At 37.3% G+C, this 115,343-nt stretch carries 103 protein-coding genes, 1 tRNA gene, 2 pseudogenes, 1 riboswitch and 2 other annotated features (2 of these 109 only partly in view); of the genes and pseudogenes, 16 read left to right on the plus strand and 90 right to left on the minus strand.

The annotated features are described in order from the left end of the window. The 3 genes from murQ to IGJ37_RS09260 form a co-directional block, all read right to left on the minus strand. Nucleotides 1-888, minus strand: the 5' portion of a protein-coding gene (gene murQ / locus IGJ37_RS09250) for an N-acetylmuramic acid 6-phosphate etherase (RefSeq protein ID WP_002362196.1). Its footprint begins 3 nt before the window's first position; only the first 888 of its 891 coding nucleotides appear in the window; it begins with the start codon at nucleotides 886-888; its stop codon lies off the left edge, out of view. Beyond that, a complete protein-coding gene (locus IGJ37_RS09255) occupies nucleotides 863-1,972 on the minus strand; it encodes a DUF871 domain-containing protein (protein ID WP_002385761.1) in 1,110 nt (369 codons plus the stop codon). The genes murQ and IGJ37_RS09255 overlap by 26 nt, the downstream gene beginning before the upstream one ends. Nucleotides 1,973-2,123: 151 nt before the next feature. After that, entirely contained in the window at nucleotides 2,124-2,684 is a 561-nt protein-coding gene (locus IGJ37_RS09260; RefSeq protein WP_002402929.1) for a PTS sugar transporter subunit IIA, read from the minus strand. Between the two features lie 115 nt (nucleotides 2,685-2,799). Between IGJ37_RS09260 and IGJ37_RS09265 the strand changes: the two genes are divergently transcribed. Then, nucleotides 2,800-3,630 carry an undecaprenyl-diphosphate phosphatase gene (locus IGJ37_RS09265; protein ID WP_002356708.1) on the plus strand — a complete coding sequence of 277 codons (831 nt, stop codon included), beginning with the start codon at nucleotides 2,800-2,802 and terminating at the stop codon, nucleotides 3,628-3,630. A gap of 38 nt (nucleotides 3,631-3,668) precedes the next feature. On the opposite strand, the gene IGJ37_RS09270 is transcribed toward IGJ37_RS09265, so the two are convergent. The 3 genes from IGJ37_RS09270 to IGJ37_RS09280 are packed head-to-tail and all read right to left on the minus strand — an operon-like array spanning nucleotide 3,669 to nucleotide 6,143. Further along, nucleotides 3,669-4,454: a ChbG/HpnK family deacetylase gene (locus IGJ37_RS09270; RefSeq protein WP_252671405.1), complete on the minus strand. Its 786-nt coding sequence runs from the start codon at nucleotides 4,452-4,454 to the stop codon at nucleotides 3,669-3,671. 18 nt (nucleotides 4,455-4,472) lie between these two features. Then, nucleotides 4,473-5,096 carry a DUF47 domain-containing protein gene (locus tag IGJ37_RS09275; RefSeq protein WP_002356705.1) on the minus strand — a complete coding sequence of 208 codons (624 nt, stop codon included), beginning with the start codon at nucleotides 5,094-5,096 and terminating at the stop codon, nucleotides 4,473-4,475. 12 nt (nucleotides 5,097-5,108) lie between these two features. Next, nucleotides 5,109-6,143 carry an inorganic phosphate transporter gene (locus IGJ37_RS09280; RefSeq protein WP_002356704.1) on the minus strand — a complete coding sequence of 345 codons (1,035 nt, stop codon included), beginning with the start codon at nucleotides 6,141-6,143 and terminating at the stop codon, nucleotides 5,109-5,111. Between the two features lie 210 nt (nucleotides 6,144-6,353). Here IGJ37_RS09280 and rpsT point away from each other — a divergent pair, with 210 nt between their 5' ends. Continuing rightward, nucleotides 6,354-6,605 (plus strand): 30S ribosomal protein S20, encoded by a 252-nt coding sequence (gene rpsT / locus IGJ37_RS09285; protein ID WP_002356703.1) that lies wholly within the window; start codon nucleotides 6,354-6,356, stop codon nucleotides 6,603-6,605. A gap of 86 nt (nucleotides 6,606-6,691) precedes the next feature. Here the strand turns inward: rpsT and IGJ37_RS09290 are convergent, their stop codons facing one another. Beyond that, nucleotides 6,692-7,249, minus strand: a complete 558-nt coding sequence (locus IGJ37_RS09290; protein ID WP_172759869.1) for an acyl-CoA thioesterase — start codon at nucleotides 7,247-7,249, stop codon at nucleotides 6,692-6,694. Nucleotides 7,250-7,417: 168 nt separating this feature from the next. Here IGJ37_RS09290 and IGJ37_RS09295 point away from each other — a divergent pair, with 168 nt between their 5' ends. Then, nucleotides 7,418-8,359: a 2-dehydropantoate 2-reductase gene (locus IGJ37_RS09295; protein WP_002415712.1), complete on the plus strand. Its 942-nt coding sequence runs from the start codon at nucleotides 7,418-7,420 to the stop codon at nucleotides 8,357-8,359. Nucleotides 8,360-8,410: 51 nt separating this feature from the next. Here the strand turns inward: IGJ37_RS09295 and holA are convergent, their stop codons facing one another. From holA to IGJ37_RS09390, 19 genes are all read right to left on the minus strand, one after another. Continuing rightward, entirely contained in the window at nucleotides 8,411-9,439 is a 1,029-nt protein-coding gene (gene holA / locus IGJ37_RS09300) for a DNA polymerase III subunit delta (protein WP_002362655.1), read from the minus strand. Nucleotides 9,440-9,496: 57 nt separating this feature from the next. Then, on the minus strand, nucleotides 9,497-11,761 hold the full coding sequence (locus tag IGJ37_RS09305) for a DNA internalization-related competence protein ComEC/Rec2 (RefSeq protein ID WP_325814904.1): 2,265 nt from the start codon (nucleotides 11,759-11,761) through the stop codon (nucleotides 9,497-9,499). Nucleotides 11,762-11,795: 34 nt separating this feature from the next. After that, a complete protein-coding gene (locus IGJ37_RS09310; RefSeq protein WP_002356697.1) occupies nucleotides 11,796-12,299 on the minus strand; it encodes a ComE operon protein 2 in 504 nt (167 codons plus the stop codon). A 122-nt stretch (nucleotides 12,300-12,421) separates the two neighbouring features. After that, nucleotides 12,422-13,099, minus strand: coding sequence for a helix-hairpin-helix domain-containing protein (locus tag IGJ37_RS09315; protein ID WP_002392987.1), 678 nt, complete (start codon nucleotides 13,097-13,099; stop codon nucleotides 12,422-12,424). Nucleotides 13,100-13,161: 62 nt separating this feature from the next. Continuing rightward, nucleotides 13,162-14,232 carry a SepM family pheromone-processing serine protease gene (locus IGJ37_RS09320; protein ID WP_002382735.1) on the minus strand — a complete coding sequence of 357 codons (1,071 nt, stop codon included), beginning with the start codon at nucleotides 14,230-14,232 and terminating at the stop codon, nucleotides 13,162-13,164. Further along, nucleotides 14,219-14,710, minus strand: coding sequence for a pantetheine-phosphate adenylyltransferase (coaD, locus tag IGJ37_RS09325; RefSeq protein WP_142428957.1), 492 nt, complete (start codon nucleotides 14,708-14,710; stop codon nucleotides 14,219-14,221). The genes IGJ37_RS09320 and coaD overlap by 14 nt, the downstream gene beginning before the upstream one ends. A 1-nt stretch (nucleotide 14,711) precedes the next feature. Continuing rightward, a complete protein-coding gene (gene rsmD / locus IGJ37_RS09330) occupies nucleotides 14,712-15,305 on the minus strand; it encodes a 16S rRNA (guanine(966)-N(2))-methyltransferase RsmD (protein ID WP_002414371.1) in 594 nt (197 codons plus the stop codon). Between the two features lie 59 nt (nucleotides 15,306-15,364). Continuing rightward, nucleotides 15,365-15,715: a YlbG family protein gene (locus tag IGJ37_RS09335; protein ID WP_002359714.1), complete on the minus strand. Its 351-nt coding sequence runs from the start codon at nucleotides 15,713-15,715 to the stop codon at nucleotides 15,365-15,367. Then, nucleotides 15,705-16,139: a YlbF family regulator gene (locus IGJ37_RS09340; RefSeq protein ID WP_002356689.1), complete on the minus strand. Its 435-nt coding sequence runs from the start codon at nucleotides 16,137-16,139 to the stop codon at nucleotides 15,705-15,707. The genes IGJ37_RS09335 and IGJ37_RS09340 overlap by 11 nt, the downstream gene beginning before the upstream one ends. Further along, a complete protein-coding gene (locus tag IGJ37_RS09345) occupies nucleotides 16,136-17,260 on the minus strand; it encodes a CAP-associated domain-containing protein (protein ID WP_010706552.1) in 1,125 nt (374 codons plus the stop codon). Before IGJ37_RS09345 ends, IGJ37_RS09340 begins: the two co-directional genes overlap by 4 nt. A gap of 16 nt (nucleotides 17,261-17,276) precedes the next feature. Beyond that, nucleotides 17,277-20,705, minus strand: a complete 3,429-nt coding sequence (locus tag IGJ37_RS09350) for a pyruvate carboxylase (protein WP_325814891.1) — start codon at nucleotides 20,703-20,705, stop codon at nucleotides 17,277-17,279. 32 nt (nucleotides 20,706-20,737) lie between these two features. Beyond that, a complete protein-coding gene (locus IGJ37_RS09355) occupies nucleotides 20,738-21,946 on the minus strand; it encodes an FtsW/RodA/SpoVE family cell cycle protein (RefSeq protein WP_002356686.1) in 1,209 nt (402 codons plus the stop codon). Nucleotides 21,947-21,949: 3 nt separating this feature from the next. After that, entirely contained in the window at nucleotides 21,950-22,255 is a 306-nt protein-coding gene (locus tag IGJ37_RS09360) for a YlaN family protein (protein WP_002356684.1), read from the minus strand. 226 nt (nucleotides 22,256-22,481) lie between these two features. Continuing rightward, a complete protein-coding gene (gene recQ / locus IGJ37_RS09365) occupies nucleotides 22,482-24,251 on the minus strand; it encodes a DNA helicase RecQ (RefSeq protein WP_002381558.1) in 1,770 nt (589 codons plus the stop codon). A gap of 317 nt (nucleotides 24,252-24,568) precedes the next feature. Next, the gene (gene typA / locus IGJ37_RS09370; protein WP_002356682.1) at nucleotides 24,569-26,404 is read right to left on the minus strand and encodes a translational GTPase TypA; all 1,836 of its coding nucleotides are present in this window, start codon (nucleotides 26,402-26,404) and stop codon (nucleotides 24,569-24,571) included. A gap of 220 nt (nucleotides 26,405-26,624) precedes the next feature. Next, nucleotides 26,625-27,407, minus strand: coding sequence for an inositol monophosphatase family protein (locus tag IGJ37_RS09375; RefSeq protein ID WP_325814892.1), 783 nt, complete (start codon nucleotides 27,405-27,407; stop codon nucleotides 26,625-26,627). After that, nucleotides 27,408-27,686, minus strand: a complete 279-nt coding sequence (locus IGJ37_RS09380; protein WP_002356679.1) for a UPF0223 family protein — start codon at nucleotides 27,684-27,686, stop codon at nucleotides 27,408-27,410. A 49-nt stretch (nucleotides 27,687-27,735) separates the two neighbouring features. Next, nucleotides 27,736-29,001: a voltage-gated chloride channel family protein gene (locus IGJ37_RS09385; protein WP_325814893.1), complete on the minus strand. Its 1,266-nt coding sequence runs from the start codon at nucleotides 28,999-29,001 to the stop codon at nucleotides 27,736-27,738. 76 nt (nucleotides 29,002-29,077) lie between these two features. Next, a riboswitch (Fluoride riboswitch) is annotated at nucleotides 29,078-29,147 on the minus strand. Between the two features lie 58 nt (nucleotides 29,148-29,205). Further along, the gene (locus tag IGJ37_RS09390; RefSeq protein ID WP_325814894.1) at nucleotides 29,206-29,535 is read right to left on the minus strand and encodes a hypothetical protein; all 330 of its coding nucleotides are present in this window, start codon (nucleotides 29,533-29,535) and stop codon (nucleotides 29,206-29,208) included. Between the two features lie 93 nt (nucleotides 29,536-29,628). Here IGJ37_RS09390 and IGJ37_RS09395 point away from each other — a divergent pair, with 93 nt between their 5' ends. Beyond that, complete coding sequence (locus IGJ37_RS09395; RefSeq protein ID WP_002362215.1) at nucleotides 29,629-29,961, plus strand: helix-turn-helix domain-containing protein; 333 nt, start codon at nucleotides 29,629-29,631, stop codon at nucleotides 29,959-29,961. Between the two features lie 80 nt (nucleotides 29,962-30,041). Here IGJ37_RS09395 and IGJ37_RS09400 read toward each other — a convergent pair whose 3' ends face one another. The 7 genes from IGJ37_RS09400 to IGJ37_RS09430 form a co-directional block, all read right to left on the minus strand. Then, the gene (locus tag IGJ37_RS09400) at nucleotides 30,042-30,542 is read right to left on the minus strand and encodes an HD domain-containing protein (protein ID WP_002356666.1); all 501 of its coding nucleotides are present in this window, start codon (nucleotides 30,540-30,542) and stop codon (nucleotides 30,042-30,044) included. Nucleotides 30,543-30,697: 155 nt separating this feature from the next. Next, the gene (argS, locus tag IGJ37_RS09405; protein WP_002372206.1) at nucleotides 30,698-32,389 is read right to left on the minus strand and encodes an arginine--tRNA ligase; all 1,692 of its coding nucleotides are present in this window, start codon (nucleotides 32,387-32,389) and stop codon (nucleotides 30,698-30,700) included. Between the two features lie 71 nt (nucleotides 32,390-32,460). Further along, nucleotides 32,461-32,664, minus strand: a binding site (T-box leader). 42 nt (nucleotides 32,665-32,706) lie between these two features. Further along, nucleotides 32,707-33,753, minus strand: coding sequence for a tRNA (adenosine(37)-N6)-threonylcarbamoyltransferase complex transferase subunit TsaD (gene tsaD, locus IGJ37_RS09410; RefSeq protein ID WP_033597280.1), 1,047 nt, complete (start codon nucleotides 33,751-33,753; stop codon nucleotides 32,707-32,709). Next, nucleotides 33,750-34,214, minus strand: coding sequence for a ribosomal protein S18-alanine N-acetyltransferase (gene rimI, locus IGJ37_RS09415; protein WP_128705469.1), 465 nt, complete (start codon nucleotides 34,212-34,214; stop codon nucleotides 33,750-33,752). Before rimI (IGJ37_RS09415) ends, tsaD begins: the two co-directional genes overlap by 4 nt. A gap of 7 nt (nucleotides 34,215-34,221) precedes the next feature. Then, nucleotides 34,222-34,776 carry a ribosomal protein S18-alanine N-acetyltransferase gene (gene rimI, locus IGJ37_RS09420; protein ID WP_002387121.1) on the minus strand — a complete coding sequence of 185 codons (555 nt, stop codon included), beginning with the start codon at nucleotides 34,774-34,776 and terminating at the stop codon, nucleotides 34,222-34,224. Next, a complete protein-coding gene (tsaB, locus tag IGJ37_RS09425; protein ID WP_002362637.1) occupies nucleotides 34,748-35,467 on the minus strand; it encodes a tRNA (adenosine(37)-N6)-threonylcarbamoyltransferase complex dimerization subunit type 1 TsaB in 720 nt (239 codons plus the stop codon). Before tsaB ends, rimI (IGJ37_RS09420) begins: the two co-directional genes overlap by 29 nt. Nucleotides 35,468-35,582: 115 nt before the next feature. Further along, the gene (locus IGJ37_RS09430; RefSeq protein WP_083578546.1) at nucleotides 35,583-37,625 is read right to left on the minus strand and encodes a penicillin-binding transpeptidase domain-containing protein; all 2,043 of its coding nucleotides are present in this window, start codon (nucleotides 37,623-37,625) and stop codon (nucleotides 35,583-35,585) included. Nucleotides 37,626-37,832: 207 nt separating this feature from the next. Here IGJ37_RS09430 and IGJ37_RS09435 point away from each other — a divergent pair, with 207 nt between their 5' ends. The 4 genes from IGJ37_RS09435 (at nucleotide 37,833) to IGJ37_RS09450 (ending at nucleotide 41,325) form a co-directional block, all read left to right on the plus strand. After that, nucleotides 37,833-39,065 (plus strand): SPFH domain-containing protein, encoded by a 1,233-nt coding sequence (locus IGJ37_RS09435; protein WP_002356656.1) that lies wholly within the window; start codon nucleotides 37,833-37,835, stop codon nucleotides 39,063-39,065. A 103-nt stretch (nucleotides 39,066-39,168) separates the two neighbouring features. Further along, nucleotides 39,169-40,314: a hypothetical protein gene (locus IGJ37_RS09440; protein WP_002380612.1), complete on the plus strand. Its 1,146-nt coding sequence runs from the start codon at nucleotides 39,169-39,171 to the stop codon at nucleotides 40,312-40,314. Next, nucleotides 40,311-41,120: a TPM domain-containing protein gene (locus tag IGJ37_RS09445; protein WP_325814895.1), complete on the plus strand. Its 810-nt coding sequence runs from the start codon at nucleotides 40,311-40,313 to the stop codon at nucleotides 41,118-41,120. The genes IGJ37_RS09440 and IGJ37_RS09445 overlap by 4 nt, the downstream gene beginning before the upstream one ends. Further along, a complete protein-coding gene (locus IGJ37_RS09450) occupies nucleotides 41,098-41,325 on the plus strand; it encodes an SHOCT domain-containing protein (RefSeq protein ID WP_202565010.1) in 228 nt (75 codons plus the stop codon). The genes IGJ37_RS09445 and IGJ37_RS09450 overlap by 23 nt, the downstream gene beginning before the upstream one ends. A gap of 23 nt (nucleotides 41,326-41,348) precedes the next feature. Here the strand turns inward: IGJ37_RS09450 and IGJ37_RS09455 are convergent, their stop codons facing one another. The 16 genes from IGJ37_RS09455 to IGJ37_RS09530 all read right to left on the minus strand — a co-directional run bounded on the left by IGJ37_RS09455 (nucleotide 41,349) and on the right by IGJ37_RS09530 (nucleotide 59,609). Continuing rightward, nucleotides 41,349-42,080 carry an HAD family hydrolase gene (locus tag IGJ37_RS09455; protein ID WP_325814896.1) on the minus strand — a complete coding sequence of 244 codons (732 nt, stop codon included), beginning with the start codon at nucleotides 42,078-42,080 and terminating at the stop codon, nucleotides 41,349-41,351. A gap of 148 nt (nucleotides 42,081-42,228) precedes the next feature. Further along, nucleotides 42,229-42,456 carry a hypothetical protein gene (locus IGJ37_RS09460; RefSeq protein ID WP_002362220.1) on the minus strand — a complete coding sequence of 76 codons (228 nt, stop codon included), beginning with the start codon at nucleotides 42,454-42,456 and terminating at the stop codon, nucleotides 42,229-42,231. An 87-nt stretch (nucleotides 42,457-42,543) separates the two neighbouring features. After that, nucleotides 42,544-43,194 carry a diphthine--ammonia ligase gene (locus tag IGJ37_RS09465; RefSeq protein ID WP_002362628.1) on the minus strand — a complete coding sequence of 217 codons (651 nt, stop codon included), beginning with the start codon at nucleotides 43,192-43,194 and terminating at the stop codon, nucleotides 42,544-42,546. 762 nt (nucleotides 43,195-43,956) lie between these two features. Continuing rightward, nucleotides 43,957-44,757: a phosphatidate cytidylyltransferase gene (locus IGJ37_RS09470; RefSeq protein WP_002359680.1), complete on the minus strand. Its 801-nt coding sequence runs from the start codon at nucleotides 44,755-44,757 to the stop codon at nucleotides 43,957-43,959. Further along, a complete protein-coding gene (locus IGJ37_RS09475; protein WP_002362225.1) occupies nucleotides 44,754-45,569 on the minus strand; it encodes an isoprenyl transferase in 816 nt (271 codons plus the stop codon). The genes IGJ37_RS09470 and IGJ37_RS09475 overlap by 4 nt, the downstream gene beginning before the upstream one ends. Nucleotides 45,570-45,916: 347 nt before the next feature. Next, nucleotides 45,917-46,735 (minus strand): MetQ/NlpA family ABC transporter substrate-binding protein, encoded by an 819-nt coding sequence (locus tag IGJ37_RS09480; protein ID WP_002359679.1) that lies wholly within the window; start codon nucleotides 46,733-46,735, stop codon nucleotides 45,917-45,919. A gap of 14 nt (nucleotides 46,736-46,749) precedes the next feature. Continuing rightward, a complete protein-coding gene (locus IGJ37_RS09485) occupies nucleotides 46,750-47,436 on the minus strand; it encodes a methionine ABC transporter permease (RefSeq protein ID WP_002356640.1) in 687 nt (228 codons plus the stop codon). Then, complete coding sequence (locus IGJ37_RS09490; RefSeq protein WP_002356639.1) at nucleotides 47,429-48,466, minus strand: methionine ABC transporter ATP-binding protein; 1,038 nt, start codon at nucleotides 48,464-48,466, stop codon at nucleotides 47,429-47,431. The genes IGJ37_RS09485 and IGJ37_RS09490 overlap by 8 nt, the downstream gene beginning before the upstream one ends. Nucleotides 48,467-48,579: 113 nt before the next feature. Next, nucleotides 48,580-48,827: a binding site (T-box leader), on the minus strand. A 53-nt stretch (nucleotides 48,828-48,880) separates the two neighbouring features. Continuing rightward, complete coding sequence (locus tag IGJ37_RS09495; RefSeq protein WP_011109554.1) at nucleotides 48,881-49,195, minus strand: glycine cleavage system protein H; 315 nt, start codon at nucleotides 49,193-49,195, stop codon at nucleotides 48,881-48,883. A 5-nt stretch (nucleotides 49,196-49,200) separates the two neighbouring features. Further along, nucleotides 49,201-49,560, minus strand: a complete 360-nt coding sequence (locus tag IGJ37_RS09500; protein WP_002359675.1) for an arsenate reductase family protein — start codon at nucleotides 49,558-49,560, stop codon at nucleotides 49,201-49,203. A gap of 24 nt (nucleotides 49,561-49,584) precedes the next feature. Then, nucleotides 49,585-50,772: an FtsW/RodA/SpoVE family cell cycle protein gene (locus IGJ37_RS09505; RefSeq protein ID WP_002367107.1), complete on the minus strand. Its 1,188-nt coding sequence runs from the start codon at nucleotides 50,770-50,772 to the stop codon at nucleotides 49,585-49,587. Between the two features lie 243 nt (nucleotides 50,773-51,015). Then, nucleotides 51,016-52,452, minus strand: a complete 1,437-nt coding sequence (locus tag IGJ37_RS09510) for a helix-turn-helix domain-containing protein (protein WP_252671573.1) — start codon at nucleotides 52,450-52,452, stop codon at nucleotides 51,016-51,018. Beyond that, nucleotides 52,453-53,154, minus strand: a complete 702-nt coding sequence (locus IGJ37_RS09515) for a bacterial Ig-like domain-containing protein (protein WP_002356634.1) — start codon at nucleotides 53,152-53,154, stop codon at nucleotides 52,453-52,455. Between the two features lie 198 nt (nucleotides 53,155-53,352). Beyond that, nucleotides 53,353-57,438 carry a bacterial Ig-like domain-containing protein gene (locus tag IGJ37_RS09520; RefSeq protein WP_325814898.1) on the minus strand — a complete coding sequence of 1,362 codons (4,086 nt, stop codon included), beginning with the start codon at nucleotides 57,436-57,438 and terminating at the stop codon, nucleotides 53,353-53,355. Between the two features lie 175 nt (nucleotides 57,439-57,613). Further along, nucleotides 57,614-58,945 (minus strand): hypothetical protein, encoded by a 1,332-nt coding sequence (locus tag IGJ37_RS09525; RefSeq protein ID WP_252671571.1) that lies wholly within the window; start codon nucleotides 58,943-58,945, stop codon nucleotides 57,614-57,616. Between the two features lie 112 nt (nucleotides 58,946-59,057). Further along, the gene (locus IGJ37_RS09530; protein ID WP_002362234.1) at nucleotides 59,058-59,609 is read right to left on the minus strand and encodes a helix-turn-helix domain-containing protein; all 552 of its coding nucleotides are present in this window, start codon (nucleotides 59,607-59,609) and stop codon (nucleotides 59,058-59,060) included. A gap of 213 nt (nucleotides 59,610-59,822) precedes the next feature. Between IGJ37_RS09530 and IGJ37_RS09535 the strand changes: the two genes are divergently transcribed. Both IGJ37_RS09535 and IGJ37_RS09540 read left to right on the plus strand, forming a co-directional pair. Beyond that, nucleotides 59,823-60,530, plus strand: coding sequence for an AzlC family ABC transporter permease (locus IGJ37_RS09535; RefSeq protein WP_002359671.1), 708 nt, complete (start codon nucleotides 59,823-59,825; stop codon nucleotides 60,528-60,530). After that, on the plus strand, nucleotides 60,517-60,843 hold the full coding sequence (locus IGJ37_RS09540) for an AzlD domain-containing protein (RefSeq protein ID WP_002359670.1): 327 nt from the start codon (nucleotides 60,517-60,519) through the stop codon (nucleotides 60,841-60,843). Before IGJ37_RS09535 ends, IGJ37_RS09540 begins: the two co-directional genes overlap by 14 nt. 437 nt (nucleotides 60,844-61,280) lie before the next feature. On the opposite strand, the gene IGJ37_RS09545 is transcribed toward IGJ37_RS09540, so the two are convergent. Further along, the gene (locus tag IGJ37_RS09545; RefSeq protein ID WP_179141144.1) at nucleotides 61,281-61,433 is read right to left on the minus strand and encodes a hypothetical protein; all 153 of its coding nucleotides are present in this window, start codon (nucleotides 61,431-61,433) and stop codon (nucleotides 61,281-61,283) included. Nucleotides 61,434-61,462: 29 nt separating this feature from the next. Beyond that, nucleotides 61,463-61,867, minus strand: a complete 405-nt coding sequence (locus IGJ37_RS09550) for a hypothetical protein (RefSeq protein WP_085443925.1) — start codon at nucleotides 61,865-61,867, stop codon at nucleotides 61,463-61,465. A gap of 126 nt (nucleotides 61,868-61,993) precedes the next feature. On the opposite strand from IGJ37_RS09550, the pseudogene IGJ37_RS09555 reads away from it, so the two are divergent. Further along, nucleotides 61,994-62,193 (plus strand): annotated as a pseudogene (locus IGJ37_RS09555) (transposase); the annotation flags it as partial. Nucleotides 62,194-63,137: 944 nt separating this feature from the next. Here IGJ37_RS09555 and IGJ37_RS09560 read toward each other — a convergent pair. The 7 genes from IGJ37_RS09560 to IGJ37_RS09590 form a co-directional block, all read right to left on the minus strand. Further along, the gene (locus IGJ37_RS09560) at nucleotides 63,138-63,806 is read right to left on the minus strand and encodes a transposase (RefSeq protein ID WP_325814899.1); all 669 of its coding nucleotides are present in this window, start codon (nucleotides 63,804-63,806) and stop codon (nucleotides 63,138-63,140) included. Between the two features lie 706 nt (nucleotides 63,807-64,512). After that, the gene (locus IGJ37_RS09565; RefSeq protein ID WP_430598909.1) at nucleotides 64,513-68,298 is read right to left on the minus strand and encodes a bacterial Ig-like domain-containing protein; all 3,786 of its coding nucleotides are present in this window, start codon (nucleotides 68,296-68,298) and stop codon (nucleotides 64,513-64,515) included. Nucleotides 68,299-68,604: 306 nt separating this feature from the next. Continuing rightward, a complete protein-coding gene (locus tag IGJ37_RS09570) occupies nucleotides 68,605-69,141 on the minus strand; it encodes an EF0163 family protein (protein WP_252670577.1) in 537 nt (178 codons plus the stop codon). After that, nucleotides 69,141-70,166, minus strand: coding sequence for a phage tail tip lysozyme (locus IGJ37_RS09575; RefSeq protein ID WP_411859935.1), 1,026 nt, complete (start codon nucleotides 70,164-70,166; stop codon nucleotides 69,141-69,143). The genes IGJ37_RS09570 and IGJ37_RS09575 overlap by 1 nt, the downstream gene beginning before the upstream one ends. Nucleotides 70,167-70,277: 111 nt before the next feature. Further along, nucleotides 70,278-70,673: a hypothetical protein gene (locus IGJ37_RS09580; protein ID WP_325815073.1), complete on the minus strand. Its 396-nt coding sequence runs from the start codon at nucleotides 70,671-70,673 to the stop codon at nucleotides 70,278-70,280. A gap of 66 nt (nucleotides 70,674-70,739) precedes the next feature. Then, entirely contained in the window at nucleotides 70,740-72,728 is a 1,989-nt protein-coding gene (locus IGJ37_RS09585) for a CD3337/EF1877 family mobilome membrane protein (protein ID WP_325815074.1), read from the minus strand. Between the two features lie 15 nt (nucleotides 72,729-72,743). After that, nucleotides 72,744-73,880, minus strand: coding sequence for an ATP-binding protein (locus tag IGJ37_RS09590; RefSeq protein WP_325815119.1), 1,137 nt, complete (start codon nucleotides 73,878-73,880; stop codon nucleotides 72,744-72,746). A gap of 18 nt (nucleotides 73,881-73,898) precedes the next feature. Here IGJ37_RS09590 and IGJ37_RS09595 point away from each other — a divergent pair. Further along, nucleotides 73,899-74,126 (plus strand): annotated as a pseudogene (locus tag IGJ37_RS09595) (tyrosine-type recombinase/integrase); the annotation flags it as partial. A gap of 126 nt (nucleotides 74,127-74,252) precedes the next feature. Here IGJ37_RS09595 and IGJ37_RS09600 read toward each other — a convergent pair. Beyond that, nucleotides 74,253-74,325: transfer RNA gene (locus IGJ37_RS09600), tRNA-Thr, on the minus strand. A 158-nt stretch (nucleotides 74,326-74,483) separates the two neighbouring features. On the opposite strand from IGJ37_RS09600, the gene IGJ37_RS09605 reads away from it, so the two are divergent. Then, a complete protein-coding gene (locus tag IGJ37_RS09605) occupies nucleotides 74,484-74,720 on the plus strand; it encodes a hypothetical protein (protein WP_002381528.1) in 237 nt (78 codons plus the stop codon). Nucleotides 74,721-74,793: 73 nt separating this feature from the next. Here IGJ37_RS09605 and IGJ37_RS09610 read toward each other — a convergent pair whose 3' ends face one another. The 8 genes from IGJ37_RS09610 to IGJ37_RS09645 form a co-directional block, all read right to left on the minus strand. Next, a complete protein-coding gene (locus IGJ37_RS09610; protein ID WP_002356625.1) occupies nucleotides 74,794-75,066 on the minus strand; it encodes a membrane protein in 273 nt (90 codons plus the stop codon). A gap of 105 nt (nucleotides 75,067-75,171) precedes the next feature. Next, nucleotides 75,172-75,801, minus strand: a complete 630-nt coding sequence (gene upp / locus IGJ37_RS09615) for a uracil phosphoribosyltransferase (protein ID WP_002356624.1) — start codon at nucleotides 75,799-75,801, stop codon at nucleotides 75,172-75,174. Nucleotides 75,802-75,932: 131 nt separating this feature from the next. Beyond that, nucleotides 75,933-77,171, minus strand: a complete 1,239-nt coding sequence (gene glyA, locus IGJ37_RS09620) for a serine hydroxymethyltransferase (RefSeq protein WP_252671570.1) — start codon at nucleotides 77,169-77,171, stop codon at nucleotides 75,933-75,935. A gap of 75 nt (nucleotides 77,172-77,246) precedes the next feature. After that, nucleotides 77,247-78,269, minus strand: coding sequence for an L-threonylcarbamoyladenylate synthase (locus tag IGJ37_RS09625; protein ID WP_002356622.1), 1,023 nt, complete (start codon nucleotides 78,267-78,269; stop codon nucleotides 77,247-77,249). 43 nt (nucleotides 78,270-78,312) lie between these two features. Then, on the minus strand, nucleotides 78,313-79,146 hold the full coding sequence (gene prmC, locus IGJ37_RS09630) for a peptide chain release factor N(5)-glutamine methyltransferase (protein ID WP_325815075.1): 834 nt from the start codon (nucleotides 79,144-79,146) through the stop codon (nucleotides 78,313-78,315). Further along, the gene (gene prfA / locus IGJ37_RS09635) at nucleotides 79,139-80,212 is read right to left on the minus strand and encodes a peptide chain release factor 1 (protein WP_002356619.1); all 1,074 of its coding nucleotides are present in this window, start codon (nucleotides 80,210-80,212) and stop codon (nucleotides 79,139-79,141) included. The genes prmC and prfA overlap by 8 nt, the downstream gene beginning before the upstream one ends. A gap of 11 nt (nucleotides 80,213-80,223) precedes the next feature. Beyond that, entirely contained in the window at nucleotides 80,224-80,808 is a 585-nt protein-coding gene (locus tag IGJ37_RS09640; RefSeq protein WP_002356618.1) for a thymidine kinase, read from the minus strand. Between the two features lie 226 nt (nucleotides 80,809-81,034). Continuing rightward, nucleotides 81,035-82,552, minus strand: a complete 1,518-nt coding sequence (locus IGJ37_RS09645) for a flavocytochrome c (RefSeq protein WP_002356617.1) — start codon at nucleotides 82,550-82,552, stop codon at nucleotides 81,035-81,037. 369 nt (nucleotides 82,553-82,921) lie between these two features. Here IGJ37_RS09645 and IGJ37_RS09650 point away from each other — a divergent pair, with 369 nt between their 5' ends. Beyond that, nucleotides 82,922-84,337: a Ktr system potassium uptake protein D gene (locus IGJ37_RS09650; protein ID WP_002385738.1), complete on the plus strand. Its 1,416-nt coding sequence runs from the start codon at nucleotides 82,922-82,924 to the stop codon at nucleotides 84,335-84,337. Nucleotides 84,338-84,373: 36 nt separating this feature from the next. Here the strand turns inward: IGJ37_RS09650 and nifJ are convergent, their stop codons facing one another. The 23 genes from nifJ to ssnA form a co-directional block, all read right to left on the minus strand. Next, nucleotides 84,374-87,907: a pyruvate:ferredoxin (flavodoxin) oxidoreductase gene (gene nifJ / locus IGJ37_RS09655; RefSeq protein ID WP_252671569.1), complete on the minus strand. Its 3,534-nt coding sequence runs from the start codon at nucleotides 87,905-87,907 to the stop codon at nucleotides 84,374-84,376. A 20-nt stretch (nucleotides 87,908-87,927) separates the two neighbouring features. After that, nucleotides 87,928-89,346, minus strand: coding sequence for an NADPH-dependent glutamate synthase (gene gltA, locus IGJ37_RS09660; protein ID WP_325815077.1), 1,419 nt, complete (start codon nucleotides 89,344-89,346; stop codon nucleotides 87,928-87,930). Then, complete coding sequence (locus tag IGJ37_RS09665) at nucleotides 89,339-90,196, minus strand: sulfide/dihydroorotate dehydrogenase-like FAD/NAD-binding protein (protein WP_002365019.1); 858 nt, start codon at nucleotides 90,194-90,196, stop codon at nucleotides 89,339-89,341. The genes gltA and IGJ37_RS09665 overlap by 8 nt, the downstream gene beginning before the upstream one ends. A 37-nt stretch (nucleotides 90,197-90,233) precedes the next feature. Continuing rightward, nucleotides 90,234-90,698 carry a flavodoxin gene (locus tag IGJ37_RS09670; RefSeq protein WP_033626685.1) on the minus strand — a complete coding sequence of 155 codons (465 nt, stop codon included), beginning with the start codon at nucleotides 90,696-90,698 and terminating at the stop codon, nucleotides 90,234-90,236. 235 nt (nucleotides 90,699-90,933) lie between these two features. Then, entirely contained in the window at nucleotides 90,934-91,764 is an 831-nt protein-coding gene (gene yqeB, locus IGJ37_RS09675; protein ID WP_252671567.1) for a selenium-dependent molybdenum cofactor biosynthesis protein YqeB, read from the minus strand. Continuing rightward, nucleotides 91,728-92,483, minus strand: coding sequence for a selenium cofactor biosynthesis protein YqeC (gene yqeC, locus IGJ37_RS09680; protein WP_002362599.1), 756 nt, complete (start codon nucleotides 92,481-92,483; stop codon nucleotides 91,728-91,730). Before yqeC ends, yqeB begins: the two co-directional genes overlap by 37 nt. Further along, entirely contained in the window at nucleotides 92,471-92,728 is a 258-nt protein-coding gene (locus IGJ37_RS09685) for a DUF3343 domain-containing protein (protein ID WP_002356603.1), read from the minus strand. The genes yqeC and IGJ37_RS09685 overlap by 13 nt, the downstream gene beginning before the upstream one ends. Before the next feature lie 20 nt (nucleotides 92,729-92,748). Continuing rightward, entirely contained in the window at nucleotides 92,749-93,336 is a 588-nt protein-coding gene (yedF, locus tag IGJ37_RS09690) for a sulfurtransferase-like selenium metabolism protein YedF (protein ID WP_002356602.1), read from the minus strand. Between the two features lie 15 nt (nucleotides 93,337-93,351). Then, nucleotides 93,352-94,374: a selenide, water dikinase SelD gene (gene selD, locus IGJ37_RS09695; protein ID WP_325815081.1), complete on the minus strand. Its 1,023-nt coding sequence runs from the start codon at nucleotides 94,372-94,374 to the stop codon at nucleotides 93,352-93,354. A gap of 15 nt (nucleotides 94,375-94,389) precedes the next feature. Further along, nucleotides 94,390-95,538, minus strand: coding sequence for a selenocysteine lyase SclA (gene sclA / locus IGJ37_RS09700; protein WP_325815082.1), 1,149 nt, complete (start codon nucleotides 95,536-95,538; stop codon nucleotides 94,390-94,392). Nucleotides 95,539-95,551: 13 nt separating this feature from the next. Then, nucleotides 95,552-96,133, minus strand: a complete 582-nt coding sequence (gene mocA, locus IGJ37_RS09705) for a molybdenum cofactor cytidylyltransferase (RefSeq protein ID WP_002362594.1) — start codon at nucleotides 96,131-96,133, stop codon at nucleotides 95,552-95,554. Nucleotides 96,134-96,146: 13 nt separating this feature from the next. Then, nucleotides 96,147-98,720 (minus strand): selenium-dependent xanthine dehydrogenase, encoded by a 2,574-nt coding sequence (gene xdh, locus IGJ37_RS09710; protein WP_174120847.1) that lies wholly within the window; start codon nucleotides 98,718-98,720, stop codon nucleotides 96,147-96,149. A 120-nt stretch (nucleotides 98,721-98,840) separates the two neighbouring features. Continuing rightward, a complete protein-coding gene (locus IGJ37_RS09715; RefSeq protein WP_174120846.1) occupies nucleotides 98,841-99,848 on the minus strand; it encodes an XdhC family protein in 1,008 nt (335 codons plus the stop codon). Next, nucleotides 99,845-100,204, minus strand: coding sequence for a winged helix-turn-helix domain-containing protein (locus IGJ37_RS09720; protein ID WP_002356595.1), 360 nt, complete (start codon nucleotides 100,202-100,204; stop codon nucleotides 99,845-99,847). The genes IGJ37_RS09715 and IGJ37_RS09720 overlap by 4 nt, the downstream gene beginning before the upstream one ends. A 93-nt stretch (nucleotides 100,205-100,297) precedes the next feature. Continuing rightward, a complete protein-coding gene (locus IGJ37_RS09725; RefSeq protein ID WP_002356594.1) occupies nucleotides 100,298-101,617 on the minus strand; it encodes a nucleobase:cation symporter-2 family protein in 1,320 nt (439 codons plus the stop codon). Between the two features lie 93 nt (nucleotides 101,618-101,710). Beyond that, nucleotides 101,711-102,091 (minus strand): RidA family protein, encoded by a 381-nt coding sequence (locus tag IGJ37_RS09730; RefSeq protein WP_002356593.1) that lies wholly within the window; start codon nucleotides 102,089-102,091, stop codon nucleotides 101,711-101,713. A gap of 14 nt (nucleotides 102,092-102,105) precedes the next feature. Beyond that, complete coding sequence (gene arcC / locus IGJ37_RS09735; RefSeq protein ID WP_104659330.1) at nucleotides 102,106-103,050, minus strand: carbamate kinase; 945 nt, start codon at nucleotides 103,048-103,050, stop codon at nucleotides 102,106-102,108. A gap of 240 nt (nucleotides 103,051-103,290) precedes the next feature. After that, nucleotides 103,291-104,484, minus strand: coding sequence for a knotted carbamoyltransferase YgeW (ygeW, locus tag IGJ37_RS09740; protein ID WP_002359643.1), 1,194 nt, complete (start codon nucleotides 104,482-104,484; stop codon nucleotides 103,291-103,293). A 38-nt stretch (nucleotides 104,485-104,522) separates the two neighbouring features. Continuing rightward, the gene (locus IGJ37_RS09745; protein ID WP_002362247.1) at nucleotides 104,523-105,848 is read right to left on the minus strand and encodes a YgeY family selenium metabolism-linked hydrolase; all 1,326 of its coding nucleotides are present in this window, start codon (nucleotides 105,846-105,848) and stop codon (nucleotides 104,523-104,525) included. Beyond that, nucleotides 105,839-107,032, minus strand: a complete 1,194-nt coding sequence (gene dpaL, locus IGJ37_RS09750) for a diaminopropionate ammonia-lyase (protein WP_325815086.1) — start codon at nucleotides 107,030-107,032, stop codon at nucleotides 105,839-105,841. Before dpaL ends, IGJ37_RS09745 begins: the two co-directional genes overlap by 10 nt. Nucleotides 107,033-107,055: 23 nt before the next feature. After that, nucleotides 107,056-108,429, minus strand: a complete 1,374-nt coding sequence (gene hydA / locus IGJ37_RS09755; protein ID WP_252671565.1) for a dihydropyrimidinase — start codon at nucleotides 108,427-108,429, stop codon at nucleotides 107,056-107,058. A 29-nt stretch (nucleotides 108,430-108,458) separates the two neighbouring features. After that, the gene (ygfK, locus tag IGJ37_RS09760) at nucleotides 108,459-111,464 is read right to left on the minus strand and encodes a putative selenate reductase subunit YgfK (RefSeq protein ID WP_252671564.1); all 3,006 of its coding nucleotides are present in this window, start codon (nucleotides 111,462-111,464) and stop codon (nucleotides 108,459-108,461) included. Between the two features lie 30 nt (nucleotides 111,465-111,494). After that, nucleotides 111,495-112,829, minus strand: coding sequence for a putative aminohydrolase SsnA (gene ssnA, locus IGJ37_RS09765; protein WP_325815088.1), 1,335 nt, complete (start codon nucleotides 112,827-112,829; stop codon nucleotides 111,495-111,497). A 402-nt stretch (nucleotides 112,830-113,231) separates the two neighbouring features. Between ssnA and IGJ37_RS09770 the strand changes: the two genes are divergently transcribed. Beyond that, on the plus strand, nucleotides 113,232-113,870 hold the full coding sequence (locus tag IGJ37_RS09770; RefSeq protein ID WP_002381503.1) for a helix-turn-helix transcriptional regulator: 639 nt from the start codon (nucleotides 113,232-113,234) through the stop codon (nucleotides 113,868-113,870). Nucleotides 113,871-114,075: 205 nt separating this feature from the next. Then, nucleotides 114,076-115,343, plus strand: partial view of a Mur ligase family protein gene (locus IGJ37_RS09775; RefSeq protein WP_252671562.1) — the 5' portion only. Its footprint extends 85 nt past the window's final position; 1,268 of the gene's 1,353 nt are visible here — the first part of the coding sequence; its start codon is at nucleotides 114,076-114,078; the stop codon falls past the right edge of the window.

Consider the following 115,343-nt stretch of genomic DNA (forward strand, 5'->3'; position numbering starts at 1 on the left):
ATTTAATGTATTCTTGATAAATTGATTCCCGTCAATTAATTTTTGTGTTGCTTCTTCTTTAGTACTATCAGTTAAAATCATTACAATTGCTAACTTCACATTTTCTTCTGCTTCTACAAATTTTAGTTCGGCAACTTCATAACTACAACCCGTTGCTTCCATAATAATCCGTTTGGAACGCTCCACTAATTTTTCATTGGTTGGTTTTACATCAACCATTAAGTTATTGTAGACTTTCCCAATACCAATCATGGAAATAGTTGATAACATATTTAAAATTAATTTTTGAGCTGTCCCAGATTTCAAGCGAGTCGAACCTGTTAAAAATTCAGGTCCTGCATCTACTTCAATCGGCATTTGTGCATACTTACTAATTTCGGCATCTTTATTACATGCCACAGTTGCGGTAGCTGCTCCCACCGTTGTAGCATATTCTAAACCGCCAATTACATAAGGCGTCCGACCACTGGCTGCAATCCCAACAACAATGTCATTTGCTGATAATTTTAGATCAACTAAATCTTGACGACCTAGTTCTTTTGAATCTTCAGCACCTTCTACTGCGACAGTCATTGCTTTTTGACCACCAGCGATGAGGCCTTGAACCATCTCTGGCTCGACGCCAAAAGTTGGTACGCATTCGGCTGCATCTAAGACACCTAACCGACCACTCGTACCAGCGCCCATGTAGATCAAGCGGCCGCCTTGATTGAAGCTTTTGATGATGGCTTCTACCACTGGTTCAATGGCTGCTAATTCTTGACCCACTGCCATTGCAACTTTTTGGTCTTCTTGATTCATTTTTTGTAAAGCTTCTTTGACACTCATCTCATCTAAGCCCATTGTATTTTCATTTCTACGTTCAGTTGTTAAGTTTTCTAAATTCATTTTCTATCGTTCCTTCCGTGACTAGCGTAAATTGATTGCCTGCCTTGATTAACGGCAATATCGTTTGATCTTTTTCAATAATTCGTGTAATCGTATTGACTTTTTCATCTTTCGGCAAGTCCACAAGTGTGACTTGAATTTCTCCCATATAGCGACCATATTTTTCATTATCAATCGTTACGGTTCCCACTGGACGGGCTTCAGTCTGCTCTAACTCAATCGTTGCAATTTCATCTTTTCTGAACATTTCACTCGTTCTTGATAATTCACTTCGCAAAACATCTCTTGCAGCATCTAAACGATTGGTATGACTCCCAAGTATTCGCTTCAAATAGCGGCTCTTGCTAGGTGCTACTTCTAACAGAAATTGATTGGTTTGGTGATAATAACCAAATTGAGCCATGGTTCGCTCACTAATTGTGGGATCACCAATATAAACAGCATCGACATAAGGATCAGCCATCAAACCAACGGCAGCGGCGAAAGGATTTTGCCCACGATGTTTTTCTAATGTTGGTAAACCAGCAAAAATTGGGCCTCTTGTTTGCCCATCTCCTGGCACAAAAGTAAAAACTTGTAAGCCTAATTCTTTAAGCCAGCGGTTCTTTTCATTAAAAAATGTTGTTCCAATACCTGTTTCAGGTCTTGGATAATAATTATGCCAAGCTTCTAAGCGAGAAAAGTCCGCTTGGTGAGCCTTTAACTCAGCCACTTCTTCCAGTGTAATGGTACTAGCATTCAATCCTATATCAATCTTATGTGAAGCATGAGCCATTTGTTCTATCGTAATGCCATAGTCCATCCGGAGGCCAGTTACGCCCAACTCAATTAAAGGCTCTAATTCATCGAAAGAAAAACCCGCTCTTTTTAACGCTTCACCTGAAATATCTACCATAATTTTCATTTTTTCTGCCTTAGCAATTGCCCCTAAATCAGTCAAGCGTTGGCGGTAAAGGGAAGTATCATCTTCTGGAATGTGTAAAGAAGTGAAAATACCATCAAATCCAAGCGCTTTCATCTTTTTGATATAAATAATTGTATCGTTTGTAATCTCTTCACCAAGAAAAACTGAAATACCATACATCTTTTTAGCTCCTCTCTAATACGCTTTCATTATAACTTGTTTGAAATAAAATTTCAACTATTTTTCTAAATATTTTTTAATTCCAAAATAAAATTTTATTTCTGTTCAAAAAAAAACAGATATTCCTTTATAGAAATATCTGTCTAATGCATTAATTGGCTGTGGCAGAGCCAACTGGTGTACCAGCTGTAACCACGCCAGTTTTCTCTAACGAAAATTGTGTTACTTTATCCATGTTGGTAATAATGACAACCATTTCAGTTCCTTTACCAGCTGCTTTAATTGCTTCTAAATCAGCAATTGCGACCACCGTATCTGCAGTCACTTGGTCGCCTTCTTTCACTTTAATAGTGAACGGTGCCCCGTTTAACTCCACCGTATCGATACCCATGTGTAATAAAATTTCAAGACCGTTTGTCATTTTTAAACCAATGGCATGTTTTGTTTGGAAAACGCTTAAAACTTCTCCTTCAATAGGTGCATAAATTTCACCATTTTCTGGAACTACTGCATAGCCATCTCCCATCATTTTTTGTGAAAAAACAGGATCATTCACTTCACTAATTGGGATAACGGTTCCATTGGCAACGGCATACATTGTATTATTTTCGATAACTTCATTCTTTTTCTTCAAAAATCCAAACATTTCTCTTCCCCCATTTTTTAAAGTATCACTAGTATAGAAAAAAGTTTCATGAATTACAAGTGGCACCTTTGTATAATTCTAAAATTTATTTTAAAATAAGAATTTGCATTGGCATTTACTTTGTCAGCGGGTATACTTATACTTGATATATTTTGCATTTATTTCAGAAAGGAATGGTGACATGCTTTTTGCTAACCTATGGAAAGCAATTATTCTTGGTATTATCGAAGGAATTACCGAGTGGCTTCCAATTAGTAGTACCGGACATTTAATTTTAGTGGATGAGTTTATTAAACTCGATCTAAGTAAAGATTTTATGGAAATGTTCAACGTCGTTATCCAATTGGGAGCAATTATGGCGGTTGTTATTTTATACTTCCACAAATTGAATCCTTTCTCACCAAAGAAAAATGGCGAAGAGAAAAAAGATACTTGGATTCTTTGGTCTAAAGTCTTAGTCGCTTGTTTACCAGCGGCAGTTATTGGTCTAAAATTTGATGATTATTTAGATGCACATTTTTATAACTTTTTAACAGTATCGATTATGTTAATTGTTTATGGGATTGCTTTTATTATCATTGAAAAACGAAATAAAAATGTTGCACCGAAGTGTACTAATCTAAAAGACTTCACTTATAAAGCCGCTTTAATCGTTGGTGCTTTCCAAGTACTGGCATTAATTCCAGGAACTTCACGTTCAGGAGCGACCATTTTAGGGGCAATCTTAATTGGGGCCTCACGTTTCGTTGCAACAGAGTTTTCATTTTTCTTAGGAATTCCAGTAATGTTTGGAGCAAGTTTTTTAAAAATCTTTAAATTCTTGGCCAAAGGAAATACGTTTGGGTCAGAAGAAATCATTATTTTATTAACTGGCTCTATTGTTGCCTTCGTTGTTTCCATCATTGCGATTAAATTCTTATTGAATTACTTGAAGAAAAACGATTTTACAGTTTTCGGTTGGTATCGTGTAATTTTAGGTGCGATTTTAATTGGCTACTGGTTATTCTCATAAAAATAAAACCGTTGCTTTCAACAGTGAAAGCAACGGTTTTATTTTTTTAAATCGCCAAACGTTATTCGCTCAATCCCCTGTTCTTCAAACCACTGACGAACACAAGGATCACAAATCGTTGCTAATTCTTTGCAGCGTAAAGTGGTATAAGAAGAATTGTCTAACACAAATTGATCCAAATACCCAACATCAAAATGCATCTCAGCAATTGCCGATTCCGGCATCCGTAATAAACCAAAGTCATCTTTTAAAAAATTCTCCACTGATACGCCTTCGTGAATATAAGATAACGCCCCAGACTCTAACAAATGTGTCACCTGGAAATAACCTTGTTGCGGTGGATATTCTTTTTCCCCACTATATTTCAGGGTTGTATGAAGTCCGTACTCTTCTGCTAATTCTAAAAATACTTGATCAACCACTTCATCACCAATTGAATGGCAATCAAAATGTTCAGGATAATGTCCAGTTAGTTCCTTAAAGCGCGTCAATTGCGCAATCGTTTCAAGTCGTACTTCTTCATATACGAAGGTTACTTGTTTTTGTTGACGATAATAAGAAGAGCGATGAAAATTGCCTTGTTCATCTACCAGTGAAGGAATCATACATGGGTCCGCACAAGGTTTCCCTAATAAAAAATTCGTATGCTGACCTACAAATAATCCTGGATAATTTTTTGCTAACGCAACGGCGTGTTCTGCTGTTGGTAAATTGGGCATCAAAAGTGTCGACGTTGTTAAACCATCGACATAACTTTTGATAATGCCATGATTAATCGCTTCTGACATCCCAAAATCATCAGCATCAACAATTACTTTAACCAACAGCTCCCCCTCTTTTCTTTACGTATTTTTGATGACAATTCCGACAATAATATTAACAGCTGATTCACAATCATTAATCGTGCGCTCAAGCTGATCATAAACATCTTTCCACTTGATAACTTTCAATAAATCTTTTTCGTTAGTCATCAAATCTTTCATGGCGCTACTGTATAATTTATCGCCTTGAGATTCAATCGTATTCACTTCATCAATCAATGAAACTAACGTTTTGGAATTCTTAAATTTTGCAAATTCCTTCGTTGCTGATTTAACGCCTTCTGTCGCTTTAACAATATAAGCAGTTAATTCTAGCGCGGGCGCAATCATTTCTTCGACAACTAAATGATCAAGTAAATAAGACAAACTATTAATGCTATCGATAATGTTATCTAAGTGATCCGTAATATCGACAATATCTTCTCGATCAATCGGCGTAATAAAGGAAATATAGAGTTCATTTAAAATTTTGCGAACAATTTCATCATTCTCTTTTTCCAATTGATGAATCGCTTCTGATTTTTTTACTAAGTTTTCTAATGAATAATTGTCTACAATTTCTTGCAAAACCTTTGCCGCTTCATAAGCATTTGTTGCTAACTGGTTTAATTCTCCAAAATAATCAAATTGTTTTTTACGTGCCATGTTTTTCTCTCCTTAAAAAATTGCAATAAATAATTTTGACATCACATAAGCGATCAGCCCACATCCTGGGAAAGTTAAAATCCATGCTATCAGCATTTCTTTCACGATACGCCAGTCAACACTTGAGATTCGCTTAGAAGCACCTACTCCCATAATCGCTGTTGTTTTTGTATGAGTAGTTGAAACTGGAATCCCAAAAGCCGATGCTAAAAATAAACAAATAGCCGTGCTTAAATCTGCAGTGAAGCCTTGATAGCGTTCGAGTTTTACCATATCCATCCCGACTGATTTAATGATTCTCATGCCGCCCACAGAAGTTCCAATGCCCATTGTAATGGAACACAGAACCATAACCCATAACGGAATCACAAAACCGCCACCTGTTTTTTCGACTAAATTATTATAAAAAAGCACTAACATGAACACGCCCATAAATTTTTGCCCATCTTGCGCACCATGTAAAAAAGCATTAGCTCCTGCACCAAAGGCTTGTCCAACTGTAAAAAATTTGTTGGCTTTTCTTCTAGGCACAGCCGAGAAAGCTTTCACAACAAGTTTGGCAATTAAATAACCGCCACCAAAGCCCATAACGGTAGAAACAACTAGACCAACAAGCACTTTGATCCATTCCGAGCCATTGACTGCACCCAAACCACCTAATGCCATAGCCGAACCAGTCAAGCCGGCAATTAACGCATGGCTTTCACTTGTGGGAATACCAAAATACCACGCAGCAACTGCCCAAACCACAATTGAAAAAAGCGAAGCAGCCAAAGCCACCTGTGAAGCGTTTCCATTTGCGTCAAAACTAACAATGTTGCTAATCGTTTCAGCTACTTGGGCATTAAAAAAGGTCATGACTAATGCACCTAAAAAGTTCATCACAACAGCCATCCAAATTGCGACATTCGGCTTTAACACCCGAGTCGAGACAGCGGTTGCAATTGCGTTCGGCGCATCCGTCCAACCGTTAACAAAAATTACACCCATTACCAAAGTAATCGTTACCAATAATGCAATACTCACAAAGACACCACCATTTTTCATTTATCTATTTTATCATAGCATGTTTTAAAAAAAATGTATGCTTTTTTCTTAAGGCTCTGGCAAATTTTCTTATTTTTTTCTTGAAATTGTCTGTTAAGGAAAAAAACTTGTCGTCTTTTATTGCAATGGAACAATGGATTAGGTATAATGATTACTGTTGAATTACATTGGCTGACCAGTGTAAAACCTAAATCATCGGAGGTGAAACAAATGCCAAATATCGAATCTGCAATCAAACGCGTACGTACAAGTGCTAACGCGAATGCGAAAAATTCATCTCAAACAAACGCAATGCGTACAGCAATCAAGAAATTTGAAGAAGCTGTAGCTGCTGGAGCTGATAACGTCGATGCTTTATACAACGAAGCTGTTAAAGCTGTTGATATGGCTGCAACTAAAGGTTTAATCCATAAAAACAAAGCTAACCGCGATAAAATTCGTTTAAGCAAATTAGCTAAATAATGTGAGATAGAAGTTAGCATTCATGTTAGCTTCTTTTTTCATCAAAAAATGTCCAAGTCTGTTTTCACAAAGACTCGGACATTTTTTTATAAAGGTGAATCAATCCACGGTAAATCTGTTGTGAGATATTGACTAAATAATTTAGTCTCTTCTCGCAAAGCTAAACGTTGTTGTCGTCTCGTTTCATAATTGGAACAAATCAACTTTTCTTCTGCAGTTTCTGGGACGACTGCCGCTAATTGGAAGTCACTTTCAGGATTCATATGAGACGGAATGGCTACAAAAGTTGTAAAACAAGTCGCCGCTAAATAACGCTCTCCAGTTGTTAAATCTTCTCCTACAACTTTAACAAATACTTCCATCGATTTATGATGCACGCCAGAAACAAACGTTTCAACACACACTGAGTGATTTTCTTTTAAAGGTTTTAAAAAATTCAAGTTATCTAAAGATGCTGTAACTGCCCCTCTCCGACAATGTCGTGAAACGGAAATGGATGCGGCGTCATCAATTAAAGACATTAATTTCCCACCAAATAGTGCACCAAAGGGATTTAAATCAAAGGGAAATACACGATGTGTTTGAATCACTCGTGATTCTCGACAAAATTTTTCTTTCGTCATTAACGATTCCTCTACTTTCATTTATAAACTTTTCCACGCTTTACTTTAGCTTACTTTACCATTTGATGCAATCCTTACTTTTTAGGAAACATTTAAAAAATAACAAATTTGCAAGTCCCATTTATTCATTTTTAGGAAAGTTGCTGTATAATAATAACGGTTAAAGAACTTTTAAGGAGATGGATACACATGAAAATTGCAATTGCTGGTGCTGGCGCTATGGGCAGCCGTTTAGGAATTATGTTGCATCAAGGCGGAAATGATGTAACTTTAATCGATCAATGGCCCGCGCACATTGAAGCTATTCGTAAAAATGGTTTAATCGCTGATTTTAATGGAGAAGAAGTTGTCGCGAACCTACCAATCTTCTCACCAGAAGAAATTGACCATCAAAATGAACAAGTAGATTTAATTATCGCTTTAACTAAAGCACAACAATTAGATGCAATGTTTAAAGCGATTCAACCAATGATTACTGAAAAAACGTATGTACTATGTTTATTAAATGGCTTAGGTCATGAAGATGTACTAGAAAAATATGTGCCAAAAGAAAACATCTTGGTTGGCATTACCATGTGGACAGCTGGTTTAGAAGGACCGGGACGTGTTAAACTTTTAGGTGATGGCGAAATTGAATTAGAAAATATTGATCCTTCTGGTAAAAAATTTGCTTTAGAAGTCGTTGATGTCTTCCAACAAGCTGGTTTAAATCCAAGCTATAGTAGCAATGTTCGCTACTCTATTTGGCGGAAAGCCTGTGTCAATGGCACGCTAAACGGTTTGTGTACAATCCTTGATTGTAATATTGCCGAATTTGGTGCACTACCTGTTAGTGAATCCCTTGTTAAAACATTAATCAGTGAATTTGCAGCAGTCGCAGAAAAAGAAGCCATTCATTTAGATCAAGCAGAAGTCTATACACATATTGCTCAAACTTATGATCCAAACGGTATTGGCTTGCACTATCCGTCTATGTATCAAGATTTAATTAAAAATCATCGTCTCACAGAAATTGATTACATCAATGGTGCCGTTTGGCGCAAAGGACAAAAATACAACGTAGCAACACCTTTCTGTGCCATGTTGACACAGCTTGTTCACGGAAAAGAAGAACTATTAGGAGCTAAATAATAAGAAAGTGCCAGAGACAATCGTTGTATGACGATTGCCTCTGGCATTTTCTTATTTTGCTTGTGCAGTCAATTTTAAAATAAATAATTGGAATAGTAATTCTTTATCCATTTGGCCCGTTTTCATGCGGTAATCATTTTCAACTAATTCATCATAAAGTCTTTCTAATCGAGACAATTCAAATCGTCGGACTTGTTGTAACGCTAACTTGACTCGATAAGGATGAACCTTTAATGTATCAGCGATATTCGCTTGTTGATAGCCCATCTTAGCCAAAATTTTTGTTTGTAGAAAAAGGCGAATCTGATTCAATAAGATTGCATTTAACTTAATGGTTTCTTCTCCTTGTAAAAGTAAATCTTCATACAATTGAACAGCTTTTTCACTGTTTCCAGAAAGTACTTCGTTGGTTAAGTCAAAAACATTATGTTCCAAAGACTTAGGGACTAATTCTTGAACCGCACCTCGTGTAATTGTCTTCGTCTCAAGGGCATATAAATACAGCTTCTGTAATTCTCCCATAATTTTTGATAAGTTCAAGTCTGTCAATTGAAGTAATAAATCAAAAGCATCGGAGCGAATAGTGTACCCTTCGCTCTCAATCGTTTGAGAAATGTACTGACGAATAGCCTTTTCATCCATTGGATTGACGTCAACTACTGTGGCATTTTTTTTCAATGCTTTGGTAATTTTTTTGCGTTCATCTAATTTTTCATATGAGGCCATAAAAACAAGAACAGTTGTTGGTGATGGACTTTCCAAATAATTCAATAAAAGATTGACATCATGTTCCACACCGTTTGTTTTTCTTTCGGCAGTTAAAAAGTAAGGATTTTCCACAAAGACAAGGCGATAATCACCAAAAAACGGAATTGTTTCCGCTTCAGCAATCGCTGCACTTAAAGGTGTTTCCTCCATATCAAATGAGAAAAAGTTAAATTGATCATCCTCTTCCGTCAACAATTCTTTCATCAATGTTGTTTTAAATAATTCAGTTAAATAAAGTTCTGTTCCTATTAATAAATACACTGGAGCGATTTTTTGCTCTCGCACTTCTTTCAAAGCTTTTTGTAACTCCATTGGCTCGCTCCTTTTCTCGTTTCTCTTGTTTATCCTATCATGTTACTTCTGGAAATACTAGTCTTGTTCTTTAACAAATTTGGCTTTAGAAAGCCCTTGCCAAGGTAACCATTGATAATAAATCATTCCTTGAAGATCGGTCCGATAATAATTTATTTTTTGCTCCTCCAGCGTCGCTAATGTCTCCTGATGAGGATGTTTAAAACGATTATTCAGTCCAGCTGAAATCAATGCTTCTCGCGGATTAAGCTGTTTGATAAATCTTTTAGTAGACGACGTTTTACTACCATGATGACCGACTTTCAAGATGTCGATTTTCAACTGGGGATAGCGAGCCAACACTTGTTCTTCTCCTTCGGCTTCCAAGTCACCAGTAAATAAAAAATGCCGTCCGCCTAATTGTGTGGAAAACACTATCGAGTCATTATTGCCCCCAATACTGCTCTTATTGGGCGATAAAATTTGAAGAGAAATGGGCCCATTAATTCGCTTGGGCGCTAAAATTGGCCGACAGTCTGTTCCGCTTTTTTGGAGTTGTTTCAAGACTTGGCGAAACGAAAAATTGGCTTCAGCTGCTCCTTTAGGGAAATAAAGAACAGAAATTGGAACCTTCTGCGCAATGGCTAATAAATCGCCAAAATGGTCTTCATGTGCGTGTGTGATGATCACTTCATCTAAACGTTTGACTCCTTGACTTTTGAGAAAAGGAATCACTGAATATTCTGCTCCTGATCGACTATTTTTCCGTTGCCGCCAAGCTTCTTTGCCAAAAGACAACCGCCCCCCTGTATCGATCAGTGTATTTTTTCTGTGAAAAGGCGCTTGGATAAACAAACTATCCCCTTGGCCTACATCGATCATTGCAACAATGCCAATTGGCGAAAGGTATTTACTATTTATCAAAACAATTAGTAGTCCGATTGAGAAAAAAATTTTTTTAGACTTGTCTGCTGAATAAATCATTGAAAGTCCGATTAGTAATAACAAACTAATTTGTATCCAAGAATTTAAATAGCCGATGGTCAGCTTCGGATTTAAGTGAACTAGCACCCACTCAAATAAGCCATTCATTGTTAAAAATAGTGGTTCGAGCAAGGCTGCTAAATAACGTGCTGGCATAATAATCACTAGAAAAAAGCTCAACGTCAAAAGCGGTAACAAGAACCGTTCAAAAATTGGTAACAAGAGAAATGTTAAGAAACTTCCTAACAAGGGCCATTCATAAAATGATTGGACTAAAATAGGTAAGGAAGCCACAGCCAATAGGAAAGAGCCTAAACAATTTTTAATAAAAGGCGAAGAATAACCAACCAATGTTTGCTCTAAAAACAGCAGAACAAAGGAAAGTAAGTAACTAAATTGACCGCCGACTGAAAAAAAGAGGGTTGGCTGAACAATCAAGTGCACTAAGAGAGTTAAACTCCAACAATCGAGGGCCGGTACCTGCCAATTAAACCGTCGATTGAACGTATTGAGGTTTGTTTGTAAAAGCGCCCGCATGACACTGACTGAGAATCCTGTTAAACCAGCATATATCAGTGAAAAACCGCATTGCCACAAAAAATAACTTTCTTGCGTTCGGCGAGCAATTCTTAGCATTAGCAAGCGAAATAAACGAAGGAAAAAAGAAACATGCATCCCTGACAAACTAAAAAGATGCAAAATGCCTAATGCTGAAAATTTATCGCTTATTTCAGCAAATTCTTCATTACGAAAACCTAATAGCAACGCATTCATATACATTGCACTAGTCTCAGCAAAATTTTTCTGAATATGTACCATCGCCCACTTCCGCCAGCCGCTAATGATTTCTTTAAACCGCCAAGAAAAAGAGGAACGCGGTTGTCCTATCTCCTCAATGAATAAAATAGCTTCGATTCCTTGATTCTTTAAAAATAGTTGATAATTGAAGCCATTTTTGTTGGTTTGACCTTGGGGCGAGTCTAAAATACCTACAGCGGTTGCCTGAATGGTTGTGGTTAGTTGTTGCCATTGCTGTTTTTCTTTCACACTTTTTAATTGATAAAATGCCATCACTTTCTGTCTTTTGCCTTTTACGATCCAATTGGCAGGAAATTTTACTTGATCACCATCTACTTGTATTTCATCTGGTAATATCGTTAGCTGTCCTGACAAGCGGACTTCTTTAGGCAACAAAGAGACTGGCTTTAACCACTGGAAAATCAATATGCCCCCTACTATTAAAAAACTGCACAAAAAACCTCCCAATATAACAGGAAAACTTTTTGTACAGACAATACGGATAACAGTGATAGAAAAAAGAAGAGCTCCTAATAGACTAGGTGCGAAAAAACACCACAGCCCACAACTAGTCAGCAGAGCTATGAAGAACCAATTATTCCTCAGCTGAGGAAGGATTGTCCTCAAGTGTGGCAAATTCTTCTCCCCATTGTAATTCGGCAAAATATTTTGGTACTAAAGTCACTTTTTCAACCGTGGCTCCTACTTGTTCAATTAAATTTAGGGCGTACGCATCATTACGGTAATCCTTTAAATAATAAATCTTTTTAATCCCTGCTTGTAAAATCATCTTTGTACATTGCAGGCAAGGGAAATGTGTCACATAAATTTCTGCCCCTTCTGTAGGGACGCCAAACTTCGCACATTGTAAAATTGCATTCATTTCTGCGTGGATTGTTCGAACGCAATGATTATCAACAACATAGCATCCTTCATCAATACAATGCGTTCCGCCACTGACTGAACCATTGTAACCTCCTGCAATAATTCGTTTGTCGCGAACAATGGTTGCTCCGACAGTTAAACGTGTGCAAGTACTTCTTAATGATAATAAGACGCTTTGTCCCATAAAATATTGGTCCCATGGAATTCGTTCCATAATAAACCTCCTTTATTTTTAATGACTCCTGTGTTCGATTTGCCAAATCATTTAATCTTATTACAAATAGTATGTTATCCGCATCCCATAGTCAAGAATTCTCAGGAATTTTCTGTTAAAAGTTAGCCAGTCACTGTCAACATGTCTTTTAAACGTTCTACTGTTTTCTCTCCAATACCTGGAACATTTTTCAGTTCCTCGACGGTTTTAAACGGTCCTTGTTCGTCACGAAAACGAATAATCTCTTGTGCTTTTTTCGCACCGATTCCTGAAATCGTTTGTAGCTCTGCTTCTGTTGCCGTATTAAGGTTGATTTTTTCCTCCTGATTTTGCTGAGAAGGTGCTGATTCCTGCAGCGTTTCTAATGACTGTGCCACTGCTTCTCCTTTTTTGGGCACGTAAATAATCATTTGATCTTTTACTTTTTGAGCGTAATTGACCTGGGCAGTATCAGCTTCCTCGCTCACACCTCCAGCTAAAGCTAAAGCATCCCAAATCCGCTGCTGATTTTTTAGTTGATAGATTCCTGGTACTTTCACTGCGCCTTTAATATCAACATAGATCATTGTTTCTGCCCTTTCTTTTGTGGCATCTGTGGCGACCTCTGCCGTAGTGGTCAGACTTGTCTCCTCCCACATTGTGGTGTCTACTCGTGGCTCCTTATTAACCATCAAATAAATGCCCACTAATAGAGTTATCAAAATAACTATAGACGCGCCACTACCTAGCAATAGCCACTTTTTGGGTAACTGTTTCAACCAATCCATCGTTTGTCCTCCCTTCAAAATATAATTACGCATTTTTTAACAAAAAAATGCGCCTGGACCAAAAATCACTAGTAATTTTTGGCCCAGGCACACTTTTATTTTAATTTTTCTAGATAGTTCAAGGCATCTTGAACCGTTTTTACTGGGACAATTTTCATTTTTGTCCCAATTTTTTTCGCAGCTTCTTGTGCTTCTTGATAATTCGATTTGATTTTCGGTTCAACTTTTTTCATTTCTGAAGTTATTTCATCATCGGGTGCAAAGAAAATTTCTGCACCGTTCTCACTGGCTGTTACAACTTTTTTGTCAATACCACCGATTCTACCAACGATTCCTTGACTGTTCATCGTACCTGTTCCAGCAATTTCATGACCTTTACGTAAATCTTTATGACTTAATTGTTCATAGGTCTGCAAAGTAAACATTAACCCAGCCGATGGCCCACCAATATCACCCGCTTCAATAGATACTGGGATAGAAGAATCAATTTCTGTATGATCGGTCAAACCAATACCAATCCCCGCTTTTTTATCTGTTGGCAATTCAATTAATTTGCCGGTCGCTTCTTTTGCTTTGCCATCTTGAATAAATTGAACAGTGACTTTTTGATTCACTTTTTGTGCTTTAATGTAATTCATTAATTCTTCACTGCTTTTAAAAGATTTGCCATCCACGCCTGTCACGGTATCGCCAACTTCAATTTTTCCTTTAAAACTTGAGTTGTCTTCCATCGCTAACACATAGACGCCTTTAAATTTCATCTCATATGGAACCTTCGCTAATTTTAAGGCTTGCTCAATTGCGGCGTTTTTTGAGGAATCCATATAGTATTGTTGAATTCGATTATATTCGCTATTACTACTATCTCCCATTAATTCTTTTTTTGACATGACTTCTTGAAAATCCGAAAAGTTTGCTTTTATGGCAGAAAAAATAGTGGCCGAACGAATGCCCACCGTTGTTAAATAAAAAGCACCTGACTGCGTATCTTTTTTTCCATCAACAGTTACAAACTCTTTTAAATTTTCTGTCGTTCCTGGTCCTTCAATATAATAAGGAATTGGGACGATAAACAAACCAATTAGCAGCAATGCCAATACCATTGGAATGAGTGATTTAAACGAAAATTTTTCTGTTTTTTTATTCATAATTTTAGCTCCAGTCATTCTTCTTTTGTTTTAACGCATGATAAATATTGGGAGGAAGATAGTCAGACACATCGCCCCCAAAACGTAAAACTTCTTTTAGTAAACTGGAACTTACATGTGCATATGGTTCTTCTGCTAATAGAAAAACCGTTTCAATTTCTGGCACCAGATGTTGATTCATTTTAGCAATGTCTTTCTCGTACTCGTAGTCTTTGACGTTTCTAATGCCACGAATCAAAAAATTAGCCCCTAATGATTTTGCACTTTCCACAGTTAACTGGGTTTCTTGCATAATAACACGCACATTTGGCATTTCTTTAGTTGCTTCTTCAATTAAATATTTTTTCTCTTCTGGCGTAAATAATGTTTGCTTACTTGTATTTATAAAAACGCCAATAATGACTTCGTCAAATAACTTCGCACTGCGTTCAATCAAATTTAAATGACCATTTGTCATCGGATCAAAACTTCCGGGAAATAGAGCAATTTTACGCATCTTACGCCTCCTGACGATAAATCGTTACTTGAGTGATTCCGTAAACGGTTTCTCTTGTTTTTTCTAGTGTACCAATCGTTTCCGGTAATTTGACAGTTTTATCTGTTTCACAAACGATAACGGCTTCGTTTGTTAATAACTGCCGTTCTAACATCTTTTCTAATTGTGAAACAATTTCTTGTTTGGCATAGGGCGGATCCAATAAGACCAAATCAAATTGTAGCTTCTCTTCATAAAACTGTTCTAAGGCACGATTAGCATCCATTTTTCTAACTTCAAATTTTTCTGGTTCTTTTGTAATCGCAATATTTTCTTTAATTACTTTTAGTGCAGCAAAATTCTTTTCAATACAAATACTTTTGTCCATTCCACGAGAAACGGCTTCAATCGCTAACCCGCCACTTCCTGAATATAAATCCAGCGCCATTCCACCATCGAAATATGGACCAATCATATTAAAAATAGATTCTTTTACTTTATCTGTTGTAGGCCTAGTATTGTCGCCATCTAACGCTTTCAGGCGCCGGCCACCATATTCTCCAGAAATAACACGCATTGTTTCGACTCCTTTATCAATCATTCTTTTATAATTCATTATAACAAAAAGAGTGAAAAATGTTTGAAATTTCTCATAACATTTCTCACTCTTTTGCATTAGACATTCTCTGCTAAGCGAATCTCTGTAGATAATTCCTCTACTACATAGCCGTCGTCTTCTTGTTCTTGATAAGCCGCTTTGGTACCAATTTTTTCAGCAAAATTCATTTCGACATCTGGTCGATACGATTTATCGACACTACGAACAAAATGTAACTGATTAATTTTTTCCATGTTACTTTCAATATTTTCTTCATTCATGTAAATCACCACATATTTCATTTTTCGTGAAACATAGTGAATCAGTCCATATCGGCGTAACTGTTTTAACGGTTTTAATGTGTATACCCAAACAATTAGGCAACGACGCTCTTGAAGCGTAAATTCTTTTTCTTCTTTAGCTTGCATGGCAGCTTCCTCCACAACCTGAATGTTTCTTTCCTCGTTCAAAGAAAGGATTTCCAGCATCTACTTTAATATCTTCAGAAATTAGTTGCGCAATCTTTAAACCAATTGTATCTAGCAACGTTTGAACGTTTGTCTCAGCAAAACGATAATTTGCAACGATTTCATTTAAATCAAGCGCCCGCTTCGCTTTACGTAGGGCTCGTTGTTTCTCCCGAAAATCGGGTGCATGAATTCCATAAGCCTCTACTCGTTCAAAGGCTGACTTAGCTTCTAAAAATGCTTTTTGTAACTGAGCAACTTCCGCCGAAGCATACATAGCTTTTTTTGTTTCTTTATAGTTTTGAACAGCATCACTTTCTAAAAGTGCTGAAATTAAACATTCTGTTTGATCTTCAATTGCAAATAAATGTTCTGTTACAATCATAACTTTTCACTACTCTCCGTGATTTGCCTATTTTCTGGTCGTTTCTCTAATAAGACTAACACACCTTCATTGGAAAAGGCAACGCCCAATTCTGTCGTTTCTGACTCAGCAAAATAGCTATCATATTGCGGGTCCGAAAACCATGACAAAATAGTAAAGGTACTATCATAAACAGGTTCTTGGAAAATACCTGCTGGTTCTCTCAACGAAAGTTTGCTCGTTTTAACTAATAAAGAAAATTCGTCCTTAGTCAAATGAAAGGGATGAATGGCTGTATGTTCCTCTCTCGTTTGTAACAATTCTGCTTGTCGATTTGCCGACAAAATTGTTGGTGTATGGTTAGCCATCGTTTGATACAATGTTTGGGCATCTTTTTGGCTTTGTGTAGAAACTGAAAAAGCAACTTGACTTTCTTGCTGTTTAACCAGATTCATGACATAAATCGCTTGGTTACTTTGAACAGGATCGAAGGTCATTGACTGCGTTATATCAACTGGCAAAGGAGAACCTTCATTTAATTGATACGGCATTTCCGTGAGCAACGTTTCTTTATTGACATAATTAACTGCCATTAAACCGCCTGTCCGCTGATTAAAAAATAACACCGCAAAACTGCCATTATCAAAAGCAACCAGTGGTCGATAGTTCATATCTTCTTCCATCAGCTCGACATCGTAAGCTTCATGATGAAAATTAAATGCAAAATTCGAATAAATCGTCATTAAATCAGACAAGTCAGCAAGCTTCATATCTATTTTAAACGGTTCTATCATTTTGTCATTGTTAAAGGCCTTAATTGCGATGACTTTATTTTCTCGAACGTTGACTTCTAAGTAATCATTCATCGTCAAACCGAACGTCCATAATTCATACGTACGACCTGTTTTAATTTTTTCTTTAGGATTGCCAAACTGGCGGATAAAGATTTCCACATCTTTCCCTATGTATGCTGCGTAGCCAGAAGCTGGCAATTCTTCATGAGGAACAGCGGTGTGAGCGCTGGATAAGCGCCCACTTTGAGCTGTTTCGGTTGGTTTTTCAGCAGGGAAAAAAACTGGCTCTAAATATCCAATGAGTAGAACTGTTAAAAAAACAGCAGTAAAGGCCCAAAATCGCTTCATTTTTTCCCCTCTCATCTTATTTTTCTTTCACTTCTAATAACAAATCACCTGAGCTGATTGCTTCGCCTTCTTCAACATAAATGTGATCTACCGTGCCCGCAAAACGTGCTTCGATAGTCGTTTCCATTTTCATGGCTTCTGTAATCAGCAACGGCTGACCTTTTTCTACTTTATCGCCACGTTTGACCAATACTTGTAGAACAGAACCAGACATCGTTGCGCCGATTTGTTCTTTATTAGTTGGTTCCGCCTTTTGTTTTACTTGAACAGCAGACTTAATAGAGGCATCTTTAACTAAAACCTCACGACGTTGCCCATTCAAATTGAAGAACAAGACACGGTTTCCGTCAATATCAGGTTCGCCAATTTCATCTAAACGAATAATTAACGTTTTTCCTCGTTCAATTTGAACTTCCAATGTCTCTCCTTGACGAATACCTTTAAAGAATGTTGGCGTATCTAATAAGGTTATATCTCCAAAGGTTTCGTATTTTTGACGATACTCTAAAAATACTTGTGGATACATTAAATAACTTAAAACTTCTTCCAATTTAGGTTGATACCCAATTTTTTCGGCTAATTCTTCTTGTACTTTCGCAAAATCAACAGGTGCTGCTAAGTCACCTGGCCGCTCTGTGAAGGCTGGTCGACCTTTTAGAATAATTCGTTGCAGCTCTTTCGGGAACCCACCAACTGGTTGACCTAAATCACCTTGGAAAAAAGTCACAACTGATTCAGGAAAACTTAGTTCTTCACCACGCGCATAAACATCTTGTTCTGTCAGATTATTTTGAACCATGAAGAGTGCCATGTCTCCCACGACTTTTGAAGATGGCGTCACTTTTACAATATCGCCAAACATCAAATTCACTGTGTGATATATTTTTTTGATTTCATCCCAACGGTGCCCTAAGCCTACCGCTTTTGCTTGCTGCTGTAGATTAGAGTATTGCCCACCAGGCATTTCATGCATATAGACTTCTGTTTGCGGGGCATTTAACCCATTTTCAAATGGTTGATAATACATGCGCACATCTTCCCAATAATGATTGATTTTCTGTGCATTATCAATGTTAATAGTTGGCGTCCGTTCACCATTGACTAAAGCATAATATAGACTGTTCATACTTGGCTGGCTAGTTGCGCCACTCATCGCACTCATTGCGACGTCAACAATATCAACGCCCGCTTTAGTAGCTGCTGAATATGTGATGATCCCATTGCCACTAGTGTCGTGAGTGTGGAGATGAATTGGTAAATCCGTGGCTGCCTTTAATTCACTAATTAAACGATAAGCAGCTTGTGGTTTCAATAAGCCAGCCATATCTTTAATCGCAATGATTTGTGCACCTAAATTTTCCAATTCTTTAGCCATATCAAGGTAATATTGAACATTATATTTTGCTCGGGCTGGATCATTGATGTCCCCAGTATAACAAATTGCTGCTTCCGCAATTTTTCCGGTATCCCGAACGACTTGAATACTTTTTTCCATTTGAGGAATCCAGTTTAAGCTATCAAAAATTCGGAAAACATCGACTCCTTGGCGAGCGGATTCTTTAATAAATTCTTCAATAACATTATCAGGATAATTTTGATAGCCTACCGCATTAGATCCTCTGAACAGCATTTGTAAAAGTGTGTTTGGCATCAACTGACGAATTTTTCTTAAACGTTGCCATGGGTCTTCGGTTAAGAAGCGATAGGCAACATCGAACGTAGCGCCACCCCACATTTCACTAGAAAACAGCTCAGGCAGGGCTGCATCAGTTAGACCAGCAATTGCTTTAAAATCTTGTGTTCTCACACGAGTAGCTAATAAACTTTGGTGCGCATCACGGAACGTGGTATCTGTCATTAACACACTTTCTTGATTCTTAACCCAATCGATGACGGCGGTTGCTCCTTGAGCGTCTAGAATATTTTTAGCTGTAATCACTTTTTCTGGAACTTCAATATCTGTCGGCACGCGCGGGGCTTCAAAATATTTTTTCTCCGTTCTTTCAATGCCAGGGAACCCATTGACCGTTACTTCTCCAATGTATTTCATCGTTTTATTGCCACGATCGCGCATACGAGGAAATTCAAATAATTCAGGTGTATTATCAATAAAGGTTGTTTTGGCTTCGCCAGATTGAAACGCTGGATAGCTCACAACATTTTGTAAAAACGGAATATTTGTTTTCACGCCACGAATCCGAAATTCTTTTAAGCAGCGTTGCATTTTACTGATTGCCTGTTCAAAAGAGAAACCATGCGTACAGACTTTAACCAATAAAGAATCAAAGTAGGGAGTCACAGCGTAGCCAGAATAAGCATTCCCTACATCTAAACGCACACCAAAACCACCTGGTGAACGATACGTATCGATTTTCCCTGTGTCTGGCATAAACTGGTTCAGGGGATCTTCAGTCGTAATCCGACATTGAATAGCCGCGCCTTTTAATGTCAATTCGTTTTGTTTTGGCAAATGCATATCTTTATGCAAATCAAGCCCTTGCGCAATTTGTAATTGAGAGATCACAATATCAATATCTGTAATCATTTCTGTGATAGTATGTTCTACCTGAACACGAGGATTCACTTCAATAAAATAAAACTGATCCCCTTCTACTAAAAACTCAACCGTTCCCGCATTCACGTAGCCGACATGTGCCATTAACTGCACAGCAGCCGAACAAATGGCTGCTCGTTGTTCTTCATTCATTGATACACATGGTGCGACTTCTACCACTTTTTGGTGGCGCCGTTGAACGGAACAATCACGTTCAAATAAATGCAAGACGTTCCCATGATGATCGCCTAAAATTTGTACTTCGATATGTTTAGGATTAGAAATATACTTTTCAACATAAACCTCGTCAGAACCAAAGGCTGCTTTCGCTTCACTTTTTGCTCTTTCGTAACCTTCTCGTGCTTCTTTGGCATCGTGGGCAACGCGCATCCCGCGACCGCCGCCACCTAAAGCAGCTTTAATCATGATAGGAAAGCCATGTGTTTCACCAAAAGCTACAACCTCTTCCACCGTTGCTACTGGCCCGTCTGAGCCTGGAATCGAAGCAATCCCCGCAGCTACAGCTGCTTCTTTCGCTTTAATTTTATCGCCAAAAATATCTAAATGATGTGTTTTAGGTCCGACAAAAATGATTCCTTCTTCTTCACAACGTTCGGCGAAGCGTAAGTTCTCTGATAAAAAGCCATAACCAGGATGAATGGCATCTGCTCCCGATTTTTTGGCAATTTGGATAATATTTTCAATGTCTAAATAGGCTTCAATTGGTTTTTTCCCCTTACCAACTAAATACGCTTCATCTGCTTTGAAACGATGAACAGAATACTCATCTTCTGCAGCATAAATCGCTACTGTACGGATATCTAATTCTGTACAAGCTCTAAAAATTCGAATCGCAATTTCGCCACGATTGGCAACTAATACCTTTTTCATAACGTCACTCCTACCATCAATTTCCTTCAAATTTATTGGTTCTGTTCTAAAGATAAATAGTACTCATTTTCTAATTTCTGACGTGTTTCATCTGCACTGATATTCAGGACAAAGGCCACAGCAATCGAAATAATCAGCAAACTATTCCCACCTTGACTCAAGAACGGGAAAGTAATTCCTGTTAATGGAATAATCCCAGTAATCCCACCAACATTAATAAAGACTTGAATTAATAACATTGTACCAATTCCAATACACATTAGTGAATTAAAAGGTTTCTTCGAGCGTACACCGACTAAAATAATTCGCGCAATCATAAACATCAACAATCCTAAAATCGCTAGACCGCCGATAATGCCTAACTCTTCTAAAGTAATCGCAAAGATAAAGTCCGTATGTGCTTCTGGTAAAAAGCCTTTTTTCTGAACACTATTCCCTAGACCTTTGCCAAACCAGCCGCCATTACTGATTGCATAATAAGAATTAGCTAACTGATGTCCTAAGTTCCGTTCATCTAAAAATGGATTTTTAAAAACAGCAAAACGATTATAAATATATTGATAACGCGCTGGGAAAATTTTTCCTTTAGACATAATTAATAACTGAATAGCCGTGATACTACCTAAAATGCCCAAGCCACCGACCAAGTAGGTATACATATAATTAATCCCACTTGCTAAAACCATCACGATGGTAATTAATGTTAGAATGGCCGCATTCCCGAAGTCAGGCTGGATTGCAACTAGAGCAATTAATACAAAAACGAGCATCAACGGGCGCCCGGCAGCTTGTTTAAATTGATCCATGCCTCCATTAATTGTCTTTTGTCGCCGTGCTAAAATATAAGACAGATACCAGACAACCATAATTTTTAAATACTCAGCTGGTTGCATAGAAAATCCACCAATCTCAATCCAACCACGTGCGCCGTTAATTTCTTTCCCGATACCAGGAATCCGAACGGCTAAAACCATAACCGTAATTACCGCAATGGCAAACATGATAAAACTTCGATTCTGAAAAACGGATGTTTTCATCTTATAAATAAAAAACATTGCAACTAACCCTACTACCCAAAAGGCAACCTGGTTAATAACGAATGAGGTAGGTGAAAAACCTTTCATTACTTGTAATGCGGATGTGGAACTATATACCATAATCAATCCCACGATACTTAAAATTAAATATGGAATAAAAATACTATAGTCTAGCAAATGCCGTTTCTTTACTTTGTTTGGCAAAGCTTAACCCTCCTTGCCAATCTCGTTTTTTTCTTGTGTTTCTTCATAAACATCTGTATATAATTGATTCAATTCGCGTTCTAAATCACTTAGTAAGCGATGTCCTTCATCATTAGTTAAAATCCCCAAACGGGTCGCATAGGTCACTTGTCTTGAAAAACCATACATTTGTGTATCCACCACTTCTTCAAATGCTTTACATTGAGAAATGCACAAACTGTTTTTTTGATTACGAATAAGCATTTTAATGCGTTCTGCATCGTCTTCTAATAATTGAATGGCAAATTTCTTTGAAATTCCTTCGTCCATTTGTACAGAACCTCCCTATCTTAATTAAATAATTATAACATAATTCTCAGTTAGATACATGATGATTTCAGAAAATTTCCTTTAAGAAATTTTCTGAAACCAAGCGATATATTAAGTAAGAAATCTCTTTATATAACAAGCTTATTTTATCACTACAACAACAAATACATTAAAAGACTTTTTTCTTATTTTCTGCTTTTAATTTTAAATAAAATAACAAACTATATCATTTTTTTGTCTCTTGATATTCTTTAATTACTTCTAAAAAGGCGGTGCCATATTTATCTAATTTATTTTGGCCGACCCCTTTTATTTGCAATAATTGAATCGTTGTTTGCGGTAATTTTTCACACATTTCTTTAAGTGTACTATCGGAAAAGACTACATATGGCGGCACGCCTGCCTCTTGAGCCATGTCCATACGTAATTCGCGTAATCGTTCAAACAAGGCATCATCCACTGCTACTTTTCGAACTTTTTGGTCTTCTTTTCGGAAGACTTTCCGTTCCCCTAAAAGCACCTGAACACCTTCTGTCGAGACTGATAACAACGGAAATTGCCCATCAGAAGGAATTAAATAACGTTCTGCTGTCAAATAATCAATCAGTTGTGTGACTTCTTTTTGCGTGCGACCTTTCATTAGTCCGTATGTTGGCAAACGATCAAAATGCCATTGATCAATTTTTTGATCTTTTGAGCCAGTCAAGACTTTACCAACTAAACCCTTACCGAAACGTTCTCCCATACGTTTTACACAAGACAAAACTTTTTGGGCATCGACCGTAATATCGACTAATTCTCGATTATCCAGACAATTCGAGCAGCGACCGCAGTCCGTCCCTTCTTCACCAAAATAGCGTAAAATATATTTTTGTAAACACATTTGTGCATTCGCATATTGTGACATTTCCCGTAATTTCAAGTACTCTTTCTGCTTATAATCAATGGTCATTTCAGATTGTTCAATAAAGTATTGTTGAATTTGCAAGTCTTGTGGAGCAAACATTAACACAGCATCACTAGGTAGACCGTCACGACCAGCTCGGCCCGCTTCTTGGTAATAAGATTCAATATTTCCTGGTACTTGTGCGTGAATGACAAAACGAACATTACTCTTATTAATCCCCATACCAAAGGCATTTGTTGCTACCATCACTTGCACTTGATCATACAAGAATGCTTCTTGATTTTCACTACGTAACTGTTCACTCATGCCCCCATGATACATCCCAGCTGCAATTTTTTTACTTTCTAATAAATGATAAATTCGTTCAACTTCCTTGCGCGTGCTTGCATAAATAATACCTGATTGTCCAGTATTCATCTTTAAATATTCCAAAAGAAAAACGTCTCTATTTTGATCTTTCACGACTTGAAAAGATAAATTTTCTCGAGCGAATCCTGTTTTGATTTCATTTTCTGATGGAATTCTTAATTGCTTGACAATATCCTCCGCTACTTGTGGCGTTGCTGTTGCTGTTAGTGCAATCACAGTTGGTTGCTGTTGAAATTGATCGATAATCTCTGCTAAACGCAAATAGCTTGGACGAAAATCATGCCCCCATTGTGAAATACAGTGTGCCTCATCTACTGCCAATAAATCAATCGGTACATGTGTCAGCATCTGTTGAAAATCATAAGATTCTAATCGCTCTGGCGCAACATACAATAGCTTGACTTCTTTGTTAACCGCTAATTGAATACGTTGATTCATTTCTTGATAGGAAATGGTACTATTGATATATGTAGCTGGAATCCCCATTAAATTCAGGGCATCTACTTGATCTTTCATTAAAGAAATTAATGGTGAAATCACCAATGTTAAATTATCCAGAAGTAAGGCTGGCAACTGATAACAAATCGATTTGCCTCCACCTGTTGGCATAATGCCTAAGACATTTTCTTGTCGCAATACATGACGAATAATCGTTTCTTGTCCTGGCCGAAAATCATCATAGCCAAATGTATCTTTTAATAATTCTTGTAATGCACTCATTTATTGCGCTCCAATCTTTGTTCTACAAGTCATTTTAACACGCTAATCTAACAGGAACAAGGTGTGTTAAAACAAGACACAATCGTGAAACACCAGTTAACGTGAAACATCAAAAAGAATGAAAAATTGTGAAAGCTTGCTATCAAAAGCTTTCAAAAATAGCGGCATTTGCTTGTTGTGGATAACGAGTAGTTATCCACACATAAAAAAATAACCTTATCTTAAAATACGCATTAATTCGTTTTTGCCATCAAAAAAACCAACTATTTTCGTAGTAAAACGAGCATAGTTGGTTTAAATGTTTATTTGTCGAAAAATTATTCAGCTTTTTTCTTTTTCTTGCTTGCTTTTTCGCGTTCGTTTTTGTTAAGAATTTGTTTTCTTAAACGGATGCTTTCTGGTGTTACTTCACAGTATTCATCTTCATTCAAGAATTCTAATGATTCTTCTAACGTTAATTTTTTCGGTTTTTTGATGACTGATGTTTGGTCTTTCGTTGCCGAACGAACGTTAGTCATTTGTTTAGCTTTTGTGATGTTCACAGTTAAATCGTTGTCGCGGTTGTTTTCCCCAACAATCATTCCTTCGTAAACTTCTGTCGTTGGTTCAACGAAAACTGTACCACGTTCTTCAATACTCATGATTGAGTAAGTCGTTGCTTTACCAGTATCGATTGAAACTAGCGCACCTTGATGACGGCCGCCAATCGTTCCTTGAATCATTGGTAAGTATTGATCGAAGGTGTGGTTCATAATACCATAACCACGAGTCATTGATAAGAATTCTGTTGAATAACCAATTAAGCCACGAGCTGGTGCTAAGAAGATTAAACGCATTTGTCCGTTACCGGCATTAATCATATCTTGCATTTCGCCTTTACGTAAACTTAGGGATTCAATCACACTACCCATGTATTCTTCAGGTGTGTCAATTTGAACACGTTCAAATGGTTCACATTTAACCCCATCAATTTCACGTTCAATAACTTCTGGACGAGAAACTTGTAATTCATAGCCTTCACGACGCATATTTTCAATTAAAATTGATAAATGCAATTCGCCACGGCCTGATACAGTCCAAGAATCTGGGCCAATTGGATCAACACGTAAAGATACGTCTGTTTGTAATTCAGCCATTAAACGTTCTTCGATTTTACGAGCGGTGATGTATTTTCCTTCACGTCCCGCAAATGGAGAATTGTTAACTAAGAAAGTCATTTGTAAGGTTGGCTCATCAATGTGTAGAATTGGTAATGCTTCTTGATTGTGAACATCTACAACTGTTTCCCCAACGAAAATGTCTTCCATTCCAGAAACGGCAATTAAATCGCCCGCTTTTGCTTCATCAATTTCCACACGTTGTAGGCCAAAGAAACCTAAAATTTTCGTTACACGGAAATTTTTCACGCTGCCATCTAATTTCATCAACGCAACTTGGTCGCCGACTTTCATTGTGCCACGGAACACACGGCCAATCCCAATACGTCCAACGTAATCGTTGTAGTCTAGTAATGAGACTTGGAATTGAAGTGGTTCGTCTGAATTGTCAACTGGAGCTGGCACATGTTCAATAATTTTATCAAAAATTGGGGCCATTGTTGGCTCTTGATCTGCTGGATCATCTGATTCACTTGAAGTTCCGTTTAAAGCAGAAGCATAAACAACTGGGAAATCTAATTGATCGTCGTCTGCACCTAATTCGATGAATAACTCTAAAACTTCATCTACTACGTGTTCAGGACGAGCAGAAGGTTTGTCAATTTTGTTAACAACCACGATTGGTGTTACTTTTTGTTCTAATGCTTTTTTCAATACGAAACGTGTTTGAGGCATTGTTCCTTCATACGCATCGACAACTAAAACAACACCGTCTACCATTTTCATGATACGTTCTACTTCACCACCGAAGTCCGCGTGTCCTGGTGTATCTAGAATGTTGATACGTGTACCGTTATAATCTACGGCTGTATTTTTTGCTAAGATAGTAATTCCACGTTCACTTTCAAGTGCATTGGAATCCATTGCACGTTCTTGTAATTGTGTGTGTCCATCTAAAGTGTCAGATTGTTTTAAAAGTTCATCTACTAAGGTTGTTTTACCATGGTCAACGTGGGCGATAATTGCCACGTTACGAATATCATCTCTGTATTTCAATTTAATTGCTCCTTATCTATATACGCTTATGTTACTTAAGTCCATAAAAGCCGACTGCTTATTATAGCAAACTTTTTTCATTAAAAAAAGGCTTTCGCCTGCAAAAATAATGAAAGTTTTAGAAATTATTCGGCTTTTTCTGAAAACAAGGACATTTTTTTACAAATTTTTCTCTTTTAAAAGAGGAAGAGCCTTACCTTTCAGCAACGCTCTTCTTTGATTATTCCGATTCATTTAAATATCGGGTAAATACTTCATCATAGGTTTCAGGAGTTGCTGCAATAAAGTATTCACGACCCGCAAAAGTTAATGGTTTTCCTGTAATACCAGAGTATTTAAACCCAAATTCTTCCAAAAGTACTAAGCCTGCTGCATAATCCCAAGGACTTAGATTAGATAAATAGCCATGATGGTTGCCTTTTAACATAGCAATAATTTCCAAACCTGCACAACCGCTAATACGCACGCCCATGCTTGCTTGTCCGATTTCCGTTGCGTGATGAATATTTTTTCCATGCATGTAAGCATTCATGCCCCATAATCCATCTGCCAAGGCTTTCATAGTAGGCGCTTTTAATAATTGATTATTCCGATAAACGCCAAGCCCTTTGCCGCCCCAATAAAGTTCTTCTCGCACCACATCATAGATAAAACCTAATTTACCAATGCCGTCTTCATAAACAGCTAACATAATACAAAAATTTTCTCTTTCCATCACGAAATTCATTGTGCCATCAATCGGATCGATGATCCACACGCGACCAGCAAAACTTTTTAAAGTATTGTAGCCTTTTTCTTCCCCTAAAATTTGATCTTCGGGAAAATTTGTTTGAATTTTATTCATTAAAAATTCTTGGGTTTGTTCATCCATATTTGTCACTAAATCGGTGCGGCCATTTTTCTGTTGAACGGTTAACTCTGATTCCAAGTTCATTCGAATCACATCGGCTGCTTCAAAAAGCCAACTTTGAATTGTTTGAATAAATTTTTGCGTTTCAGTCATCTAATCATCCCCCAGCTTTAATTTGCCGCTTCCCTGTTTTTTAGCTTGTTGAAGCGTACGATATAACGAATATCCTGAAGCATTTTCAAATTCACGACCTAAGCGTTTTTCTTCGCCGATACTTTTAACGACCGTTTTAAATTGTTGATAAGTTGTTAAAAATTTGTCAACAGGTAAGCCTGTTTCGTTGGCTTGCTCAACTGCTGTCCACATATTTGTGACAATCACCATTTCCTCCGTCGTCCAATCTAAATCTAATGGATATTGATAGTCTTTCATGTCTTCACCTCATCTTCTCTAGTTTAGCATATTTTCATAAAAAAACATCTTATTTACGTCGATTTTTTAATGCATTAAAGAGAGGATATTCTGCTGTTCCTTTGCGATACAAACTTTGTTGTGAAGCATAAATACCGCTATTTCCTGAACACATAAAACTGATTAAGCAGACCATGAAAAAATAGACCGCCGCTTCACTACCAAATAGTTCAATGCCCATAATGAAACAAGCAATCGGCGTATTCGTGGCGCCAGAAAAAACACCAATAAATCCTAAACCTGCTAAAAAAGGAATTGACAGATGTAACAAAGGGGCCAAAGAACTCCCTAACGTAGCCCCAATTTCAAACAATGGCGTCACTTCTCCTCCTTGGAATCCGGCGCCCAAGGATAACACCGTAAAGAATAATTTCCCAACAAAATCAAAAGGCTGCGCATTACCTGCAAAAGCATCTTCTAGTAAAGGTAAACTCAAGCCTAAATAACGTTGGTTGTTTAAGACGAGCACAAACAGAACGACAATGGCAGCGCCAAGAAACGCACGAAGGTAGACATTAGCAAACCAATTTGCATAGGTCTTTTTTAAAAAGACAATGGAACGACTAAAAACCCAACCTGCCAAACCAAAACAAATCGATGCCAAAAATAATTTTACAAATAGTTCAACCGACCAAGTCGGAATTTTGCCCATCGGATAATGCGTATGTGTTACACCAAAACTTTCAGTTACAAAATTAGCAAATAAGCCTGCAAAAAAACTTGGGAAAAGTGCCTCTGCACGAACTTTTCCAATCGCCAAAACTTCTAATCCGAAAACCGTTCCCGCTAATGGTGTGCCAAAAACAGAACTAAAACCTGCACTAATTCCGCTAATAATAATTACTTGTCGTTCCAAAGCGGACAGTTTAAAGACTTTTCCTACAGCATTTGCGATTGCGCCCCCCATTTGCACCGCCGTCCCTTCACGACCAACAGAACCACCAAATAAGTGCGTAGTAATCGTGCCAAACAATGTTAAAGGAATTAAGCGCAAGGGAATATCTTCTTCCCCGCCATTGCCTTGTTCAATCACTAAGTTATTTCCTCGGCTAGCATTTTTCCCAAAACGCGTATAGAAATACGTAAAAACGACACCGCTAATGGGGAGGATAAAGAGTAACCAAGGATTTGCTAAACGAACATCTGTTACATAGGTAAGACTCTTTAAGAAAAAGGCGGATAACGCCCCCATAAATAAACCAATAATTGCGGTAATGAGCAACCATTTTGCCATATAACCGCTGATTGATAGTAGTTGCTTTGTTTCTTTTTTCACTTTACATGCTCCTTTACAATTTTCTTATCGCCAATCCTAGCGTACAGAAAAAGCCTACCAAAGGGTACACTTCTCCCGTTTGGTAGGCGTCATTAATTTATTCGTCCAATAAATAGTTCGTGGTGAACACCATCACCATGTTGCTATTAAACTATTAAAAATAATACCACGCAACTCTGGAAAGTGCAATAGAAGAATAACTCATTACCTGTAACAATCTCCACGTGTCTTTTTAGACACTATCTCATTAAAAAAAATAACCATGATTTCTTCGCTTTCCAGATCTAACAACTTAGAAATCAATTTAATATCTGAAGCTTTAAATACAACCTCTCCTTTTAATTTCTTATAAATTGTTGAAGCTGAGATTGGTTGACCTGCAGCGGTCATTTCACTTGCTAACCATTCAACATTTTTCCCTTTTAATTTCAATTTTGAATGAATTAAATTTGATTCCATTTTACTCCCCCTTTTCACCCCTTTTAGTGTCTTATTAGACACTTGGAGTATATCATTTTGTGAAAAAACCGTCAATATATGCCGATTCAATAGTTATTTATCACTCTATGTATAGAGTAAAACATGTTTCTTTTGCGACACTTTTTGTGCTAGAATGTTTTTACGGAGGTGGTTTTTTTGAAAGAGAATTTTTTAAAGCAAAAACGGATGGAGAAAAATCTTACATTAGAACAAGTTGGAAATTTTGTTGGTGTTGGAAAAAGTACCGTCAGGAAATGGGAAACTGGAATGATTGAAAATATGGGGAGGGATAAAATTGTCGCCTTATCTAAAGTTTTAGATGTATCACCTCTTGAAATCTTAGGTATTCCTGAAACGGAAGAAACGCCATTTGTTGTCCCAACCAATATTATGAACATATACAAACAGTTAACAACTGAAAATCAAGAAGCAGTCTTTCGATACGCTCAAAAGAAATTAACAGAACAAAATTACTTTTAATATTTATTTTAAATAGATGAATGCTAGACTTTTTAGTCAACGTCAAACAAAAAAAGCTTATCCGTAAGGATAAGCTTTTTTTAGATTGACTGTTGACCAAAATACTGACGCCATTTGGTTTTCATGGCTGTCGTCATCGGCAACGCCGCTTCTTTGACAGCACAATATTTGTCAACAAAGGTTACAATGTAACTTTCTTTGTATTTTGGTGGTGCAATAGTTGCGCCCCACATATGTTTAATAATAATGTCTCGTTCTAAATCAGACAACTCTGTAATTTTTTCAGCATTTTTGGCTGCAATTCGTGGATGAACATAGGCATGAGAGCCTTCGTCAAACTTTGTTGTGCGCCAATCATAGTAAAACAAATCATGCAATAAACCAGCACGAGCTGTTGCACGAGCATTGCCGTTCCAACGCTTTGCTAATTTATAGCTATGATAGGAAACACTAATTGAATGTTCTAAACGAGTTGAATGCATATGTTGTGTGTATTCTGCTAATTTTTGGACTTCTTCGGTTGCTAATAAATCTTCTACATAAGAAAGATATTCTTCGTCTTCACGCCATTTTTCTGTCATATAATTGGGTGCCACCTTTTCTAATCCTTTTATAACTTGACTCGAGTATAGCACCCCAGCTATTTAATTACTATGAATTTCTCAATCTGTAACTTAACTTTAATATTTGCTTAATAAGTTTAGCGTTCAACGCAGTAAAATTTTCACAAAAACTTCTACATTTCTTCTGGTGCATGTAACCCTAGTAAACGTAAATCTTCTTTTAGAACAGTAGCTACTGCATAAACTAACGCTAAGCGTGCCTCTTTTTGAGCATCTTCATCCAAAATCCGAACATGGGCATAATATTTATTGAACGCTTGTGCTAAATGAATGCTATGTTTCGCAATAACAGATGGTTCATATTTTTCAGCAGCTTGCATCACAGTTTCAGGGAATTTTTGTAACAACTTCACGACTTCCCAGCTATCCTTGTCATTTAGTGCATAACGTTGTGTGGCGTCTGGTGTAAAGTTTGCTTTACGTAAAATACTCATCGCACGAGCATGTGTATATTGAACATATGGCCCAGTTTCTCCTTCAAAACGAACAACTTCATCTAATACAAAATCGAAATTATTTAGACGATCATTTTTAAGGTCATGGAAAATAACTGCACCTACACCTACTTGTTTCGCCACTTCTTCACGATTTGCTAAGTCTGGATTTTTCTCGTTAATTTGATTTCCTGCTAAAGTAACAGCTTCATTCAATACTTCTTCTAATAAAACAATTTTCCCTTTACGTGTGGATAATTTTTTACCGCCTTGAGTAATTAAACCAAACGGAATGTGTTCCATATCATCTGACCATTCAAATCCTAGTTCTTTCAAGACTGCTTTTAATTGTTTGAAGTGATTGCTTTGTTCGTTGCCGACTACATAAAGTGATTTGGCAAAATCATACGTCCGTTTACGGTAAAGCGCAGCAGCTAAATCCCGTGTGATATATAACGTCGCACCATCTGATTTACGAATAAGTGCTGGATTTAAATTATATTCTGTCAAATCAACAATTTCTGCACCTTGATTTTCTGTTAATAAATGTTTTTCTTCTAATAAAGTAACAATTTCATCCATTTTATCATTATAAAAGGCTTCGCCATTATAAGAATCAAATTCAACTTCTAACATGGAATAGATTTTATCAAATTCTTTTAGAGACTCGCTACGGAACCATTTCCATAATTCATTAGCTTCTTGGTCTCCTTCTTCTAATTTTTTAAACCATGCACGTGCTTCGTCTTCTAATTCTGGTTTTTCTTCTGCTTCTTCATGAAATTGCACATATAAGCGCAATAATTCATTAATTGGTTGTTGGCGGACTGCTTCTTCAGAACCCCATTTTTTATAAGCTACAATTAACTTACCAAACTGTGTACCCCAGTCACCTAAGTGGTTAATCCGAATTGGCTGATACCCAATTTTTTCTAAAATAAAGGCAATTGAATTCCCGATTACCGTAGAACGTAAGTGCCCCATAGAAATTGGTTTAGCAATGTTTGGTGAAGACATATCAATAGGAACATTGCCATTATTACCAAAGGTACTGTTTCCGTAGTTGTTTTTTTCTTTGACTACTTCGCCAATAACAGCTTGACTGACTGCTTCTTTATTCATGAAGAAGTTTAAATAAGGTCCCACCACTTCAATTTTTTCAAAATTTGTGCCATCAATTTTTTCTGCTAATTCTGCTGCAATTTGTTGTGGTGCTTTACGATAAATTTTAGCTAATGAAAAGGCTGGAAAAGCCACATCTCCATGATCGACAGATTTAGGATTTTCCAATAATTGTTCGATTTGATCCATCGTTAATTCTTCATTTAAAACATCATGTAACGCTTTTGCTACGATTTCTTTGTTGTTCATAAGAACCCTCCTGATTAATTTGTAAGTATAAAAAACAAAAACGTCTCTGACAAAACAAAATAATTTGTTTTGTCAGAGACGAGAATTTACCCGCGGTACCACTCTAATTGTCTATACTACTTGGATAGACCTGCTTCATCGATAACGGTGATTGCCGTCTGCTTTCAGCAGAATTCTAAAAGTGCGCTTCCTCATTCCGATCACTCTTGGCTCCCACCTTCCCAAGATCGCTAAGCTGACGTTGAAATAAGTACTCTCTTTATCATTGAATGTCATTGTTAAACTGGCTTCATTATAGCAAATTTTTGTCTAGCTGGCTAGCCTTCTTCACTAATTGTCATAAAACTAATGCCAGGTTCTGCATTTAAGTTATACGAAGCAAAGTGATTCTTTTCAGCTTCGATAAAGGCGGCAGCGCCAATCATCGCCGCGTTATCCCCACAAAGTTTTAATGGCGGAATAAGTAATGTCACTTCTGGTAATTGTTCACTGATTGCATGTCTCATTGCTTCTCGTAATCCCTGATTCGCAGCAACGCCCCCAGCGATTAGCAATTGCTTAACAGGATATTCTTGACAAGCACGAATGGTTTTAGTCACTAATACTTCTACCACACTCGCCTGAAAACTTGCGGCTAAATCCTTTGTAGACAGTGCTTCACCACGTTGCTCTGCATTATGAACCGTGTTAATAAACGCACTTTTTAAGCCACTAAAACTAAAGTCATAGTTATCCTCTTTTAGCATCGCCCGTGGAAATTGGTAGGTATCTGTGCCTTCATGGGCCAAAGCATCAATCTCTTTGCCACTAGGATAAGGCAGCCCTAACACCCGTCCGACTTTATCATACGCTTCACCAGCTGCATCATCACGTGTTTCACCAACAATTTCGAAAGAGCCATCTTCTTTCATGTAGACCAATTCCGTATGTCCTCCACTAACGAGTAAGGCCATCAATGGAAATTCGAGCGGTGCTACAAAACGGGCAGCATAAATGTGCCCAGCCATATGATTGACTGGAATAAGTGGTAATTGGTGCGCCCAAGCAAATGCTTTTGCTGCAGAAAGTCCTATTAATAAAGCACCGACTAACCCAGGCCCATAGGTCACAGCAACGCCACTAAGCTCTTCTGGTGTGACTTTTGCTTCTGTTAATGCTTCTTCAATACAGATTGTCACTTGTTCAACATGATGACGACTCGCAACTTCTGGAACGACTCCACCAAAACGTTGATGGCTCTTAATTTGCGAAGCTACGATATTGGAAAGAATTTTGTCGCCATCTTCAATGACAGCCACACTTGTTTCATCACAGCTACTTTCCACAGCTAATAATAATTTACGTTCTTTTGTAAAAATTGTCATTGGGCTTCCTTCCTTAATTTCGCACACATTACAAAGGCATTTTCTTGAGGTTCTTTATAATAATTTTTTCGAACAGCTACTTTCCGAAAACCTGTTTTCTCATAAAGTTTTTGAGCTAATGTATTCGATTCTCTGACCTCTAAGAAAATTTGTGTAATGTCACGACTTTTAACATATTCTTTAAAAGCTTTCATTAACTGACAACCAATTCCTTGGTGTTGTTTCTGACCATTCACAACAACGTGACTAATTTCTGCTTCATCTAAAATAAAATGATAGGCAATATAACCTAACCACTGGCCATTTTCAACTAAAAAAAGATATTCGCTATTTTCCTGAGCAAAATCTTCCGCGAATTGTGTTTCTGTCCAAGGGGAGCCAGTTGTATAAGAAGAATTACTAAAACGCCATAATTCTTCACTAATATTTGCTACAGATATTTCTTTTTTTGTTACTAACATTTTTTCTTCACTCTTCTTTTAAATCAATTATCATTTCTAGTGCGTCTTCATTATTTTCGTCATAATAGCCTTTTTTCACCGTTTGTGAGACAAAGCCAATTTTTCGATATAAACGTTGGGCTTTAACATTACTCATTCGTACTTCTAGCGATAAGGTTTCACAACGATTTTTCTTGGCAAAAATTCGCGTTTCTTCTATTAAAGAACGACCTAAACCTAAGCCTTGGTATGCTGTATGGACAGCGACATTCGTAATGTGTGCATCCGTTCCTTGAATCCGACAACCAATAAAGCCAACTGTTTTTCCGTTAATTGCCGCTAACAAATAGAGATGCGGCGCTTTTGAGCCAAGTTCTGCCATGAAAGCAGACATCGTCCAAGGAAGTTCCCCAGCGTAAACTTCACGTTCAATTGCTAGTAAATCCTTAATATCTTGGTAGGTGATTTCACGCAATTGAAATTCTTGCTGGTTCATTGCAATGGTTTTAGTTATATACCGTTGCCGTCTTTTTGTAAAGTATTTTGTCACAAAATTAAAGTTTTTCCACATAGCTTTCTCCATTAGGCGTGTGTGTCTTCAACCAATTTTCTTCCGCTTCTACTTTTTTCAAATACGCAGGTAAGAACCCATGAACATTTTCAACAGGTTCAGCCACACTACCTAACGCAGCCAAAACTGCGGCATTAGGAATTTGCCATTGCGGGACATCACAAATTTCCCCATGAGGAATGATTTGAGCTATTTCTTCAGTGAATTTTTCAACATCTTCACCAACAAAAAAAAGATTTGGTTCATTTTTTAGTTGTTCTAATAACTCCCGCAGGGAAATATGTTGGTCCGGTAACTCATTTTGCCACACGCCATCGACAAACCGATAAGCACCAGCATAGACGTTTTTACGACGCGCATCAAAAAGAGGCACAACTAAACCGGTTTGTCCAACACAATTGGCAGCTAACGTTTGTAGACTGGAAATGCCTACTAGCTCTTTCTTTAAAGTATAGGCCAATGTTTTGGCAGTCGTCACGCCTAAACGTAAGCCAGTGTATGATCCAGGTCCTTCTGCTACGACAAAACGATCAATTGCCGTTGGCGCCAAGTTCAATTGGCTCATCAAATAGTCAATTGCCGGCATTAATGTTAAGCTATGATTTCTTTTAACCGTTGCTGTATAACTTCCCAGAATTTTTTGATTTTCACACACAGCAATACTCAATGTTTGGTTAGATGTATCTATTGCTAAAATTCGCACACGAATCCCTTTCCTTCTACAATTTAGTCGCTTCATTGTAGCACACTTTCCTTTTTCTAAAAAGGGAAAACGAGGTTTCTTTTTACAGAAACCTCGTTTCGTTCATTTTCTCTTTTTATTTAATGGTTGCTTCTAAGTAATCAATTAATGGTTTACTGATATCTGTTGCAGAACCATTTTCTCCTGAATTTTCAACCATAATCATTGTTAAGAATTTATTGTTACTACGATCTAACGTTAGAAGGAAACTGTTTTCTTTGCCATCTGTATCTTGTTTATCTTTTATTTCAGCTGTTCCTGTTTTAGCAGCCAATGAGAAGTTCGGATTGTACATATTATAAACATAACCTGAAGGATCTTCCACACTACCTAAAAGATCTGTGGCAATTGTATTCGCTGCGTTGGCGCTGATTACATTGTCTTTTTTCTTCGTTTCTTTGTCTAAAACTAGTTTTGGATAGACTAATGTTCCATTATTTTGGAAAACACTATACATGGTAGCTTGCTGGATTGGCGAAATTAACAATTGACCTTGACCGTAGCCCGTATCTGCTAAAAGAATTTCAGAATTAAATTTATCTTCATTTGAAATTTGAGCAGGCGTCATGGCAATTGGTAAATCTAGTTCCTCACCGAAAATGAATTTATTAAGACCCGCTCTAAATTTGTCTTCTCCCATCCGTAATGTTTGTTGGGCAAAATAAATATTATCTGAATTAACTAAAGCGGTACGCAGATTGACTGGACTTGCTTCTTTTACACGTGTCGCAAAATAGCCGCCCCAAGATTTATCTTTTTGCCATTTCAAACCATTAATTTCTAGCTCTTCATCTGGCTTCAATGTCCCTGCATCTAAACCAATGGCACCGGTAATTGTTTTAAAGGTAGAGCCTGGTGCATAGCCTGTCGCAAAACGTGCTGTGAATGGTAAATCTTTGTTGTTATTGTAAGCATCATATTCTTTTTGAGAAATGCCATTGGCCATTTTATTAGGATCATACGAAGGTGAACTAACCGTTGCTAATAAATCGCCTTTTTGAGGATCGGTAATGACCGCACTACCAGGGCGTTTGTCAAATATAGCGAAGGCTTGTTGTTGTACGCCACTGTCAATCGTTAATTTAATCGTTTGACCATCTTTTTTCTCTTTGGTTTGTAAAGCTTTTTTGACATTCTCTTTGTCATCTAAAATAACTAGTGAGCCACCATCTTGCCCTCTTAATTCTTTATCAAACGCTCGTTCTAAGCCAGTTTTACCAATTACGCCCGTACTACTTAACTCTGGATTTTTTTTAATATCATCTGCAGTAATGGTGCCCGTATACCCGATTAATTGCGCAGCTGCTTCCCCCAACGGATAATAACGTGACTCTGTGTCTTTTGTCGCAGCCCCTGTTGGTAATTCTGTCACTGGTTCAGAAGCGACTGTGATTGGTACAAAGGAGTCTGCTTGGACCCACCCTTGGCTTAACTTTTGATTGATTTCATCAACAGAAACGCCGAACTTATCACTAAAAGCTTTGATATTGGCTGTTTTTTCTGCGCCAGAACCGAGTTTGCCAGGCACTACGCCCACTTCATCAAACACTTTGTTAATTGCTAGCCCACTACCATTACGATCGACAATTTCTCCACGTTTGGCATTATCTACTTGAATCGAAACTTTATCATTTCCTGACATATCTGGAAAAATTAAAGACGGATTCCAAGCGATTTGGTAGGTATCGCCTTTCTTGGCAATACTTGATTGATAAGACAAATCTTTCATTTCGCCTAAAGGAGTGCTCATCGATAATTTATAGGTAAATGTGTATTGATTATCTTTCGCCTTTTTGACTTGAACATCACTAGCTTTGACTCCTTCTGCTTGAATCCCTGAATAAATTGCTTGGTATTTTTCAACAACAGATTTAGTATCATAGCCATTTTTCTTTAAGCTAGCTTCTTGAACAACGGACGGTAACTTATCAAATTCCTGTTTTGACAATACGTTTAAAAATGTAGTAGCTGTTTTCTTCGCTTCGGCTAATTCTTGTTTGGCTTGCCATTGACTATAAGCATAATACCCGCCACCGGCAGCAGCGATTAGAACCAAGGCAGAAACACCAAGAATAAGTGGTTTTTTTGAAGATTTTTTATTACGATTACTTCGTTCCATTCAATAATCCCCTAACTATATAATATGTCTTTTCTTCTATTATACGTAACTTTTTTTAAAATGCTTGTGTTTCACCTATACTTTTTTTAATTTCTTAATAAAGTTTGATCAATTTTTTCCATTTCATCAGGCTTTCGTTGGATTTCTCTGCATTCATTGTGTGGTATACTAGCTGTAACAATTAGTTTTTTATTAGGAGGAATGAACATGGGACTTATTAAAGCAGCAACAAGTTCAGTTGGCGGTGGCTTGGCCGATCAATGGCTAGAGGTTATTGAACCTGATAATATGGGGGACACAACCGTCATGACAAAAGGTGTTTTTGTACGTAAAGATGATAAACGTGGTTCTAATCGTAAAGGAACGGACGATGTTTTAACAGATGGTTCTGTTGTACATGTCTATCCCAACATGATGATGCTTCTTGTCGATGGTGGCAAAATCATCGATTACACTGCTGAAGAAGGCTATTATACAGTCAAAAATGATTCTGCGCCTTCAATGTTTAACGGTTCTTTAAAAGATGCGATTGCAGAGACCTTCAGTCGTTTCAAATTTGGTGGCGTAACTCCACAAAAACAACAAGTTTTTTATATTAATTTGCAAGAAATTAAAGGCATTAAATTTGGAACACCTGCGCCATTAAACTATTTTGATAATTTTTATAATGCCGAACTTTTCTTACGTGCACACGGAAATTACTCAATTAAAATTACAGATCCTTTGCTATTTTATACTAATGCGATTCCTAAAAACCAAACGCAAGTAGATATTAATGATATTAATGAACAATATTTGGCAGAGTTCATTACAGCATTGCAAGCAGCAATCAATCAAATGTCTGCTGATGGGCAACGTATTTCTTATGTTCCCTCAAAAAGTGTTGAATTAAGTAAATATATGCAAACTGCGCTTGACGAGGATTGGCGCACCAATCGCGGCATGGAAATTGTTTCTGTAGCAGTTGCAAGCATTTCTTATACAGATGATTCAACAAAATTAATCAACATGCGAAATGAAGGAGCTATGCTCAGCGATCCAGGTGTTCGCGAAGGCTATGTTCAAGGTTCCTTGGCTCGTGGTATGGAGGCTGCTGGTAAAAATGAAGGTGGCGCTATGAGCGGCTTTATGGGCGTTGGTATGGGCATGAATGCGAATGGCAACTACTTTGCGCAAGCGTCTCAAACAAACCAACAACAAATGCAAGAAAAACAAAACCAGCAAAACGCACAAGGGGCTACAGACACTTGGACTTGCCCACAATGTGGGACTGAAAACACTGGGAAGTTTTGTTCAAACTGTGGTACACCAAAACCAACAAACGAGAAACCAAAATTAGAAATGAAATGTAGTGAATGTAGCGAAATTGTTGACTTAAGTAATGGTATTCCTAAGTTCTGTCCACATTGTGGTAAACCATTCCAAGGGGTTCCTTTATAAGCAAGTAGTGAACAATTAAAGAAAAGGGTCAGGCACAAGTCTACCCTTTTTCTTTGAATCAGATTCCTGTTATTTACTCACTCTATTAGAAAGGACGGTTGCAATGGAAACAACATTTACCCATAAATGCCCCAACTGTGGCGGCCCGCTCTTATTTAATCCCAAAGATCAAAAATTTCATTGTGAATATTGTTTAAATATTTACACGGAAGAAGAAGTGACTCGTTATGAGCAACAGCAACATGAGGCGCATTTAGAGAATCCCTCAACAACGACTGCCGAGGAAAATTTGACTTTCACGGCGGAAGAAGAATCCTCCGCTACGCAACAAACAGAGACCACTGAGAATGAAGCAACTGCAGATGCAGGCACAATGGAAATTTTTAATTGTCCAAGCTGTGGCGCTCAAATTGTCACCGATGCAACAACGGCAGCCACATACTGTTATTATTGCCATAATCCAGTTGTCTTGGCTGGTCGATTAAGTGGCGAATTTTTACCAGAAAATGTCTTACCCTTTACAATTGAAAAAGACGAAGCGATTGAAAAATTTCTCGCTTGGACCAAGAAAAAATGGTTCATTCCCCGAGATTTTTTCAGCAAAAATCAAATCGATAAATTAACTGGGGTTTACTTCCCCTATTGGGTCGTTGATGCAGAAGTCGACGGACAACTGCAAGCTACTGGCACAAGTATTCGCATTTGGCGCGTAGGTGATATTGAATACACCGAAACAAAACGTTTCAATGTGGGACGTTCAGGAAAATTATCGTTTAAAGAATTAGTTAAAAATGCCTTGTCAAAAAACGTCCAACAAAAAATGGTGGAAGGCGTTCAACCATTTTTAATTGATCAAGCAGTGCCTTTCAAAAGCCAATACCTAGCAGGTTTTCAAGCAGAAAAACGCGATATTGAATATGAAGCAATCAAAAAACACGTCCAACAAGAATTACAAGATTATTCGGAATCATTGTTACGGGACTCTGCTTCTGGTTATACTACGTTGACAAATGTTCGCACGGATATTTCTCTAAACCAAGAAAATAATCACTATATGCTTTTGCCAATTTGGTTAGTCACCTATCGCAGTCAGGAACAATCAAAAAAAGTTTATTATTATGCCATGAATGGACAAACAGGTAAAGTAAGCGGTGTGCTTCCAATTAGTTACACTCGTTTAGGACTAGCAACGTTAGGCATTTTCGCTGGACTCTTAGCACTCTTTTTATTAGGAGGTTATTTCCTATGAAAAAACGACTTTTACCTATTTTTTTCCTAATACTTCTTGCTTTTGGCCTTGCCCTACCCGTTTCGGCGGCTGAAAATTCAATTGATGATGACGCACAATTACTGACACCTGATCAAATCAACCAACTAAAGCAAGAGATACAACCTTTAGAAAAAAAAACAAAAGCCTCTGTCTTTATTGTGACCACAAATAATAATACCTATGGCGATGAACAAGAATTTGCAGATCATTATCTTTTAAATAAAGTTGGCAAGGACCAAAATGCGATTCTTTTTCTCATTGATATGGACTTACGGAAAGTCTACATCTCTACTTCTGGAAACATGATTGATTATATGACGGATGCACGAATTGATGATACCTTAGATAAAGTAATGGATGGGATGAGTCAAGGAAATTATTTCGCGGCTGCTCAAACCTTTGTTCAGGAAACTCAAGCATTTGTTGATAAAGGGGTTCCTGGGGGTCACTATCGTGTGGACAGCGAAACAGGTAAAATCACCCGTTATAAAGCCATTACCCCGCTGGAAATGGTAATTGCTTTTGCTGCTGCTCTGATACTCAGTTTGGTCTTCTTAGGCATTAATATTTCTAAATATCAATTAAAATTTTCAAGTTATCAATATCCCTTTAGGGAAAAAACAACTTTAAACTTAACCTCCCGCACAGATCAGTTAACCAACTCTTTCATCACTACGCGTCGTATTCCTAAAAACAATGGTGGCAGTGGCGGAATGGGCGGTGGTGGTAGCACCACCCACTCAACTGGCGGCGGCACATTCGGTGGCGGCGGTCGAAGTTTTTAGATTTTTCGCAGAAATACCAACTCCTATAAAGAGTGATAAAAACCAACCGATTGAACCAAAGCTATTTGATTCACAAAAAAACTCACCTAGCGCTATTGAAGACGTAATGGCTGAGTTAAGAAATTTAAAACTGTTAGTTGATGAAGGAATTCTAACAGAAGAAGAATTTCAACAAAAGAAACGGCAATTGCTTCAATTAGATTAATAAAAAAATCCTGAAAAGACTCGTCATCTTTTCAGGATTTTTTTATTCTTGGTATTTTCCCATAATTCTTGATAAGGTATTTCATGGATATCACGAAAATAAGCTACTTCAAACTTTTCAAAATCAGTTGACTGGCAGTTGCCGGTTAAAACACCAATTCCTGCTTTACCATGACAAGTTCCCATGAAAACATCCACGAGCGAATCACCTACCATAATTACTTCTGTCGCCTTCAATTGATATGACTGACAAAAGGCTTGGAGCATGTCCGCATCTGGTTTCGGTAAGTAACGATCTCCTGTCGCAATAAAATCAAACATTTCTGTTAAACCAAGATATTCCATAATCAACATAGTCGCTGGCAAAGTATCTGAAGTTGCTAATCCAATTTTATAGTTCTTCCGTTTCAGCTCAAGAAATAACTGTTTTAAATCACCAATTGGTTCAATCTTTTTCAGATTTTTTCGTAAATAATCATAAAAAAATTGCTCTAGCCATTGACTGCTGATTCCCTGTTCGACTAATTCCTCAAATTGCGCCAATTCCTGATAAAGTTCCTGATAAAGGACTTCATCAAGTAAATGTTTTTGCAAAAAACGTTGCTCCTGAATAGCTAATATCTTTTTTATTTCTGCTGAATGATGAGGGGCTAACATACTCAGTGTTTCAAAACAAGCTTGCAAACCTGCTTGCCAAAGAGTGTCAAAACGAATACACGTACCATCTTTATCAAATAAAATTCCTCGATTTTCCATGAAAGAACACCTCAAAACGTTTGCTTTGCTTCCTATTTGTTTCTTCAAGTATACTAATCATTTATTTGATTTTGATATTCTTTTTGTATCATTTGTGTAAAAAAAATATAAAAAAGCAACGAATTTAGAAAAATTCGTTGCTTTTTTATCAATCAATCACTTTTTTCACTTTGAATTCTTTTGTTTCAGCAGATGGTTCTGTTTGATCAGCTAATTCAAATAAAATATGGGTACCATTTTCTTCATCTTCAACGATAATCAGTTTTCCTGGAATCTTTCGAGTATCTTTCGCAATTTGGGCTTCTTTAATTAATTCTTTTTGATCTCTTTTTGAAGCAAGGGCATTTCCTAAATTAAAAAAGACAGTTTCTTCCATAATTAACCACTCACTTTCTCTACTTTTCTTAAGTCAATTATAGCATATCCCTAGAAAAAGTGGCAGCTTGTGTCCTTTTACTTTCATTTAAGCATCAATAATCAAGGAATAAGCATAAGGACTTTCATAAATTCCTGAAGCATAATAATTGAGCCTCTTTTTAAATAGCGGGCCGTCAATTACCAACGTATGGTACTCCCCGTTTTCTCCGCAAATATCTAATTGATGCTCTTTAAGGTACGTGATAAATGTTTCATCTAACGGTTCTCCTAAAAATTTTATTGGAATACCTGCCTCTTTGCTGACCGTTTTGATAATTGCTGTGTACCCTTTTGCCAAGAATTCTTTCACAAGTGCTTCGCGATTCTCCTGCCAAAGAGGTAATTGTGGCTCAAGCCCAGCACTTAATGCAACTTGGCGATCCCAAGCACCATTTTGTTCAATATCTATATCGCCAAAACAAACCGTTTCTGCACCTAATTTTTTGGTTTCCTGCAGTGCCTCAACCACTTTTTCTGTGTAATTTGTTTCATTGTTATGTGATATAACAAGTGGTAAATCTAACGCTTCGGCTGCTGCTTCTAAGACGGAGATTGGTATGCCGTGAAACCAAGAACGATTAATTTCATCACTTAATGTTGTCACTAACGCAACTGGCTGATTTCCTGCTTGTACCAATCGATCCATCGCCAATAAACAATCTTTACCAGAGCTATAACTTAAACAAAATTTTTTCATAAACGTTCCCTCTTTTCTCTATGACTATACCTCAAAACAATACATCCGTATACATATTTATTATTTAAGTATAACTAATACTGAATAGTTATTTGAATCAAAACATGGTATAAAATAGTGGTAAAGCAAGCTTTATTCACTTCTTTATATCTCTTTTCAACGGATGATCAGCTGGCGGAAACCAGCTGATCTTTTTTTCAAAAAACACAGCTATCTTTTGCAGTTTTCTTTTCCTCATGTTATAAAGAGATAGTAGGAAGCATTTATTCACTTCTTTACAAATCTATCTTAATCTTAGACAGTCGGCGGAAAACGGCTGTCTATTTATCTGGAAAAATTATGAACTCGTCAGCTAGTGGTCAGTTGACGAGTTTTATGTTATAATAATTAGAACACGAAAAATATTTTTAAACGAACCATTCAATTGTTTTGATGATTTTATTCAAAACTGGCGTGTCTAGAGAGATACAAGGATGTATTAGAGGTAGGGAATACATCGCTTAAATGAAAAATACTTGAATACTAGAAATAGTCTGATCCAACTTTAAAATAATAATATTGATTCGTTAGATAGCCTTCTCTTTAAAGAGAAGGCTATTGTCAATTAAAGAGTAAAACCACCGAATGTTTAAAATTAAACTTATCTCAAACATACCCTGTCAGTGTTTCACGCATTATCTCAATAAACAGCAAAAATCCAGAAGAGTCTCTCTTCTGGATTTTTGCTTATTTGACGATACTTTTTAAATTTTGTTAATCAATTTAAAATAATCCACATAAGTGCATAATTGGGAAAACAAATAATAAACTATCAAAACGATCTAAAATACCACCATGTCCTGGCAAGATGTTACCAGAGTCTTTCACGCCATAATGACGTTTGATAGAAGATTCAACCAAATCACCGAATTGCCCTACTATAGAAAATAGAACCGTCAATACGAGCATCACCGGCATTGGATAAGGAAATAGCCCTTTATTAGCTGTGAAAACTAAAAACAACGCTGCTACAACCACGGCTGATAAAATACCACCAAGTGCACCTTCTATTGTCTTGTTGGGTGAAACATCTGGCATCAATTTATGACGACCAAATCGGCGTCCAAATAGATATGCACCAATATCCGTTGCCCAGACAATGAATAAAGCAAATAACAAGACTTCAAAACCTGCGGAACGGGCACTAATAAAGTTCTGGAACCCCATCCCTACATATAAACTGACAATAACTGGAAAGCCAGCTTCTTCAATCGTATATGTATTTTTAGAAATTACCGAAGCACCTAACAACAACATCACAGTGACATAAAATAAAATGAAATTTGTTTGCATTTCCGGCAAAAAGTTTAACCACTTAATTGTTGGGATAACTAAAAAAACGGCCCCTAATGCTGATAAAACACCTTCAAAACTTAATAACGTTAATCCTTTCATACGGAATAACTCGTACACGCCGACTACTGCCAAAGCAACAGCGGCAATCTCAATTGCAAAACCACCATACCAGATAATTGGAATAAAGATGATTAATGCGACGATAGCTGTGATGACACGTTGTCTCACTGCGGATCGCTCCCTTCTGTTTCTGTAGTTTCTTTTAGACCTCCAAAACGACGATTACGATTTTGGAAAGAAGCAATCGCGGTTTCTAAAGTGTCTCCTGAAAAATCAGGCCATAATGCTTTTGTAAAAAACAACTCGCTATAAGCAATTTGCCATAGCAAGAAATTACTAATTCTCTCTTCCCCACTTGTTCGAATCAACAATTCTGGATCGCGAAGTTCCGTGGGTAAAAAGCCAGTCATTAAGTGATCTGCGATCGTTTCTTCTGTAATCTCATCTGCCGTATATGCTTTTTCTGAAACCTCTGCAGCAATCTGTTTCATGGCAGTTAGTAGCTCCGCACGCGCCCCATAATTCAAAGCAAAGTTCAAAACCATGCCCGTATTGTCCTTGGTTTGCTCAATGGCGCGCTTAACAGCATCTTGCGTATGACTTGGTAGAAACTCTTGGTAGCCCATTACATTGACTTTAACATTTTCCTTAATTAATTCAGGCACGAATGTATCAAAAAAATCAACAGGCAATTGCATTAAGAAATTGACTTCATCTGTTGGTCTCTTCCAATTTTCCGTTGAAAATGCATAAAGTGTTAAAACTTTAACGCCTAAATGACTAGCATGCTTCGTTATTTTTTTAACCGTATCCATGCCTTCTTTATGTCCAGCAATTCTCGGCAGTCTTCGATTCTGTGCCCACCGGCCATTTCCGTCCATAATAATGGCAATGTGCTGCGGAATTTGGCCTTCTTTATCAAAGGCGTACTGGCTTGCTTCTTCTACATATTTATTTTTTTGCGGAAAAAAACGTAACATCTTTTTCCCTCCATTCCAAAAAATCTATCTTAATTATTATAACAATAACTAATGCAAATGCCTATGCATAGTCCCTGAATTTTCCTGATAATTAAGAAATTCCTTGTAACTTTATCATTTATAATCCTTTTTTAAAAGAAAAAAACTTAGACTTGGCAAGTAAATCAACATGATGTATCTGCCTAGCTCTAAAATTTTAAATAAACAACGGGACAGGAGCAGCTTCTTCGGAAATAAGCTGAACGTCCTTGAGAGACAAAAAGCATCTTTCAGAACTTTCTTCTTATTTCTTGAAGCTTAACACGCCTGTCCCGACCTCAAGTTTTTATTCTATTGTCTTTTTCTTTTTATTCATTGACTGGAACAATGGCACCGTTCCATTTTTTCGTAATCCAATCTTGGACTTCTTTGCTACGTAACACTTTGACTAATTTTTTTACATTTTCGTTGTTTTCGTCTTCTTTACGAACCGCAATAATATTGGCATAAGGTGAACTTTCTTTTTCTAAGGCAATCGCATCTTTTTTCGGATTTAATCCTTGATCCACGGCAAAGTTTGAGTTAATTAAAACCGCAGCCCCTTCTTCATTGTCATAAAGAGTGGTCATGATTGCTGGATCACTTTCATGATTGAATTTCAACTTTTTAGTATTTTTATCAATATCATCGAAAGTAGCAGTTGTCCGGTCTACCCCTTCTTTCAGCGTGATTAAACCAGCATCTTCTAAAATCGTTAAAACACGTGGCCAATCTGAAACGGAAGAGCTAACGTAAATCGTTGAACCATCAGGAATTTCTTGTAACGATTTGTATTTTTTCGAGTAAAGCCCAACTGGTTCTAAATGAATCGCACCTGCATTCACAAAGTCATAATCATTTTCTTTAACCGCTTCATTAAAGAACGGCACATGTTGGAAATAGTTGGCATCGATATCGCCACTTTCCAACGCCTTGTTAGGTAGCACGTAATCTGTATAAGTCGTCACTTCTAATTTTACGCCTTCTTTTTCTAATAAAGGTTTTACATGTTCTAAAATCTCTGCATGTGGAACTGGTGAAGCTCCAACTTTCAAGACCGAGTCATCACTCTTTTTATTGCCGCAAGCCCCTAAAACTAAGACAGCTACTGCTACAGTAATTACTGACCATAATGTACGTTTTTTCATCTTATTCCCTCCATTTATCGTTTATCTATTTTTTTAGCGACTGTATCCCCAAGCCATTGAATCGCAAAGACAATAATTAAGATACAAATCGTTGCTACTAAGGTAACTGTATTTTGACCACGTTGGAAGCCATCTTGATACGCCAAACTTCCTAAACCACCCGCTCCAATAGCAGCTGCCATTGCAGTGTAGCCCACTAAAGAAATGGTTGTAACGGTTAAGCCAGAAACAAGCGCTGGCAGACTTTCTGGTAATAGAACTTTCCAAATAATTTGGAAACGGTTGGCCCCCATTGCTTTGGCTGCTTCAATCACGCCTTTATCGACTTCACGAAAAGCGATTTCGACCATGCGAGCATAAAAAGGTGCTGCGGAAATAATCAATGCTGGTAAGGAGCCTTTGACACCAGACATACTCCCTAAAATAATTTTTGTAAAAGGAATTAACAGAACGATTAAGATAATAAACGGAATCGAACGGAAAATATTTACAAAAATGGCCACTAGCCAATACAGTAATCGGCTCAAAATCCCTTTTCTGCCTGACGTTTCAAAAAGTAGTAGTCCTAAAATCAGCCCTAAAATGGCGACCACTATGATTGAAATCCCTGTCATATAGAGTGTTTCAATCGTTTTTTCTTGTAGTTTACTTATATCAATTTGGGAAAAATCAAAGAAACTTGCTAAGCCACGATTATTCATTTCCAATCACCTCTGTTTCTACACGAAGTTTACGTAATCCTTCAATGGCTGCTAGAATATTTTGCTCTTCGCCTAATAATTGAATATAAAGAGAACCCACTGCACCCTGCTTTGTTTGCTGAATGTTCCCTTGAATAATACTAACTTCTACTTGATATTCTTGGACAATATGCGAGATAATTGGCAATTTCGCTTGTTCACCGTGGAAAAGCAAGCGAACAATTTTCCCATTCGGATATTGTTCCAACATTTCTTCAACAACCAGTTCCGTTTCTTCAATGTTTTTATCCGCTTCTTGTTGGATAAAGCGTTTCGCAATTTCTGTTTGAGGCTTTTTGAAAATATCGATTACTTTACCTTCTTCAACAATTTCACCATATTCCATCACGGCTACGCGATTACAAATTTTACGAATCACGTGCATTTCATGGGTAATTAATACAACCGTTAAATTTAATTCTTGGTTGATTTTTAGTAGTAATTCTAGCACCTCATCAGTTGTCTGCGGATCCAAAGCACTCGTTGCTTCATCACAAAGCAAAATGTCAGGATTGTTAGCTAAGGCACGGGCAATCCCCACTCGTTGCTTTTGCCCACCAGAGAGTTGACTTGGGTAGGCGGTTTCCCGTCCTTCTAAACCAACCAACTTGATTAACTCTTCTGCGCGGCTTTTCCGATTTTGTTTTGGAACGCCAGCAATTTCCAATGGGAGCATGATATTTTCTAGGACCGTCCGTGACCATAATAAATTAAAATGTTGAAAGATCATCCCAATTTTTTTACGGAAGTTTCGTAGTTCTTTATTTGGCAACAATGCAATATCTTGTCCTTGAATTTCTACTTCACCTTCTGTAGGTGTTTCAAGTCCATTCAATAGGCGAACCAACGTACTTTTTCCTGCACCTGAATAGCCAATAATGCCATAAATATCACCTGATTCAACCGTTAAATCAATATCTTTTAAAGCCGTGACTTTACCCGCTTTACCGGAAAACTCTTTTTTTACATGACGTAATTCAATTAATGCCATTTTGTTCTCCTCTTCTTTCTGTTCTACTTTCTTATTTTGAAGGTTTCGCACTTTTTATGAAACGAATTTGCTTAATAAAAACAAAAAAACTTCCATCCTTTTGCTATTACAGCAAAAAGGACGAAAGTTTGTCATTTCGTGATACCACCTTAATTCGCTATTATTTCTCAATAATAACCTCATACGGTACTTGATTCTTCGCATACCGTTGGCTGTAACGGGCGCCCCGTAGTAAGTTCACTGCTTCGCTCACTTACTCTGCTCAAAGACCATCTTCCATCTTAAATCTGTTACCCATTCTCAGCAAACAGGGCTCTCTTCAAACGTCCTTAACATGTACTCTTCTTTTCAAAGCTTTCTTTTGATTAGATTGAGAAAATTATAGCAATAAACATTGGCCTTGTCAACGTAAGACTAAAGATTTTCAAATTCTGTTGGTTCAACATCTGCTAAAACAGCAATCCAGGCATTTTCTTCATCTAATGCACTTGGCTCTTGATCAGCCGCTTCATTAATCGCAACTACCTTACCAGATAATGGACTACTGAATTCACTGACTGCTTTTTCTGCTTCTAATTCAATTAAAGAGTCACCTTTAGCTAATGTTTGTCCGACTTTGGGAAATGTCGCAAAAGTAATCTTCCCTAAATCCTCTTGGGCTTCGGCAGTTAAACCAATTTTATAACCTGCTTCTGTTGGTAAGATCCATAATTGATCGATTTGTTTCATTTCACTCATTTTCCAAGCACTCCTTCGTAATCTGCTTCTTTAAAACCATTCGTTAGAAATGTATTGTCTTTTAAGAGAATTGGACGCTTAATCAACATGCCATCCGCAGCTAAACGCTGACTTGCTTCTTCAATAGAAAAACTGTCAACAAGATCTTTTAAGCCTTGTTCTCTATATAAAACCCCACTTGTATTAAAAAAACGACGAACAGGCAAGCCGGTTTCTTTCATCCATTTTGCTAGTTGTTCACTACTAGGCGGTGTTGCTTTAATATCAATTGCTTGGTATTTAACGCCTTGTTGATCTAACCACGCTTTCGCTTTTTTACAAGTTGAGCATTTCGGATATTCATAAAGTGTGTACATTTCTACCCCTTCTTTCTTCTTTCTTTAACGACCACTTCTGGTACGAACCGTTTCTTGTTGGTAACGCATGGACATAATTAAGCCCACCCCAATCATGTTACCTAAAATGGAAGAACCACCTTGACTAATAAACGGTAATGGAATCCCAGTTAATGGTAGTAAACCAATATTCGCTCCAATGTTTTCAAAAACATGGAACAAAATCATCATGATAATTCCTGTGGCAATGTAGGCATAGAATTCATTATTTGTATCAAAACAAACGCGAATCATGCGGTAGATTAAAATAAAATACAACAAAATAATGAAACAGCCACCAATAAAGCCAAAGTTTTCACCAACAACTGTAAAAATCATATCTGACTCACGAACAGGGACATATACATCACTCACGTTAAAGCCTTTTCCAAAAAGGCCTCCAGAACCAATTGCTGTTAATGCTAGCGCTGGTTGGAATGAGCGATCTGGATCTGTATGGAAAGGATTTAGCCATAAATCAATCCGATCAAATTGATAAGCTTTAATGCCAATTTTAGACAATAAGTCTCTTCCTGTTTCTGTTGTTACCAAGTAGATGGTTCCAGCTCCGACTAGAGCAGCTATGATAAAGGCGGGCACAATAATTTTCCAAGTAATGCCAGACATTAAGAAAACTCCCCCAAAAATGGCTAAGAAAACTAACATCGTCCCAAAGTCTTTTTGTAAAAGTACTAAAACAATTACCGGAATCGCCACTAATAGCATTTTAGCGATTAGCCAAAAGTCGCTTTTGAGTGTTCGGTCCACATATTTAACATTATGCATGGTCACTATATAGGCCAACATCAAAATAAACGCAATCTTCATCAATTCCGATGGTTGGAATGTGGTGCCACCAAAGCGAATCCAGTTTTTAGAACCTGTTTGCTCTGCTAGCACGGGGTCATAGAATTTCAGTAGTAATCCCATTAATACTAATCCAAGTGCATAAAAAACGGGCGTTAACCGCCAGAGTAATTTTGAGCTAAAATGCATAATAATGACAATACTTAATCCTCCGACTAAATACCACAGTCCTTGTTTCATTAACAAGCTACCAATTTTAGGTTTGCTTGGATCATTGTAAAGCGCTACGTAAAGCGATAGCATACCAATTAGTGATAAAAGAAAAACTGGTAATATCACGCCGTAATCAATTCGACTATCTAAATTTGTTTTCTCTTTTCTATTCATTCGTCATCCCTTTTCCTTTGTTCATACGTTTTTTATTATATCTTTCTCACAGAAGAAAAGAAAGGAATTCTACTATATTTGAGAAAAACTTTAGAGAATTGGTCCTTCACTAGCAATTTTTTCTTTTTCTTCAATCCTATTTGGCTTTTATTTAAAATTTTTCACATCAGTGATAATGAGAAAGTTTACTATAATCATTCAGTAACAAAAAACAGTCGCAACTAAAACACGTTGCGACTGTTTTTATTCGCTTTTTCTTTGTTTCGTTTGTTGTAGCTCTTTATTAATTCGGACAATTTCGTTGCCAAAATTTTGCCAGTCACTGGCTCGCGGGGGCGCTAACCAAATTAAACATTTTACTGAAAATAACGTTTTTGGTAAATAATCCGAAACTACTAAATCAGTATCTGGTCGAATCGCTGAATGAAAGTGAATGCTGAAAGATTCGAATATTTTGATTTGTTCTTTGATAAACTGAGTATATTTTTCTCCTTGCGTAAAATTCACATAAAGATTGATCGTGCTTTTTTCATTCCTTTGGTCATAAAGACGGGATAACACTAATAGCAAATCAAAAAATAAAGAAAGCTTACTAAACTCAAACGCCGAGCAATCCAACGCAAATAAAAACTGACGACAGCTATTAAAAACAATTGGGTAGCGTTCCTGAAAAAATTCTAAATCCATAATTCGTAAGGTGATATCGATGAACGGCGTAATAAAACGATGTTGATAAATAATCGGAACAATTTCTTGATAAAATTCTTCGTCCGAAATTGTAAACGGCATATAAGAAAAGAATAATGTTTTCGTAGCCGTAATTGCCTCATTGTGAGAACTCAGCAAATGTTCCGAAATGAGTTCACTTTGATAGACCGATAAATTGCCGATAATTCCTTGAATTTCTGCGTTTTTCTCTGCATGAGTCGCCTTCATCACTTCGTTGATCCAACTTTGAATTTCTTGATAAATCGAACTTTCTTCATCAAAAGCGAATGGATTTTCTTCTTGGGATAAAAAATAATTAGCTTTTCTTTGCGTTCGTTCTAACGCCACCAATACATAATGTTTAAATAAATGAAAATTAGTGATATTTTCATAAGAGCCTTTCAATTGAGCCAATAATTGGTTCACTGCGCGAAGATCTGTTTGATTATATAATTCTTCAGAATCTTTGTAAATTCGGTAATAGAGCATAGTAAAATATTGTCTAATCGCCATTTCATTGCCGCTAAGTTGTAAATTTTTGGATAACTTAATACCGTATTGACCTAATTCTTTCCGGATATGGTCAACAATTTTGTATACAACCGTTCGACTCATCCCGTGCTTTTCACCATATTTTTTGATTGAGGTAAACTGATGAAAGAAAATCGTTTTTAATAGATTAAATTCTAACGAGTCTTTTAAATAATATTCTTCAATAATACTTGAAGAAATACGAAGGCTTTGAGATAACAAAATTTCATTATTTTTTTCACTGATTTCCATCTCATTAATCAGACCAAAGCGTTGCAAATCTGCATTGATTTCTGTTATGTTCCGTTCTAGCAAATAAGGAGAAATAGCTAATTGCTTACATAAACGATCTTTTCGTTCAGAAAATGAATATTGTTGCTCTAACTTTCTAATAATCGCTAATTTTAAATTTTCCCGATTATCTAATAACAAGAATTCCATTTAAACTCTCCTTGTTCCATACAAAAGTGAGCCTGACAGGAAGCTTAAAGTGGTGCCAAATTGAGAGGACCCACTTGCCGCTCCTCCAGTAATTTCCACTGGGGCTATCGTATCTATTTTTTTCAACAACTCATCATTTAACAGCACCTTTTTATTTACTCGTTCCTGTTCAATTTTATTTTTCTTTTTCTCCTGTTTTGTTTGTTGCTCCTTGTCCTGTCTCGAGGCAATAATTGGTCTTTCTGGGCCAATCATTGCTTGACTATAAGGAAGCTCTGCAAGCATATTCCCCTCTGCAGCAAAATTAGTAGGGTTGACATACACCTTTGCAATAGAAAGGTATGACTCGTAACGGAAGGTTACAAAATAAAGGCCTACTTTTTGAGTATTTACATTATTTTCTATAATTACATTTTCTAAATTTAAAGGGCGACCCTCTTTATCTTTTAGAAAAACGACATTGTCTAAGGGTGACCATGCTTGATTAACTCCTAAAAACGTGTCTTTTAATTTAAGTTCCGTTTGATTTTCTTTGACCGTAATGGTTGCTGTTTCAATTTTGCCATCCACTTCATAAGTCACGGTGTATTTGCCTGGTGTTGTCGCTTCGTTTGCATAGCTATTCACTGAAGCAATCAACATTCCTGAAGAAAGAAATAAGGCTGTGCCGATACTACCATAATAAATAGTTCGCTGGTTCATCTCGTTTATTATTCCTCCAAACTATTTCATAAAAATAACTATCTTAACAGAAAAACCTGCTAATAGGTGTTCTTAAAATAAAAGTCACTTGTAAAACTTCCTATTTTCCAAGGAAACAGCTACCCTCATTCATGCACTTATTCATCTTTTAAGCGTGGAACAAAAGTTACTTTAAACTTTTGCCCCACGCTCATTTAATTATTTTCGTTTCTTCTTGATGACTATACCACTAATAATCACAATAAGTAACACAACAAGTCCTAGCACACGATATAGACCATTAGTTTGTTCTCCCGTTTTTGGATAACGGCCCTGCTTGTCAGGTTTCACAATATGTGTGACATACTGACTACGTTTTATCGTGGTTTGATTCGTTGAGGAACTAGTCTGGTTGTTCTCATTTTTATCTGGTAGTGGTGTAGGATTACGATCAATCACATGAACAGTTGCTACTGTCGTCAATTGACGAGGTGTTTCGTTTGAAAACATTGAGAAAAGTCGTGACTGCACAGCTGGTTTGGTTTCATTAACTGGCTCAGTGGTATAGGAAATCTGGTACTCTCCTGTTTTCTTTGTATCAACTTCCCCTTTTACTTGAACCTTATCAAAGGATATAGCATGACCGTCACGATCTGTCGCTGAAACGAAATTATCTTCTGGTTTCCATTTATCGCCGACATAAATCGTTGTATCTTTGACCTCTAACTTAGATTGGTCGGGTTTAACGGTCACATGGGCTGTTTCTTCTTTACCTTCGTAACTGTATACGATTGGATAAACGCCTGCTTTGCTAGTATCAACTTGACCTGAAACAGTGATTTTTTCAAATGGGACATCTTGACCTGTTTTATCTGTTGCTGAAACAAAGTTCTCTTCTGGTTTCCATGAATCGCCGACATAAATCGTTGTATCCTTGACTTGTAAACGACTATCATCACGGACATGAACGATTGCTTTCGCTTCTTTTGTGCCATTTTTATAGACAATTTCATAATCGCCTATTTTATCAACATTCACTGTTCCCTGAACATCAATTTTTTCAAAAGGAACGTCTTGACCTGTTTTATCTGTTGCTGAAACGAAATTATCTTCAGGTTTCCATGAATCGCCGACATAAATCGTTGTATCTTTGACTTGTAAGCGACTGTGATCAATTGTTTTAGTTAATGGAATTTTTAGTTGATTGTCTCCTTTGACCAGCTTAATGGCTTTTCCTGTCAAATACTCTTCATCCACGGAATATTCCTGCGGTACATTCGTTACTCGCAAAGTATAATCACCTGTCATGATGGCATCAAAGGAGTATTGACCTTTTTCATCTGTTGTAAATTCGGTTGCTGTATGCGTGACATTATCAATTAGTTCAAAAGAAACCTTCGCAATTGCTTGGTTTTCATCCTCTACGTTATGCGTGTAGAATGTGGCAGTTGCTAAATAAACAATGCCTTCCGCATCACCTTCTGAGAATTTCAATGTGATTGGCGCAGTGGTGACTTTTTTCTTGCTAGCAGACATCTGGTTCAATGTTTCAGAGTCGATTGTTGTTTCTGTATAGATTTGGCCAGCGTTTGCAGAGACAGTATTGTATTCAATCGTAATGTTTTCTGTCAATGTATAGTCTTTAAAAATAATTTTCGCACCGTTTGTAGTCTTCTCTAATGAATAAGCATCTTCTGGCACGCCTTTCACGGTAATAGAATTCAAATCGATTTGAGCATTGGTTGTGCCTTTTGGTGTTAATTCAATCGTTGGATTTTTCACACGATGTGTTTTATTATCAATATTTTTTGTTGTTACTGTCGTTTTTGTTACATTTTTTAATATTGGATTCGCCGCTTGTGTTGCACTCAAAATGTCTAACGCTTCATTTTGAACAGAAACCGAAGCAGACCCTTCATTATTATTCGATTGTGGTTCTTTAGCTGTCCCTGTTATATAAAGAGTTGGCACGTCGATCCAGCCATTGGCGTTTTTATACTCAATAATGTAACGTTTGTTGGTTTTTCCAAAATCAAACGTGTAACTATTGGTATTTTCGTCAAAAGTAATCGTTGGGTATCCAGGACTGTCTGGTGACATTGGTTTATCAAAATAATAGCCACGATCCCAGTATTGTGGATAAATTGAATCTACCTGATCGTTTGAAACATCATAAATGTCAAAAAGAACATCGGCGCCAGCTGGAATTTTTGTACGGACGCTTAGTGAGTCAAAAGAATCATTTCGTGCATTGACAAGGAATTGATTTTTACTACTTTGAAGTGTTCGTTCAGAACCACGCTTGCTATTAGTAGTTACTGTCGTATCAACTGGAGTTAAACCTTCAGCACTCATTGTTATCGGTATCGTATCGACTGGGATACTTTTATCTTTTGGCAAACTATCGGGCACATAATTAAAACCAATTGGAATTTGGATTTCGTTGGTTATTGGCGTAGTGAACTTAATAACTGAACCATCTGACGTTGGCGTTACTGTATAATCCGTTCCTAACTTGTAATAAAAATAAATTTCTTTTGTAGCTCGTAATGAAAGATAATTAGGATGCTTTACTTTAATTTCTAAATTTTGAATCGGTGTCTCTTTGCTTCCCATAACTGAGACAGTTGTTCTTGATGAATAGGCACCATTTTGATCATAATTACCCCAAGCAGTTTCAGCATTCAAAGGATTAACAACACTAATTGGTTCAATATATTGATCGGATACTAATTGAATGGCTTTATTGGGACCAATTACAGGTGTACTTAATGATAGATTAATGTCCTTCTTGTCAAAATCCATTGTTAAATCAGAAATATTTATTCTTAAATAGCTATCTTTTGTGGCCGTTAAGATGAGCTTGCCACCTTCAGTTTTAATATCAAAATAGTCTTCCAATTTTACATTTTCATATAAAGGACCATACGCCGTAAATTTAGGATTCTTAATTTCTTGACCATTTGTACTTTCTAATACGATTTGTTGACCCACTTTTGTTTCTGTTAACGTGTCATAAATTGTTACATAATATTTCCCTTTGCTTTGAAAACTGATATAGGACATACTACGCATTTCACGATCAGCAATTACTTTACTTGTTTGACTCGTCTTCGCAGTAAAATCGGTTGTTTGTTTAGTTCCTGTCGTACTTTTCAAAGAAATTGACCCAATTTTTGTTGTTGGATACTGCTGCGAATATAAGTAGTTATAGTCCGAAGCACTCTCTAAATAAATTGTCCGATTAATCGATAAGGAATAGGCTTTTTGTTGATTCATGTTTGGAACAGTTACAGCAATCCGCCCGAGTGAATTATCGCTTAATGTATAATCTTTGCCAGGTGTTAACAAGGTTTGCGTTTCTGGTAAAATTTGACCATTAATATCGACATCGTAACTGAAAACTTGAGGTTCCAAGTTATCTTGTTTTCCAAAGACAGCGCCTGGCGTCTCTGTTGTCAATAATTCTAATGTTTGATTGCCAGTTAACGTCCGGTCTAAATTATAAAAAATTTCGCCATCTAACCCCGTCGTTCTGGTTCGTTCGTTATATTGAATTGGTTCCACTTGTTCATATAAATCAAACGAGTAGGTTTTTTTATTTTTTCCTGGAGTTTCAATTTTGATTAATGGTTCCGCCTCTGTTGTTAGATAACTTTTTAATTCTACTTTAAAGGAAGTATCTGAAACTCGTTGATTAAACGTAATACTTAATGTTTTGGTTGCCGCATCGACTGCCCAAGTTGCGCCAATGCCCGTCACATCTCCGCTAACAGTTGAATAACCTAAATGTTCTGGTAATTGAACTGTATAAACTGATCCAGGTGCATAACCTGTGTTTCCAACAGCAAATTGGAACGTAGCGGTTACCGGTGTTGTATTTAATTCGCGGTGAACCTCTGTTTGGCTGTATTCTGTTCCACCAATCGGCGCAAGACTCATACTGTCAAGTAGTTCATCTGTAATTGGCGCTTGAACATCTGGTAGGGCTTTTTCATTAAGTGAGGTGTCCTTGTCCTCCGTTGTTTGTTGTTCAGATGGTGTAGCAGCATCACTGGAAGCTGTTGTGCTCGCCTCTGTGGTTTGCGATTCAGTTGTTGCAGTTGGTTGATTCATTTCTGAAGTAGTCGTTGTTGCTAAAGGTAAAGATGGTGTTGAGTTCGATAACTCTGCCTCTTTTTTTGCTGTATCAGTGGTCTCTGTTTGTGCTTCTGTCGTTGTTACAGCATAGGCATTTGCGGCAAACCCGAAATTTTGTGCGAGAAGTATACTCAACATCACAAAAGAAAAAGTTTTTTTCTTCATACTAATCCCCTTTCAATAAAATTCATATAACCTAATAATAGCTTGTTAAAAATGAAACAATTGATTAATTTTTTTTGAATCTTCGAAAAAAAAAAACATCTTTTCATAAAAAAACACTTGGAAAATCAGCTACAATCACTGTTTTTCCAAGTATTTTTTTATTAATATTTGTAAATTATCGTTTCTTTTGACGAAAAACGACCACGAAATAAACTGCAATAAACAATAACACTAAGAGCGAGTTACTATTTTTAATGAAAGTTAAAAATTGACTTGTTTGCATTGAAATGCCTTTGCCGCCAGTCAATTCTAATAAAAATTGTGTCGTGCCACCTTTGCCTACTACAGTGACTAACATAAGCGCCATCAAAATAAATTGATGGAATAAACTCCCTTTTGTTTGTGTTGTATATTTGATAAGGATGCGGCTATCTTTTGGCAAATCTGTCTCTTGATAATATCGCCTAGCTAAAAAGCTATTCAATGTGCTTTTGAAAAAACTCAAGAGAAACAGGCCTAAAATAGTCCACGAGGTAAGAAGTAATATTCCCAAACTTCCCGCCAGACCAATCATTGGTATGTTGTTTGACCATTGTTTCGTTTTACTAGCTACAATCATTGCAAAAATCATCCCTAAAACATAAGGTAAATAGAGATAGATGCCCATATGAGCTCTGCCGTAAACCCCTGCAACATAAATGGAACCAAATAAAAATAAATAGTTCCCGACAATCCCGTTAATCAAGGTCGCAAGATTCATTTCTAATGATACTTTATACGCACCGCGTTTGCCATAATGACTAACGAAAAGGACAGCCACCACAAAGAAACAGCAGGCGCCAACAATCGCGTAATCAAATTCCACCGCATTCGTTAATAAGCGACCACTTCTTAATAAAAGTAATAACACAAAAAAGATAACAAACAGAATTAATTCTTTTCGTGAAACTTCTGCTGATTCTTCTTCTAGCTCGTTTAATGAAACAGGATAGCTCTTGATTGCTACTAAAGCAACCAGAAAATAGAGCGCGTACACCAATAACGCCAGTCCAATCTCAGTCGCTTTAAAAAATAAAGCGCCAAATAAAACAGCGGTCAATAAGACTGTCGTTAAAAGATTGCTATGACTTATTTTTTGACCTTCTTCTTTTAAGAAAAAGCGAATTGATTGATTACTTGGTGGCAACAATGCCCCACTAAGTCCTAACAACATTCCTGAAATACTATAAAGCGGGAAAGAATAAGCGCCGGCGATCCCAATTAAGGAGCCTGCCAAGCCTAACAATAGAGAAATCTTTAGTAGACCTAGACTAGTTAAAGACAAATTAATTCCTCGAACCAGAAAAATGCCTGTCATACGCAATGTATAAAATAAGACAAATGGTAAAATTGTTAGAAGGTTGTGTCCATCACTCAATTGAATGTAAAGTAAATAAGGCACAACAATAATCGTATTACTTAGTAAACTTAATGCTGTATTACCAAGACTTTCAATTTTTTTATTCATTTTGACCTCTTCTTTTATCTTTCATTTTCTATTATTTTTAGGGTAGCATTGTTTACTTTTTTTGTCCATAAAATAACAGATGTAGCAATTTCCTAATGTCTATTTTCCACTGTTACGTATAATAGTTAATGACGACTGCTTGGACTTTCTCTGTTCCGTCATTTATATACGTGTGTACTTGATTAGCATCAAAATACATAGCGGCGTCTTTTGGAAGAAGGTATCTCTGACCGCCCACTTCAAGAGCTAATGCTCCTTGAATAACCATGACATATTCTGTCGAACGTTTTGAATGCCCAACAGCTTGATACTTTTTCCCTGGATCTAATTCAAACTGAAAGAGTTCAAAGTTTCTTTCCTGGTTGTCTGAGTAGTAATTAAAGACTCGATAGGAGTGATCTTCAGAATGTTGTGTTACCGTCTCAGTTTTTTTTACCACGGGATTTTCTTTAACATAGTCATCTTCTAATAAATACGTATACGGAACATTGAGTCCATTACTTATTTTCCAAATTGTATTTATGGTAGGATTGGTGGTTCCTTTTTCAATCTGCGAAAGCATCCCTTTACTCACTCCGGTTATCCCAGCTAGTTCATCTAACGTAAGTTTTTTTTCTTGTCTAATTTTTTTTAAATTATTGCCAATAATTGTATTAATCTCCAAAATAGTTGCTCCTTCTGTTTCTTTTTATCATCCAAAAGTTTAATATATTGAACAAAAGTATTCTTTATTGTATTATACAATATATATCTTAGTTGTTCAAAAGGAGTGGTTAATAATGAAAACGCTCATTCGCTCGTTGTGTCTCATTATCGAAGGTCTAGATTTTCATACACACGTGTTTAAATTTTATACAGAAAGAAGGAAAAAAAGAGAATGAACCACCAATTAGATGCACGCACTGGCATACGTGAAGCCTTGCCAACGGTTTTTGGCTATATTGGTATTGGCATTGCTTTTGGTATCGTAGGACAAGCAGCAGGTTTTTCCCCTCTTATTGTTAGTGCGATGTCGTTTTTTATTTTTGCAGGATCTGCTCAGTTTGTAACAGTTAGTATGTTGACTGGCGGCAGCCCTATCTTATCTATTGTGTTAGCGACTTTCTTAGTAAATGCGCGTATGATTCTTATGGGAATGACCATTGCGCCTTACTTTAAAGCCGAATCTCTCGGTAAAAATCTCTGGTTGGGAACCTTACTGACGGATGAAAGTTTTGCACTAGGAATGAATAAATTAAACCACACCAAAGGACGTTTAAGTTTTGAGTGGTTTAATGCTGCCAATTTGATTTCCTATGCGACTTGGGTTTTTTCGACGATCATCGGTGCCTATCTAGGACGCTTTATTGCAAACCCTCAAGCATTAGGTCTTGAGTTTGCGGTCGTGGCTATGTTCATTGGTTTACTCTATCTGCAGATAATTAGTGATCGTTCCATGAAAATCGCTTTACAACTCATCATGGTCCTGATTACTTTTGGGTTGATGTCTATTGGTCTAATTTTTATTCCCAGTAATTTAATTGTCTTAGTTGTCACGTTAATCGGTTGTGGAATAGGAGTGATGATAAAAAATGCCTTCTTCTGAGTATCTCTTTTTAACAATTTTAGGCTGTACCGTTGCAACCTGGCTTTCAAGAATACTGCCATTTTTACTTTTAAAAAAAATCAGTCTGCCACAGAAATTATTAGAATATCTAAGTTTTGTTCCCATTGTGATTATGTCCGCCTTATGGTTTAGTAGCTTATTTGAACAAAGAATAGGACATTTACCAAGCCTCAATCTTCCTTATTTATTCGCTTCATTTCCTACCATTTTAGCCGCAATACTTACTAAAAACTTATTGCTTATTGTACTGGTAGGCATTGCTTCATTTGCACTAATCCAATATTTTATCTAAAAAAACAGACAGGCACTACCAGATGGTAGTGCCTGTCTGTTTTTTTAGATGCCAGCTGCAGGGATCGAACCTGTGACCTACGCGTTACGAGTAAATTATAAAATATATTTTCTGCACAAATGCTTTTATATCAACATTATTTTTACAAATAGTCTAGCATTTCCACATAATTCAAAGTATTTTAGTCAAATTTTAGCCACATAAAAATAACAAATTAAGTCCCAGATCATGTTATTTAAAATTTCCTGATAAACCTTGAACCAAATTATAACATAACCTGAGTTAATATTAAAAGTTGATATTGAAACAACTGTTCTTTCTTAACTAAAATCGTTTGAACTCTCTTCAAAATTTTTCAAGTATTCTTGCATAACTGAAACGAAGGGATTCACTCTCCATAATTGTCGATCACCTATTGTGTACAATCGATATTTTGCTCATGTAGTTGCAACGTTAACAATATTGTAATTAACCCATCTCACAGCGCCTTTTGCATTCGAGTCGCATCCTAATAGAAAAATAACTTCTTCTGCTTCTTTTCCTTGAAATTTATGAACCGTCCCACAATTTTTATTAATCCATTCTTGCATGATTTCCTCTTCTTTGTATTTAGATTCCTTTAAAAAAGATTTATAAACCCATTAACTACCGTTGTAAAAGGAGAAATTATATATATATCTGGACAGCCTTCAGCTTTTTCAAAAGCCTTATCTAATATTTCAATAGCCCTTAAAGCTTGTTCTTTCACATGATGATCTTTTTTACCATTCTCTTTTCCTGTTATATTTATCCAGCAAGACTTTGAGTAAATAAATTCTGATTCTCCCTTTGGTTCTCTAGTTTGAGATATCATTGTATTAGAATAAGATAATTGATTGTATATGCTGAACATGGGATCTATACATCTTCTATGAACAACTAAAGGACCTCCAACCCATAAGTCCTCTTGATCATCTTGTTTCAAATAAACTACATAAAGATTAACATTATCAGCAAATGTTTGTACTGAAAGTGATTTATCCATATAACCAGCTAACTCATCCGTTCTGAAAATTTTTTTATTGCATTTACCTCTGTAGTAACAATAGGTTCGACTTATTTAGGATCCCCCACAGTTGAACAGCTTTTTGACTTTAGCTCATCAATTAAGAAAATCATGTATACAACAAATGTGATTGAGATTATCCATTCCAGCTTTCGGAAAGTCACTAAAAAAGGGACTTTCCCTAATGAAAATTCCCTGTTAAAGCTTTTGTATCTTCGAGTGTCTAAACTTGAGCGTAAATGAGCCAGCTGATGACGAATAATGCCTATTCAAAAAGAATTGAAAAGTATAGTGTCTATTTGTAAATCGGAAAAAGTTTATTTCCTACTTACACACTTTACTTGACAATCCCCGTTACACTTGAAATAAAAATTTTAAAATATTACTGTATCATTATAGCCTCTTTTCACTTCTTTTAAAATAAATTAAATTGCTCATTCAGAAATGTGACAAATTCTTTATTTTGATATAACCACCTACCACTCGTTTAAAGTAACTTCCACAATTTAAGCATACATACTCTTTGTTTCTATATGGCACTAATTGCGCTAATTCCCCACAACTACATTCAATATAAAAAGGAAATTCATTACAATTTTTTTTGTCTATTTGCATTCCCCATAAATTATATTCTTTTCTTAAAGAAGAGTTTATATACTTTTTTTTATTTCTATCTTTCCTTTTAAAATAAATAGTAATATCCTTCTTTCAAAGCATCAAAATAAAATTATTTATCAATATTATACTTGTTAATTTAATAATAAACTACTAATCAAACCTTCAAAATTGATTATTCAATAAAACAATACAAGCATGTAAAAAACAAAACTATTGTACTGAGAATGTTTCTGCTTTAGTTTTATAAATTTGAAACACTTCGGAAAATCTCTATTGATACCCTTATTCATCTGACAATTCAATAGTATATCTATACTCTCCAAGCTGGAACTATCCTTCCTATTTCTTCATTGAGTTAACTTTTGTATTGGCACAAAAGTTAATCGTTCTTTATTTTGTGCCAATAATAGATTTTCTGCCTTTATTTCTTTACTGTTACTTCAGCTTTTTTCTAATTTCATAATTTTTACCCTTTTTTTATAAGAACTAGAAAATTTAGTAAGTATATCTCTTTCATCATCTTTTAGTTATAAGTAACAAAAATAGTTTAATTATATTTTTAAAAAATATAATAATTAACTAGCTATTCTAATACGTTATCAAGCAATTATTTTTTATTGATATAAAATTTCTATCTACTTGTAAATATAGACTTTAATACAATTAATGTATTATCTAAATCATCAATATTTATTGGTAATCTACTACAATGTTTTTGTGCTATTACAGTATATAACCATTCTAGCGTTTCCGTAGTAAATGTAATCAGCGCTTTCATATCACTTAAAATATTTGAATTTTTTTCTATTATTGTTTTTATAGTTTCAAAACTCTTAGATTCATTATGAGCATATATTCTATCTCTTTGTTTTTTTAAGTGTTTAAATGTTATTTCGAATTCCCATAACCTTTGATCTATACAGTCCAAATTTTCATCTATATATTCTGAAGTCACTGTAATGTCAAAATCAAAGGAACCGCCCACTTCTTTCAAGTTCTCTTCATTCATTTTTAGCAATAATTCTCTGTTTTCTTTACAATTTTCTATAAACTTAAAAAAGTTTGTATTGCTTTTTCTATCGTATATTCTCGACACTTCTGAAAAAGTTGCCAAAATCAGTGCATTATACGTATAGTGATAAAATGTAGGTGAAATAGATATTAAATCAGTATTTAAAGATTTGTTTTTAATAATGTTTTGTATAATTTGAAAGTATGCGTTCATTTCTCTTGTGCATTCCCAAAGAAAATCAAGATTCTTCTTAATTCTCAATGCTTTTTGTTTTTCCACGTTGTTCATATTATTTTTTCCTTCTCTCTTTTTTCTGCAGTAATTCCGTAACTCTGACCGTACTATTTAAAAGTTCGTCTGTTTATCCCTATTTGTCCTTCAACTTTTTTATCTGATTCACCTTCAAGAGAAATAGTTTAAAGACTAACTAAAGGAGTGAATCGTTCTCACTATATTTTTGTTAACTACCTGTATGTCTAACTTTTGTTTTGCTAGCTTAATTATCAATTATCTGTTGCTGCGTTTTACAAATATATTGACGTTCTTTTCTTCAGCTTGGCACTTATACAGCTCGATAATTAAATTATTAAGTAATAGACTTAAATTATCGTTCCTTATGTCTATTAAAGCAATTAAATTCAAAAATTCAAGCGTTACTTCTTTAACTTAATTAAATTCATTATTTCTTTAAAGTCTTCACGATGGGTGTCTTTTTTTGCTAGGATTATTTGCAAAAACTTTAATACAATTAAAAAGCGACTCTATATCGAAATGTACTACTCACGCGTACGTAGTTTGTTTTTGTATTAAGAAAACTCATCATTTCAAAAAATTTTGCTGTCTAACTCTGTTAGCCTCTTATAATTTCAAGCATACTAATATAGCTAAATAAAAGAACCAACAAGATATAACCTCGTTGGTTCTTTCTAACTTATCACTATAAAATAACTGTCTATTGTTTTTTATCTATTTGTATAAACATATAGCCATTTAATCAATTGTGTCTTCTATATTTTTTTAATCTACCAAATATAGCAAGAGCTAAAAATATTAATATTGTTCCTATAACATAAAATAGATTTGATTTTTGTTCTCCCGTACTTGGTAAATTTGCTTTAAAATTATTTGTTTGTTTACTTTGACGAGACGAATGATTATTTTTATCAATGTTTTGGTTAATAACTTTGTTTTTCTCTTTAATTACTAATTTAACTGTTTTGGTTTGACCATCTGTTGTTTGTAATGTAACTTCATAGGTTCCTGCTTTTGAGAAGTCTACTTTTGAGAAGTCTGCTGTTACTTCAAGCTCTTTGCCATCTTTATCTGTTGCAGTAGCTTTGAAGTCTGATACAGTTGGTGTTTTATCTCCTACATACATGCTAAAGTCTGAGCCATTGATAGACTGTTTGTTTTCTTTGATTACTAATTTAACTGTTTTGGTTTGACCATCTGTTGTTTGTAATGTAACTTCATAGGTTCCTGCTTTTGAGAAATCTACTTTTGAGAAGTCTGCTGTTACTTCAAGCTCTTTGCCATCTTTATCTGTTGCAGTAGCTTTGAAGTCTGATACAGTTGGTGTTTTATCTCCTACATACATGCTAAAGTCTGAGCCATTGATAGACTGTTTGTTTTCTTTGATTACTAATTTAACTGTTTTGGTTTGACCATCTGTTGTTTGTAATGTAACTTCATAGGTTCCTGCTTTTGAGAAGTCTACTTTTGAGAAGTCTGCTGTCACTTCAAGCTCTTTGCCGTCTTTATCTGTTGCAGTAGCTTTGAAGTCTGATACAGTTGGTGTTTTATCTCCTACATACATGCTAAAGTCTGAGCCACTGATGGATTGTTTGTTTTCTTTGATTACTAATTTAACTGTTTTGGTTTGACCATCTGTTGTTTGTAATGTAACTTCATAGGTTCCTGCTTTTGAGAAGTCTACTTTTGAGAAGTCTGCTGTTACTTCAAGCTCTTTGCCATCTTTATCTGTTGCAGTAGCTTTAAAGTCTGATACAGTTGGTGTTTTATCTCCTACATACATGCTAAAGTCTGAGCCATTGATAGACTGTTTGTTTTCTTTGATTACTAATTTAACTGTTTTGGTTTGACCATCTGTTGTTTGTAATGTAACTTCATAGGTTCCTGCTTTTGAGAAGTCTACTTTTGAGAAGTCTGCTGTTACTTCAAGCTCTTTGCCATCTTTATCTGTTGCAGTAGCTTTAAAGTCTGATACAGTTGGTGTTTTATCTCCTACATACATGCTAAAGTCTGAGCCATTGATAGACTGTTTGTTTTCTTTGATTACTAATTTAACTGTTTTGGTTTGACCATCTGTTGTTTGTAATGTAACTTCATAGGTTCCTGCTTTTGAGAAGTCTACTTTTGAGAAGTCTGCTGTCACTTCAAGCTCTTTGCCGTCTTTATCTGTTGCAGTAGCTTTGAAGTCTGATACAGTTGGTGTTTTATCTCCTACATACATGCTAAAGTCTGAGCCACTGATGGATTGTTTGTTTTCTTTGATTACTAATTTAACTGTTTTGGTTTGACCATCTGTTGTTTGTAGTGTAACTTCATAGGTTCCCGCTTTTGAGAAGTCTACTTTTGAGAAGTCTGCTGTCACTTCAAGCTCTTTGCCGTCTTTATCTGTTGCAGTAGCTTTGAAGTCTGATACAGTTGGTGTTTTATCTCCTACATACATGCTAAAGTCTGAGCCATTGATAGACTGTTTGTTTTCTTTGATTACTAATTTAACTGTTTTGGTTTGACCATCTGTTGTTTGTAGTGTAACTTCATAGGTTCCCGCTTTTGAGAAGTCTACTTTTGAGAAGTCTGCTGTCACTTCAAGCTCTTTGCCGTCTTTATCTGTTGCAGTAGCTTTAAAGTCTGATACAGTTGGTGTTTTATCTCCTACATACATGCTAAAGTCTGAACCGCTGATAGACTGTTTGTTTTCTTTGATTACTAATTTAACTGTTTTGGTTTGACCATCTGTTGTTTGTAGTGTAACTTCATAGGTTCCCGCTTTTGAGAAGTCTACTTTTGAGAAGTCTGCTGTCACTTCAAGCTCTTTGCCGTCTTTATCTGTTGCAGTAGCTTTAAAGTCTGATACAGTTGGTGTTTTATCTCCTACATACATGCTAAAGTCTGAGCCGCTGATGGACTGTTTGTTTTCTAATACAGTTATTTTTCTAGTAAATTCGCTAGTTTCTCCTGAAGTATTGGTAACACTGTAATGAATAGTATAAATCCCTGCGGTTGGTTGCTTACCATCTGTGGGATAACCATCATAATTTGTAATTTTTATCGCATTGGTAATATTTGTTTGTGCGCTGTAAGCATAAATATCTTGAAGTGGATCATAATTATCTGTAGTATAGATTGTTTTGTCATTTCCTCTAAAATAAGGAATGGATGTCCCATTTGCGACAGATTGAAACATGGTTGTATAATTCCAAGCACCCTGTGTTGCTATGCCATTGATCCCATAAGAGCGAACAGCTGTTTGAACTACATTTATTGAGTTAATATCTGCGGCTGGTACATACACTCTAGCAAAAAAATTGCCATTAACGATACCATTGGCTTGCATATAATCAGAAAAAATTACCTCTATAGTTAACTTATCCTCCGAAACATTCCAGACAACTCCGGGTGCATTTGAAATATTTACACCATTATAATAAAGAGTATTCGCTGATGTATCAAATGGAAGATCTGATTTAAAATAGAGACCACCTGTATGAGGATTTGCACTTAAAACAGGTTGAAAATTACCAAGATAACTAAAAAACATGGACCCATTGACCGAACGATTATAAGGATTTTGCAGATAGACTGAACCTGATCTAACAGCAGCTTGATCATCAGGATAGTTACTGTTGTTTACTCCAAGTACTCCCCCAGTTCCAGAAGCTGTCCAACCTGCTGTACCAGGATTCACTGGAGGAGAATATTTTGAAGGTTTAACATAAATTTGATCTGAACTAATAATCGTCGTTGTTTCATCTATTTCAACCAAACTAATTTCCATATTTCCAGAAGCTACTGCTGGATCTGTTTTATTATCTAGCCCATCCCAATTATAGCCTGGATTCTTAACTAAAAAATTGACATTTACTTCTTGTGTACCGGGATAAAAATCATTTTCAATCGTCAAAATTGCTCCATTAGTGGTTGATTCTACAGTAAAATCCCTCATATTTTCAGTTGAATAACTTAAATAAGTTAAAAAATTACTTGCTGATACTCCTGCTACTGGTGTTATAGTAAATTTTATCTTAGTCCCTGCTGGTACTACATTTCCTTTAGTATCTCTATTTGTTAACGTCAGTTTATAAACAACAGAGTCCCCTTGCTTTAGGGGGGTATCAGCAGAGGAAGGACTCAGATTCTTGACAGATACTTCTGGTGTAACGACTGTATCAAGAGTGTCTATCGAACTCGAAGAATTGTTTTCTTCGTCACTACTACTGTTTAAATTGTCTTTCCCAGGCGCCATTTGATTCGTCGTACTATCTGTTTCTTCTTTGCTGAATATTGACTTTGAAGTTGTTGTTCCTATTTCTTCGTGATTATCTGCTGTATCATTTCCTTTATCGGAATTTCCATCAATATCTTTAGTATCCTCAATAGAAACATCACTACTATCTTTAATTACATTATCGTTATCTATATCAGAAATACTAGATTGTGGTTGACTATCTACAGTAACAGCGCTAGCATAACTTGGTAGAATAATGGAAGATACTAGCACTCCTATTGAGATAACATTTGTTATTTTTTTCATTAAAAATCTTCCTTTCAAATATAATTCACAGTTTTAATTACATGAAATAATTTAAAACTATATACATATATATGTTATATAAGTATATCGAAAACATTAATAAATTTCAACAACTTTTTTTATCCAATACAAACGTTCTTTTAATCTAATTCACAATAAACTTAGCGGTATCAATTTTTTTAATTTTGTATTTTGAGTAAGAAAAACTTTCTTTTTCTAGGAAGTATTATATATAATAGCAAAAGAATGGAGAAATAAAAATGCAAAAAAAACGCCCACAAGCATTGTTCTAAAAAACCGAATATTTCAATACTCTTGTTTAATAGTATTATAGGTCATTTCTGAAATTTTTCCGTCCTTCACACTTGCCAACAACAACACCCGTATCGTTCTACCAGATTGTTTACACGTCAAAATCACCGCATATTTATTATCTCCTGATTGGTAAAAATTCTCCACATTTCCCTCACTAGATAATTGAACCGCTGTTTTTACATCAATTCCATTCTTTTTGATACATTCGGCAGTCATTAATTTTTTTAATTTCTCGTTGCGATCATTAATGCTACTATAGTTCGCATAAGCTTCCCCAAACGACTGCAACAATTCCTTGTGATTTACTTGCATTTCTTTAACGCTTGATTCAGTTATTTCACTAACCGTATCTCTTGTTCGTTCCTCTGAAAAAGTCTTAGAATCACTCTCTGACAACGCAAAGTCAGTAGTTTCTTCTGTATTAACACTTTTTACTTGTTTTGAAGGTTCTTTCTCTTTTCCTACTGGTAAAAAAAATACCCCCAACATCAACAAAATAAATCCTACACCAAAAATTAGTTTTTTCATTATTTTACGTCCTTTCTAACTAAACTTGTTGTAATTGGAAAATCTTTCTGCCATTGACGTAAATATTTTTCCGCCGTCTGTCCTTTTTCTGCGTTTTGTTCATAGGTTGTGTATTTTCCGTTTCCTTCCACACTTGCCACGATACCTGTATGACCAAATTCACTGATTGCTACACCGCCTTGACCAAAATTAATTACATCACCAGCTTTTAAATCTTCATATTTTGGATTTTGTATAACTGTCCAATGATAATTTTTCCAATCGTAATCACTGCCAATTTGGCTAGCATACATATGCCCAGAACCCATCAAAACTGGACCGCCCATTTTCTCAACATATAAAGCCGTCAAGCCATAACACTGACCACCGTTTATTGTTTGACCTAAAACAGCTTCAAGAACATCAATCTTACTGCCACCAATATTTGCTGAACCATTTCCAGTCGTTAAACGTTTATACCAGTTCATAGCGCTTGTTTTACGTCTAATCTGTTCTATAGGATCGTCTTTTGTTCCTGCACGTTCCCACAATTTCAAAATATCAATTGAAAGACTCTCAACGTCCTTATGTTTTGACATGTTTTTCAACAGATTACTGTCTGCTCCATCATGGTTCCAAGCAAAGTCCATTTGAAATTCTACTGCTTTCCAGTCTTTATCGGTTGTTTTCGCAAGCTTTAATAGGTTCACACGTCGCCCACTATCCCATTGTCCCAAACCCATCGCATAGCCTCCAACACTCGGATTCATGGCGAGTACTTCATCATACAATTTATCCCCTTGAATACGTGAAGGAATAAGTCCGCTCTCATGTTCCATATTACCTATCCAAGCAGCCGCAAATTCCAAGGTACCGCCACGAGAAGTCACATAGCTTGCTACTTTCTGCGCAACTCGTTCCTGTTCATTTTGAGGATCAAATCCATAATCATTAGTTGTATCTACTGTAAAAAAGCCAAGAATCATTAGAATTGGTATAAAAAACAACGCTAGCATTACACCCACACTAATAAAATATTTCTTCAAACATGCCCCTCCTCGTAAACAAAAAAAGCAATGCCTAATTTAGACACTGCTTTCTTTCTATCCATATTTTCAAAAAAAGAAACACTGCATGTTTACAGCGTTTCTTCCAACCTACTCTTTAAATTTGCCTGACTTATAAACAAGCTCGTAATTCCCACTCGCTTTTTTTTCATTAAGCTCATATTCTGCCACTAACGTTTTTAACTCTTTATCCTCTGTATATTCATAAAAATGCTCAACACTATCTACTTTTTCTTCATACGGAGCCCACGTGTCAATTAAATAATTATTTGTATCTTTATCTTTATCTTTATAAATCAAAAAACTAAAATCTTTTTCTGTATAATTATGCTTTGTTTCTTTCCCATCAAAATCAACCGATACAGAATCTTCTTCAATAACCTTATCAATCACAGCTTGTGTATTCTTGTCTGCTTTATCACTACTTCCACACGCTGTGAATACCACTAACAATCCTAACAAAATAACTGATAAAAACTTTTTCATAATGCACCTCTCTTTTTCTTTTATTATACCATTTTCACGTGCCTATGAACAGTTTTTCCGTTGATTTTACAAGGTTTCTGTCGTTTTCCCGTTCTCTTTTTCAGGAGATAATTCTTCTTGAATCTCACGATCTTTTCTCAAATTATCTTCTGTTGAATAACGAATAGTAGCAGAAGTTTTTTCCTCTTCTTTTGCTTCTCTTGGTGTTTCCTTCGGCTCTTTTGTCAACGGCTCTTCTGGACTGTATGAATAGCTTTGCTTCCATTCTTTTGGTTCTGTTTTAAAATCATCAAAATGTACGTCGTACTCATAAGGTTCCCCACGAAGTTTCGCCAATCGTTCCTCAAAACTTTCCGTCGCACCACTCCATGAACTATTGCGACGATACTTTCTCTCTTCTTCTTCCGATAACTGCGTACGATTTTTTTCGCTTCCTTCGGTTTCAAAACGAGTCATACCGTCCAGCTCTTCAATACTCAATGAATCTATCGGCACATCAGGATCATTCACAAAGCCATGTTTATCGAAAGCCTCAAATTGACCCTCACGATACGCATTCGATATAGAAGAAAAACGATCGTTTAAACTTTTTTTTGGATTAAATCCTTTCACTTTATCAACGCCATTCGCCAATTTTGAATCTTGATACAATTGACTCATACCATCTTTTAAGCTTCCACCTAACCCACGTTCAGAAAAGTAACCTGCTTTTTGTGCTAATTTTTCTGTTCTCGTTGGCTGAATCTCGTCCATTGTTGACCCTAAAATTATATTATCCATGTAGTCACTTTGACCGTTATCATCCGAATATCCTATTGGTTCTAATACTTCTTTTGGTGGTCGACTGGATTGAGGCGAAGTTCCTTCTTCTTTTGCTGTCACATCTTTTCTGAAATGAGGCAATTTTTGTTTTAACGGTACCTTATCCACTTTCTGATGTTGAATAACAGACACAAACCAACGCCAATTCTTGTAAATCAAAACAGCTAAAATGACTTTAACAAAAAGTGAAGCAATTACTGTTAAGAAGGTTGTAGCGCCAAACGCTGAATCCAACCAACCTAAAGTCATAAAAATAAACCCAAAGCCAAGACCTAACAATACTTTTCCCGCAAAGGAGCCAAAAATCAGCTTGCCTGCATTCATTAACACATGCTCATTGTTTGGCAATAACGAACGAGCAAGAAAAACAGGCGACAACAGAATTAACATTAGAATGAAAATTTGTAACAAAAAATTCATTACCGCAATAAACAAGATTACCCCTGCCACAATTACAAAGTCAATCCCTGAATTAAGCAGAACTGCCCATTTCTGCCCTAATTTTTTTATAGTCAAATAAGAATTTTTTTCTGCTTTTTTATCTACACTATCTTGTATGTCTTTTTCTAATTTAGACGTATATTTTCCTCGTTTTGCTGTAAATTCTTTAATTGTTTCAGTTGAAACATCTGTTTTCCCAAAATTCATCAGTAAAAAAGGTTCAAGTACAAACCGATAATACATCATATTTTGCACTTCCCCTGTCACGGTATCAGGTGGCGTTAGCTTTAAATCTTCCACTAGCTGCTCCGCTGGCTTTGACACATTCGGTGCCATAATACCCACCAATTCTGTTTGCGCATTCGTTGAAACCGTGTTTACTTTCTTTAAAAAGTTTGCGCCATTAGAATAAAAGCCTGTTCCAACGACAATCAAACTACCTAAAATCAATAAGCGAATAAACAATCGTTCCATTCCATGACGAAAAAAATCTTTGATCCCGTAAATAAACACCATCATCACAAAAAACGTTCCAAAGGTTTTAAATAGGTTATCCCATACCGCATTACTAGAAGAAAAAGCACTATCAATGCTCTTATTCAAAATATCGACAGAATAGATTTTATCGACTAACACCATGCTAGCTTCCACAATGCTTTTTCCAATGGAAAACAAAATATTCAAAATCCCATTAAATCCACCTACCATTTTCTCATCAAATCCACCACCTAACCATGTAGCTTTCTTGATTAATGATAAAATGGAATCAATATCAAAATAATCTGTTAGCATACAAAAACCTCCCTTCTATGCCATAAATTTTTCTTCCGCATTCGCACTTTCATTACGATTAACCGTACGGAAACTTTCTCTTACTTCTTCGAATGGGCAATACACCAACATTCGTCCTACACGACCATAAATATCTAAATACAAGCAATGATATTGAGGCATTTTCCGCAAGAACTCAATATTTTTTTGAGTTACTTCTAACCCAACATGTCTCAAAATCAATTCTCGTTCATCGTCTTTATCAAACGCAAAAACACGTCCAAAGTTCCCAGAATCGTCCTCCGACTGCGTATCTTTAATCGATTGCGTGATTAAAACCATCATATTATTAAACGTACGTCCTACCCGTCGCATCGCTTTAATTACTTTCTTTCCACCTCTAGACGAACTAAACACCCACGCTTCGTCAAACAAGACAAACGTATTTTCTTCTGAATCTTTCAATCCGAAAGCTTCACAGAACTTCCCTAAACACATCATTAAGGCTAATGATTTTTTCTGACTAGACGTGTAGTTTCGACTATTTTCTTCCGCATCTGGAATATCTAAACCAGCTACTTCTAAAATAGTGACATGTTCCGTCAAGTTCAATCCGTTATTCTCTCCTCGTGAAAATGCCAATTCTAGGATTGATCCGTCTACTCGTTCTAAAATAGCCTTTCCTGATTTTCTCGCTTCTTCGTTGCTACTTTGAACCATATAATCTAAAACATTTAACAGCCCAACTTGTTGACCTTCTTCTTTTTTTGCAACAACTGACTTAATCCCTTTTAACATTTCTGTTCGAGCGTCCTCTTTTTCTGAAAAATCATAAATCTGCTCAAAGATTGTTTCTAACGTATCTTGTACTTCTGCCCCTGATAAGTAATTCAAGGGATCAAGAACACCTGCATTCTCCTCTTTATTCGGGTCTAACGTCACAAAATGGAGCGAACGAATATAGTCAATGAATAACGGGTATTTTTCTTGATAATACGGGTTTTCTACGACTTTCATTAACCATTTTCTATATTCTGATTTCGGATCAATATATAAACCCTTCCCATTTAACAAACTACAGTAAAAGAAAATCAATTTTGCAAGAAATGATTTTCCTCCTCCAGTCGGTCCAGTAATCGCAATATGAGGCGAACTAGAAGCTTTTCCAGCCACTTCTGCTTGATTGGCTAAAAACGGATTGAACAAAACAACTTGAACCTTAAACCTATAAGATTACACGACTTTAGACATTCACACGTAGCTCTTCTTATTCACAATAACGAAAAGAATACTACTATAAAAGAACGATTAGGTCATTCTTCAATTACTACTACAATTGATACTTATGGTCATTTATACCCTAATTCTCAAAAATCAATGAGCGATAAATTTGACAATTATGATATATTCGAGCTATAAAATAACATGTTTTAAATACTAATTTTTAATAAGTAGGCAATTTTAGGCATCGAAAACTTTCAAAACACAAAAAAGACAGATATACCTATTACCTTTAAGGCTTGGTGTATCTGTCTTTCCAATCTATGCCAGCTATAGGGTTCGAACCTACGACCTACGCGTTACGAGTGCGTTGCTCTACCAACTGAGCTAAGCTGGCCTGAAACAAATCTATTATAGGACTTTCTACTTTATTTGTAAAGTCTGTTTGTTATTTATTTATGCAAAATCTCTTTAAAATAAGCCAAATAGCGACTTTACAAACTTTTTTCTGAAAATGTGGTATAATAGAGATATCAAGAAAGGATGGTTTTTTGTATGTCAAATTTTAATGGTATGGTTACTCCTGTTGTTCCCTCGGATGCTGGTAAGGATTTCGCCGTTGACACCCATGTTACTTTTCTTGTTCACGGACAGCCACAAACAGGCGTTGTTACGAAACAATTAAAAAATGCCGCTGTCGTCGAAATTGACGAAACGCAAAAAAACAATCACTTAATGGTGCACAGCAATGGTGTGATTGTTATTAATTACAAACAATTGAAAAAGATTTAATTCTTCAAGCGTGGGAAATTTCCCCCGCTCTTTTTTATGTACAGAATTGGAATACTTTCCAATTCGTCGGAAACTATAATGCTGTAATAAACGCAAAAAAACCAAAAATAATTCCAGGAACATTAGCAAAAATAATGGACTTATCACGTGTTTCTCCATCGTCTCCATATAGCCCGTGAATCGTCCAAAAAATACAATTAATCATTGCCACTAATGGTTGCGTCGGATTGCCTTTTTCCCCATGTAAATTTCCATAAATTTGTGGAATATATGAAACATACATCAAAACTGACATCACACTAGCAATCACAGCGATAGCGTGTAAGACTTTTTTATTCTTTTTCATAGCTACTCCTTTGTTTTTTTATTTTTTATTATACACCTAGAAAAGTTCTTTAAGCAAAAGAAAACCGTTAGTAACCATAATCGGTTACCTAACGGTTTTTTGTTATTATTTTGTTCCGAATAAACGGTCACCAGCATCCCCTAAACCAGGAACGATATAGCCGTCTTCGTTTAAGCGCTCATCTAAAGCTGCTGTATAAATATCTACATCTGGGTGCGCTTCTTGTAAAGCTTTCACACCTTCTGGAACGGCCACTAGACATACAAATTTAATGTTGCTAGCACCACGTTCTTTTAAGGAATCGATGGCCATAATTGCGGAACCACCTGTTGCTAGCATTGGGTCAACAACAAATAATTGACGACTTGCAATGTCTTCAGGTAATTTCACGAAGTATTCATGTGGTTGCAATGTTTCTTCATCACGGTAAAGTCCAACGTGTCCAACTTTCGCTGCTGGAATTAATTCTAAAATCCCATCAACCATGCCAATGCCGGCACGTAAAATAGGAATAATTGCTACTTTTTTCCCTGAAAGTGTTTTTTGTGTTGATTTACCCATCGGTGTTTCGATGACAACATCCTCTAAAGGCATATCCCGTGATACTTCATAAGCCATTAACATAGCAATTTCGTTGACAACTTCGCGGAAAACCTTTGTCCCACAGTTCTTTTCGCGAATCATTGTTAGTTTGTGTTGAATTAGCGGATGATCAATTACTTGAAATTTTCCCATATCTATTCTCCTTCATTATTTTGTTCTTTCTTATTGTAAAACAAAAGAGCCTAGGACACAAGTTGAATTCCTTAAATCCTAAGCTCCGACTCTTATTTGTACAGAGAATCGCGCTTCAGCTACCCCTGATGTTAGTTATATAATGGATATTTTTTAGTTAGCGCTGCTACAGCTGCTTTGACTTCATCATGAACTGCTGTATTTTCTGGATCTTTTAAAACTTGAACGATTAATTTAGCAACTTCTACCGCATCTTCTTCTTTAAAACCACGTGAAGTAATCGCAGGCGTTCCAATACGGATACCACTTGTTTTAAATGGACTTAATTGTTCAAACGGAATTGAATTTTTATTGACAGTAATATTTACACTATCTAAAATAGCTTCTGCTTCTTTTCCATTTAAACCAAAACCTGTCACTTCAATCAGTAATAAGTGGTTGTCTGTTGCCCCACTAATTAAACGAGCTTCTGGCGCTTGATTGAAAACTTTCGTCATCGCTTGCGCATTTGCAATCACTTGCTGACTATATTCAGCAAAACTTGGATCCAAAGCTTCTTTAAAAGCTGCGGCTTTTCCGGCAATCACATGTTCCAACGGGCCACCTTGAATGCCTGGGAAAATACTACTATTTACTTTTTTCGCCAATTCTTCGCTATTTGTCAAAATTAAACCGCCACGAGGACCACGCAATGTTTTATGGGTCGTACTTGTTACGATATCAGCATACGGAACTGGATTTGGTTGCAACCCTGAAGCTACCAAGCCTGCAATATGCGCCATATCAACCATTAACTTGGCATCTACTTCATCAGCGATTTCACGGAAACGTTTGAAATCAATCGTTCGTGAATACGCACTTGCGCCAGCAACAATTAATTTTGGACGATGCTCTCTTGCTAAAATTCGCACGACATCATAATCGATTACTTCTGTTGAAGGATCCACTCCATAACTGACAAAATTATAGGTTTTGCCACTAAAGTTAACGGGCGAACCATGTGTTAAGTGACCACCAGCTGATAAATCCATCCCCAAAATGGTATCACCTGGTTCAACCAATGAAAGGTATGCCGCTGTATTGGCTTGAGAACCTGAATGGGCTTGTACATTCGCGAATTTTGCACCAAATAATTCTTTGGCACGATCGATAGCTAAATTTTCTACGATATCGATAAATTCACAACCACCATAGTACCGTTTGCCAGGGTAACCTTCTGCGTATTTATTCGTTAAAATACTTCCTTGGGCAGCCATAACTGCTTTTGACACGACATTCTCAGATGCGATTAGTTCCAAGTTATTTTCTTGGCGCTCTTCTTCTCTTGCAATTGCATTCCATAAATCTGGGTCATACGTTTTGTAATCCATTCAAACAACACTCCATTTTGTTTTCTTTTGTCTGATTGTATCATACTTCTGTGTCAGCTTCGTTACAAATACCTCTTATTTTTCAAAAAATTTTTGATTGGCTGATTTTTTCAAGCGATTCATGTAAGCAGTGCCTAAACCAGTTTCTGCAAATCCTTGCGCAAAAATCGTGGTAGCTCCTTGCTCATCTAACGCTCTTAACCCTGCAAATAGTTCTTTTGTGGCATTTTCAACCGTTTCTGCACCATAAGAATAAACAAACGCATTTTCTGTATCTAGTTGTGCTGCCTGTTCATCACTTAAAAATAAGCCGATTTTTTCCTGTTGTTCTTTTGCTTGCTGAATCGCCGCTTGCCATTCTGCTGTTTGACCGCTTATAATCCAAACTTCCGCATCAGGAGAATAGTGTTTGTATTTCATCCCTGGCGCTTTGGGTGCTGCAGTTTCACTAATCAAATGTGTATCGATTTTCACTTGGGGAATAATGCTTTCCAACTGCTCTTTGGTAATTGCTCCTGGTCGTAAAATAACTGGCACACCATCTTCCGCCGTTAAATCCAAGACCGTTGATTCCACCCCAATCTGCGTTGGGCCATCATCTAATATGGCAGCAATTTTCCCCTGCAAATCATGATAAACATGCTCTGCAGATGTTGGACTAGGCTTGCCAGAAGTGTTCGCACTTGGTCCGACCAACGGAACATTGGCTTGTTCAATCAAAGCTAAGGTCGCTTGGTTATCTGGCATACGAAAAGCGACTGTCTCTAAACCACCTGTTACTGTTTTAGAAAATGTATCGCTAGGCACATTAAAAATTAAAGTTAATGGTCCCGGCCAAAAGGCAGACACCAATTTTGTAGCGACTTCTGGTAAGGTCGCCACGTATTTTTTGACCATCTCAACGTTGTTCACATGAACAATCAATGGATTATCACTGGGGCGGCCTTTTACTTGGTAAACTTTTTTTACTGCCGCTTCATTTAAGGCATCGGCACCTAAGCCATAAACAGTTTCTGTTGGAAAAGCCACTAGCTCGCCTGCTTGAATGGCTGCTGCTGCTTGGGCTATTTCTTGTTTGGTTAATTTTTTTGTTTCCATTGCAAATCGCTCCTTCTAGAAAAGTGGCGACGAAGAACCTTAGTTACTCGGCTATCGCGAGGCGATCGTTGCCAGATAAATCTTTTTCAATTTTAATTGTTTTTTGTGGATAGGCGGCGCTCAATAATTCTTGGAGGGCCGCGCCTTGTTGAAACCCTATTTCAAAATAAATTTTACCGTCTGCTTTAAACATCGTTTGACTTTCATGAATTAATTGTTGGTATAAAGCCAAACCGTTATTTTCAGCGAATAAAGCGGTTTTAGGTTCATACGTTCGGACACTTGCATCCATTAAATACCATTCTTGTTCACTAATATAGGGCGGATTAGAAATAAGCAGATCAATTTTTTCAGAAGCAACTGGCTGTAAGCCATTCCCATGATAAAATTCGATGCCAGCACCTAATGCTTGCGCGTTTTGTTTAGCGACAGTCAACGCTTTCTCTGAAAGATCAATGGCAATAACTCGCCAGTTGGGCCGTGCCAGTTTCAAGCTAATCGCAATGGCACCTGTCCCTGTTCCGACATCCACGACCGTCAAAGGAGTATCTGGATTGGCTTTTAAGCAACGCTCGACTAATTCTTCTGTTTCTGGCCTAGGAATCAAAGTATGTTCATTAACAATAAAGGAATGTCCATAAAATTCAGCTTGTCCTAGTAAATATTGTGCTGGGTAATCTGTCAATAATTGGGCTAAATCCGTTTTTAATTGTTCCTCTTCTTCTTGGGGCATTTCTTCTTGCATATGCAGGAGCCACTGCGTTTTATCCCAACCTTTACGTTCTAAAAAAACATAGTGAATAGCGTAGCCTTCTTTGCCTTGCGCCTCTAAAAAAGAAGAAGCCCAGTTAAGGACTTCAAAGTAACGTTTAGCCATTTTGCATCTCTTCTAATTTCGATGTTTGATCATATAAGACTAATGCATCAATGATTTCATCTAATTTGCCAGCAAGAATCTGGTCTAGTTTTTGGATGGTTAAACCGATACGATGATCCGTTACTCGATTTTGCGGGAAGTTATACGTTCTGATTCGTTCTGAACGATCTCCGGTCCCCACCGCCGATTTACGGTTAGCATCATATTCACTTTGTGCTTCTTGTTGAATTTGGTCATACACACGAGCACGCAAAACTTTCATTGCTTTTTCACGGTTTTTTAGCTGTGAACGTTCATCTTGCATTGCGACTACGATTCCTGTTGGTAAATGGGTTAATCGAACAGCCGAAGCGGTTTTATTGACGTGCTGTCCACCAGCGCCACTTGCATGATAAATATCGACACGGATATCTTTATCAGCTAATTCGATTTCGACTTCTTCCGCTTCCGGCATAACTACAACGGTTGCTGTCGATGTATGAATCCGTCCTTGTGATTCTGTTGAAGGAACTCGTTGCACGCGGTGAGCGCCACTTTCATATTTTAATTTTGAAAAGACGTTATCTCCTGAAATCATCATAATTACTTCTTTATATCCACCGATTCCAGTGACGTTCGCTTCTAAAACTTCCGCTTTCCACCCTTGTGCTTCTGCATATTTTTGGTACATATTAAATAAGTCGCCAGCAAAAAGTGCGGCTTCATCGCCACCGGCTGCACCACGGATTTCCATGATGATATTTTTATCATCATTTGGGTCTTTTGGTAATAATAAAATTTTAATGCGGTCTTCTAACACTTCTTTTTCTTTTTTCAAATCAGAAAGTTCTTCTTTCGCCATTTCGGCCATTTCCGCATCTAAGTTTTCACTTAAAAGTTCTTCGGCATCGCTAATCCCTTCAACAACTTGTTTATATCGGCGATAAACCTCAACCGTCTCACGTGTATTAGCTTCTTCTTTCGATAATTCCATGAAACGTTTTGTATCGCTAATGACTGCTGGGTCACTTAATAATTCGCCCAATTCCTCATAGCGATCTTCAATAGATTGTAATTGATCGTACATAGTGTCTCTCCTTACTGTTCTTCATTCACTGTTTTTGGATGAAAATAATGTTTGCGACAAACAGGATAGTAGGCTTCATTCCCACCAATTTGGACTTGATCCCCTTCATAAACGGGTTTGCCATCAATATAGTGCAAGTTCATAGTTGCTTTTTTATGACAGAACCAGCAAATCGTTTTTAATTCTTCTAATTTGTCTGCATATAAAAGTAAATACTTTGAGCCTTCAAATAATTCATTTCTAAAATCATTCTTTAGCCCAAATGCCATTACTGGAATATCTAATTCGTCAACAATTCGTGCAAATTCAATGACATGATGCTTGTTTAAAAATTGACATTCATCGACTAATACGCAAAAAGGTTTGTAAGACAAATCATTAATCAAGTCAAAGACATTGGTTTCTTCAAAAATTGGAATAGCATCTCTGCGTAATCCGATGCGACTGGATACTTTCCCGACACCATCACGTGTATCTAGTCCACTGGTCATCAAAACAACTGGTTTGTCTTGTTCTTCGTAATTGTGTGCTACTTTTAAGATTTCAATGGTTTTACCACTGTTCATTGCGCCATACTTGAAAAATAATTGAGCCATGTTCACTACACCTTTCCGTTAGTTCCTTACGTATTTTACTATATTTTCAGCAAAAAAGCAGTATTTTTAGCTAAAATGGTCGTGCATTTTTCTGAAAAAAACAGAATCTACGCCAAAGTCATTTTAGCAGGGCTGTTTATACTCCAACTAATGATCCTGCTAGTATGCAATAAAAAAGCCCGAAATTGTAATTATTTGACTACAATTTCAGACTTTTTAATGCTAGTTATTTTTGAGCAGAGGCAAATTCTGCTGATTGCGTACCTGCTTGACGACCATAAATGATAATATCGGCGATGGCATTGCCTCCGATACGGTTTTGACCATGTAAGCCACCTGTTAATTCACCAGCAGCATATAGACCTTTAATTGGTGTGCCATCTTCACGTAAAACTTCTGTTTTCGTGTTGATTTTCACGCCACCCATTGTGTGGTGAATCCCTGGTGCAATTTTAATTGCGTAGTAAGGCGCTGTGCTTAAGTCAGCTTCCATGCCAGTTGTCCGGCCAAATTGTTTGTCATCTTTGGCATTAACATCTTGGTTCCAAGTATCAATCGTTGCTTTCAATGTATCGGCAGGCATGCCAATTTTTTCAGCTAATTCTTCAATCGTTTCACCTTTTTCCACGAAACCTTTTTGATCATAGAAATCAATGGCTTTTGCACGGTCGCGAACGCCTTGGTCAAAGACTAAATAAGCTGATTTTTCTGGTAAGGCATTGATTGCTGCAGAAACTTTGTCACGTGTATCTAACTCATTAACAAAACGTTCTCCTTTTTGAGAAGCCAAGATTGCGCCTTCTCCACGAACTGCTTCACCAATTAAGAAAGCATCGCTTTGTTGAACAGTTGGGTGAATTTGAATTTCTTTCATATCCACTAACGCACCGCCAACTTTTTGAATCATTTGGATACCGTCACCTGTTGTGCCTTCTTGGTTCGTTGTAACATAGTTTTTCAATTCTGGTTTGTATTGTGTAATTAATTTTTCGTTGGCACCGAAACCACCTGTTGTGACAACGACTGCTTTTGCTTTAACTGTTTTTTCTTTATCATCTTTCATTTTCACTTTTACGCCATCAATTTGACCGTTTTCTTCAACTAAGTCTGTGACGTCAGCATCAACAAACAATGGAATTTTTTCTTCGCGAACGTTACGTACTAAACCGTCAACTAGATAGCCCCCAATTGCTGATCCGTCAGCAGGTCGGTGTGTACGTTTTTCGCTCATTCCACCTGTAATCGTTAAATTGCTCAATGTAATTCCTTTTGTATCTAACCAATCAATTGCTTCAGCTGAATGATCAACAAAATAACGTAGTAATTCTTGATCGTTGGTTCCTTTACCGCCTTTTAGTGTTTCTTCAAAGAATTTATCGTTGCTATCTTTAATGCCTTCTTTTTCTTGGAATTTTGTTTGTGAAGCATTCATTCCTGAAGACGATTTAATTGTATTCCCACCTGCAACAGGCATTTTTTCTAAAATAACTGGATTCATGCCAGCTTCTTTGGCTTGTAATGCAGCGGTCATCCCCGCACCACCTGAACCAACAATAACAACATCATAACTGTCTTTTAGTTCACTTGGATCTGTATAACCATTAGCAGAGGCACCAGATGTTGCTTCTGTTTTTTCAGAAGATGCTTTTGTTTTACCAGCGGCTTTTTCTTGATCGCTTGTACAACCTGTTGCTGCACCTAATAATAACCCTAGGGAAAGAACTCCCATTAACACTTTTTTCATTGTTTTCCCACCTTATAAACTATTGATTTCTACCAACACAATTTCTTATTTTTCATTTGAATAAAAATAACAGTTTGTTACATAAAGTGAACACATTCACATATCAACCGAAATAAAAAAGCTACCACTACTTTTTAAAGTTGTATCGTTAGACAAACTGACCAATTATTAATAAGTTGTTTGGGGAACAACCTATTTTTCTATTCTTTCATAAAATATCATGTTCTCGCTTGTTTGTGGATGTTTTCCAATTATTTCTAACGAATTTCTTATTTTTATTTGTCATTTCAAGGATTTTCTGGCAGAATTATTCGTTTGAGGCGAAAAGTTTTGGTATACTTAGTTTAATTAGAATTGGGAGGTTATCTAGTGAACCATACACGTTTGCTGTGGCTGGCACAGCGAAAAAGCGATCGATTTATTCGCAAAAATTTTTCATCTATTCAAATCATCGTCGCTTATTACATATTAATGACGGTTATTTCTTATTTATTGTTTTGCCTCCCTATTTTCAGAGAACCTGACTCGCATGTTCCTTTTATTGATTTATTTTTCTTAGCAATCAGTACAGTCAGCGTTACTGGACTCACCACAGTCGATATTAATTCGGTTTTTAATGATCGTGGGATTGTCTTATTGGAGGTTCTTTTCCAAGTTGGTGGCTTAGGGATTATGATGATTTCAACGGTCTTTTTTATTTTATCAAAACGGCGAATCACATTAAAGCAACGTCAGTTAATTATGACTGACATGAATCAGCCGCGACTGAGCGGAATTGTTCGACTGATCCGCACCACTTTTTTGATTTTAATTTGGTTCCAAGTAATCTTCGGCTCGCTCTTTTCGCTTTATTTTTATATAAGTGGTTATTATACGAACTGGCGAGATGCGATATTTTATGGATTTTATCAAGCTATTTCTGCAGTGACTAATTCAGGCTTTGATATTTCAGGTGATTCAATTATTCCTTTTGCTCATGATTATCTCTTTTTACTGGCAATTATGTTCTTGATTTTTATCGGCGGGATTGGATTTCCCGTTTTACTGGAAATTCATGAGTGGTTACATTTTAAGAAAAAGAACTTTCGTAAGAAGAAACGAGGCTTGCCTTTCCGCTTCTCATTGTTTAGTAAAATTGCTTTGCTAGCGTTTATTGTTCTGTTTATTGGTGGGACTATTTTGATTTACTTATTAGAAAAAGATCACCTATTTTTGACAATGAATGAAAGTGGCCGTTGGGTAAGTTCGATGTTTTATTCGATGACTACACGAAACGCTGGCCTTCAAATTAATGATTTAGGGGACTTCCAAATCACAACATTGATTATTTTTTCTGTGTTAATGTTTATTGGTTGTAGTCCTAGCTCTGTTGGTGGTGGTGTTCGAACAACGACTGTTGCGATTATTGGCTTGTATTTGTTAGCCTTTTTAAAAAGTGAAGATGATATTAGCGTCTTTAGCCGTAAAATAGATGACGATGATGTCAAAAAATCGATTGTCGTCTTCATGTTATCTTTGATTATGTGCTTTTTCGCTGTCGTCTTTTTGTCAGCGACTGAAAATCTGCCCTTGATTTCAATCATTGTGGAAGTCGCTTCTGCCTTTGGGACAACCGGTCTTTCTTTGGGCATTACAGACGATTTAACAACAGTAGGTAAATTAATGATTGCCTTATTAATGTTTATTGGACGTATTGGTATGCTTTATACCTTAATGATTTTTGTACCAAAAGAAACACGTGACTTAGGCTACGAATACCCTTCAGAAAAAATTATTATTGGATAAAAAAACAAAGCCTCTCAAGGAAGAGGCTTTGTTTTTTTATTTTTTCATATGTGTGGCTAGTTTGTTATAACTTTCAGAGCGTTCAATTGCATCTTCTTTAGTTTTATCAAGTAAATGTTCGACTACTTCTTGATTCTCTTTAATTGTATGCAACGCAGAGTAACGTGTTTGTTTTTCAAGAAAATCACGCATTTTGTCAAAATCTGTTTTCTTGTAGTCAATGACCATCGGATCTTTGCCTTTCTTAACTAACTCCGGATTATAGCGATAAAGTGGCCAATAGCCAGATTCAACGGCTTCTTTGGCTTGATCTAACGTCCGAACCATTCCGCCTTTGACCCCGTGATTAATACATGGAGTATAACCGATGATAATTGATGGGCCTGGGTACCGCTCCGCTTCGTCAATTGCTTTAATCGTTTGCATTGAGTTTGCGCCTAAAGCTACTTGTGCAACGTAGACATTCCCATAAGTGATTGCCATCATCCCTAAATCTTTTTTAGAGGTATGTTTCCCACCCGCTGAGAATTTGGCAATGGCTGAAGCTGGTGTAGCTTTAGAAGTTTGCCCACCTGTGTTGGCATACACTTCGTTATCCATAACAAAAATATTAACATCTTCCCCACTGGCAAGAACATGATCGATGCCGCTAAACCCTATATCATAGGCCCAACCATCGCCGCCGACAATCCATTGACTCGTTTTCACTAGTAAATCTTTTTGTTCGTAAATTTTTGTTAAAAGTGGATCTTCATCGGCTTCTTCACTTAATGCCGCCGCTAGTTTGGTTGCTCGCTGTTGTGTTCCTTCCCCTTTAGCCATGTGTTCCAGCCAATCATTTAACAAGGCTTGAAGTGAATCTGATCCGACGTTTTTAGCAAGACTTTCTTCAACCAGACTAGCTAAATGTTGACGTTTCGTTCGATTGGCAATATACATACCATAACCATATTCCGCATTATCTTCAAACAGCGAATTACTCCAAGCTGGTCCTTGGCCACATTCGTTCGTTGTATAAGGCGTCACCGGTGACGAACCACCCCAAATTGATGAACAGCCTGTTGCGTTAGCAATCATCATTCGATCACCAAATAATTGCGTCAACAACTTAATATAAGGTGTTTCGCCACAGCCTTCACAAGCACCTGAAAATTCCATCAATGGCTGGTTAAATTGGGAACCTTTAACAGAAAGTTTTTTGACTGGGTTGGCTTTTTGTTTAAGAGTCATCGCAAAGGCCCAATTCATCGCTTGCTCTTTCTGAGTTTCATAAGGTTTCATTAAAATCGCCTTGTCTTTCACAGGGCAAGCCTGAACACAAAGACCACAACCTGTACAATCTTCTAAAGAAACTTGGATACGATACATCAATCCATCTGTGCCACGCATTTCGCGCATGGCAAAACCTGCAGGTGCTTCTTTCAGTTCTTCTTCATCCGCTAAAAACGGTCGAATAGCCGCGTGTGGACAAACAAAGGCACATTCATTACACATCGTACACTTATCCATTTGCCACTCAGGCACTTCTAACGCAATGCCACGTTTTTCATAAGCCGCAGTTCCCATAGGAATGGCACCGCCCTTCATTCCGTTTTCAATCAAATCTGAAACGGTCAGCTGATCCCCTTCTTGACGATTGATTGGTTCTAAAATATTTGTCACGAAAGCTGGAGCTTCCGACTCTTGATTTTCTGGTTCTAAAACAATGGTTGCCCAATCTTCTGGAACTACGATTTCTTGCAGCGATTCAAAGGTAGCATCAATCGCTTGGTAATTTTTTTCAACAATTTCCATTGATTTTTTTCCATAAGTCTTTTTCACTTCTTCTTTAAGTAACGGTAAATATTGCTCTTTCGTTAAAATATCTGTTACTTCAAAAAAGGCAGTAGACATCACTGTATTGATCCGACGGCCTAAGCCTACTTTGCGAGCTAACTCAACCGCATTGATAATGTAAAATTTGATTTGGTGCTCCCCAATATATTTTTTCAACTTAGCCGGTAATAAACGGTGAACCTTTTCTTGATCCCAAATAGTATTCAGTAAAAAAGTTCCGCCGTCTTTTAAACCTTTTAACAGGTCGTATTTATGCAAATAGGACGCATTATGACAAGCGATGAAATCTGCTTGTTCAATTAAATACGTGGAAGTAATTGGCTCTTTACCAAAACGCAGATGCGAAACGGTTAAACCGCCTGATTTTTTAGAATCATAACTAAAGTAAGCTTGTGCATAAAGGTCGGTATGATCTCCGATAATTTTAATCGCTTGCTTGTTTGCTCCCACAGTTCCGTCAGAACCAAAGCCCCAAAATTTTGCTTGGAAGGTAGTATCTGGCGTTAAATCTAAAGTAGGTTCTTCTGGCAATGATTGATAGGTTACATCATCAACGATCCCTACCGTAAAACGTTGTTTTAATTCTTTAAATGGCAATAACAAATGATCATAGATCGCTTTAATTTGATTAGGCGCTACGTCTTTAGAACCTAACCCATAACGTCCACCAATCACAATTGGGCGATTTTCATGTTGATAAAGAGCGCTTTGAACATCTAACAATAACGGTTCTCCTTCGGCTCCTGATTCTTTTGTTCGATCTAAAACCGCAACCTTTTCTACTGTAGCTGGTAATTTTTCAAGAAGGTTTTCGGTAGGAAATGGACGATATAAATGAATATTGATAAAACCAACTTTGCGTCCTTGTTGATTGAGATAGTCGACTGTTTGTTTGATTACTGGCGAAGCCGACCCCATTGAAATAATGACTTCTGTTGCATCTTCAACCCCGTAATAATCGGTTAAATCATACGTTGTTCCACGAAGATTGTTAATTTTTTTCATGTATTTTTGAACAATTTTTGGCATTTCTTCGTAATTTTTATTGACTGTTTCTCTTTGTTGAAAATGAATGTCAGGATTTTGAGCGGTCCCTGAAACAGTGGGATGATTAGGATTCATGCCTCCCATTCTAAAACGAGTTACAGCTTCCTGATTCACCATTTCTTTCAGGTCATCATAATCAATCACTTCGATTTTTTGTAGTTCATGGCTCGTTCTAAAACCATCAAAAAAGTTTACAAAAGGTAAACTACCTTCTAAGCTAGCTAAATGAGCAACTGCCGACAAATCCATCACTTCTTGAACACTCGATTCTGCTAACATACAAAAACCTGTTTGGCGGGTAGCCATCACATCGCCATGGTCACCAAAAATACTCAACGCACTTGTCGTTACTGCCCGAGCCGCCACATGAAACACAGAAGGCAGCAATTCTCCTGCGATTTTATACATATTGGGAATCATCAACAGTAAACCTTGTGAAGCAGTATAAGTAGTGGTTAACGCACCTGTTTTTAACGAACCATGAACTACTCCCGCTGCCCCAGCTTCTGATTGCATTTCAATAACTTGAACTTTTTGACCATAAATATTTTTTAAACCACTTTCCGCCCATTCATCTACCAACTCAGCCATTGTTGAACTTGGTGTGATAGGATAAATAGCGGCAACTTCTGTAAACGCATATGAAATATAAGCCGCTGCGGTGTTTCCATCCATTGTTTTTTTCATTTTTTCACCTTTTATCTTTCCTAAACATTGCTTGTGACTGTTGTTTTTTGTGTTTTGACATACTGATCAATTGCATTAGCTGCGATTTTCCCAGCGCCCATCGCTAAAATAACGGTGGCAGTACCTGTGACTATATCGCCCCCAGCAAAAACGCCAGGTATTGAGGTTGCTCCTGTTTTAGGATCAGCTTGAATGTACCCCCATTGGTTTAGTTCTATTTCTGGATATGTTGATAACAAGACTCGATTTGCCCCTTGGCCAATTGCCTCGATTACTGCATCAGCAGGAATGGTAAACGTGCTGTCTGGAACCGGTTCTGGCCGTCGTCTTCCAGACGCATCTGGTTCACCTAAAACCATTTTGACACATTCAACACCGGCTAGATTTCCTTGTTGGTCATCTAAATAAGCAATCGGATTTGTCAACCAATAATAGTTAATTCCTTCTTCAAGGGAATGGTGGTATTCTTCAATTCTTGCTGGTAATTCTTCTAACGAACGACGATACACAATGTTCACATTTTCAGCGCCTAATCGTTTGGCTGAACGAGCGGCATCCATTGCAACATTCCCGCCGCCAATCACAACAACATTTTTAGCACGTTTAATCGGTGTATCATATTCTGGAAACTCATAGCTATGCATTAAATTGATTCGTGTTAAAAATTCACTAGAAGAATAAACCCCATTTAAGCTAGTCCCTGGGATTCCCATAAAGTTTGGTGCCCCTGCACCAACCGATAGATAACAGGCATCAAACTCTGACATTATTTCTTCCATCGTAATCGTTTTACCTACTACCACATTGGTTTCTATTGTTACACCTAAGGCTTCAATACTCGCAATTTCTTGTTTAACAATTTTTTTCGGTAATCGAAATTCAGGTATGCCATAGGTTAATACGCCGCCAGCTTCATGAAGCGCTTCAAAAATAATTACTTCGTAGCCGAGCTTTGCCAAATCCCCCGCAACTGTTAACCCAGAAGGACCAGAACCGACCACTGCGATTTTCCCTTTTGTTGGTTCCGCTGTTTTTTTAGGAAACATGTGATTTTCTAATGCCCAATCGGCAACTAAACGTTCTAATTTGCCAATTGCCACTGGTTCAAAGTTTTTGGCTTTCCCTAATTTACAAACTTGTTCACATTGTTTCTCTTGCGGACAAACGCGTCCACAAATAGCAGGTAAATTCGTATATTTACTTAAAATATCGGCTGCTTGTTCCATGTTTCCTTCACGAATAGCTAAAATAAATCCAGGAATATCAATCATCACGGGGCATTTAGCAATACAAGGTGCATTTTTACATTGTAAACAGCGAATCGCTTCTTCTTGCCCTTCTGCTAATGTATAGCCTAAGCAAACCTCTTCAAAATTATTCTTTCTGATAGTAGGTGCTTGTTCCGCAATCGGTGTTTTTATACGACTTTTTCTAGCCATTTTTCTCCACCTGCTCTTTCAAACGATCTGTAAAGCAAACTGCTTCTTCTTCCTGATATTGCTTCATTCGATTAATGAATTCATCCCAATTTACTTCATTGCCTTTAAACTCAGGTCCATCAACACAGGCAAATTTCATGGTGCCATCAACAGTGACCCGACAACCGCCACACATGCCTGTTCCGTCAATCATAATAGGATTCAAGGAAACATAAATTGGTAATTGATGTTTTTCAGCTGTCAAGGTACAAAATTTCATCATGATGCTGGGCCCAATCGCCCAACTGCACGCTACAGATTCACGTGCAATAACTTCTTCCATCGCTTCTGTTACTAAGCCCTTTTTACCTAATGAACCATCATCCGTTGTAATGATTAGTTCATCCGAATAACGACGGCATTCTTCTTGTAACAGAACTAACTCAGCTGTTCGTGCCCCCAAAATCGTAATCACTCGGTTGCCTGCTTCTTTTAAAGCCTTGATAATTGGATAAATAGCCGCGATACCAACCCCGCCACCGACAACCATCACCGTTCCATATTGCTTCACTTCTGTGGGCATACCTAAAGGTCCAGTGATATCCAACAAAGAGTCTGAAGTTTTAAGTTGGGAAAGTGCAGCTGTTGTCTTACCGATTACTTGGAAAATAATTCGAATACTGCCTGCTTGTGGATTTGTCTCCGCAATCGTTAAGGGGATCCGTTCTCCCTTTTCGTCAATTCTTAAAATAACAAACTGTCCAGCCTGAGCATGTGTCGCTATTCTTGGCGCTTCCAGCCAAAAGTCAAATGTATTACTAGATAATTGAGTCGATTGAAGAATATTAAACATTGAAATACCTACCTTCATCGTTCCTTTTCATTCTGACTCCTACTTTCTTAAACCCTTAGGCAACGCTATCAGATAAAGTTGTGGCGACACTTTTAACAAATGTTTTTAGCACTTCGATGTCTTCTTCTTCTGCATTGTTTTCAATTTCAACTGTTTCAGCTACTTTTTTAGCACCAGCTTTTTCAAAAGCTCCTACAAAATCATGCGCTGATTTACAGAAAAATTCACCATATTCACGATCACCGGAGCCAACAACACCAAATGGCTTACCTGCTAAATCCTTCTCAGTTAATTCATCAAAGAAATCTTCAAATTCAAAAGGCAGTTCCCCATCACCATAAGTATACGTTGCGATAATACAAGCATCTGCATCATCAAAGAAGTCTACATCAACTTCTGAACATTCTTCACGTTCTACTTCAACTCCAGCTTCTTGAAACTGTTCTTCCAAAATCTCGGAAATTTCTTCTGTGTTTCCAGTCATACTTGCATAAACAATTTTTACTAGTGCCATCTTCATTCATTTCCTTTCTTTTTCCTAAATATTTCAATGCATTCAAATGCAATTGTAACCCCTTACATTAATCCTTAAAAAAATAACTTTTACAAATGATTTTATTCACAAACTAATCTAACTAAGTATGTACTCTTCCCCTTTCGAGATAGAGTATTTTTTACTACGTCTTTACTATACCACATTCCAAACCTTTTTAACAATATTTTTAAGGTAAAAAAAATATTATTTAGGTTCTTTTTTATAAAACGTTTTTCCTTCTTCCAATCATAAAAATTGCTTCTAAAACCGCTCCCCCTAATGCATGAGCTTTGTCGGAGATCGTCAAGCAATCGACTTTCTCAACTGGTCGAGGATCTACATCTGCACACTTCAACCCTTGATAACATGTTACCTTTTCTGAAATCAATCCTCTCAAAGTCCCTGTCAGAGGCGAATAAACTGGAACCTGATCGATTAAAAATAATGCTTCCCCTTTCAACACGAGATCCCCTATGTTTTTAAGGTGGGTAACTTGTCCTGAAGCAGGGGCATGGACAACTCGTTCCGCACTTTTTCCGCCAATTTCACCTGGAATACCTGTATTAGGTAAAGCTGTTCCTTCAAAGTATAAACGTCCCAACCTATGGCCACGCATTGTCTCAATCACAACATCGACATCTTGCGGTGCTGAAAAGCCTGGTCCTAAAGCAATCGTAATCGGTGCCATTCCTCGATGCGTACCTAAATTTTTCTTAGCCAAAATCGCATCGATAACAATCAGTGGTTTCAATTGTTGAATAGCACTTGCTGTTTGATCGACAAAAACAGGCAGCTTATTTTGCTGCCAACATTTCGCGCAATCCTTTAATGAAGTAATTCGAACAGCAACCAAATCTTCCACTCTTTGTTCTTTCTGGAAAATAGCATCACAAACTGAAACAGTCCGCCGAATGGCCAGAGGACATTCTGTTTCTAATACTAGTATTTTAAAGCCAACGTGCCATAATTTTTGGATAACACCTGTCGCTAGATCGCCCCCTCCGCGAACAATCACTAATTTTTCTTGGATGTTTTGACTGATTTCTCCCATAAAATAAGTCCTTTCTCTAATTCCATATTGCAAGCAATAATTTTGTCTAATTTTTCAAAACAGCTTTTGGGTAACTGAAGACAGACATTCATCGCTTGAACGAACTCTCTTCGCGTATGGGTTTGATTTAAACACAAAATTCGTTTGCCTTGGCTCTCTTTAAACAATCCTTTTGGATGAGCAATGAGTTGAGCTAACAATGTTTCTGTGATTGGTTCTTGTTGTTGCGCATCGGTTAATTCCAAAAAAAGCGGCAACCGATGAATGGTCGTTTCATCTATCTTTTGACCAATCACAGAAATCGGAAGCACACCAATTGTGGTGGTTGTTTCCTTTAATATCACGGGTTCATAAGAGGACCAGCCTTTCAAAGGTCGTTGTTTGGACCCATCCGCTTCTAAAAAAACTTTCGTGAAGTGCTGAAACAATGTTTGAAACGAGGTCATTGCAGGCATCGTTAGTTTTGTTTGGTTGTTGATAGCGGTTCCTGCTAAAGTGATTCCGCAGATATTCGGCGTTATTTTTTCAAAATGGTTTGTATAAAAATAATCATACAATTGACGTTGGGGAAACCCAATTTTTGTGGTTGTACTAACCAGAACAGCTTCTTTTCGATATGTTTTTGCTAGCGCCCACATTAAGCTTGTTTTCCCACCACTACCAACAATTGACACAATCTCCTTTCCTTGTAAATCAAAACACTTTTTTAAGGACTCCACAGTTGGTACCTCCTTTCCCCAAGGTCATTTTTCACAGAAAAAATAGAGGCTACGCGTACTTTTGCTTCTTCTAAAAAACATACACTGTGAGTTATTTCCGCTTCATTAATGAGTAAACCGATCCCACAGCCATCCGTCAATGATGGTGGCAAAGTAAAGACGCGAACAGCCACCTTTCTTGCCAACAGTACTTGTTCTGCCAGAACAGCATAATGTGTATTCGGAAAGGTTAGCAAATACTCCATCTTTTCACCTTCTTTTTTTGTTAAAGCGTAATTACTTTAGCCGCTTGATTCATTGTTTCAACAATTTCGTACATATTAGTAATAGAGCCGATAGCTAAGGTGTCTGTTAAATGATAAAAATCTAAACAGGCCCCACACGTTTGAATCGTGGTTCCCTTCTCCGCTAATTGTTGCAAATCAGCTAAGGTATTCGCTGCTTGATTCGTTAAAAACGCCCCTCGATTAAAGAATAATAGCTGTGTAGGAACAGTTTCTGCTTCTGATAATGATTGAAGATAACTTTTCATTAATAGTCGTCCTAGCTGCTCGTCTCCAGTACCTAATTGATCGGAGCCAATCGTAATTACTAAATCTGTTGCTGACTGACTTGTTTGTTGAGTCGCTTCTTCAGGTACCGTAATTTTGACAGAGAAAACCGTGGCTTCTATCTGCTTCGCAGTCAAAGTGGCCTGTTTTTTAGTAGCTAATTTTTTTAAATTTTCAATGGCTACTTCGTTATCGACTAATACCTCGATAGTGCCTCCAGCTAAACCTAACTCCGCCAAAGCTTTTTTTGTTTCAATCACAGGTATTGGGCAAGGTTTCCCCAATGCATCTACTAATTTCATATTTGGCCCTTCTCTCTATAAAAGTACTACTGCTTGTTGTTCTTTTGGCAGAACCTCGCCAATAATTTTGGCAACAGGGTCCTCTTTTTGAATAGCTGCTAAACAGGCTGCCGCTTCGTCAGCAGCGACACTAATTAACAGTCCGCCAGATGTTTGTGGATCAAACAAAAGTTCTTGCATTTCCATAGAAATTTTTGAATAATCGATTGTCGTTCCGATTGTTTGGCGGTTTCTTTGCCCAGCTGCAGTGACTAAACATTCTGCGGCGTAGGCCAACGCTCCTGTAATAGTTGGTAATGCTTCTGTATCAATCAGTAATGTTACCTGATTATCAGCCATTTCTTTTGCATGAATTAATAGACCAAACCCAGTCACGTCAGTACAAGCATGTACTGCGTAGGATCGAGCATTCGCAGCGGCATATTTATTTAAACGTTCCATCGAATCTTGTGCGATTTTTTGTTCCGTCTGCTTCGCCAATTGCCCCCGAACAGCCGCTTGAATAATTCCTACACCTAATGCTTTAGTTAAAATCAAGACATCCCCCACCTGTGGCGTATTATTATGCCACAAATTTTCTGGATGAACTTCTCCAGTTACCGCTAAGCCATACTTGGGTTCATGGTCATAAATCGAATGGCCTCCCGCCAGTAAAGCGCCCGCTTCCTTTAATTTTAAACTGCCACCCAAGAGCATTTGTTCCAACCATTCTTTTGACATCTTTTGTGGAAAACAAACAAGATTTAGCGCATAAAGGACTGTACCGCCCATGGCATAGACATCACTTAAAGCATTAGCGACCGCAATTTTTCCAAATGATAACGGATCATTGACCATTGGTGAAAAAAAATCTACCGTTGAAATCAAAGCTTTTTCAGACGTTATTTGGTAAACAGCGGCGTCGTCGGCATATTCAAATCCGACGAGTAGCCGCTCATTTGCCGGTGTTTCGGGTAAGTGTTGCAACAATTGGTTCAGTACACGGGATTCAATTTTTGCCCCGCAGCCACCTGATGTACATTGTGATAAAAAATCCATGCTGTCCGCTCCTTCTCAAATTAGTAGTTCTTGTAAAGCGTGAATTGTCCAAGTAATTTCTTCAGGCGTTGTCTGCCAACCAAAGCTAAAACGTAAGGTGCCCGTTGCTAAAGTCCCAGCTGTTTCATGGGCTAATGGTGCACAATGCAAACCTGCGCGCGTCATAATGCCATATTGTTCTGCTAGTTGCTGTGCCACCACTGTTTCTTCCTGATTCCACAGTGTGATAGAAACAACAGGGACAGTTTGTGCCACGTCCTTGGTTCCTAAAATTGTGACAGGTAACCCTGATAAACCATTTAAAAAATTCTGCATTAAGGTTCGTTCGTGCTTTTGAATCGCTGCTAAACCAATTTTATTCAACTCTTTAACAGAACTATTTAAGCTTAGAATACCTAAACTGTTTAACGTACCAGCTTCAAATTTATCTGGTAAAAAAGAGGGTTGATCAAAGGAATTAGAATGGCTACCAGTGCCGCCCGTTATCAGTGGCTTAACCGCTTCAGCCCCTCGCTCACTAAAAGCTAACCCACCAATACCTGCTAATCCATATAAGCTTTTATGTCCAGTAAAGGCTAACACATCAATGGCCATCTGGGTCATTTTTATTGGTAAAAATCCCGCCGTTTGAGCCGCATCCAAAATAGTTAGTAATCCTTTCTGTTGAGCCCATTGAAAACATTCTTCAATGGGTAAAATGGTGCCTAAGATATTGGATGCGTGTGTCATCACCAAGGCTTTTGTATTCGTTCGCCAAGCTCGCTGAATATCTTCTACATCTAACAGGCCAGTTTTTTGACAAGCAACATATGTCACTGAAATGCCTCGTTCTTTCTCAAGCAAGTGAAGAGGTCTGGCTACTGCATGATGTTCTAACATAGTCGTAATCACATGGTCGCCAGGTTGTAAAAGACCTGCTAATGCAAGATTTAAGGAAGTTGTTGCGTTATTCGTAAACGTAATCTGAGCCGCACTGGGTGCCTGAAAAAAGTCTGCTAACAATTGACGTGTCTCTAAAAGAGGAAGCCCCTCTCTCAGCAAAGGGGCATTTCTTCCGTAATTCATGAACTGATTTTCTGCTAAATAGGCAGTCAAAGCCTCAATGGTTGCTGGAAATTTTTTATAGGAAGTCGCTGCATAATTTAAATAAACCAAGTCCTTCATACGTTTTTCCTCTCTAACTATTGGTTTCTTGAATTAATTTTTGGTACTCTTCTGGCGTGTCGATATCTTTTAAACGGCCAGGAGTCGCTATTCTCAACATCTGAACTGCTTCTGGAAAGCGTTCATAAATCATGCGTCCGCCTGTTTCACCAGTCAATGTTAATAGTTCTTGTCGAAATTGATTACCGAATAATACTGGACTACTAGGACAACCATCTTTTTGTAATGGCACTATAATTTTATTTCTCTGACATTTATCTAACACGGGTTGTAGCATTTTAGGTGTTAACAATGGTTGATCACTAGGTAAGTATAAATAGCCAGCTCCCCGAGCTTGTTCAGTTCCTAAACGAATACTGCTACTTTGCCCTTCTTGCCATTGATGATTGAGAATCAACTGAATGTTCTTAGGTAAAGGAAACGCTGGCTGATTCTCAGGCGAAACAACTAAAATCCGTTCTAATACGTCTAATTGATTCACTAAGGTTAACGTGTGCTCTAAAAATGTTTTTCCTTGATATTTTAAGAACAATTTATTTTGGCCCATCCGTTGTGAATTGCCCGATGCTAGAATAATGACACTAACGAGTGACATGAGTTGTCTCCTTTTATCTTTTTTTCTTTTGATAAGGGGTATTTTCTAAAGGCAGACTTGGTCGGAGCTGACCATCCAAGGCAAAATATGCGCCTGCTAAAGCTGGTGCGGTAGGGATCGTTGCTAACTCACCTACGCCTTTAATTCCATAAGCTAAACCTTCGTGAAGATTGTCAGCATGAACCAAAATTGTTTCAATTGGTGGTACTTGAGTGGCGTTCACTAATCCTAGCGTTGCATATTTTGCTTTAACATAGCCTTCTTCTAAGGCAAATTTTTCAGTTAAAGCATACCCCATGCCCATCGCAATCCCACCTTCAATTTGACCTTCAGCAGCTCGTGGATTCACCACTTGCCCCATATCATACGCAGCCACAAATTTAGCTACTTTTCCTTTGTCATCTAGAATAGCTACTTCAGCAGCATAACCATAGCCAGCATGACTAACTGGACTTTTTTTATCATTAATTAATGGATCCGTTTTCGCTGAATATTCCCCATAAAATTCTTCACCTTCCAAATCACTTAAAGCACGTCCCATATCAAGCTCATACCGTAATTGCATTGCCGCTCTTCTAGTTGCTTCTCCTGTGAAGAGTGACTGCCTCGAAGCCGTTGTCGTTCCTGAATTGGGTGTTCTTCTTGTATCAGGGGCTTCCGCAACAATCATTTCTGGTGGTAAATTTAATGTTTCACAGGCAATTTGCGTCGTAACGGTTGCCATCCCTTGACCGATACAAGCAGCACTTGTGCGGACATGTATTTTTCCTTCTTCAACAGAAATAATACAACGCCCTGTATCAGGTAGCCCCACACCCACGCCACTATTTTTAAAGAAACTAGAAATTCCAGCAACTTCCGCTTGTTCATAGACGTCTTTAACCGCTAACAAGGCTTCTTTTAACGCCGCATTTTTCGAGACCAATTGTCCATTCGGTAAAGTATCTCCTGGGGCGACGGCATTTTTAAAGCGTATTTCCCATGGTGATAGTCCGACTTTTTCTGCTAACAAGTTTAAATTACTTTCAATTGCAAAAGCCGTTTGGCAAACACCAAATCCGCGAAATGCACCTGCTGGCGGATTATTAGTATATACAGCAAACCCTTCCACATCAATCGTTTGATACTTGTAGGGACCTGCCGCATGTGTACAAGCCCGTTGCAATACTGGTCCTCCTAAAGAAGCATAGGCCCCAGTATCCGCATAAATCACTGCTTTCATTGCAGTTAAATTGCCTTCTTCATCACAGCCGGTCGTAAAGTCCATTTCCATGCCATGGCGTTTGGGATGAACCATCAAACTTTCTTCACGGCTTAGCAGTACTTTTACTGGTTTCTTCAATAACCAAGCGGCTAAGGATGCATGATGCTGAACACTCATGTCTTCTTTTCCACCAAAACCACCACCAACAAGTTTTGATTGAACATGAATTTTTTCCTTGTCTAGTCCTAACATCCGAGCCACTTCCCGTTGTTCATCATAGATACTTTGACCCGCACTAAAGAGTAAAATGCCCTCACCTTCAGGCTGTGCAATCGCACACTCGGGTTCCATAAAGGCATGTTCGTTAATTGGTACGGAATAATGTTCTGTCACTACAAACGCAGAATTTGCTAACACTTCCTCTGCATTACCACGTACCAAGTGTTCATGAGACAAGATATTGCCCTTTTCATGAATAGCTGGTGCACCTTCTGCTAAAGCAGCTTCACAAGAAGTAAGCGGTATCATTTCTTCGTAATCAACTTCCACTAAATTTTTTATCTCTGGTAAGGTTTCTTTTCTTTTTGAAACAACGAGTGCCACTGCATCCCCAACATACCGTGTTATTTCACCTTCTGGAATCATTACATCCCAATCGGAAATAAATTCTAAATGACCAATTTTATTATTTCCTGGAACGTCTTTAGCTGTGAACACAGCCACACAGTCAGGATGCGCCAATGCTTGGGTACTATCGATTGATAGAACTTTTGCGCGAGGATAGGCACTCCGCAAAGCAGATGCATGAAGCATTCCTTCTATGTCAATGTCATCTACATAAATCCCTGTGCCTAAGGTTTTCTCCACTGCATCGACCCGTTGGAAGTCTTCCCCTAATTTACCATTTGAATGTTCTTCTGGAATGCTCGTTTCTTCACAAAACATTTTAGCAGCTAACTGAATGGCTTCTATTATTTTCACATATCCTGTACAACGACAAATGTTTCCTCGTAAAGCTTTCTGAATGTCTTCTTTTGTGGGTTCGGGTTTCTTGTTCAATAATCCTTGTGCCGAAATAACCATCCCAGGGATGCAATACCCGCACTGAACTGCACCCGTTTTTGCAAACGCATAGGCATAAACATCTTTTTGCCGTTGGCTTAAACCTTCGATTGTCGTGACTTCTTTACCAGCTAATTTTTCTAGAGTAAACAAACATGCTTTGGAAGCCTTTCCATTTACTAACACCGTACATGCACCGCAAGAGCCTTGGTTACAGCCATCTTTTGTTCCAGTTAGGCCCAGATCCTCCCGCAAAAAGTCCATTAATTTTTTGTTTGTTTCACAGGTTTCACTTTGACCATTTACAATAATTGAATACATTTCTTGCACCTCGATTTCTGATATAGTTTAGTGTTCAATCACCTAGATTATACCACAAATCTTCGTTCTAAAAATTATTTTTTAGCAAAAAAACTTTTTTGTTTAACTTGAAGGTCCTCATTATTGATAGCGCTGTTGAATTAATTCTCCCGCGATGCTAATCGCTAACTCTTCTGGTGTTTCGGCTGCAATATCTAAGCCAATTGGCATGAAAATTCTTTCAATTTCAGTCATTGTATAACCGACCTCTTTTAACCGTCGAACTTGTGAAGCAATTTTGTGTTTGCTCCCCATCACGCCAATATATTTGGCTGGTGTTTCCAATAACTGTTTGGCAACGATGAAATCAAAATTGTGTCCTCTGGTAATTACTATACCATAATCGTCCGCCGTTATTTCAATAAACGCAGCTAAATTTTCTAAAGGAATAACCCGTAGTTCCTCAGCTTGTGGAAAAGCTTGTGCCGTCAAAAATTCTGGACGATCGTCCACTACAACGCAATAAAACGATAAATAGTTTAAAATAGGTACCAATGCGCGTGCGACATGACCACTTCCAAAAATATACACTTTCCCTACTTGGAGGATCGCTTCTGTTAAAAAAGTGATTTCCTCTTTTTGCTCACAATGGATACCTTTAGGTAGCAAACTTAATTCCCCCTCCCAAGAAGTGGAACCAATCAATTCGCCTGTTTCACTATAAAAGGATACTTTTCCTAAATTGTTTTGATCTAGTTCAGTCATTAACCAACCTTGTTGATTATTTTGAAAATGCGTTTCTAAGGACTCACACAACTCTTTTAAAAATGGCGTTTCCCATGAAAGATAATGGAAAAAAATCGTGACATTTCCGCCACAGACCATGCCTAAATCAGCAATATTATTCGGGGCTAAAATAAATTGACGTTGTGCATTTTCTTTCTCAATAAGTAGCTTTTTTGCCACTTGTTCAGCCTGAAATTCAACCGCGCCACCACCAACAGTTCCGGCTATTCTACCTTCGACGGAAACCAGCATTCTAGCCCCTTGACTTCGTGGTGTGGATCCTGAATTTGTACCAATCGTTAATAACATCGTGTCTTGCTTTTCCAATATTGCCTGTTTCAAACGCTGAAATACTTCTCTCATTTCAGTTCCTCCGATACTACATCCTGTTCTTTAAATATTTCTTCAAAGCATGCCTCTACCTGTTGATACACTTTTTTCTCAAATAAAAGATATTGATCAATCAACTCTTTTCCTTGATCCGTAACAATTGACCCGCCACCATTACAACCGCCAACGCTTTTGATAATTAATGGAAAAGATAGCTCTTCTTCAGCTACCCGCACAATCCGCCATGCCTTATTATAAGACATTTTCATCTCTTTTGCCGCTAAGTTTAGTGACCCAGTTTGCTGAATTTTTTGTAAAACTTCGACAACGCCAGGACCAAAAAAGTTCCGATCTGTTTTTAATTTTAAGTTTAGGGAATACGTAAACATCTTCTCCTCCTTTATTCGTTCATTTTTTTATAGATAACGTAAGGGAAAAAGGATACGAAAGCTTACTCACTTTCGTATCAAAAAAAGCAATCTTCACTCAAGTGCTACACGCTTTTTTGGTTTTAAAATGACATTTAAAAGGACTGCTACCAAAGTGGTTAAGATAACTTCCGAATTACCGAAAATCGTTGTTACCCAAGTTGGAAAACCAGCTAAGCTTCCAGTAGACAATGTGACACCAATTCCAAATGCTAGAGCTGTTCCGACAACCCCAGTATTTCGAGGAGTCATTTCCTGCGAAGCAATCATCCGAATACCTGTCATAGAAATAGAAGCAAAAACTGAAATCGTTGCACCACCAATTACCGCGTAAGGAATCGTAGTTAATAACGCAGCTACTTTCGGAACAAAACCAGCAATTAATAATATAACTGAAGCGAAAACCAGAACATATTTATTAATCACTTTTGTTACCGTAACCAGACCAACATTTTGTCCAAAAGTTGCCACTGGGATTGATCCAAATAAACTGCCAATAAAGTTAGTGAAACCACTCCCCATAATTCCGCCAGATAATTCTTCATCCGTTGCATCCCGATCCATTGCCCCAACCGTTGTTGCTGTAAATTGACCGATGGCTTGAACAGCATCAACAATAAACATCACCACAAGCGTAAAGATTGGTACCAATTGAAAATCCAGTCCAAAGTGAAACGGGGTAATTACCTGAACGATTTTAGCATTTTGAACTGGCTCAAAACTAACCATCCCTAAAGCTAAAGAAATCAAATAGCCAATAACCATTCCGTTTAAAATTGCTGATAACTTCAAAAATCCTTTTGCAAAATAATTGAAGTAAAAGACAATCGCAAAGGTTAATAATGCAACTAACCAATTCCGGGCTGAACCAAAATCAGCACTACCAGCTCCTCCTGCCATATACTTAATCGCAACAGGAAACAGGGATAGGCCAATACTTAAAATAACCGTTCCTGTTACTAAAGGCGGAAACAACACACGGATTTTTTTAATGAACAAACCAACAATAATAACAAGAATACTGCCAACTAATTGGGAACCAAAAATTGCTGCAATTCCAAAATCAGCTCCGATGGCCATCAAAATCGGTACATACGCAAAACTTGCCCCCATCATAACTGGTAACCGTGAACCCACTTTTCCAAAAATAGGGAAAAGTTGAATTAACGTTGCAACTGCTGAAAAAATCAATGATGTTTGAATCAAAATAGTCGTATCACTAGGACTTAATTGGCAAACTTTGGCAATCATAATTCCCGGTGTGACAATCCCTACTACTGCTGCGACAACGTGTTGCAATCCCATCGGAATTGCTTCAGAAATTGATAGTTTCGCATCATATTCAAATAATGCTTGCTCTTTTTTTTCATTCATAGGATCGTTTCCTTCTTCTTTTTATTCTAAAAGGATTGTTCCCCTCAATCAGTAAAGAATGCAATCCTTTTTCCCTCAGAAACATCTTAAAAATTATCCTTTGACAGCAACTGCTTCAATTTCAAATAAACCATCTTTTGGCAACTTGGCTACTTCTACACAAGAACGTGCAGGCAAAACTTCTGAAAAGTAATTCCCATAGATTTCGTTAATTTTGCTAAAATCAGACATATGTTGTAAAAACACCGTTGTTTTCACAACATTATCATAGGTCATCTCGACCTCTTTTAAAATCGAACCTAAATTGATAAAGGCTTGTTTTGCTTGTTCTTCCACTGTAGCCTTCATTTCGCCCGATTGCGGATCTAATCCTAGTTGTCCAGAAATGTACAACGTATTTCCCGCTAAGACAGAATGTGAATAAGGTCCTACAGCAGCTGGTGCCTGTGCAGAATTAATCATTTTGTTTGTCATCGTTTTCCTCCATTCTATGATTCTTTATTTTCAATTAAAGTCCCTGTTTTTCCAGATAATCCTTCTTTGGCTTTTTCTAATAACGTAATCAATGTTTTTCGACCTGGCTTAGATTCAGCAAACTTAATCGCTGCTTCAACTTTTGGTAACATTGAACCTGGAGCAAACTGACCTTCTTGCGCATATTGTTTCATTTTTTCTGTTGAAACATTCCCTAAGGCTTCTTGATTTTCTTTACCAAAATTAATACAAACTTTTTCAACTGCTGTTAAAATCACGAGCAGATCAGCATCCACTTGTTCAGCCAGTCGTTCACTACAAAAATCTTTGTCGATGACTGCATTGACACCTTTTAGTCGGTTCCCTTCTTGAATGACTGGGATGCCACCACCGCCGCCAGCAATGACTGTTTGGCCAGTATCAACCAATGTTTGAATCGTGAGAAGTTCGACAATATTTTTTGGTTTAGGAGAAGCGACGACTTGGCGATAACCACGGCCAGCATCTTCCATCACTTGTATATTTTTTTCTTTGACTAATTGTTCTGCTTCTTCTTTTGTCATGAAGCGACCAATTGGTTTCGTTGGTTTTTTGAACGCCGGATCATTTTCATCCACGACCACTTGAGTGACTATGGTGGTGACGGCTTTACTTATATTTCGCTGACGCAACTCTTCTTGTAGCGCATTCTCTAAATCATAGCCAATGTAACTTTGACTCATGGCTACGCACATGGATAACGGAACAACTGGATATTGTGGATTATTAAAGGAAAATTCTTCCATAGCTAATTGAATCATCCCCACTTGAGGACCATTGCCATGAGATAAAATAACTTCATATCCTGCTTCAATCAAATCTGCAATCGCTTTGGAGGTCTGTTTTACGGCAGTCATCTGCTCCGTCAAATTATTTCCTAAAGCATTGCCACCTAAAGCTACTACGACGCGTTTGCCCATTGCTTCACCTCATTTTCTGTTTTATAAAAAGGACGATGCTTTTTCTTTTTCACAACGAGTTTTCGTATTAACTGTCTGTTGTCGTTGCATGAAGTCAACGCACATGACTAAGCGTTCTTGACTCGAGACAATCACACATTCATGAATAGACTTGGGAAGGTCTTATTTGTTCATGTTGAAGAGGCAACTTCTAATGATTCATTGTGTAAAGAAAAAGCATCTGTCTTCATGCCAAATTCATTATTTTACTTCTCTTGGTGTCGCTTTATCCGCTAAGTCTGTTAAGGTTTTTTGCGGATTTTTTACTTTACTTAAGAAAATCATAGCCGCAATAACATACGGTTTGTAGCTAGCTTCTTTGTAAAGTTCGACCCGATAACGATCGAAAACAGAAGCTTCCACTTCGCCTTCTTCACAACTTACACCAGTAATATCAGCTGGTAGACAATGCATATACAAAGCTTTGCCGTCTTTCGTTGTTTTCATCAATTCTTCTGTACATTCCCAATCTTTGTGCTTTTTATTTTGAGAAAGTAATTCTTGTTCTAATTGATCAATTCCTGCTTGGTCACCATTGCCATATAATTCAGTTCGCTTTTCCATTGCCGCAAAAGGTGCCCAGCTTTTCGGATAAACAACATCCGCATCTTTGAATGCTTCTGCCATACTATTCGTTTTAGTAAAGTTTCCACCAAATTCTGCCGCATTTTTCTTCGCAACTTCTTCTACTTCTGGCATAATTTCATAACCTTCTGGATGTGCTAAGACGACATCCATTCCTAAACGGGTCATTAGACCAACAATTCCTTGAGGAACAGATAATGGTTTTCCATAAGATGGTGAATACGCCCAAGTCATGGCAACTTTTTTCCCTTTCAGGTTTTCAATGCCACCAAATTCATGAATTAAATGCAACGCATCCGCCATTGCTTGCGTCGGATGGTCAATATCACATTGTAAATTCACTAACGTTGGGCGCTGTTCCAATACCCCATCTTTATATCCTTCTTGGACAGATTCTGATACTTCGTGCATGTAAGCATTGCCTTTACCAATGTACATGTCATCACGAATACCAATGATATCAGCCATAAAAGAAATCATGTTTGCTGTCTCACGAACAGTTTCTCCGTGAGAAATTTGACTTTTTCCTTCGTCTAAATCTTGAACTTCTAAGCCCAAAAGATTACACGCTGAAGCGAAACTAAAACGTGTTCTTGTAGAGTTGTCGCGGAATAAAGAAATCCCCAAGCCACTATCAAAGATTTTAGTTGAAATATTATTTTCTCTTAAATAGCGTAATGTATCGGCAACTGTGAAAACAGCTTCTAATTCATCTCTTGTTTTTTCCCAAGTTAGGAAAAAGTCATTTTCGTACATTTTTTCAAATTCTAATTTATCTAATTTCTCAATATATTCTTTAAACGTTTCCATTCCATCTGCTCCTTTTTTCTTGTCTAATAATCCTTTACTTAACCACAATAGACCGTTGGTAATGCCGCATAAACGGCTGCACAACGAACCAAATCATCTTTCCAAGTTTTTTCATTTGGTGCATGTGCTTGTGCTTCGGCCCCTGGCCCGAAACCAATACAAGGAATGCCATTACGTCCCATAATTGAAACGCCATTTGTTGAGAAGGTCCACTTATCTAACAATGGGCGTTCTTCACGCATTTCCACTGTTTCTACAGAGCCTTTCCGTGTTTCTCCATAGAGATTTTTATGCGTTTCCATCAAGGCTTTTGTTACATCATGATTTTCTGGAATTACCCACGTTGGGAAATAACATTCAATTTCATAAGTTAAATCCGTATAAGAAGGACGATCATAGTTGTACATTGAAACCGTCACATCATCTCCATATTTTTTAACAGCTGGTAAATTGCGAATTTCTTCTAAACAACTTTCCCAAGTTTCTCCAGCAGTCATTCGACGGTCTAGTGAAACGGTACAGCCATCCGCAACAGCACACCGACTTGGTGAAGAATGGAAAATTTGCGAAACAGTCACCGTACCACGTCCTAAGAAACGGGCTTCTTGCCACTCTGGATTGTACTTAGGATCTAACATACGAACTAAACCACGAATCGCTGTGCTTTCTGTATCTCCATTGTTGTTTAAGGCACGAACATCTTGTAAGATATCCGCCATTTTGTAAATGGCATTATCTCCACGTTCTGGTGCTGAGCCATGACACGAAACGCCTTTGACATCAACTTTAATTTCCATTCGGCCTCGTTGACCACGATAAATCCCACCATCTGTTGGCTCTGTTGAAACAACAAATTCTGGACGGATACCGTCTTCTTTGATAATGTACTGCCAACATAAGCCGTCACAGTCTTCTTCTTGGACAGTAACTGTTACTAAAGCAGTGTATTTTTCTGATAATAGACCTAAATCTTTCATGATTTTAGCGCCATAAATAGCCGAAACAATCCCGCCCTCTTGGTCAGACGTACCGCGACCACCGATCTCAGTTTCTGTTTCATAGCCATCGTAAGGATCAAATTTCCAGTTACTCATTTCACCAATTCCGACAGTATCCATGTGCCCATCAAAAGCAATTAATTTTTCACCAGACCCCATATAACCAAGTAAATTTCCTTGAGGATCAATGTCAATTTTATCGAAACCTAATTTTTCCATTTCGGCTTTTGCTCGCGCAATTTTGTTGCCTTCTTCTGCACTTTCTCCTGGAATTTTGACAAGGTCTCTTAAAAATTTGACCATATCTTCTCTGTAACCTTCTGCTGCTGCATTTACTGCATTAAAATCCATTCCTTTTACCTCCATAAAATTTTTTTATAATTGTCTGGATCAGTGTCCCCTTCGGTAGAAAACATTAAAACGTTTGACGTCTCATCCAGTTGCAATGCCTCACGTAATTCTTGATAGTCGGGATCTTGCATCACTGTAGCTACTAAGCCCATTGCTACTGCCCCAGATTCGCCTGATACAACTTGCGGATCCCCTTTTAATGGCGCGCCCAACATACGCATTCCTTTTTCAGAAACCCAATCTGGTGCTGAAACAAAGAAGGATGTATGATTTTTTAGAATATCAAAAGAAATCGTATTAGGTTCTCCACATGCTAGGCCAGCCATAATTGTCTGTAAATCACCATCGACAAAGCGAATTTCTCCGTCTTTTTTAATTGCTGATTGATATAAACAGTCAGCCGCCTGTGCCTCAACTACGACCATAATCGGTGGGTTTTCTGGAAAAGCATTAGCAAAATAACCAATCACCGCCCCAGCTAAACTGCCGACACCAGCTTGAACAAAAACATGACTAGGTCGTTCAGAGCCAAATTTTCTTAATTGTTGAGAGGCTTCTAACGCCATCGTTCCGTATCCTTGCATAATCCAAGTCGGATTTTTTTCATATCCGTCCCAAGCGGTGTCTTGAACCATGACACCGTTTTCAGTTTCTTCGGCCATTTTATTAGCCATTCGCACACATTCATCGTAATTAACTTCTTCGATTGTGACGGTTGCGCCTTCTTTTTCAATATTTTCTTTTCTCGTCTGTGTTGAACCCTTCGGCATGAGTACAACTGATTTTTGGCCTAATTTATTCGCAGCCCAAGCGACTCCTCGTCCATGGTTGCCATCAGTTGCTGTAAAAAACGTAGCTTGTCCAAAAGCTGATCGTAATTGATCAGAAGTTAATTCATCATATGTTAGTTCCGAAACATCTTTCTTTAATTTTTCGGCAATATAGTTAGCCATGGCAAACGAACCACCTAATACTTTAAAAGCATTTAAACCAAAGCGATAAGATTCATCTTTAACAAAGAAATCATTTAACCCCAGATACGCGGCCATATGATTCAATTCTGCTAATGGTGTTTCTGAATACTGTGGAAAACTTTTGTGAAAAGCCAAAGCTTTCTCAATTTTTTCTTTAGACATCAGAGGTAAGTACTTATCCTCCGTCTTCGGCATTTCATTTGCTGTCCATTTAATTTTTTCCAAAAATACTTCTCCTCCTTCTATTTTTAAGTTGCTTTACGAAAAACAAATTTTCCTTGATTTGCCAAGATGACTTGCCCAGCTTCAGCAACTTTTTGACCTCTTAAATAAACCATTCGAGCCTGTCCTTGTGTTTCAAATCCTTCATACGGCGTATAATCGACATTTTGTAACTGCGTTCTCGCAGCAATCACGCCGGTTGTTCTAGGATCCCAAACAACTAAATCGGCATCACTGCCTTCTTGCACCACACCTTTTTGTGGATACATCGAGAATTGTTTAGCAATATTTTCAGAAAGCAAAGCAACCATTTTTTCCAAGGTGATTTGGCCCTTCGCCACACCTTCCGTGTAAATTAATTCTGGTCTCGTTTCAACACCTGGCATCCCATTGGGAATTTTACTAAAATCATCTTTGCCAACTGTTTTTTGTCCGTGAAAATTAAAACTACAGTGATCTGTCGATATTGTATTGATTGCCCCCTCTTTAATCCCTTGCCACAAAGCCTGTTGATCCTCTCGTTTGCGTAGTGGCGGTGAGCAGACATATTTTGCTGCTTCAAAATTAGGCGCATCGTACAAGTGATCATCTAGTAAAAGATATTGAGGGCAAGTTTCTACATAAACTGATTGTCCTCTTTGACGAGCCCGTTCCACCGCTTCTAATGATCGTTTTGTGCTTAAATGCACAATATTAACCGGCAAATCAGCCATTTCCGCTATCATCAAATATCTTGCTACCGCTTCTGCTTCAACCGCCGCCGGTCTTGATAACGGATGATAGTGCGGGGTTAGCTTTCCTTGAGAAACATATGATTGGATTAATTCATCTACTAAATCACCATTTTCACAATGAACGCCTAACATTCCATTAACTTTTTTTATTTCCTTCATCGCTTCAAAAATTTCCGCATCTGTGGTCCGTAAGTTATCATAAGCCATATACATTTTGAAGGAAGTAATACCTGCAGCAACCATTTCCTGAATTTCAGCAGCTATCGTTGGTTTCCATTCAATCATGGACATATGGTAAGTATAATCACATGAACTCTTGCCTTCAGCCAATTGATTCCAAGTAGCTAAACAGTCTTTCAATGAGCCGCCTTTATTAGGTGTAGCCATATCAATAACCGTAGTCGTACCTTTGGCCACCGCCGCTTGGCTTCCAGTGGTAAAGTTATCCGCCGTACTTAACGAACCTTTGCCATTATTTAATTCCAGATGCGTATGCGCATCAATAAAGCCTGGTAATACATAACACCCCGTAACATCCTCAATCTGAGAATTTTCTACTGGTAAATTTGCCCCCATCTCTACAATTTGCTCGCCGTCAATTCGAATATCCAATTGACGACGATTATATGCAGATACGACGGTTCCACCTTTGAGCAGAATAGACATTTATTTATCCCCCAGTCGTAAATTTCCTTTTATGCTTGCATACAATAAGCATATTCTTCAATCATAGTTACCATTAATGCAATTAAATCTTCTGGTACATCTAATCCTTGATCTGTTAATTGAATTGTTGACACCGTTCCCCATAGACGCAGTAAACAAATTTTATCCACAGGATTTTGAACATAGAAACCTGAATTAGTACTGTCATAAAAATCAGCTTCACTATTAAATAAGGTAAATTTGTCTTTGTAAGGGGCACTTGCATAAGGGCAAAATGTTTCACAGTTACCACATTCGTTACACATCCGATCAACATGGACAATTTGTGGTTTTCCTTCGACATACACAACAATATTTGCTCGGTTTGGACAGACATCCATACAAGATTCACAAATTGTGGAGCATTCTAAGCAACGACTAGCTTGACTACAAGACATCTCGTCTGTCACAAGGATACCCCGTTTGTTTCTAACAAATGCGACATCACTATTTAAATTATCTTTTTCATAGTGATGATTGTGGACAAGACAAATATTATTGGCCGCTTTGGTTGCATCAGCGATTGCTTCAACAATTGTGGCTGGTCCTAAATTAGCGTCACCAATGACATAGACGCCTGGTATATTTGTTTCCAATGTTTCTTGATTTGAAACGACTTTCCCATAGTTGTCCGTGTGAATGCCTAATGCTTGGTAAAACTCTGTATCTACTTTTTCACCAACAGCGGCAATCACTGTATCAGCAGGAATATCAATTATTTCTCCTGTACCAATCGGACGACGGCGTCCAGAAGCATCTCGTTCACCTAGGACCATTTTTTCACAAGTTAATTGTTGATTTTCATGTTTAATTGGCGAAAGTAATTCTAAAAAGTCAACGCCATCTTCTAAGGCTAAATAAAGTTCTTCTTCATCTGCTGGCATATTGCGTTTATTCCGACGATAAACCACTGAGACTTTTTTAACACCAGGTAATGTTGTGGCTGCACGAGCACAGTCCATAGCTGTATTTCCGCCACCAACGACGACAATCTGTTCTCCGTAAGGATTAATCGTTGGATTTTCTCGGTTTGCTTTTAAAAATTCTAACGAGTTCAATGCCCGACCAGATTCTAAACGAAGGACCCCATGTTTCCATGCACCAATGGCATAAATAACATTCGTATAGCCTTGGTTTTTCAATTCCGCCAATGATGGCGCCTCTTGTCCTGTACGGAATTCAGCTCCCATAAATTCCGCTAACTGAACGTCTTTTTGAACAGATTCCATAGAAATTCGAAATTCTGGTACAATCTGGCTACAAACGCCCCCAATTGTCTTGGATTTTTCAAACACAGTAACAGGCATGCCTTCACGTGCTAATAAATACCCAGCAGAGATCCCTGCAGGACCTCCACCCACAACAGCTGTTTTAGGTGCATTTTCTTTTGGCTGTGGCTTTTCTAGTGTCGTCAATAATTCATCATAAGCATGTTCAGCTGCTTCTAACTTCACTTCCCGAATATGAATAGATTCTTCATAAAATTGACGTGTACATTTAGTCATACAAGGATGTGCACAAATGGTTCCAGTAATAAAAGGCAATGGATTTTTATCGACAATTACTTGCAAGGCCTTTAAATAATTACCTTCACTTACATAACGAAGGTAAGCAGGAATATCCTGATTGATTGGACAACCACCGTCACTTCTACAAGGAGCAATATAACAATCTGTTAACGGAACTGTTTTTCTTAGTTTGGTACTTTCTGGTAATTTAATTGATTTTTGGTAACGTGCTTGTGTTTTAGCTTTCTCAACAACTTGAGCTAATTTATCCAAGTTGACATGAACCATCTGAGGATATTCTGCTGCGCTTAATACATTAGCAACTTGATTCATTCGTTGATAGCCACCAGGTTTCAACAGCGTCGTTGCCATAGTGATTGGCCAAATCCCAGCATCGAATATTTCTTTACTATTGAAAATATCTGCACCGCCAGAATAAGAAATTTGTAGTTTCCCATCAAATGCTTCTGATAATTTTTGTGCCAATGAAATACTAAGAGGAAATAGCGAACGTCCTGACATGTACATTTCATCACCAGGTAATTCATTTGCTGCAATCGTTACCGGGAAAGTGTTCGTAATTTTAACTCCGAAGCTTAGATTTTTACTATTAGCTAATAATTGCAGACGTTGTAACATCGGTACTGCTTCTTCAAATTGTAAATCTTCTTTAAAATGGTGATCGTCAAAAACCATATAATCAAACCCTAGCTCATCCATCGTTTGACGCGCATATTCATAACCTAACATGGTTGGATTACATTTAATAAAAGAATGGAGCCCTTTTTCACTTAATAAATAGGCCGCAATTCGTTCAATTTCGTCTGATGGACAACCGTGTAAAGTCGACAACGTAATAGAATGACAGACTTTAGGACTAATTGCTTCGATATATAAGTCATCTACTTTTTTAAAATAAGATAGATATTTTTTGGCAGCTGCTTGGCATTCCGCCCAAATCGGCGTTCCTTCTGCGTTCTGCATTTCGTTAATATAACGATCAATTTTTGGTGATTGAATCCCTGCCAAATCATAGCCAACACTCATATTAAAAATGAAACCATTCGGGTCACCTAGCTCGAACTCTTTACTAAGTAACTTCAAAACGAACCATGCTTTGACGTATTCATCATAAGCTTGGGGAACGCGCAATTCTGTGGACCACTCAACGTTGTAACATTCATCTGCTGCTGCGATACATGGTTTACTCACAGGTAAATCTTCTCCATCCAGTATCTGGACTGTCTTAACTTCAAAAAAACGAGAACCTGTTAAATAGGCCGCAATAATATTTTGTGCTAATTGTGTATGAGGACCTGCTGCTGGACCACAAGGGGTTTCCATTTTTTCTCCAAATAACGAAATCGTTTTTGTAGGATCCGCATGATAAAATTTACGAATGCCAAAAATTGTGCCATCTTGTTGATACTCACTAAAAATCCAATTTAATAAAGCCTCAATTGAGATGGGATGCATAATATCACTCATTAACGTCACTCCTTTTATTTATAATGAAAGCTATTGATTTACTCGTTTCCAGAAAGATTGTGCTTGCGTTTGCGCATCATGCCAAACTTTCTCTTCATCAATTCCTTGAACTTCACGATTACGCATCCGAATTTCTCCATTAATCACCGTGTCAGTGACCATCCCACCATTCATGCCGAATAAAATGTGCATGTTATAATTCTCTTTTGTCATTGGTGTCGGGCCATGATAATCAACAATAATGACGTCTGCTGCTGCATCAGGTTCTAAAACGCCTAGCTTTGTTTTAAAATAGCTATTAGCCATTTGCGGATTATTATCAAACAGCATTGTGGGAATTTCTGCCCAACCCGCATTTGGATCAGCTAAATGATGTTTGTGGATAACATTTCCTACCTTATAAGATTCCGTCACATCATTCGTATAACCATCTGTGCCAAGACCCATCAAAATACCATACTCATTAAACATGCGCATCGCAGGCGGGCAGCCGACCGCATTCCCCATATTCGACTCTGGATTCGTGACCACCATTGTGTCTGTATCTCTTAGTAATTCCATCTCATGAGGTCCAATATGGATGCAATGGCCTGCCATTGTCTGTTTTCCTAAAATTCCTAAATCAAATAATCGGTTCACAATCGGCTTCCCATATTTTTTCAAAGAATCATGAACATCGGCTAAATCCTCTGCAATATGAATATGATAACCAATCCCATCTGGCGTATTGGCTGCACATAATTCTAAAGAAGCATCTGATAAAGTAAATGCTGCATGCATACCCATCATCGCTTTTTGCATATCATCATTTCTTAAGGAACTGGCTTTAATAAAGGCGGCATTTTCTTGAACTGCTTCCCGCATTTTCTGCTCACCATCGCGATCAGAAACTTCATAACAAAGGCAGGTTCGAATCCCTAACTCGTCCGCTGCATTAGATAATTGGGTTAAACTCCCTGTAATTTCTCCGTAACTAGCATGATGATCAAAGACAGTTGTAACGCCGTTGCGAATACTATCTAAATAAGCAACCTTACCACTTTGATAAGTGTCTTCTAATGTCAAGGCACGATCAATTCGCCACCATTGATCTACCAAAATATCCATGAAATTTTTAGGATGATAATTCGTTAAACTTAACCCACGTGCAAAGGTACTATAAATATGATTGTGCATGTTAATAAAGCCTGGCATAATCACTCCACCTTTAGCATCAATAAATGTCGCTTCTGGATAAGCTTGTTTTAATTCTTCTGTCGTTCCGACTTGTTTCACAACTTGACCATCAATCGCCACACACCCATTTTCAAAAAAATGATTCTGCGCATCCCGAGTGATTAAACGCCCATTTCCAATTAATAACATGTATTCTCCTCCTATTTTCCAACCTATTCCCCACATGTAGCAAACGCTTACAAATCAATCGCTCAATCATTCACGAATATAGCTTGTCTATCTTTTCTAATCTATATTTCTACGAAAAGTATTTGAAGCGCTTGCATTTTTTTACTAACGAACTCATTAACTTGATTAAAGTATATCACCTTACCTTAAAAAAAACAATGCTACCTAAAAAATATTTTTTAGAATTTTGACAGCCGTTATCTTGTATTATTATTTTTATCATGCTATCATTATTTTTCAGAACAGGTAGTACGCGACATTAAAGGATTTAGCCCTGCCTATTCCATTTAAAAATATTATGTTAAATTTGACACAATCTTATAAAAACTGTTTGTGCCAGGCACATTAGAAAGGAGCTTATTTATGTTATCCGACGAAAAACTTACTTTTTTAACACAAATTGCTAAAGGTTTAGCTGGTCAATTTGGGGAAAACTGCGAAGTCGTTATCCACCAAATCAATGAAGACAATATTAACAATTCTATTGTTTCCATCGAAAATGGTCATGTCTCTTCTCGTCATCTGGGCGATGGACCTTCTCAAGTAGTCTTAGAAGCCTTAAAAAAAGACCCTAGTGAGTTGAATGATCATATTAACTATCTGACCCGCACCCATGATGGTCGTATTTTAAAATCTAGTACAATGTATTTTAAAGATGAGAATGGTCAACTCGATGGTATTTTTGCTATTAACTACGACATCACTACATTGATTGCTGCAGAGTCAAACTTAAAATCTTTGATTTCCACTGCAGAACCTGAAGAAGATAAAGACCCTGATTACATTCCTCAGGATGTTAATGAGTTGTTAGACGATTTAATTCACGAATCAGTCAAATTAGTTGGTAAGCCGGTCCCATTAATGACGAAGGACGATAAAATCAAGTGTATTCAATTTTTAAACAATAAAGGCGCCTTCTTAGTCACTAAATCTGGGGACAAAGTTTCTAACTTCTTCAATATTTCTAAATATACGCTATACAGTTATATTGATGCGAAATAAAAATGGAAATCGATGGACGATTTGTTGTTAAGACAAGTCGTCTATTCTCTTTTTTCCTTCACTATTCTACTTTTTCTAAAAGACTTTTTAAATAATAGTAAGAAAAAGTAAAAGGAATTAATTTTTTATTTTAGTTATGGTATGATAGATTGAGTTTAATTTAAAATAACGAAAAATTAAAGATATAGAAATTGGGGGACAACAAATGGGGATTCGAAGTCATTTAGCAATTGCTGCAGGAAAAACTTCGCAATGGGTTTTACAAACATTTTTTAAAGGCGGCAGTAGCTACCCAGGGAAATTAGCCCTAAAAATCGATCCTAAAATTTTAGACACATTGGCAAAAGACTATGAAATTGTCGTAGTCACTGGAACGAACGGCAAAACATTGACAACTGCTTTAACTGTTAACATTTTACGCCAAGAATTTGATGAGGTATTAACAAATCCAACGGGTGCTAACATGGAGCAAGGAATTGTCTCTACTTTTTTAAATGCCAAGGCGAAAAAAGGACAAAAGAAATTTGCGGTGTTAGAAATTGATGAAGCAAGTTTAAGCCGTGTCACTAAATATATTCAACCAAAATTATTTGTTTTTACGAATATTTTCCGCGACCAAATGGATCGCTATGGCGAAATTTATACGACGTATCGCTTAATTATGGAAGGCGCCGCTGCTGCTCCTGAAGCAACTATTTTGTGCAATGGTGATTCGCCAATTTTTAATTCAAAAGAAACTGTAAATCCTCGCAAATACTATGGATTTAATCATTTACCACCGAAAGAGCAATTGGCTCATTACAATACAGATGGGGTTTTATGTCCAAGATGTAATCATATTCTTCATTATAAAATGATTACGTATGCTAATTTAGGTGATTACTATTGCCCAAATTGTGGCTTCAAACGGCCTGAGTTGGATGTGCAGTTAACGGAAATGGTCCGGATGGATAATACATCTGCTGATTTTGTGATTGATGGCGAAGAATACGGCATTGCTGTTGGTGGGATGTATAATGTTTATAATGCGCTAGCGGCCACAGCGGTAGCAGAATATTATCAGGTGGCACCAGATAAAATCCGAGCAGGCTTAGCTTATGATGAAAAAGTTTTTGGGCGTCAAGAAACTATTAAAGTTGGCGATAAAGAATGTACGTTAATTTTAGTAAAAAATCCGGTTGGCTTAAATCAGGTCATTGATATGATGGGCTTAGCCCCTTACTCTTTCTCGCTGGTTTCATTATTAAATGCCAATTATGCAGATGGAATTGATGTCAGTTGGATTTGGGATGGTAATCATGAAGCCTTTGCTGATATGGACATTCCAAAAGTAATTGCTGGCGGTGATCGCCATGAAGATATGGCCTTGCGTTTAAAAGTTGCGGGTATTCCTGAAGAAAAATTACTAGAAATTGCTGATTTAGAGCAAGTAATTTCAGAAATTAAAACGTTGCCGACAGATCATGTCTATAT

This window comes from Enterococcus sp. AZ104, from assembly GCF_050546705.1.
Classification (GTDB): Bacteria; Bacillota; Bacilli; order Lactobacillales; family Enterococcaceae; genus Enterococcus; species Enterococcus faecalis.

Coding starts and splice junctions, on each gene's coding strand:
- IGJ37_RS09505 (WP_002367107.1), bottom strand. CDS start 50,772: ATGAATAGAAAAGAGAAAACAAATTTAGATAGTCGAATTGATTACGGC.
- IGJ37_RS09495 (WP_011109554.1), bottom strand. CDS start 49,195: ATGAAACAAATCGATCAATTATGGATCTTACCAACAGAAGCAGGTTAT.
- IGJ37_RS09535 (WP_002359671.1), top strand. CDS start 59,823: ATGAACCACCAATTAGATGCACGCACTGGCATACGTGAAGCCTTGCCA.
- holA (WP_002362655.1), bottom strand. CDS start 9,439: ATGGAGTTACAAAAAGCTTTGAAAGAAGTGCGAGAGCAAAAAATCGCT.
- IGJ37_RS09640 (WP_002356618.1), bottom strand. CDS start 80,808: ATGGCTCAATTATTTTTCAAGTATGGCGCAATGAACAGTGGTAAAACC.
- selD (WP_325815081.1), bottom strand. CDS start 94,374: ATGGATTTTTTATCACAATGTACATCAGGTGGCTGCGGGGCAAAAATT.
- recQ (WP_002381558.1), bottom strand. CDS start 24,251: ATGAGTGCATTACAAGAATTATTAAAAGATACATTTGGCTATGATGAT.
- nifJ (WP_252671569.1), bottom strand. CDS start 87,907: ATGAAAAAAACAATGGATGGAAACACCGCAGCGGCTTATATTTCATAT.
- arcC (WP_104659330.1), bottom strand. CDS start 103,050: ATGGGCAAACGCGTCGTAGTAGCTTTAGGTGGCAATGCTTTAGGAAAT.
- IGJ37_RS09625 (WP_002356622.1), bottom strand. CDS start 78,269: ATGGAAACAAAAAAATTAACCAAACAAGAAATAGCCCAAGCAGCAGCA.
- IGJ37_RS09605 (WP_002381528.1), top strand. CDS start 74,484: ATGTCAAATTTTAATGGTATGGTTACTCCTGTTGTTCCCTCGGATGCT.
- IGJ37_RS09730 (WP_002356593.1), bottom strand. CDS start 102,091: ATGACAAACAAAATGATTAATTCTGCACAGGCACCAGCTGCTGTAGGA.
- IGJ37_RS09665 (WP_002365019.1), bottom strand. CDS start 90,196: ATGAAGGTAGGTATTTCAATGTTTAATATTCTTCAATCGACTCAATTA.
- yqeB (WP_252671567.1), bottom strand. CDS start 91,764: ATGGGAGAAATCAGTCAAAACATCCAAGAAAAATTAGTGATTGTTCGC.
- sclA (WP_325815082.1), bottom strand. CDS start 95,538: ATGAAGGACTTGGTTTATTTAAATTATGCAGCGACTTCCTATAAAAAA.
- IGJ37_RS09375 (WP_325814892.1), bottom strand. CDS start 27,407: ATGACTGAAACGCAAAAATTTATTCAAACAATTCAAAGTTGGCTTTTT.
- IGJ37_RS09315 (WP_002392987.1), bottom strand. CDS start 13,099: ATGCGTAATTATATTTTGAAGGGAGGACAAACGATGGATTGGTTGAAA.
- IGJ37_RS09745 (WP_002362247.1), bottom strand. CDS start 105,848: ATGGAGGTAAAAGGAATGGATTTTAATGCAGTAAATGCAGCAGCAGAA.
- rimI (WP_002387121.1), bottom strand. CDS start 34,776: ATGGAGAAAGCTATGTGGAAAAACTTTAATTTTGTGACAAAATACTTT.
- yedF (WP_002356602.1), bottom strand. CDS start 93,336: ATGAAATTAGTAGATGCATTGGGGAAACCTTGCCCAATACCTGTGATT.
- IGJ37_RS09430 (WP_083578546.1), bottom strand. CDS start 37,625: ATGGAACGAAGTAATCGTAATAAAAAATCTTCAAAAAAACCACTTATT.
- IGJ37_RS09500 (WP_002359675.1), bottom strand. CDS start 49,560: ATGTACACACTTTATGAATATCCGAAATGCTCAACTTGTAAAAAAGCG.
- ssnA (WP_325815088.1), bottom strand. CDS start 112,829: ATGTTATTAATTGGAAATGGGCGTTTAATCACTCGGGATGCGCAGAAT.
- ygfK (WP_252671564.1), bottom strand. CDS start 111,464: ATGAGTGATATTATGCATCCCATCTCAATTGAGGCTTTATTAAATTGG.
- IGJ37_RS09295 (WP_002415712.1), top strand. CDS start 7,418: ATGAAAATTGCAATTGCTGGTGCTGGCGCTATGGGCAGCCGTTTAGGA.
- IGJ37_RS09340 (WP_002356689.1), bottom strand. CDS start 16,139: ATGATTGTAACAGAACATTTATTTGCAATTGAAGATCAAACAGAATGT.
- hydA (WP_252671565.1), bottom strand. CDS start 108,429: ATGTCTATTCTGCTCAAAGGTGGAACCGTCGTATCTGCATATAATCGT.
- IGJ37_RS09480 (WP_002359679.1), bottom strand. CDS start 46,735: ATGAAAAAACGTACATTATGGTCAGTAATTACTGTAGCAGTAGCTGTC.
- IGJ37_RS09725 (WP_002356594.1), bottom strand. CDS start 101,617: ATGAATGAAAAAAAAGAGCAAGCATTATTTGAATATGATGCGAAACTA.
- glyA (WP_252671570.1), bottom strand. CDS start 77,171: ATGGATTACAAAACGTATGACCCAGATTTATGGAATGCAATTGCAAGA.
- IGJ37_RS09515 (WP_002356634.1), bottom strand. CDS start 53,154: ATGAACCAGCGAACTATTTATTATGGTAGTATCGGCACAGCCTTATTT.
- prfA (WP_002356619.1), bottom strand. CDS start 80,212: ATGTACGATCAATTACAATCTATTGAAGATCGCTATGAGGAATTGGGC.
- IGJ37_RS09720 (WP_002356595.1), bottom strand. CDS start 100,204: ATGTTTACGTATTCCCTAAACTTAAAATTAAAAACAGATCGGAACTTT.
- IGJ37_RS09715 (WP_174120846.1), bottom strand. CDS start 99,848: ATGAGAGAAGTATTTCAGCGTTTGAAACAGGCAATATTGGAAAAGCAA.
- IGJ37_RS09485 (WP_002356640.1), bottom strand. CDS start 47,436: ATGAATAATCGTGGCTTAGCAAGTTTCTTTGATTTTTCCCAAATTGAT.
- IGJ37_RS09525 (WP_252671571.1), bottom strand. CDS start 58,945: ATGAATAAAAAAATTGAAAGTCTTGGTAATACAGCATTAAGTTTACTA.
- IGJ37_RS09460 (WP_002362220.1), bottom strand. CDS start 42,456: ATGGAAGAAACTGTCTTTTTTAATTTAGGAAATGCCCTTGCTTCAAAA.
- prmC (WP_325815075.1), bottom strand. CDS start 79,146: ATGGCTAAACGTTACTTTGAAGTCCTTAACTGGGCTTCTTCTTTTTTA.
- IGJ37_RS09345 (WP_010706552.1), bottom strand. CDS start 17,260: ATGAAGCGATTTTGGGCCTTTACTGCTGTTTTTTTAACAGTTCTACTC.
- IGJ37_RS09335 (WP_002359714.1), bottom strand. CDS start 15,715: ATGCAAGCTAAAGAAGAAAAAGAATTTACGCTTCAAGAGCGTCGTTGC.
- IGJ37_RS09455 (WP_325814896.1), bottom strand. CDS start 42,080: ATGGAAAATCGAGGAATTTTATTTGATAAAGATGGTACGTGTATTCGT.
- IGJ37_RS09580 (WP_325815073.1), bottom strand. CDS start 70,673: ATGAAAAAGTTTTTATCAGTTATTTTGTTAGGATTGTTAGTGGTATTC.
- IGJ37_RS09645 (WP_002356617.1), bottom strand. CDS start 82,552: ATGAAAAAAGTGTTAATGGGAGTTCTTTCCCTAGGGTTATTATTAGGT.
- IGJ37_RS09445 (WP_325814895.1), top strand. CDS start 40,311: ATGAAAAAACGACTTTTACCTATTTTTTTCCTAATACTTCTTGCTTTT.
- IGJ37_RS09510 (WP_252671573.1), bottom strand. CDS start 52,452: ATGGAATTCTTGTTATTAGATAATCGGGAAAATTTAAAATTAGCGATT.
- IGJ37_RS09585 (WP_325815074.1), bottom strand. CDS start 72,728: ATGCTAACAGATTATTTTGATATTGATTCCATTTTATCATTAATCAAG.
- IGJ37_RS09320 (WP_002382735.1), bottom strand. CDS start 14,232: ATGACTGGAGCTAAAATTATGAATAAAAAAACAGAAAAATTTTCGTTT.
- argS (WP_002372206.1), bottom strand. CDS start 32,389: ATGAACAACAAAGAAATCGTAGCAAAAGCGTTACATGATGTTTTAAAT.
- IGJ37_RS09520 (WP_325814898.1), bottom strand. CDS start 57,438: ATGAAGAAAAAAACTTTTTCTTTTGTGATGTTGAGTATACTTCTCGCA.
- IGJ37_RS09280 (WP_002356704.1), bottom strand. CDS start 6,143: ATGAAAAATGGTGGTGTCTTTGTGAGTATTGCATTATTGGTAACGATT.
- IGJ37_RS09475 (WP_002362225.1), bottom strand. CDS start 45,569: ATGTTACGTTTTTTTCCGCAAAAAAATAAATATGTAGAAGAAGCAAGC.
- rimI (WP_128705469.1), bottom strand. CDS start 34,214: ATGTTAGTAACAAAAAAAGAAATATCTGTAGCAAATATTAGTGAAGAA.
- IGJ37_RS09540 (WP_002359670.1), top strand. CDS start 60,517: ATGCCTTCTTCTGAGTATCTCTTTTTAACAATTTTAGGCTGTACCGTT.
- IGJ37_RS09670 (WP_033626685.1), bottom strand. CDS start 90,698: ATGAAGATGGCACTAGTAAAAATTGTTTATGCAAGTATGACTGGAAAC.
- IGJ37_RS09350 (WP_325814891.1), bottom strand. CDS start 20,705: ATGAAAAAGGTATTAGTTGCCAATCGTGGCGAAATTGCGATTCGAATT.
- coaD (WP_142428957.1), bottom strand. CDS start 14,710: ATGCGTAAAATTGCTCTATTTCCCGGAAGTTTTGATCCGATGACAAAT.
- IGJ37_RS09400 (WP_002356666.1), bottom strand. CDS start 30,542: ATGACAGAAAAATGGCGTGAAGACGAAGAATATCTTTCTTATGTAGAA.
- upp (WP_002356624.1), bottom strand. CDS start 75,801: ATGGGAAAATTTCAAGTAATTGATCATCCGCTAATTCAACACAAACTA.
- IGJ37_RS09565 (WP_430598909.1), bottom strand. CDS start 68,298: ATGAAAAAAATAACAAATGTTATCTCAATAGGAGTGCTAGTATCTTCC.
- IGJ37_RS09550 (WP_085443925.1), bottom strand. CDS start 61,867: ATGGATAAATCACTTTCAGTACAAACATTTGCTGATAATGTTAATCTT.
- IGJ37_RS09310 (WP_002356697.1), bottom strand. CDS start 12,299: ATGGAACGAATTCCATGGGACCAATATTTTATGGGACAAAGCGTCTTA.
- mocA (WP_002362594.1), bottom strand. CDS start 96,133: ATGTCACTCGTTAGTGTCATTATTCTAGCATCGGGCAATTCACAACGG.
- ygeW (WP_002359643.1), bottom strand. CDS start 104,484: ATGGAAACGTTTAAAGAATATATTGAGAAATTAGATAAATTAGAATTT.
- gltA (WP_325815077.1), bottom strand. CDS start 89,346: ATGGCTAGAAAAAGTCGTATAAAAACACCGATTGCGGAACAAGCACCT.
- IGJ37_RS09360 (WP_002356684.1), bottom strand. CDS start 22,255: ATGGACGAAGGAATTTCAAAGAAATTTGCCATTCAATTATTAGAAGAC.
- IGJ37_RS09380 (WP_002356679.1), bottom strand. CDS start 27,686: ATGAAAGACTATCAATATCCATTAGATTTAGATTGGACGACGGAGGAA.
- IGJ37_RS09570 (WP_252670577.1), bottom strand. CDS start 69,141: ATGAAAAAACTAATTTTTGGTGTAGGATTTATTTTGTTGATGTTGGGG.
- tsaD (WP_033597280.1), bottom strand. CDS start 33,753: ATGACAATTTTTACAAAAGAACGTAAATTATTATTAGCTGTGGAAAGT.
- IGJ37_RS09465 (WP_002362628.1), bottom strand. CDS start 43,194: ATGAAAAAATTTTGTTTAAGTTATAGCTCTGGTAAAGATTGTTTATTG.
- IGJ37_RS09770 (WP_002381503.1), top strand. CDS start 113,232: ATGTTATCCGACGAAAAACTTACTTTTTTAACACAAATTGCTAAAGGT.
- IGJ37_RS09290 (WP_172759869.1), bottom strand. CDS start 7,249: ATGAAAGTAGAGGAATCGTTAATGACGAAAGAAAAATTTTGTCGAGAA.
- IGJ37_RS09490 (WP_002356639.1), bottom strand. CDS start 48,466: ATGGCATTAATTGAATTACGTCATGTAAAAAAAGAGTTTTCCGGTAAA.
- IGJ37_RS09255 (WP_002385761.1), bottom strand. CDS start 1,972: ATGTATGGTATTTCAGTTTTTCTTGGTGAAGAGATTACAAACGATACA.
- IGJ37_RS09440 (WP_002380612.1), top strand. CDS start 39,169: ATGGAAACAACATTTACCCATAAATGCCCCAACTGTGGCGGCCCGCTC.
- IGJ37_RS09685 (WP_002356603.1), bottom strand. CDS start 92,728: ATGGAGTATTTGCTAACCTTTCCGAATACACATTATGCTGTTCTGGCA.
- rsmD (WP_002414371.1), bottom strand. CDS start 15,305: ATGAATTATAAAAGAATGATTGATAAAGGAGTCGAAACAATGCGTGTT.
- IGJ37_RS09560 (WP_325814899.1), bottom strand. CDS start 63,806: ATGAACAACGTGGAAAAACAAAAAGCATTGAGAATTAAGAAGAATCTT.
- IGJ37_RS09610 (WP_002356625.1), bottom strand. CDS start 75,066: ATGAAAAAGAATAAAAAAGTCTTACACGCTATCGCTGTGATTGCTAGT.
- IGJ37_RS09265 (WP_002356708.1), top strand. CDS start 2,800: ATGCTTTTTGCTAACCTATGGAAAGCAATTATTCTTGGTATTATCGAA.
- IGJ37_RS09545 (WP_179141144.1), bottom strand. CDS start 61,433: ATGCAAGAATGGATTAATAAAAATTGTGGGACGGTTCATAAATTTCAA.
- IGJ37_RS09435 (WP_002356656.1), top strand. CDS start 37,833: ATGGGACTTATTAAAGCAGCAACAAGTTCAGTTGGCGGTGGCTTGGCC.
- IGJ37_RS09275 (WP_002356705.1), bottom strand. CDS start 5,096: ATGGCACGTAAAAAACAATTTGATTATTTTGGAGAATTAAACCAGTTA.
- xdh (WP_174120847.1), bottom strand. CDS start 98,720: ATGTATTCAATTATTGTAAATGGTCAAAGTGAAACCTGTGAAACAAAC.
- rpsT (WP_002356703.1), top strand. CDS start 6,354: ATGCCAAATATCGAATCTGCAATCAAACGCGTACGTACAAGTGCTAAC.